The following is a 111,675-nucleotide window of genomic DNA, read 5'->3' on the forward strand; positions in this document are numbered from 1 at the left end:
CGCCGATCAGCCGCAACGCGAGCGGCAGGCCGCCGGTCAGCTCGGACACCTCCAGGGCAGCGTCCAACTCAGAATTCACCCGCTCTTCACCTGCCACACTCGCCAGCAGCCGTAGCGACTCCGACGAGGTGAATGTCGGCAGCCGGACAATCAGACTTCCCGGCAACGTGGCCAGGAACCTTCTGCTGGTGATCAGGGCTGCCGAACCGTTGCCGCCGGGCAGCAACGGAACGATCTGGTCGACCGAGCTGGCATCGTCGAGCAGGATCAGCATCCGTCGCCCCGCGATCCGGGACCGGTAGAGCCTGGCCATCTCATCGAGCTCGTCCGGGACCGCCTCCTGCCGTACGCCGAGGGAGCGGAGGAGCTGTCCGAGTGCCTCGACCGTGGTCAGCGCGACGCCCGGATCGTGGCCGCGAAGTCCGACGTACAGCTGGCCGTCGGGGAACTGGTCTGCGCACAGATGCCCTGCGTGCACAGCCAAAGCGGTCTTCCCGACGCCGCCCATGCCGGTGATGACCAGGCACACGGTCGAGCTGCCCGCGCCGGCCAGGGCGTCGAGCACCTTGCTCAGCTGGCCTTCCCGGGCGGTGAAGTCGGCCACGGTCTGGGGCAGCTCCCAGGGAACATGCGCGGCAGGTGAGGAAGGCAAGGCCGGAGTGCTCGTCGCCCGGACCGCGTCCAGCAGCTCCTGCTCGGCTTCGGTCGTGAGCTTCAGCGCAGTACTGAGCGCGTGGATCGTCTCGGCCCGCGGCCGGCGTCTGGTGCCGCGCTCGAGCAGGCTGACGGCCTGCTCGCTGAGGCCGGCCAGCTCGGCCAGCATCGCCTGGGTGTGACCCGCGGCGAGCCGATGACGGCGCAGGAGCTCGCTGAACTCGACCGCCATCGCCACCACCTCCCCGTCGACCGAATCCACGATGCATCCGCTCGCCAACTGTAGGGAAGATCGCCGACAGTGTGCTTGCGGTTATCCACAGTCGAGGTCGCGGGGCCATCGGATTCCGGGTCAATGGCGCCGTACATAACAATCAGTACAGGTTTGGTGACAAAAGCATTCCGGTGAATAGCGGGGCGTGTTTGAGAGGGAACACTGAGTACAGGGAACCAGTGCGGTCAATGGTCTTGTTGTGACATGTGACCAAACTGCAAAGACCCCGGTTTTCACCGGGGTCCTCGCTGTCCGTAGTCGCCTGACTCAGGCGTTGGGGCGCTTGCCGTGGTTCGCGCCCTTCTTCTTACGTGCGCGACGCTTGCGGCCGGTCTTGCCCATTTGAAAGCCTCCTTGTAACAACTGCAAAGAGTCACAGTCTCTCATACCACGAGGGTGTGTTCACCACAGTGCGACGGGTCACGGTCTGGCTTACAGTGTTTCGGCACACGTCAGGCGATGCAAAATTTAGGTACTAGTCAGCGAAGCGCTGTCTGCCCCCTGCACCCGCACATCCCCTGTGGGTTCGAGACTACGCCGCTGATCGGAGGTGACCTAAGATGCTTGATGGCAACTGGGACTGGTGACCAACCGCGAAGGCACTCTATGACGCCAGCCATACACCGAGCGGGACTGCGCATCCTCGTCTCGGCTGTCGCCATTGCGGCGATCGCGGTTTTCGTCATGTCGGCGCTTACGCTGTCCAGCTACCTGACGGTGGTCGGACTGTGCCTTCTAGTACTCATCGGTAGTGCTCTCCGCTCGCCCCACGGTCCTACCCAGGGAGCCTCCCTGGCGTCGATCGTGCTCATCTCGGTCTACGTGATCGTGGGACCTGCTGCCGCTATCGTGGTGGCCGGGATCGGCTCGCTGATCCAGGCCAGGCGGGTCCCGTTGATCAAGCGGGTTTTCAGCAGTGCTCAGCGCATTCTGTCCGCCGCCGGCGGCGCGTTGGCCTTCATGGCCGTCGACGGTCCGGTCGGGCGGGTTGCCCTGGAGCATGTACCACGAGCCATCCTGGCCGTGACTTTGACCGGCCTGGCTCATCAGGTCGTCAACGCAGTACTGATGTCGTGTGTGCTGTCGCTGGAACGGGGGCCGGCGGTGGTCCGGGCGTTCTTCAGCGAAGTGGTCGTGCCGACCGCCCTGCCGATGCTGGGCTACGGCTTTCTCGGCCTGATCCTGGCCTTCATGTGGATCGGCGGCCTTGGCATGATCGCCGGTCTGCTGACTCTCGTCCCGCTGATCGTCGCGCGCTGGGCACTGTCCCAGGACGCCGTCGAGCGGGCCGCCCAGGCGGCGACGATGCGCGCGTTCATCCAGCTGATCGAAACCAAGGACCTGTACACCCGCGGCCACTCCGAGCGGGTCAGTGAAGGGGCCGGCATGCTCGGCCGCCATCTGCGGCTGTCCGAGGACCGCCAGCAGGCACTCGAGCACGCGGGGCTGCTGCACGACGTCGGCAAGGTCGGCGTCCCCACCAGCATCATCCGCAAGCCGGGCCGGCTCGACGACGCCGAGATGGACGCGATCCGGCTGCATCCCGCGCGGGGCGTCGAACTGATCGGCAACATCCCGTTCCTCGAGGAGGTGAAGTCCGCCGTCCTGCACCACCACGAGAAGTTCGACGGTTCGGGCTACCCGGCCGGACTGAGCGGCACCAACATCCCGTACTTCGCGAGGATCATCGGCATCGTGGACGCCTTCGACTGCCTGACCTCGACCCGTTCCTACCGGCCGGCCCGCAGCATCGAGGAAACGATCGCCATTCTGGTCCAGGACCGCCACACCCACTTCGACCCCACGCTGGTCGACGCCTTCGTCGAGGTGATCGGGCAGCAGGGCTGGACGCCCGCTGCGGCGGACCAGCCGGCGCCGAACGGGACGATCGACGCGGCGATCGACCACGACGACCTCAGCCTCGGCAGCGGCGGCGGGGCCACCGGATCGGCGGCTGGGCCGGCATGACGATGGCGGGGGAGACCGAAGGGCTGGACCTCAGAAACTTCGGCAGTGGCGTGGTGATCGTGCTCGCCGGCGCGGTGCTCGGCGTCGCCGCGGTCGTCCTGACCGCCCAGCGGGGAATGACCGAGTGGCCGGTCGCGCTGACCTTCGGTGGCCTGATCGCCGTCGGGGAGATGGTGCAGTTCCGGGTGGACCGGACCCGCAACCGTGCACCGATCGCCACCAGCGCGGCACTCGGCTACTGCCTGCTGCGTGGTCCCGAGGTCGGGATACCACCGGATGTCGCGCAGATCATCGCGGTCACGGCCGTGGCGACGGCCGCCGGCGTGCTGCCCCGAGTGGTCGCCGGACTGGCGTGGGACGCGGTGGTCTCGAGCCGGCGGCTGTTGTCGGTCGGTGCCGCCGCGGCGGTGTTCGCGGCCATCGCGCCGACCGACCTGTCCTGGAACGGCTCCTGGCGGCACGCGCTGCCGCTGTGCGGGGCGATGATCCTGGCCGTGCTGTCCGCCGCGGTCCTCGACGCCATCGTCGGAGCGGGCCAGTCCACCGAGCGACACAACAAACCCTTCCCGGCGGCCCTGCGCGACGAGTTCGGCGTGATGGGACGGATCGGGATGGCGATGGCCATCAGCGGCATCCTGCTGGCCTCGGGCACCTCGCTGGCCGGGCTGTGGGCGCCACCCCTCGTTCTCGTTCCACTGCTGCTCACCCAGTTCGCCTTCCGTCGCTATTCGTCTGCTCAGCGGACGTACCGGACGACGGTTCGGTCGATGGCTCGGAGTACGGAGATCGCTGGGTTCAGTAGTCCTGGGCAGAATGCCCGGACGGCGAGTCTGGCGGTGGCGATCGGGAACGATCTGGGGCTGACGCCGGCCCGGATGGAGGCGTTGGAGTATGCGGCGCTGCTGTCCGGGGTCGGGCAGTTGGCGTTGGCGGATCCCAGTCCTGGTGGGGCCTCGTTGCTGCGGAGCCGGGAGGAGCGGCAGCAGGCTGCTGAGATCGGGGCTTCGATCATCGAGCGGTCGGGAGTGCTGGATCACGTCGCGGAGATCGTGCGGCATTCCAACGACCCGTATCGGCAGGGGCGGGCCAGCAACCCGGACATTCCGGTGGAGAGCGGCATCGTCAATGTGGCTCTCGCCTACGAGCAGTTGGTGGGGGAGGGCAGCGGCCAGACGCCGGGCAAGGCGATGGAGAACATCGGGCTGGGCATCGGCGCGGAGTACGACCCGGTGGTGGTCGAGTCACTCCGCCGGGTGGTCGGCCGAGGGTTTCGCTTCTAGGTCTGACCAGCTGGGCGGCCGGTCGACGGGGATTTGGCCGGTGCCGCCCATTCCGGCGTACAGGAGTAGGCCCGCGCCTGCGGCGATGAGGACGTCTCCTGGGCTTACTGCTTGGCCTAGGCCGGGTAGGGCTACCGGTACTACGTCGCCTAGCCAGTGCAGGCGGGTAGAGGCGTCTGCTAGCTCGTGGCGGGGGTCTTCGGTGAAGGTCTTGATGCCGGCGCGGGCGAGGGTAGTGGGGGAGACGGGCATTGCGCCGTTGAGGGCTACTACTAGGGCGTTGCAGGTGAAGCCGGTGGCCAGTAGGGCTACACCGGGTCGCCGGAGGTTCAGGCGGAGGAAGACGGCTATGCAGACAGCCGAGCCGACCAGGCCTACTGGGTAGGCGACACCGCCCGTCAGAGAGCCCAGTACCTGGCCTGTGGCCGCTGCGGCGAGCCAGTGCAGGCCGGAGAGCGTGTTGTCGGCCAGGTCCGTCAGATGCCCGCCGGTCAGCAGTGCCGCCGCCACGGCCAGCAGCATGACGAGCAGAACCAGCAACATCCTGGTGATTCTGCCCGCCATGTGCTGTCAAACCAGCGCAATCGACTCCTTAGCGTGTCGGATCGACCACGCTCGGTACTACGCCTTGGCGGGCGCCGCGCCACCCTCGTCGAGCAGATCCGGCAGGTCCTTCACCCCAGGATCGCCCGCATCGGCCAGGTAGTCGGTCGGGTGCGTGGAGTCCGCGCCCGCGGCCACCTTGAGCGCCCGCAGGATCAGCGTCAGGACGACCGTCACGACCAGGTTGATCGAGACGGCGGTGAGCCCGATGTAGACCTGCTTCTCGGTGAACGGGAAGTTCGCCAGCGAACCGCCGAAGTGCTTCTTCGTCGCCGGGTTGATCACGTTGTACGCCGAGATGGTGCCGAACACCATCGCCACCGCCCAGCCGGCCAGCAGCGCCCAGCGGTGGAACCACCGGGTGAAAAGGCCGACCACGATCGCCGGGAAGGTCTGCAGGATCCAGATCCCGCCGAGCAGCTGCAGGTTGAGCGAGATGGTCTTGTCCATCCCGAGCACGAAGATCAGCGCGCCGAACTTCACCAGCAGCGAGGCCAGCTTGGAGACCTTGGCCTCCTGCGCCGGGGTCGCGTCCTTCTTCAGGAAGTCGCGGTAGATGTTGCGGGTGAACAGGTTGGCGGCCGCGATCGACATGATCGCCGCCGGCACCAGCGCACCCACCGCGATGGCCGCGAAGGCGATACCGGCGAACCAGGCCGGGAATTCCTGGTCGAACAGCCGCGGAATCGCCAGTTGCGGGTTCGCCAGGCCGTCCAGGCCCTTGATGTTGACCTTTGCGGTGATCGCCATGAATCCGAGCAGGGCGAGCAATCCGAGAAGGAGTGAATAGGCCGGCAGGATGGCCGCGTTCCGGCGGACGACATTTCGGTTCTTGGTGGACAGTACGGCCGTCACGGAATGCGGGTACATGAACAGCGCCATCGCCGAGCCGAGGGCCAGCGTCCAATACGCCGAGTACCCGGCTTCACCAGGAATGAAGGCGCCGGTCGGTTTTCCGGTGGCCGGGTTCGGGGTCGCCATCTTCGCCTTGGCGGCGTCGAAGATGGTGTCCCAGCCGCCGAGCGCGTGCGGCAGGTAGATGATCGCGACGGCGATCACCAGGTAGATCAGGCCGTCCTTGACGAACGCGATCATGGCCGGCGCGCGCAGGCCGGACGAGTAGGTGTACGCCGCCAGGACGGCGAACGCGATCAGCAGCGGCAGGTCCTTGGCCAGCGTGTTGCTGCCGCCCAGGCCCATCGTCTCGAAGACCGCCTGCATGCCGACGAGCTGCAGTGCGATGTACGGCATCGTCGCCAGGATGCCGGTGACCGCCACAGCCAGCGACAGGCCGCGGCTCCCGTACCGGCCGCCGACGAAGTCTGCCGGGGTCACGTACCCGTTCCGGTGCGCGACCGACCAGAGCCGGGACATGAAGATGAAGATGATCGGGTAAACCACGATTGTGTACGGCACCGCGAAGAAGCCGCTGATCGCACCCGTCGCGTACATCGCGGCAGGTACGGCGACGAACGTGTACGCCGTGTAGAGGTCGCCGCCGAGCAGGAACCAGGTGATGAACGTGCCGAAGCCACGCCCACCCAGACCCCACTCGTCCAGGCTGTCGAGCTCACCCGACCGGCGCCAGCGCGCGGCCATGAAGCCCATCACGGTGACGGCGACGAAGATGACGACGACGATGGTCAGCTGGACCCAGTTGACTTCGGTGTTCATCGGTCACCCTCCTTCCGGCTGGACCCGGCGTCGAGGCCGGCCTCGCCCCGTCGCTTACGCTCCTCGCGCATCACCAGCTGGTACGAGATGCTCACCGTGATCGCGGAGATGAAGACCCAGAGCAGCTGGTACCAGTAGAAGAACGGAAACCCCCACAATCGGGGTTCGTCCTTGGCGTAAGTGGAGACTAGAAGCGGTACGACCACCGAGACCGCCAGCAGTACGCCGGCGATCCAGTACGCGGGTCTGACCGCGGCAAGTTTGGACACGACAACCTCCTCGGGACACAGGGCGCGGTGAACGCTACCGCTCGGCGACATACAGCGACTAGACCTTCAGGGTGGGGCATGGATACTGATGCGGCTTGGAACCTGCGGCGGATCGTGCTCTCCGTGTTGTTCCTGCTGGTCGTTGCTCTGCCGCTTTATCCGGAGCTGTACGGGCTCGACGAGGTCACGCCCTTCACGCAACTGGTCTCCTTCCGGCCTCAGCTCCTGGTTCTCGTCCTGGTACTTGGGTTGGCGATGCTGCTGCGGTGGAACTGGCGGATCGCGGCGGGGTTGGTGATCCTGCTGGCGCTGGTCGGTGGGGCGCTGGTGGCGCCGCGGAAGTTCTCCGATCCGACGCCGCCGCCGGCTGGTACGCGGGCACTGACCGTGATGGTCGCGAATGTGCTGGGCGGGGGAGCGGATGCGGATGAGGTGGCGAAGCTGATCAACGCCCACCGGCCGGACATCGTTTCGTTGCCGGAGGCACAGGTCGACGTACGGCAGTCGATCGAGTCGCATCTTTCGGGGTCGCGGTATTACGGGTATACCCAGCAGGCCAATGCGGAGGTCGAGAGCGCTACCAGCGTGCTGGTCTCCGCGGACCTGGGCAACGTGCATTTCGACTCCGAGAAGCTTGATACGGGGAGCGTCAGTTCGCAGCAGCCGGGCACTACGTCGAGGCCGGGCGCGGGTGATCCGGGGGCGGTGACGATCGGGCCGGTGCAGCAGACGACTACGCAGTTCGGGCACATCATCGTGTCCGGTGGGAATCTTGGGAAGCTTCGGTTGATCGCGTATCACGGGTATCCGCCGCTGCCGAAGGACGTGACGATCTGGAAGCAGGATCTTCAGGTCGTGAAGGACTGGTGTGCGGCCGGGGCTTTGACGGTGGTGGCGGGGGACTTCAACGCGACGGTCGATCATGCGGACTTCCGGTCCGCTCTGGGCCGGGGGTGCAAGAGCGTCGGCCCGAGCGTCGGCGAAGGCTTCCAAGGCACCTGGCCGGCCAACCGGCCGGCGCTCTTCCGCACGCAGATCGACCATGTGGTCATCTCCGATGGGATCATGCCGGGGAAGTTCCAGACGTATGAGATGGCTGGGTCGGATCATCGGGCTGTCATCACCACGATTGCTGTACCGAAGTAGCCCCCACGCCGGCTCCGCTGTCCGCTCCTGCGTCGCGTCCGCGTTCGCCGGCTCCCGCCCGCCCGAAGCGCGGGCTCCTTCGTCGCCTGCTTGGTGAGGGCGATGGGTGGCTGATCGGCCGCTGGCGGGTGGTGTGGTTGGTGGGTGTTGGGGCTGGGCCCGAGGAGGTTGGCAGATGTGGATGGGTGGATCTCATCAAGCTGGTCACCCCGTCGCCAACAACGGCAACCGTGCAACGTCGGGCCCGCCCGTCTTTGCCAACCACCTCAACCCGCCTGTGCCCGGCCGGCCAACCACCCCAACCACGGCAACTCCTCCGCGCCGGGCCGGCCACCCATCGCCTTCGTCAAGCGGGCGACGAAGGAGCCCGCGCACCAGGGTGGGCGGGAGCCGGCGAACGCGGACGCGACGCAGGAGCGGACAGCGGAGCCGGCGTGGGGGAGTTGGCTCGGCTGCGTCGACACCCACTTCAGTCACCAGATCGTCACCCTCAACGAAACCCAGCACCTGCAAGACCTTGAAGAGCCGCCACCGACCTGAGGCCTCAGGTTGCGATCGAGTGTCCCAGGTACTTCCTCAGTCGTCGGAGTGCCCGCGGTCGGCGAGATCTATCCAGTAGCGGTGTATGGATCGGTCGCCGTTGTGGAGGACGTCTGTGAGTACTCCGCCGTGGTGTTCGATGGTTTTGGTGGAGGCGAGGTTGTCGGCCAGGCAGACGAGCATGACGCGGGGGAGGCCCAAGGTGCTTGCGTGGTTGAGGATTTCGCCTAGGGCCCAGGTGGCGAGGCCGTGGCCGCGGGCTGAGGGGCGGATGCCGTAGCCGATGTGGCCGTTCTGTTCGTGGAGGTGGTGGCGGAGCGCGATACCGCCTTGTATCCGGTTGTCTTCGAGGATCCATCGGAGGGTCGCGTTCGGCAGGGCGTGCAGCCTGGCGATCCACGCGGCGAAGCCTGAAGGCGATTCGAGTTCGTCGGACTCACTGATGCCGAAGCCGTCTTCGTGGAGCCCCGGTCCCCACTCCGCATGGGACTCCAGCCACTCGGCATGCAACCGGACAGTCGGTTCGATCAGTTGCAGCGACACCCACTAAACCTACCTTGGTACCGGGATCGGCCTGGCCAGAAGTCGGTCGAGGGTGTCGGTGAGGAACTGCGCCGGGTCCGGGACCGATGTGGTGACTCGCATTGCCACGATCGCGTCCGGTCGTACAAGCATGGCTCCACCGGAGGGCAGCCACGGCACAGAGACCCGGTACGCCGGTAAGCCCACGTCCCCCGCAGCCACGAGCCACTGGTCGGCCCCCACGAGCAAGGTCCACCGAGATGAGACCAGGTCAAGCGTTGAGACTCCGTCGACCCACGCGTGTGGCACTCGCGAGCCCGGCGAGCCGTCCAGTGTCGCCGCAAGATCAACCGTGGAAGGGAGTTCCGGCTGCGGGTCGACTACCCCGGCCGAGTCGTAGCGCTGGCCGAGGTGGACGACTGGTGATGCCCAGACTCCGGCCGCCGCCCTGGCAGCGTCGGCTTCCGGGCCTTGGCCCCAATGCAGCGCGGGGTCGGCGACTCGGCGCATTGCCTGGTCCAGGGTGGTTGCAGCGACTGGCCGGCGCTCCTGGGCGTAGGTGTCGAGCAGGGCGGCACCTGCCTCGCCGTGGTGGACGGCGGCCAGCTTCCAGGCCAGGTTGTGGGCGTCGGCGACGCCGGTGTTGAGGCCGAAGGCACCCAGCGGCGACACGGTGTGCGCGGCATCCCCGACGAGGAACACCCGCCCGACGGCGAAGCGATCGGCCAGGGAGCTCCGGGGGCGCCAGGGAAGTACGCTGCGGATCTCGACGTCGAGGTCGGGATCGCCAACGGCCGTACGGACGATGGAAACGCAGCGCTCGGGCGTGAAATCCTCGGGGCGTTCACCGGCGTCTACATCGCAAGCCACGTGGAAGACCCAGGTCGACTCGCCGTCCACGGTGACCAGCAGGCCGGGCGCGTCCGGCGTGGTGATCGTGCAGGTGCCGAACGACATCCCCCGCAGGTGAGGCCGCAGGTCGGCGCCGAACAGGATGTTGATCATCGACTTGCCCAGATCACCCGCGCCGGACGTACCAACGCCAAGTGCAGCCCGTACTGCGCTATGCCCGCCGTCCGCAGCCACCACCCTCGAGCACCGCAGCGAATAGCGACCGTCTGGCCCCTCCAACTCGACGTCGACCCCGTCGGCGGCCTGGGTGATGCCGACCAGATTGGTCGACCAGCGAAGATCCGCGCCACGCCGTACCAGGTCGGCCGCCACCACCGCGTCGAGCCGGTCCTGCGCGCAGACGCCCCGCAGATTGAACGGGGTCACGTCCAGTACGCCGGCAGCCGGTGCGGGCATGGGCACGGTCGTGACGTCGCCGGCGCCCATCTCGACGACGGTCCGCGCTACCGCTTTGCCCACAGCTCCGGCGCCCTGGAGGTCGACCGCGACGGCGTCCGCGGCCGCGTCGAGCCCGAGTTCGCGGAGGATCTCGACCGTACGCGACCCGATCCCGGTGGCACGCGGATGGATGGACGGCCCGGACCGGCGTTCGACCAGCACGGCCGGTACGCCGTGATGGTCGAGCAACGCGGCGGCGAGCAGCCCGACGCTGCCGCCGCCGACGACTAGTACCGGCACTTCTGGATACGCTGTATTCGTCATGGCTACAGCGTAGCCATAAGCTAGGATGGTGTGTCAACGAGGAAAGGAACCGCTCGATGACCGACCCCGCGCCCTCGTCGGTGTGGACCAGGCAGCGCCCCCAACCGGCCCGGCGCGCGCCCGGCGTCGACCAGTACGTCGCTGCCGCCCTCGCCGTCGCAGACGCCGAGGGCCTGGACGCCGTCTCCATGCGCCGAGTCGCCGGCGACCTCGGCTCGGGCACAGCCACCCTCTACCGCTACATCACCAACCGCGACGAACTGATCGACCTGATGATCGACGCGGTCCAAGGCGAAGACCCACTTGTCGAAGCGACCGACATCGCGGGGGACTGGCGGGCCGGCCTGGCTGCCGTCGCGCACAACCTGCGCGCGACCCTCCTGCGACACCCCTGGCTGGCGGGCGAGCTCACAGGCCGACCATCGCTCGGCCCCAACTCACTACGCCGATCCGAAGCCGCGCTGCGCGCCGCCGTCGCGCTCACCCCGGACATCACCCGGGCGTCGCAAGCCCTCAGCGCCGTGCGCGCCTACGTCCTGGGCTCAGTCGCCGGCCAGCAAGCCGCAGTGCTGGCCGAGCAACGCTCCGGTCTGACCAAAGAGCAATGGCAACACAGCCACGGCCCCTACATCACCCAGATCCTGGCCGCCGGCGAGCACCCCATGCTCGCCCGTCGCATCCACGAAGCCGAAGAGCCAGACCCTGACGACGACTTCGCCTTCGGCCTCGACTGCATCCTCGACGGCCTCGCGTCCCGCCTGCGTCACTGACCGCAGCCGCCGGCCGCCGACGCTGCCGTCCAGTGGTCGTAATCTGGGCGTCTCCTTGGGTCAACTTGGTTGAAACATGGGCTTCTTACCTTGAAGGTCCACGTGGGGCCGGGGCGAGGCGGTGAAGCATGTACGAGTATGTCGATCCGTTCATCGGGACCGGCGCTACCGACCTGCCTGTGCCTCAGGGGCTGGCCGCGTCCTGGTGGTGGCCCAAGGCGCAGGTCGGGAACACTCATCCGGGGGCCGTGCACCCCTTCGGGATGGTGTCCGCCTGTCCGTACTCCGGGGCCTACCCGACCGGCTACGGGCTGTACGACTTCAACACCGAGGGTCTGCCTGACGTGCTGTACGACCGCCCGGTCGCCTCCGGCTTCACCCACTTCCAGCAGTCCGGCACGGGCGCGATCCGCAAGTACTACAACTACTTCCGGGTCACTCCGATGCTCGGCCCGCTCGACGACCTGGGCACCACCTGGGACCTTCTGGACGAGGTGGCCGAGCCCGGCTACTACGCGGCGACGCTGAGCTCAGGCATCCGCTGCGAGCTGACGGTCGGCCCCAAGTCGGCCGTCCACCGCTACACCTTCCCGGCGAACGACGCCGCCCGGATCGTCATCGACGCCTCGACCGGCGGCCTGGCCATCCCGCACAGCCGGACCGTACCGCTGAAGGCGCACCTGGCGATGCTGGAGCCGGGGGTGGCCCAGGGGGAGATCCACGTCGAGGGCGTGCCGTTGGCCGTTCATCTGGAGATCGACGCCCCCGGCTGGCGACAGCTGCTCTGGTACGACCGGCGCCTGATGCCCGGCGGCACCCGCCTCGACTTCGACTACATCCGGCCAACCACACTGCGGCCGTTCGGGCTGATGTTCATGGGCCCGTCACGCGCCGAGCAGACCGTCGAGGTGCGGCTCGGGTTCTCCCTGCGCGGGTGCGAGAAGGCTCGCGACAACCTGCACAGGGACGTCGGCCGGACCCAGGTCACCTTCACCGGGCGGCGCGACGAGACGGCGGCAACCTGGCGCGACCACCTCGGCAAGGTGACGATCAAGGCCGACTCCGACGACCAGGCAACGGTTTTCGGTACTGCCCTCTACCACTCGCTGGTCAAGCCGAGCTTCGCCCCGGACGAGAGCCCCTCGTGGACGACCGAAGGGCCCTACGCGTTCGACATCTGCACCATGTGGGACATCTACCGCACCCAGCTGCCACTGATGAACACGTTGTTCCCGGAGCGTTCCGTCGCGCTGGCCGGCGCGATGCTGTCGATCGCCGAGCAGGAGGGCAACCTGCCGATCGGCTACCGGATGGCCAAGGGGGCCGACCGATTCTCGAGGCAGGGCAGTGCGCTGGCGCACACCTTCCTGGCCGACCTGTGCCAGCTGGATCTGCCGGGTATCGACTGGGACTGGGCCATGGTGCACCTCGAGATGGACCTGCGCCGGACGTACGGCGAGGACTACCTTGTACACGGTGTGGCCCACCCGATCAGCCACACCCTCGACCTGGCGTACGCCTACCACTGCACCGCTGCGGTCGCCCAGAAGCTCCGCGACCGGCCACTGGCCAAGCAGATGCGCGAACTCGCCCAAGGCTGGCACAAGGCGTACGACCCGGCCACCGGCCTGCTACGCGACTCGACGTTCTACGAGGGCGGCCGGTGGAACTACTCGTTCCGCCTGCTGCACGACATGCGAGCCCGGATCGCGCTGGCAGGCGGGGACAAACAATTCGTCGGCCTGCTCGACCGGTTCTTCGGATACGGCGCCGCACCGGTCACCCAGCCCGGGGTAGCGCCGAGCGTGGCCGAGATGGACGCCGGGTACGCCCTGTGCCGGTTCGAGGGACTGAACAACGAACCGGACTACGACGCGCCCTGGTCCTACCACTACGCGGGACGGCCGGACCGTACCGCCGAAGTGGTGCACGCCGCCGTCGCCAACCAGTTCGGCACCGGCCGGGGCGGGCTGCCGGGTAACGACGACTCCGGTGGGCTGTCCGCGTGGTACGTGTGGGCGACTCTCGGGCTGTTCCCAGTGGCCGGGCAGAACCTGTTCCTGGTGAGTGCGCCGGCCGTGGCGGAGTCCACGACCCAGCTGCCGGCGGGCGACCTGTCGATCACCACCACGGGATTCGAGCCGGTCGAGCCAGGGGGACCGGTCTCCTACGTCCAGTCCATCGCGGTGAACGGCAAGACCCTCGAACGCCCCTGGATCTCCGGCCGGGAACTGCGGCACATCCGCAACCTGCACATCGAGCTCGGCCCGCAGCCCTCCGGCTGGGGCACCCGGATCAGGCCACCATCCACATCCGACCCACTGCACACCGCTGGAGGTGAGGCATGACCATCGCCGACAACACGCCCCTTCTGTCCGTACCCAATCGCCGGCTGGTCATCGTCGTCCGCGCCGACCCAGTCATCTGCGGGCACTCCGGCGAGGCGCGCTGCCTCGCCGAGGTGGCGCTCACTCGCGGGTTCGACGACGTGCGGATCGTGACCTGGCCGCTGGATGCGCTCGAGGCGGCCGGGCTGCCGCTGAAACCGCTCGACGGCGTACTGCCGTACAGCCCCGGTATCACCGTGGAGCGGCCCGATCCCGTCGGCGACTACCGGGTGCCGGACGGGCGCTACCTGTCCGGGCTCATCGGGCGGCTGGTCGAACTGTTCAGCGACGGGGTGCCGACGGTGGCGATGTCCCTGTACCTGAGCCCGCACGCGATCGCCGTCCAGGAGGCCGTCCAGGTGGCGCGCCGGATGGGGCCCGCGCGGGTGACCACTGTGGCCGAGGCCGTGGGCTCCGACATCACCAACGTGGTGCGCGAGTGCGTGACCACCGGCCGGTTCGGTGCGGCCGCGCACATCCTGTCGATCTACCTGGCGGCCGACCACTGCGTGGCGGTGTCGGAATACACCAAGGAACTGATCGTCGCCTCGGCGGCGACCCTCGACGGCATGCACGGCACGACGTTCGCGCAGCAGTGCCGTGACCGGATCGCCATCTCCTACCCGGCGGTCGACTCGTGGTCCTACCTGTCGCTCACCGACGACCGGATCGCCGAAACCCTTGCCCAGCGTGGCCTTTCCCGGGACGGGTACGTGCTCTTCCTGTCCCGGATCGCCTCGGCGAAGGGGATCGACGACCTGATCGACGCATACGCCGGGTCTCGGTCGGCCGAGCGAGTGCAACTGGTGCTGGCTGGGCGCGGGCCGCAGGAAGCCGAGGTGCTGGCGCGGGTGGCGGCAGCGGGCCTGGGGGAGCGGGTGAGGGTGCTGACCGATGTGGACGACGCGGAGAAGCCGGCGCTGATGGCTGGAAGCGCGGCGTTTGTGCTGCCGACTCGCGAGCAGCCGGAGTTCGTCGAGACGTTCGGGATCGCGCTGGTCGAGAAGGCTCTGGCCGGTGGCGGGCCGATCATCACTTGCGCGACCGGCGGCGTACCGGAGGCAGTCGGTGATACGGCCCTGCTGGTGCCGCAGCGCGACCCGGCCACCCTGCGGACCGTGCTCGATGAGGTCGTGTGCGACTGGACCTACGAGCAGCGAGCGGCCGCCGAGCAGCGCGCCCGGGCGTACGCGCTGCAGTTCGATCGGGCCAACGTCTTCGACCGCCTCTTCGCGCTCGCCGAGCCCCCCGCCGCGCACGTCGCCTGAGCGGGCGCGGGGGGAGTCAGCTGCTGCCGGCGGCGGGGCGGTAGATGTAGGGCTGGGAGCCCCGGACTGCCTCGGTGAGCATCAGGAGCATGTCGGCGCGGGCTTCGATGGGGCGGCCGAAGAGTTCGTCGTCGCCGGGGATGGGGAAGCCCTTCACCCCGATCGCGAGCTGGCTGAGCAACACGTGCAGGACGCTGCGGGCGTTGAAGACGTTGGGGGTCGGCCACTCGGGGAGCGTCTCGTGCATCAGCGGCTGCTGGGCCGCGGTGGCGGCGACCGGCTTCAGCCAGCGCTCCAGCTCGTCGCTGGTGAGCATGTTGCGGTGCAGGATCGTCATCACCGCGTGCGCGACCCGGTCATGCTCCTCATGCACCCACCGGTACTGCGTCTCCTTCACGATCCGGTCAGCCAGTACGTCGAGCAGCGCCCGAAGCACCCCCGCGTCGCAGTGCCGTGAGCGGGCCAGTGCGCCGATGGCGTCGGCCCCGTGCGCCACGGCATGCGCCCACCCGCAGTCGGCGACATACCCCCGGAGGTCGCGCTCGCGCAGCAGCCAGGTGGCCAACCGGTCACCCCAGCGCATCACCACCTCGTCGTGGACGAGGAACTCGGCGTTGTCGCGGTGGATCACCTCCGCCAGCGTCAGCGCGGTGAAGGAGCGGCGGAAGACCGTATCGGTGCCGTCCTCCCCGAGCCCGTAGGCGAGTCCGGCGCAGAGACCGTCACCGAATCCGGGCAGCAGGTCGTCGTAGACGCCGCGCTCGAGCCAAGTGGCCAGGGTCGGATAGGCCAGCGCGTCCCGCACCTGCGGGTTGGTACTGGCCAGGCCCCGGACGAGCTCCTCGGTGAGGTCGGTCAGCGCACGGTCGCGGGGTACCGCGTAGTCCGCGGCCATCACGTCCTGCCAGTACGTCGACTCCACCAATGCATCCTTTCACTTGGACCTGCTCAATCAACACCCATCCACCCGCTCCTGTCGAGCCTGCCCACGGCCGACATCGGCAACCACGCCGTACCCAGGCCACTGAAGGCCATGCCCTAGGCTCACATCCGTGCCGTCTTTGAGCGATGTGGCGCGGAACCACACGACGCTGGACCAGGCGGACCTGGACCGGCTGCAGTTGCTGGTGTCCGACTGGCAGATGCTGGCCGACCTGTCCTTCGCGGACCTGGTGCTCTGGCTGCCCGATACCGAGGGGCTCGGCTTCTGGGCGGGTGCGCAGATGCGGCCGACCACCGGGCCGACGGCGTACCTGGACGACATCGTCGGCAGTTTCGTCCCGCGCGACCGCCGCCCGCTGCTCGACCAGGCCTACGACTCCGGCCGGATCTGCCGCGAGGGCGACCCCGAATGGCGCGACGACGTGCCCGTCCGGGTCGAGACGATCCCGGTCCGCCGCGGCGCCCGGGTGATCGCCGTGATCGCCCGCAACACCAACCTGCTGGGCGTCCGGACGCCCAGCCGACTCGAGATCGCCTACCTGCAGAGCGCGACCGATCTGGCCCGGATGATCACCGACGGCATCTTCCCGTACGGCGGTGAGCGGCTGCTCTCCACCACGCCACGGGTCGGGGACGGCTGCATCCGGGTCGATCGTCACGGCATGGTGACGTTCGCCAGCCCGAACGCGTTGTCCGCGTACCGCCGGATGGGACTCGTCACCGACCTGGTCGGCAGCCGGCTGAAGGACATCACCGGCGAGCTGATCCACAGCGGGCAGAAGGTCGACGACGTGCTGGCCTCGGTGCTCACCGGCCGGGCCGCCAAGGAGATCGAGATCGAGAACTCCGACGCGACCCTGTTCCTGCGGGCGATCCCGTTGCGGGCCGAGGGCGAGCACGTGGGCGCGCTGATCCTGCTCCGCGACGTCACGGAGCTGCGGAGCCGGGAGCGGGAGCTGGTCACCAAGGAGGCGACCATCCGGGAGATTCATCATCGCGTCAAGAACAACTTGCAGACCGTCGCCGCGTTACTGCGAATGCAGGGAAGGCGCATCACCGTGCCAGAAGCCCAGTCGGCGCTGGCCGAAGCCGTCCGCAGAGTGGGATCGATCGCGATCGTGCACGAGACGCTGTCGGAGTCGTTCGACGAGCACGTCGACTTCGACGACGTCGCCGACCGGGTGGCCGCGATGGTCGCGGACGTGTCGACGATCTCGGCCGAGGTGACGATCAGCCGGACCGGCACGTTCGGCGTACTGGACTCCGAGGTCGCGACCCCGCTGGCGATGGTGCTGACCGAGCTCATGCAGAACTCGGTCGAGCACGCCTTCAGCAGCAGGTCGACCGAGCACCCGACCGGCACCATCGAACTGGCCGCCCAGCGAAGTGTCGGGCGGCTGCGGGTGGTGGTGACCGATGACGGCAAGGGGCTTCCGGCGAACTTCGACTCCGAGACGTCCGGCAACCTGGGGCTGTCGATCGTGCGCACGCTGGTGATCGGTGAACTCGACGGACTACTCGAATTCCACCCACGATCAGACGGCCCGGGCACGACGGTAGTACTTGACTTTCCAGTCAAGGAGTAGCTGTCGTAATTCCTGAACAGCCGTGGGGAGAAGTCCACAGTTCTTCAGAAACAACGCGAGGTTTTTACCGTAGTACCAGGGGAAATCGAAAGGCCCCGCGGATCCCGCGGGGCCTGCGTCGAAACTCGGGTCAGGCAGTACGGATGCGAGCGCGGGCGTTGCGGCGCTTCAGAGCGCGTCGCTCGTCCTCACTCAGACCGCCCCAGACACCGTGGTCCTGGCCGGCTTCCAGCGCCCAGGCGAGGCACTGTTCACGCACGTCGCAGCGACGGCACACCTGCTTGGCCTCCTCGATCTGCATGATCGCGGGCCCGGTGTTGCCAATGGGGAAAAATAGTTCCGGGTCCTCATCGAGGCAAATGGCCCGGTGGCGCCAATCCATGGCGGATCCCATCTCTCTCAGTAGTTTGGTGACGCTGACGGCCTGGTCTGTGCCCAAGTCAGCGCGCCTGTACTCGCACGGGGGTGGTGCGGAGCGTTGTGAACGTTTTCACGAACGACTCCATGTTCCCAATCTAGTGTGATCGAAACAAGGGTTCTGGAGTTGTCGATCCGATCACAACACTCTCTTAACACTACTAACCGGTGCACAGCGGTTCACCCCGTCCGGAAACCGGACGGAAGGACCTTGCTGCGATCACCCGTTCACTGCAAGTAACCGATCCAACAGCCCTGGGGTTACGCAAAACTTCAATCCCTGTGGGGCTGACGTTCTCCGACCCTTGAGCTCCCGGGGGAGGAGGGTCGTCGTCCCGGTTGCTCTCCGGCCGGGCGCACTACCTCTCCGCGCGCAGCACTACGCTGGAGCCCGTGCCGACCGAAACGACGCCGTCCACAGCTCCGCGCCCGCTCAAGCTAGCCGCGGCGGTGGTCGCAGCGGAAGGCCTTGTGCTCGCTGTTCTCGGAATTGTCGAAGCAATAACGATCGACGCGGACCGGCTGGTGCTCGGTCTGACCACCGCCGGCTTCCTGCTCCTGTACGGCGCCGGCCTGCTCTTCGTCGCCCGTGGGCTCTACCGGAAGTCGCCCTGGAGCCGCGGTCCGGCCGTCTTCGCCCAGCTGATCCAGCTGTTCATGGCGTACAGCTTCTGGGGCGGCTCGACCAGGTTCGTCTCGGTGATCCTGGCCGTCGCCGCGATCGCCGTCCTGGTCGCCATCTTCCAGAAGCCGTCGATGGAGGCCCTCAACCGGGAGCCCGGCGAGGACCACCCGGTCATCTGACCAACTACTCCTTGAGCAGGCCTGCCCGCAGTTCCGTGAGGGTGCGGGCCAGCAGCCGGGAGACGTGCATCTGCGAGATGCCGATCTCGTCGGCGATCTGCGACTGGGTCATGCCCCGGAAGAACCGCAGCGTCAGGATCCGTTTCTCGCGGGTGTCCAGCTGGGCCAGCAGCGGCTTGAGCGACTCGCGGTACTCGACGCTCTCCAGCGCCTCGTCCTCGCCTCCCAGGCCGTCCAGGACCGTCGTGGCGTCCGCCTCGTTCTGGTCCGGGGCGTCGAGGGAGAGCGTGTTGTAGGCGTTCGCAGACTCCAGGCCCTCGATGATCAGGTCGGCCGGCAGTCCCAGCCGTTCGGACAGCTCCCCGACCGTCGGCGCCCGGCCCTGCTCCTGGGTCAGCTCAGCGGTCGCCGCGGTCAGCGACAGCCGGAGCTCCTGGAGCCGGCGTGGCACCCGGATGGCCCAGCCCTTGTCCCGGAAGTACCGCTTGATCTCGCCCAGGATCGTCGGCGTCGCGTAGGTGGAGAACTCCACCCCGCGGTCGGAGTCGAACCGGTCGATCGCCTTGATCAGGCCGATCGTGGCCACCTGGACCAGATCGTCGTACGGTTCGCCGCGGTTGCGGAAGCGCCGGGCCAGGTGCTCCACCAGCGGCATGTGCAAGGAGACCAGGCTGTCGCGGGCGAGCGTGTGGGCCGGATCTCCTGGGGTCGAACCGCCCATCGCGGCGAAGTAAGCGGCGGTCTTGGTGCGTAGGTCGGGTTCCTGGGGCTCGCTGTCCAGGGGGCGTTCCTCTGTCACGCCTTCTCCGACGTGGTCGCGGACGACGACACCGTGATGGTCAGCCGCCCGTCGACGGTCTCGGCCGCGGCAGACTCCACCAGTGCGGTCAGTACGGTCCACCCGAACGAGGTGGTGTCCGGCTTCCAGCCGTTCGGCACGGTGGCCGTCGTACTGACCGTCAACTGCGGCGGGTCGATCTCGAAGACCAGGTCCAGCACCCCGTCGGAGGCCTGCGGGAGCAGCAGCGCGCACGCCTCGTCCACCGCGATCCGCAGATCGTCGATCGCGTCCACGGTGAAGTCGTTGCGGGCCGCCAGGTTGCCGACGACCGACCGCGGCACCGCGATGTAGGCGCTGTCCGCGGGAATGCTGAGGCGGACCTCGGCGGATCGTCCGTTGCTGCTCACAGTGCATTGCCTCCCAGGCAGGCTTGACTCATGGGTGTGAGGCCCACGGCGTACATCTTCCACTCTGCGGCGCGGCTACGCACCCCGAGGACCCACTTCCACCCGCTGAGCGGTTACGGGTGCTCGTGCTCCGAACGCAACCGGGCCAGGAAGGTCTTGGTGCGTTGATGTTGCGGGTTGCCGATCACGTCGGCCGGCGCACCGGACTCGACCACCACGCCACCGTCCATGAAGACGACCGTGTCGGCCACCTCGCGGGCGAAGGACATCTCGTGGGTGACGACGATCATCGTCATTCCCTCGGACGCCAGCTCGCGCATCACCGCCAGCACCTCGCCGACCAGTTCGGGGTCGAGCGCCGAGGTCGGCTCGTCGAACAGCATCAGCTTGGGCTGCATCGCCAGTGCCCGCGCGATCGCCACCCGCTGCTGCTGGCCGCCCGACAACTGCGCCGGGTACGCCGCGCAGCGGTCCGCCAGCCCGACGCGTTCGAGCAACTCGACCGCACGCTGGCGGGCCGCCTTCTTCGACTCGCCCTTGACCTGCACCGGCGCCTCGGCGACGTTGTCCACCGCGGTCATGTGCGGGAACAGGTTGAACCGCTGGAAGACCATCCCGATCTCGCGCCGCTGGGCCGCGATCTGCTTGTTCGGCAGCCGGTACAGCTTGCCCTCGCGTTCGGCGTACCCCATCAGGTCGCCGTCGACCCAGATCCGGCCGCCGTCGATCGTCTCGAGCTGGTTGATGCAGCGCAGGAAGGTGGTCTTGCCCGAACCCGACGGACCGAGCAGGCAGACCACCCGGCCCTCGTCGACGTCGAGGTCGATGCCCTTCAGTACCTGGTTGTGGTGGAACGACTTGGTCACGTTGACCGCGTGGACCAGTGGTCCGATCATCAGGCGCCTCCTGCCCCGGCCGGCCGGGCGGCTCGCGGGGCCTTGGTCCCGAAGCCCTTGCCGAAGTGCCGCTCGAGGAAGTACTGCCCGACCATCAGCACGCTGGTGGCGGCCAGGTAGTACAGCGTCGCGGCGACGGCGACCGGGAATGTCTTGTAGTAAACGCTTCCGATCGACTGCAGCTGGTAGAACAGCTCGGTCGTCACCGGTACCGCGATCAGCAGTGAAGTGTCCTTGAGCATCGCGATCGTCTCGTTGCCGGTCGGCGGCACGATCACCCGCATCGCCTGCGGCAGCACGACCCGGCGCATGGCCTTGCCCCGGTTCATCCCGAGCGCCTCGGCGGCCTCGAGCTGACCCTTGTCGACGCTCATGATGCCGGCCCGGGCGATCTCGGCCATGTACGCCGCCTCGGACAAGCCGAGGCCCAGGACGCCGGCCACGATGCCGGTGAAGACCTGGTTGGCGTCCAGGGTCAGGAAGCGCCAGTCACCCGACATCCCCAGCCACTCGATGATCTTCCAGTCGAACGGGAAGCCGAACGACAGTCCGTCCTTGAACAAGATGCCCAGCGTGGCCATCGTGAACAGCAGGATGTACCGCGGCACGCTGCGGAAGAACCAGGTGAACAGCCAGGCCACCCCGGACAGGATCGGGTTGTCCGACAGCCGCATCACGGCCAGGATCACCCCGCCGCCGACCCCGAGCACCATGCTCAGCACGGTGACCAGCAGGGTGCCCTTGACCAGGCCCTCGAGCACCGGCGACTGGTTCATCGCCTGGAAGACGAACTTCCAGTCGAACTCCTTGTTGGTCAGCACCAGGTGCACGAACATCGCGAACAGCACCGCGAGCACGGCGATGGCGACCCAGCGGCCCGGGTGCCGGACCGGGACGGCGTCGATCGCGCCCGGCCGGTCCGCCGCCGCGGGGGCGGGCGAATCGGCCGGACGCGGGTCGTCGGTACCTGACGTCATCTCAGGGGTTCACGGCGAAGTCGGTGATGGCGCCCGACTCGTTGCCCCAGGTGCTCAGCGCCGTCTTGTAGGAGCCGTCGGCATCGATCGCCTTGAGTGCCTTGGCGAGCGCGGCCGCGAAGTCGGTCTCGGCCTTCGGTACGACGTACCCGTACGGCGCGGCGTCGTAGATGTCGCCGAGCGCCTCGATCTTGCCCTGCGACTGCTTGGCGGCGTACAGCACGACCGGCGAGTCGGCCAGCATCGCGTCGGCCTTGCCGGTGGCGACGTCGGCCGTGGCCGCGTCCTGCTTCTCGCGGATGATCAGCTTGATCTCCGGCTTGCCGGCCTTCTTGCAGGCCGCCTGCTTGACCGGCAGGTCGTCCTCGAGCTGGGTGGTGCCCTTCTGCACGGCGATCGTCTTGCCACAGGCGTCGGCCGGGTCGACCTTCTTCGGGTTGCCCGCCGCGGTGGCCCACTGGGTGCCGGCGTTGAAGTAGCTGACCATGTTGACCTGCGCCTTGCGCTTGTCGTTGATCGTGAACGACGAGATGCCCATGTCGTACTTGCCGCTCTGCACACCGGTGATGATGGTGTCGAAGCCGGCCGGCTGCCAGTCGACGGTGACGCCGAACTTCTTGGCGACGGCGTTGAACACGTCGACGTCCATCCCGGCGACGGTCTTGCCGCCCTGCAGGAACTCGTTCGGCGGGTAGGTCGCGTCCACGCCGACGGTGATCTTGCCGGCGGTCTTGATCTTCGCAGGCAGGGCCGCCGCGAGCTCGGGGTCCGTGGATCCACCAGCGGTCGGCTGGCTCGACGAGGTGCTCGTCGACGGTGTACTCCCCGACAGGCTGTCCGAACCGCACCCGCTCGCGGACAGCACCACGACCCCACACACGGCAAGGGTCATACGCAGAACTGACATCTCTAGGCCCTCCAAGGCTGCTTTTTCCGCATCTTGGCACAGCCGCCGACCTTCTGCGCACTGACAAACACCTAATGGAGACCTGATCGTAGTCATCGTCACATTCCGTACGTGCGCGGCCGCCACGGGCTGTCGGCGGCCGCGCACGTACGGTGACATCAAGTTGCGTCAGGCAACAAGTGCGCCGTATCGGGAGTTCCGTTGCGATAGCGGCGCCCAGGCACGCACCTCACGGCTATCGCTAACGCAACTCCCGACACGGCGCACTAGCTCGGCTCGACGTGGGTCGGGTCGAGCACCCGGCGCAGGAAGGTCCGGGTGCGCTCCTGCTGCGGGTTGCCGATCACCTCGGCGGGCGGGCCCTGCTCGACGATCAGGCCGCCGTCCATGAAGACCACCCGGTCGGCGACCTCCCGGGCGAAGGCCATCTCGTGGGTGACGACGAGCATCGTCATCCCGTCCAGGGCGAGCTTGCGCATCACCGTCAGGACGTCGCCGACCAGTTCGGGGTCGAGCGCCGAGGTGGGTTCGTCGAAGAGCATCAGGGCCGGGTCCATCGACAGCGCTCGGGCGATCGCGACCCGCTGCTGCTGCCCACCGGACAGTTGCATCGGGTACGCGTCCACCTTGTCGTTGAGGCCGACGCGATCCAGGTTGGCGCGCGCGATCTCCTCGGCCGCCGACGCGCTGCGCCGCAGTACCGTCGTCTGCGCCACGGTGCAGTTGGCCAGCACGGACAGGTGCGGGAACAGGTTGAACTGCTGGAACACCATCCCGATCCGGGCCCGCGCCGCGTCGAGGTGGCAGTCGGGGTCGGTGATGTCCTCGCCGCTGACGATCACCTGGCCCTTCTCCGGTACTTCGAGCAGGTTGACGCACCGCAGCAGCGTCGACTTGCCGGAGCCGGACGGCCCGATGACGCAGACCACCTCGCCCTCGTCGACCGCGAAGTCGATACCGCGGAGGACGTGGTTGCTGCCGAAGGACTTGTTCAGGTTCTTGATCTCCACCAGTGCGGTCATCAGTTCGCCCTCGCAGCCTTGGCCTCCAGCCAGCGGACCAGCAGGCCCAGTGGCAAGGTGATGATCAGGTAGCAGAACCCAGCGGTGACCAGTGGAGTGAGGTTCGACGCCGTGTTGGCCAGGTCGCGCCCGAAGCCGGTCAGCTCGTAGTCAGCCGCCGTAGTACCGATGATGAAGACCAGCGACGAGTCCTTGACCAACAGGATCAGGTCGTTCGCCAGCGGCGGCAGCACGATCCGGAACGCCTGGGGCAGCACGATCTTCCGGGTCGCCAGGCCGGGTGGCATCCCGAGCGAGCGAGCGGCCTCGACCTGGCCCCGCGGTACGGCCTGGATCCCGGCCCGGATGACCTCGGCCATATAGGCCGCGGCGACGATGCCGAGTGCCAGCCACACCGTGCCGTACGGGTCGAACGGGATGACCAGGTTCTCGAACGCGAGCGGCAGCAGGCTGAACGCGACGAACACCACGATCGCCGGCAGGCCACGGAAGAACTCGATGTAGGCCGTGGCGAACCAGCGGTACGGCGCCACCCGGCTGAGCCGCATCAGGGCCAGCAGGGTCCCGCCGAGCAGGCCGATGACGAACGCGCCGGCCGTGTACTCGAGCGTCTTCACGAAGGCGCCGGGCAGCCCCGAGGTGAAGGACTCCTTGATGAACTTCGCGCTGAAGAAGACGTCGACGATCTGGCCCCAGTTCGCCGTGAAGGCGGCCACCACGACGATGACGATCAGTACGGCGTACTGGATTCCCCGGGACCGTCTGGCCCGCTGCCGCGGACTCAGGCCCCGACGCCGGTCCGGGATGGTGTCGGTGGCGGTCACTTCTTCGGCTCAACCCCGAACCACTTCTTGAAGATCTCGTCGTAGGTGCCGTCGGACTTGGCCTTGGCCAGCAACTCGTTGAACTTCGCGATCAGCTTGGTGCCGCTCGGGTCGTCCTTCTTGGCCGCGAAGCCGTACTGCTCGCCGGTGTCGAACTCGGCCGTCACCTCGGTGTCGGGGTTCTCCTTGACGAAGGAGTACAGCGCGCCGTTGTCGTTCACCGCGGCGTCGACCCGGCCGGACTTGACGTTGTTGGTCTGCAGCGCGAGATCGTTGAAGACGACGACCTCGAAGCCGACCTTCTTGGAGGCCGCGAGGGCGTAGTCCTTGCCGGTGGTGTCCGCCTGGACGCCGACCTTCTTGCCCTTCAGGTCCTCGAGCGACTTGTACGGCGCGCCCTTCTTGACCAGCAGCACCTGGGTGGCGTCCATGTAGGGATCGGTGATCCCGATCGCCGCCTTGCGGGAGTCGTTGATGGTCATCGCGCCCATGCCCATGTCGCACTTCTTGGCCTGGTAGGCGGCGCCGGAGGTGACCTGGGCCCACTCGATGCTGACCACTTCCTGCTCCAGGCCGAGATCCTTGGCCACCAGGTCGAGCAGATCGACGTCGAAGCCGATCACCTTCGTGCCGTCCTTGTACTCGAACGGCTTGTAGGACAGGTGGGTGCAGACGGTCAGTTTGCCGGGCTTGACCAGGGTGATCCCGGCCTCCTTGGCCTTGTCGCTCTTGCCGCCGCCGCCGGAGTCGTCGCCGCCACAGGCGGCCAGGGCGAGGGCGAGCACGGCGACCGAGGCGACAGCGGTCGCGAGGCGGGGTTTGCGGAGGGTGGGGACGATATTCATCGCTAGGACTCCTCGACGGGGTGTGGAACCCCGGTCCGGACGGTACCGGGCCGGATTCTCCGCATCCTGGCACAGCAGGCTGCCAGACGCGGGGTGGTTGGCCCGGACGAGACTCGATCGTCACCCGCAGTACTGCTGTGTGGGAACCCTCACAGATAGGACCAGTGTGTCCTGTGGTTTACTCGTAGCGACGGGTGACCCCCTGGCAACGGCGCCGTTCGACGCACCCTCATCGAACGCTCACGCTCGCTTTTCTTCTGCCTGCTTTCCGAAGTGAAGGGTCTCTCCTCATGGTCGCCGAAGTGGCTCCGTCCGCCCCGCAACCCGATCCGTACGCCGGTGATCCCGTCTTCGAGCTGCATCTCGGCGGCAAGATCGAGGTCACGTCCTCGGTCCACGTGACGAACGCCGACGAGCTGTCCCGCGCCTACACGCCGGGGGTCGCCCGGGTCTGCACCGCGATCGCCGAAGACCCGGCGCTGGTCCGCAAGTACACCTGGAAGTCCAATGTGGTCGCGGTCGTCACCGACGGCACCGCGGTGCTCGGACTCGGTGACATCGGGCCGGCCGCGTCGCTGCCGGTGATGGAGGGCAAAGCCCTGCTGTTCAAGGAGTTCGGCGGCGTCGACTCGGTGCCGATCGCGCTGGACTGCACGGACGTGGACGAGTTCGTCGAGACCGTCGTCCGGATGGCGCCGACCTTCGGCGGCATCAACCTCGAGGACATCTCGGCGCCGCGCTGCTTCGAGATCGAGCGCCGGCTGAAGGAACGCCTCGACATCCCGGTCTTCCACGACGACCAGCACGGTACTGCGGTCGTCGTACTGGCCGCGCTGCGCAATGCACTCCGCCTGACTGGCAAGTCGATCTCCGACATCCGCGTCGTCATCTCCGGCGCGGGCGCGGCCGGCGTCGCTTGTGCCCGCATCCTCTTGCAGGCCGGCGTCGGCGACCTGGCAGTCGTGGACAGCAAGGGCGTCCTGCACGAGGATCGCCCGGACCTCAACCCGGTCAAGCTTTCACTGGCCCAGGACACCAACACCGGCGGTCTGTCCGGACGGCTCGTCGACGCCCTCGACGGCGCCGACGTCTTCCTCGGCGTCTCCGGTGGCACCGTCCCCGAGGAAGCCATCGCCCGGATGGCCCCCGGCGCGATGATCTTCGCCCTCGCCAACCCGAACCCCGAGGTCCATCCCGACATCGCCCACCGGCACGCCGCGGTGGTCGCGACCGGTCGCTCGGACTTCCCCAATCAGATCAACAACGTCCTGGCCTTCCCCGGCATCTTCCGCGGCGCCTTCGACGTCAACGCCAGCCGAATCACCGAAGGCATGAAACTGGCCGCCGCCGAGGCACTGGCCGCCCTGATCCCGGCGGACGAACTGCGCGCGGACTACATCATCCCGTCGCCCTTCGACCCCCGCGTCGCCCCAGCCGTAGCAGCAGCCGTCGCCGACGCTGCCCGCGCCGACGGAGTTGCCCGCGCCTGAGGCGTGTTGCCGATCTAAGGTGGACGACATGCTTGCTGCCTACGCTGCCAGGTTCGATGCGGATAACCCGATCTCGGCGCTGGAGGTGGGGGAGCGGCCTGAACCGGTCGCGGCTGACGGGTGGGTGACGGTCGATGTGAAGGCGACGGCGCTCAATCACCATGACCTGTGGTCGTTGAAGGGTGTCGGGCTGGCGGAGAAGAATCTGCCGATGATCCTGGGGTGCGACGCGGCCGGGATCGACCCGGAGGGCAACGAGGTGGTCGTGCATGCGGTCATCTCGGATCCCTCGTGGAAGGGCGACGAGACGCTCGACCCCAAGCGGTCGCTGCTGAGCGAGGTGCATCAGGGGACGCTGGCGCAGAAGATCGCGGTGCCGGCTGCCAACGTCGTACCGAAGCCTGCTGGGTTGAGTTTCGAGGAGGCTGCGTGCCTGCCGACAGCTTGGCTCACGGCGTACCGGATGCTGTTCACGCAGTCGCCGCTGAAGCCGGGGGACACCGTACTCGTCCAAGGCGCGGGTGGTGGGGTCGCGTCGTCGCTGATCACGCTCGCGCGGGCGGCCGGGCTGCGAGTCTGGGCGACCAGCCGGGATGAAGGCAAGCGGGCCAAGGCGGTCGAGATCGGCGCGCACGAGGCGTTCGAGTCGGGTGCGTGGTTGCCGGAGCGGGTCGACGCGGTGATGGAGACCGTCGGGCAGGCGACCTGGTCGCACTCGCTGAAGTCGCTCAAGCAGGGCGGCACGGTGGTGATCTCGGGTGCGACGAGCGGGCAGGCACCGAAGTCGGCCGAGCTCAACCGGATCTTCTTCCTGCAGCTGCGGGTGCAGGGCTCGACGATGGGGACGCGGGCCGAGCTGGCCGAGTTGGTGCAGTTCATGGCGAACGCGGGGATCCGGCCGCACATCGACAGCACCTACGCGCTCGCCGACGCGCGCGAGGGCTTCACGAAGCTCAATTCGGGTGACGTGTTCGGCAAGATCGTCTTCACTGTCTGAATGGAGATCGAGATCCGCCGCGCGGTCGTCGCGGATGCCGAAGCTGCGGCCTGGTGTCACCTGACCTGCTGGCAGGAGGCGTACGCCGGACTCGTCGAGCCGGAGCGGCTGGCGGAGAAGACCAGCGATCTGGAGTTGCGGGTCGAGCGTTGGACGGAGCGGCTCTCGGAAGGTGTACTGCGGTGGGTCGCGGTCAACCCTGATCCGGCAGCTGCGGTACGGGACCGGGTGATCGGGTTCTCGTCGCCGGGGCCGACGCGGGACGAGGACGCGCCGACGCCGTTGGAGCTCTACGCGATCTACGTCCGCGAGAAGTGGTGGGGGAGCGGGCTAGGGAACCGGCTGCTAGACGTTGCTATCGGCAAGGAGGCGGCCAGCCTCTGGGTACTGGGAGGGAACGAGCGGGCGAAGGCGTTCTACCGGCGGCACGGGTTCGTCGAGGACGGCGCCCAGGTCGACGAGCCGTTCTTCGGCGTCCCGGAGATCAGGATGGTTCGTCCCACTCAGTGACCCTGAGGCTTGCCCTGCTTTGATACACGATCTATGTTACATAGACAGTGTTGTATCAGCGGGAGGTGCTCCATGCACGGCACGGACCAAACGGCACGGCGGTTGCTCGACTCCTCGGCGCGGTTGTCCCGCGATCCGCAGACGGAGGTCGACTGGGCGGCGCCGCTCGGCGACGGGTACGGGCTGAGCCCGGAGTGGAGCACGCTCTACGGCACGGCGTACTGGGATGAGCTGACCGAGCCGCAGCGCGTCGAGCTGACCCGGCATGAGGCCGCGTCGGTCGCCTCGACCGGGATCTGGTTCGAGATGCTGTTGCAGCAGCTGATCCTGCGCGACATGTACTCCGTGAACCCGGCCGACCCGGAGTTCCAGTGGGCGTTGACCGAGATCGCCGACGAGTGCCGGCACTCGATCATGTTCGCGCAGCTGTGCGGGCGGTTGGTGGACGTGCGGTACCGGCCGGGGCGGGCGGCTCGCGAGCTCGGGCGGGCGTTCAAGACGGTGGCGACCGGCGAAACGGCGTACGCCGCGATCCTGGTCGCGGAGGAGATGCTCGACGTGATGCAGCGCGACTGGATGCGCGATCGCCGGGTCGAGCCGTTGATCCGTACGGTCAACCACATCCATGTGGTCGAGGAGTCGCGGCACATGGTGTTCGCGCGGGACGAGACGCGGCAGCGGTTGGCCGGCGCTGGGGCGGTGCGACGCTCGGTGAGCGCGCTGGTCATCTCGCTGGCCGCGGAGATCATCATCAGCAGCATGGTGGGCCGGGCGGTCTACGCGAATGCCGGGCTGGATGCTGACCGGGCGGTGCGGGAGGCTCGGGGCAATGAGCATCACCGGGCGTTGTTGCGGTCCAGTTGCGCCAATTTGATGGACTTCCTGGGCGAGGTGGGGTTGCTGACGCCGGCGGCGACGCGGGTTTATCGGCGTACCGGGGTGCTCTGATGGCCTACGTCATCGCGGGGGACTGCTGCTCGGATGCGAGTTGTGTGGCGGTGTGCCCGATGAACAGCATTCATCCGGCGGGTGGGATGGACGGTCTGTTCATCGATCCGCGGACCTGTATCGACTGTGGGGCTTGCGCGGATGTGTGTCCGGTCGGCGCGGCCAAGCCGGCCGAGCAGGCAACGCCGGTCGAGGTGGAGCTGAATCGCTCGTACTTCGCGTCGTCGCCGGCCGTGGATGCGCTCGACCTCGACACCTGGGAGCCGCCCACCTTCACGGTGTGGACGGGCGGACCACGACGGGTTGCCGTGGTGGGCGCGGGGCCGGCGGGCATGTACGCGACGCGGGAGCTGCTGTTGCGCAGTACCGCCCAGGTCACCGTGTACGACCGGTTGCCCGTCATCGGCGGCCTGGCCCGCTTCGGCGTCGCCCCGGACCACCCGATGACCAAGCAGATCATCTCGACCTTCTCCCGGATCATCAACCACCCCCGGGTGACCTGGCGCCCGGGCACCGAAGCCGTCGTCGCCGACCTCGAGAACCGCTACGACGCTGTCGTGCACGCCGTCGGCTCCTTCACCAGCCGCCGCCTCAACATCCCCGGCGAAGACTCTGCAGGCAGCTATCCGGCTTCCGAAGTAGTTGCCTGGTACAACGGCCGCCCCGGCTCCGCCGACCTACCGGTCACCCTGCGCGGCCCCCGCGCAGTCATCATCGGCAACGGCAATGTAGCCCTGGACCTAGCCCGCCTACTGCTCAGCGACGCCGACCGCCTCGCAACCATGAACCTCCCGCCCGCAGTCCGCACAACGCTGTCCACCAGCGGCATCACCGAGGTGGTCATCCTCGGCCGCCGAGGCCCCGAAGCCGCCGCCTACTCCGACTCCGCCCTGCGCGACTTGCTCACCCTCGACGGAGTCGAGGTGGTAGTCGATGACGGCGAGCCGTCCCGTTCGACAGGAGGTAGTCGGCCAAGCAGTCCGTCGCCACGCTCAGGCACTCGGTCCGCAGCCGCCAACCAGGCACTACTTCCTGTCGGGCGGGACGCGCCCGCGATGGCGGACCTGCTGCGAGGGGTCCGTCGGCGTCGGGTGGCGTTGGAGGCTCAGCCGGAGGCTGGGCGGCGGGTCGTGTTGCGGTTCGGCACCTCGCCGGAAGCGTGGGATCCGGCGGCGGGCCTTCGCGTTGAGGGATTGATGATCCCGGCGGGCAATCTCTTCACCGCGATCGGGTTTGCGGGGCGGCCGATCGCCGGGTTGCCGTTTGACGAGGTGCGTGGGGTGGTGCCGAATGAGCGGGGAGCCGTGGTGGGGCGGCCGGGGCATTTTGTGGCTGGGTGGATCAAGCGGGGGGCTCGGGGTGGGATCGGGGCCAACAAGGCTTGTGCGGAGGAGACTGTGCGGAGTTTGCTCACGGGAGCGGCGAATCCGGCGGGGGCGGGCGTCCGGGTGTGACATTGTCCGGCCGTGACGTTTCATGGCTGAAACATTGCCGTCGCACCGGGGCAACGAGGCTGGCGCACGCTGGTCGTACCGCGGGAAACCCCCCGGATCGATCCGCCCGATCGATGAGCGTGAGCAGGAGTGCCCATGAGGCCGACCTTGACGGTGATCGCCGACCCCGCCGACCGCTGGATGATGCGAGCGGCATGCATCGGCCAGGCGCCGGCGTACGACGAGACCGCGAGCGCCTGGGAGCAGCGCAAGGCACAGGCGATCTGTATGACCGCCTGCCCGGTGATCGAGGAGTGCCGCGAGTGGGCCCGCCGGACCAAGTTCACCGGCACCGCCGCCGGCGAGAAGTTCCTCTCCGGCCGTCGCCGTGGCCGCCCCGGCCCGCAGGAGCGCCGTCGGCCGACCCCCATGGTGGAAGAGCAGCAGGCGAGCTAGGGCGGGTCTGGCGACTTCCTGCGTGCTGCGCGACGCTAGGCACGGCACCTCGGTGCACTGAGCACCTGCTCGCGACTGCAGGAAGCCGCCAGGCCCGCCCTAGACGCCCGCCAACTCCGACTCCTGTTCCGCTGCAACCTTCGGGGTGCGGCGGAACGGTGACGTCAGGGTCTGTACGACGTACCGGCGGTTGTAGCTGAGTGCCCAGATCGCCAGCGCCAGGTAGATGCCCGAGAGCACAAACCGCCCGGTCTGCCCCGGTACTGCGAACTGCACCGCAAACAACCCCAGCAGCGTCCAAGCGGCCCACCGCGGGAAGCGCAGGCTCAGCAGGACCGCCAGGCCGAGCACTGTCTGGGTAGCGGTCAGCAGGAACTCCTCAACCTGGCGACCGTCCAGCGGCAGCGCAGCAGGGCCGCCACCGATGCCGTAGGCGATCGGGAGGCTGCCGATGAGCAGCGTCCACTGGTTCACCTTCGCGGAGATCAGCAGGCCGAGTGCGGCCGCTCCCTTGCCGCGCCAGGCGAACAGGATCGCCACGATGAACTCCGGTGCCTCAGAAGCCAGCGGTGCCAGCCACTGCACGAGCAGGAACTGGTCGATGCCCAGTGCCTGCCCACCCTCGACCAGCGAGTCAGCGAACGGCTCGGCGGACAGCAGGATGATCCCGGCCGCCGCCATGAACATCGCTACGACAGTGATCCGCCGCTGCACCTTGCCGAGTCCACCGATCCGGGCTGCGGGTCCGACGAGGTCGGGCTCGTGGTCGTTGTCGCTCGAGGCAGCGCGCCAGAGGTAGTACGCGAAGAAGGCCAGCAGGGCGATGCCCAGGAGCAGGTGGATCTGCCCGGTGATCGGGATGATGAAGGCGACGACGCTGGCGACGGCCAGGAAGCCCAGCTCGCGGCGGTAGCCCGATTCGAGCACCAGGGCCTTGATGCTGCGGCCGCTGCGCTTGCTGGCGACGTACAGGCTGATCAGTACGACGCTGGACCAGCCGAGGCCGAGCAGGAGCCGGTTGGAGCCGGTCATGTTGGCGGCGGCGTAGGCGACGTACTCCGGCTGGCTGCCGGCGGTGTGGGCGAAGTACAGGTCCACCGCGTACTCCGGTAGTACCGCGATGACCGCGAGCAGTGCGATCGCCAGGCCGCCGGAGATGTCGACCTCCGCCGCCTCGGCCGCCCAGGCCAGGACGAACGACGCCGCGACCACTCCGAGCCCGAAGACAACGATGGCCAACGGAGCGGCCGGATGGACGCCGCTGAGCCGCAGTGCGATCGCCGGAACAGCCGCGAGAAGCAGCATCAGGACGGGGCGGAGTGCTCTGATCACGATGTCCAGCCTGCCACCATTTCGATACTTTCGCAATTGCGCAAGTATGAGACCGTACTCACCCTCGGCCTGCCGAGTACCGGGGGACCTCCGGAAAGGTCACAATGACTCCGCGATGAGCACACCCCCTGAACCCACCCGAGCCCAGCTCGACGCCGCCGCCAGCACGTTCGCGATGCTCTCGGCGCCGGTCCGGCTGCACCTGGTGTCCCTGGCGGCCCAGGGCGAGTACGACGTCGGCACCCTCGCGGACCGCGTCGGCGTCAGTATCGCCACCGCCAGCCAGCACCTCGGCAAACTCCGCCTGGCCGGCATCATCACCGCCCGCCGCGAAGGCCGCCGGCACATCTACACCGTCGACGACCCGCACGTCCTCAACATGGTCGACCAGATCTTCGAACACATCGCCCCCGACGGCTCCCTGGCCCCCGACCCACCGCTGCGTCGCCGTCCACCCCACACGGATTAGGCAGCTGACACCGGGCCGAAAGGGCACGGTGTCGGGGTCGCTGGGTCAGGGTTGGGCCGAGTCAATGCCTTAGGCACCTAAGTTCGGGGGTGGCTGAGCCGGCTCGTGAGGGAGTCGGCTGAATCGCCCACACGGGGGCCGGCCGACCCAGGGGAGGACTCATGAAGAAGGCACGGCTGGCCGGGATCGTGGTCGCGGTGGGGCTGATCGGCGCGGGGAGTGTCGCGTACGCGGCCATTCCGGACGAAGACGGCGTGGTCCACGGCTGCTACAACAAGGGTGGACTGCTGCAGGACAAGGGCGCGCTGCGGGTGGTCGAGAAGGGCGAGAGGTGCCGCTCGACCGAACTGCCGACCACCTGGAGCCAGACCGGCCCGCAAGGACCGGTTGGGCCCGTCGGGCCAACGGGCGCGAAGGGTGACACCGGGGCAACTGGGGAGACCGGCGCCGAGGGGCCGGTCGGGCCGACGGGCCCGCAGGGTGCGCAAGGTGAGCAGGGCGTTCCTGGCTTCAGCGACGCCTACATGGCCGGCGGTGGCGTAGACCTGCACAACCACACCGAGACGCCGGTCGCCTCGATCCAGTTGCCGGCGGGTTCGTACGCGCTCTTCGGCAAGGCGGAGTTGCAGAACCTGGACGGCGACAACCAGAACGGCTACTGCAAGCTCAGTACAGGCGACGTGACGCCGGTCCGCCTCGGCTGGAGCATCACCTCCCCACGCATCCCCGTCAGCGTGCAGGACCTGCTGGTACTGGACGCTCCGGGCACCGCCACCCTGTACTGCTCGACCTACAACGGCCGCGCACGATACGGCCGGATCACGGCCCTCAAGGTCGGCGAGGCTCACTACCAATGATGTGCCGTAGGTAGCGTTCTGGGGCGTCGAGATAGGCGCGCCAGTTCTGGACCAACTGCAGGTCGGCCCACCTCGCCTCCTGGATGCCCCAGTCGCCGACCTCCAGGATCCTGGCGCCGGGGAGGGAGCAGACGACGGGGGAGTGGGTTGCGCAGATGACCTGGCCGCCGCCGTTGGCCAGTTCGTCGAGGACGCCCACCAGGGCGAGGCTGGAGGAGAACGAGAGGGCGGATTCCGGTTCGTCGAGGCAGTAGAGGCCGGGGCTGTCGAAGCGGCTCCGGAGTACTTCCAGGAAGCCTTCGCCGTGGCTCAGTTCGTGGAACCTCGGGTCGCGTCCACCGGGGTTCTGCTCGAGGTACGTGTAGTAGCCGTGCATGGTCTCGGCCCGGAGGAAGAAGCCCCAGCGCGGGGAGCCGGCTCCGCGGGTCAGCTGGATGTCCCGGGCGAGCGAGGACTCCGAGGCGCGGGTCGTCAGCCTGGCGCCGGTCGAGCCGCCCTCGGGGGACATGCCGAAGGCGATGGCGATCGCCTCGACCAGGGTGGATTTGCCGGCGCCGTTCTCGCCGACGAGGAAGGTGACGCCGGGGCCCAGGTCGAGGCCGTCGGTGAGTAGTTGCCGCACGGCTGGGATGGTGTGCGGCCAGGTGGTGGAAACGCTGATGCCCTCCGCCGCGGCAACCCGGCGTACGGGATGACTGGCGAAGGGCATCTGCTCAAACTAAAGCAGGAGAGGGTTAGTCGTCTTCGTCGTCCAGGCGGGCGAGCCAGGTGGCGAAGCGTTCGATCGGGGTCTCGAACTCGGGGTTCAGGTCGACGAACTCGCGCAGCCGCTCGGCGACCCAGGCCAACGGGACTTCTTCCTCGCCCCGCCGGCCCTCGAGCTCCTCGATCCCTCTGTCGGTGAAGTACACGTCAGCTGAAGGCCTGCTTCATCAGCGTCGCCTGCTCGGCGACGTGCACGCCGTGCGAACCGACCGACGTGGCGGACATGGCCGGCCGGGACACCCGGTAGAACGGCTTGCCGCCCAGGTGCTCGGTCAGGTTCAGCGCCATGAACGGCCACGGACCCTGGTTCGCCGGCTCGTCCTGCACCCAGCGGATCTCCTGCAGGTTCGGGTACTTCGCCAGCTGCGCCTTGATCTCCTCGGCCGGCAGCGGGTACAGCTGCTCGATCCGCAGTACCGCCGTGCTGATCTTGTCCGGCTCGGCCTTCTTCCGCTCGGCCAGCAGGTCGTAGATGATCCGGCCCGAGGACAGGATGACCCGCTCGACGGCGGCCGGGTTCTGCTCGGCCTCCGCGTCGCCCAGCACCGGGTGGAAGGTACCGCTGGTCAGCTCCTCCGGCTGCGACACCGCTGCCTTCAGCCGGAGCAGCTGCTTCGGCGTGAAGACGATCAGCGGGTTGTGCTCCTCCTGCAGCGTGTGCCGCCGCAGCAGGTGGAAGTACGACGCGGGCGTCGACGGCTGGGCCACGGTCATCGCGTTCTCGGCGCACAGCGCCATGAAGCGCTCGATCCGGGCCGACGAGTGGTCGGGGCCCTGGCCCTCGTAGCCGTGCGGCAGCAGCAGCACGACGCCGGACTTCTGGCCCCACTTCGCCTCGCCGGCCGAGATGTACTCGTCGATGATCGACTGGGCGCCGTTCACGAAGTCACCGAACTGCGCCTCCCACAGCACCAGCGCGTCCGGCCGGGCCACGGAGTAGCCGTACTCGAAGCCGAGGGCGGCGTACTCGCTGAGCAGCGAGTCGTAGACGTAGAAGTTCGCCTGCTGCTCGTCCAGGTTCTGCAGCGGGACGTAGTCCTGGCCGTTCACCCGGTCGATGACCGCGGCGAACCGCTGGACGAACGTGCCGCGGCGGCTGTCCTGACCGGCGAGCCGGACCGGACGACCGGCCAGCAGCAGCGAACCGAAGGCGGTGATCTCCGCGGAGGCCCAGTCGACCGGGCCCTGCGTGATCGCACCGGCCCGGCGCTGCAGCTGCGGCATCACCTTCGGGTGCGCGGTGAAGCCCTCCGGCAGCGTGGTGTACGCGTCGGCGATCTTCTTCAGCACCTCGGGCGTCGTCGCGGTCGCGTCCGGGCCGTCCGGCTTGTCCGGGTAGCTCGGGACGGTGATGTACGGCGCCGGGCTGTCCGGCTGGCTCTTGGCCTCCCGTACTTCGGTGAAGACCCGCTCGAGCCGCTGCTGGAAGTCGCGCATCGCCTGCTCGGCCTCTTCGATCGTGATGTCGCCACGACCGATCAGCGCCTCGGTGTAGAGCTTGCGGACCGACCGCTTCTGCTCGATCAGGTCGTACATCAGCGGCTGCGTGAACGACGGGTCGTCGCCCTCGTTGTGGCCGCGGCGGCGGTAGCAGACCAGGTCGATGACGACGTCCTTGTTGAACGCCTGGCGGTACTCGAAGGCCAGGTCCGCGACCCGGATGCAGGCCTCGGGGTCGTCGCCGTTCACGTGGAAGATCGGCGCCTGGACCATCCGGGCCACGTCGGTGCAGTACATCGACGAGCGCGACGAGGCCGGCGAGGTGGTGAACCCGACCTGGTTGTTGACGATCACGTGGATCGTGCCACCGGTCCGGTACCCGCGCAGCTGCGACAGGTTGAGGGTCTCGGCGACGACGCCCTGACCGGCGAACGCCGCGTCACCGTGGACCAGCACCGGAAGTACCGGGAAGGCCGCGCCCTGGTCGAGGATGTCCTGCTTGGCCCGGACGATGCCCTCGAGCACCGGGTCGACGGTCTCCAGGTGGGACGGGTTCGCCGCGACCGACACCTTGATCTTGTCGCCGAACTCGGAGACGAACTCGCCCTCGGCGCCCAGGTGGTACTTGACGTCACCGGAGCCCTGGACGGTCCGCGGGTCGATGTTGCCGTCGAACTCGCGGAAGATCTGCCCGTACGACTTGCCGACGATGTTGGCCAGCACGTTCAGCCGGCCGCGGTGGGCCATCCCGATGGTGACCTCGTCGAGGCCGGCCCCGGCGGCTTCCTCGCACAGCTCGTCGAGCAGCGGGATGGTGGTCTCGCCACCCTCCAGCGAGAACCGCTTCTGGCCGACGTACTTGGTCTGCAGGAAGGTCTCGAACGCCTCGGCCTCGTTCAGCTTGGCCAGGATCCGGAGCTGCTCCTCGCGCGGCGGCTTGGTGTGCGGCCGCTCGACCCGCTCCTGGATCCACTTGCGCTGCTCGGGGTCCTGGATGTGCATGTACTCGATACCGGTGGTCCGGCAGTACGAGTCGCGCAGGATGCCCAGGATGTCGCGCAGCTTCATGAACCGGCGGTCGCTCTGCTCACCGAAGGAACCGGTGGCGAACTCGCGGTCCAGGTCCCACAGCGTCAGGCCGTGGGTGGCGACGTCCAGGTCGGGGTGGCTGCGCTGCTTGTACTCCAGCGGGTCGGTGTCGGCCATGATGTGGCCGCGCACCCGGTACGCGTGGATCAGCTCGAGGATGCGGGCCTGCTTGCTGATGTCCTCCTCGTGGCTGTGCGGGAGGTCGGCGGCCCAGCGGATCGGCTCGTACGGGATCCGCAGCGACTGGAAGATCTCGTCGTAGAACCCCTCGTCGCCGAGCAGCAGCCGGTGCAGCCGGCGCAGGAACTCACCCGACTGGGCGCCCTGGATGATCCGGTGGTCGTAGGTCGAGGTCAGCGTCATCACCTTGCTGACCGCGAGCTTGGCCATCGTCTCCTCGGCCGCGCCCTGGTACGCCGAGGGGTAGTCCATCGCGCCGACGCCGACGATGCAGCCCTGGCCGCTCATCAGCCGCGGTACCGAGTGCTGGGTGCCGATCGTGCCGGGGTTGGTCAGGCTGATCGTCGTGCCCTGGAAGTCGGGCAGCGCCAGCTTGTTGTCCCGGGCCCGCCGGACGACGTCCTCGTAGGCCATCCAGAACTGGGCGAACGTCATCGACTCGGCGGCCTTGATCGACGGCACCAGCAGCTGCCGGGTGCCGTCGGGCTTCTGCATGTCGATGGCCAGGCCGAGGTTGATGTGCTCGGGCTGGACCAGCGTCGGCTTGCCCTCGGTCACGTCGTACGACGCGTTCATCTCCGGCAGCGTCTTGAGCGCCTTGACCAGCGCCCAGCCGACCAGGTGGGTGAACGAGATCTTGCCGCCGCGCGCCCGGCGCAGGTGGTTGTTGATGACGATCCGGTTGTCGATCAGCAGCTTGACCGGCACCTCGCGAACACTGGTCGCGGTCGGGACCGTGAGGCTGGTCTCCATGTTCTGCGCGGTCCGGGCGGGCGCGCCGCGGAGGATCCGCCGCTCTGCGTCCGCAGCGGTCGCGGGTGCGGGCTTGGGTTGCGCGCTGGTCGGCTGGTTCACCGTGCCTCCGGTAGGGACGCCGCCTCCGGCGGGCGCTGCCTTCTGCGTTGACGAAGCGGTCTGGGGCTGCTTGGCCTGCTGTGCCGCCGCGGGCTGCTGGCTGGCGGCTGGCTGGGCCGGGGTCGCTGCGGCAGCCGGAGCCGGCGCTGCCGGAGCGGGGGCCTGTGCCGCGGCCTGAGCGGCCGGCTGGCTGGAGGCGGGGGCAGCGGCCGCAGTACCGCGGCTCGGCGCCTCTGGGGTCTTGTTGTCTGACACGGCGTCCGGACGGGGAGCGTCGACCGGGCTGGACGTCACCGGCTTCGCATCACCCGGGCTGTTCCCCTTGAAGCTGTCGGACTCGAAGTACTTGATCCAGGCCGGGTCCACCGACTTCGGATCGGAGAGGTAGCTCTCGTACATCTCGTCGGCCAGCCATTCGTTCGCACCGAAGGCTGCAAAGGGGTCAGGTTCTGATGGCTCGGTGGCCACTGGGCAGTTCGCCTCTTCCGATCGGGTCAGAGTTATGACTGGGTGTCGCGTGAGTGGTGTGGCTTGACGCTAGAGGGGCCCACGGAAACCACACAAGCGACACACGGGGTTTAATTGGGTCTTCCCGAGCCAAGGCTAATAGCTGCCGCAACAGTTCCGCAGCCCGGGATCACCGGACCAGTCGATCGAGTGGTTGGGACTCGCGCAGTTGATCGATCGAGGGCTGAAACACTGCCGCGGCAGGTGTTCCAGCGATCGCACCGCCGGGCCCGGCCGCCGGGAACTGGACTGACGACGGATTGACTGCCGGACCCGTTGCAGGGGTGGGGTTCCAGCGGTGATTCCGGTCTACCGGCCGGTGTTCGGCAAGCCTTGCTGGCCACAGTATGCAGCCGGACGATCGCCGGTCGTGAGGGGCTTTCTTTAGTACTTATGTGGCCAACGTCACTCAGCGGATCAGTCCAGTTCTCACCGATTGGCCAGCCGGCGGACCAGTTTGAGCCCGGACCAGGTGGCATCGATCGCACACACCTTCACGTCCACCACGCCGAGCGGCAGGGCCAGTTCGCGGACGCCGTTCTCGTCCAGATCGGTCGGTACGCCGGAAGCGCGCTTCGGCCAGGCGACCCAGATCATCCCGGCCGTGGCGGTTCTCGGCAGGAGTACGGGAAGTCTGCTGGCGAGCCGGGCGCGATCCGGGCAGAAGGCAAGGATCACGTCGTACTCCGCCCTGCCGGGCCGCGTGAGCTGGCGAACCCCGTCGGGCAGGCCGTCGATGGCGAACCCGGGCGGAGCGTTGTCGAGCACCACGGTGTGCTCCGCCTTGATCCCCAGCTTCGCGGCAAGCGGCTTCCCGGAGTACCCGTCCGTCATACCGCCGATTCTGCCCCCTCGCGACCGGCCGTAGCGGCATACTGACCGAATGGCGTTGACGGATGAGGCGATCGTCAAGATCAAGGACATGATCACCTCGGGCGAGTTGAGGCCGGGCGACCGGCTGCCCAAGGAGGCGGACCTCGCGGCCCGGCTGGGGCTGTCGCGCAACTCGCTGCGGGAGGCCGTGAAAGCGCTCACCCTGGTCAACGTGCTCGACGTGCGGCACGGCGACGGCACCTATGTGACGTCCCTCGACTCGGCGCATCTGCTCGACGCGCTCAGCTTCATGGTCGACCTGCACCAGGACGACTCGGTGCTCCAGTTCTTCGAGGTACGCCGGCTGCTGGAGCCCGGCGTCGCCGCGTTGGCCGCCGTCCGCATCACCCGCGAACAGCTGGCCGAGCTCCGGCTGCTGACCAGCGACCTGACCGCGGACGCCGCGATCGACGACCTGGTAGCCAACGATCTCCGCTTCCACCGCGGAATCGCCGAAGCCAGCGGCAACGCCGTCGTCTGCTCCCTGCTCGACGGCATCTCCGGCGCCACCCAGCGAGCCCGCATCTGGCGCGGCGTCACCCAGGCCGGCGCGGTCGAACGCACCCTGGCCGAACACACCGCCATCCTCGACGCCATCGAAGCCAACGACACCGACGCCGCCCGAGCCTGGATGACAGCCCACATCTCCGGCGTAGAAACCTGGCTCCGCAAAGCCCGCTGAAGAGCAACAGACAAGAGCAACAGACAGTCCCGGCTGCGGCGGTGGTTCAGGCAGTGCCGGGGTGACACAGTGCGGTAGATGAGGCGGCCCGGCGGGCGGGGGCGGACTCAGATAAGTAGTCGCTGCCAGGCACCCCTTCCGCAGCACGGATGTCGTTCAGGCGCCCGCTCGGCGGAGGCGTTCCTCGCCCTGGGTCAGCACCTCGGTGAGGGCGACCGGGCGGCTGTTCCAGAGGTATTCGCCGCGCGCGTTGTGGAGGGCCGGCCAGAGGCTGGCGGCCCAGGTTACTTCTGCTTCCTCGGTGGTGAAGGTCCTGCTACGGGCCTGCTCGTAGGTGGTGATGAAGGCTTCGGAGCTTTGGATCGGCGCCAGGGTTGGGGTTTCGGCACTGGCGAAGGCGCCGCTGGCAGCTCCGACGAGGGCTGCTTCCGGGAGCCACGCAATGCTGTCCCAGTCGTGCACGGCGTACGGGCCGGCCGAATCCCAGCGCAGGTTCTGCGTTTCCCAGTCCGCATGCCCGAGGATGCCCGGCAGCTGGTCCGCCTCCGCGAGGCGGGCGCGGGCGCGGGTTGCGATCGCGACCAGGGCCGGTGGGAGCCGGGTGGCGAGGGGCCGGTTGTCGTGGAGCTCGTTCGGCGGCCAGATGCCGGGGCCGGAGTGGTTCCAGTTGACCCATTCGGGGTTCGGCAGGGGAGGTGCCAGCTGAAGGTCTGCGACGATCGCGGCGAGCTGCGCGTAGAGCCTGGCGGACTGCTCGGCGAGGGCTGGGCTGTCGCCGCGCAGCATGTCACCACCGGGGCGCCACTCCTCTGCGTGGACCGCGAGGTCGTCGAGGTAGGTCGCCTCGGTCAGCGGGCGGGCGCAGGGGAAGCCGGCGTCGGCTGCGTGGCGCTGGACCGCCACGCAGGTCTTGGCTCGTCCGGTCGGGTCTGGCCGCGACTTGATCACGACGTCGCGGCCGTCGTCGAGGCGTACACCTTGTACTTCGGCCATCTGCGACGAGATCATCAAGCGCTCGACCGGCGTGGCGTTCAGTTCCTGGCGGCACCAGGCGACGAGCCAGGGATCCATGGGGGAACCCAACCACAGGGGCGTGTCGAGAACGGGAGATCGGCTCCGACGTACTGCTTGACAGGTTGTTGAGACACTTTGAGAGAAGGACACGTCAGATGAGCGAGAAGAACCCGACCGCTGAAGTTCGTCCCGGATCGTTCCTGCTGGAGCTGGTGATGGTGCCGGTCAGTGACGTCGACAAGTCCAAGGCGTTCTACGCCGACCAGCTCGGGTTCACCGTCGATGTCGACGTGACGCCGGCCGAGGGGGTGCGGATCGTGCAGCTCACGCCGCCGGGGTCGTACGCCTCGATCACGCTCAGCACCGGGATCGCGCAGGCGGACATGCCGGTCGGATCGCTGCGCGGACTGCATCTGGTCGTCGCCGATATCGAGGCGGCCCGGGAGGAGCTGGTCGGCCGCGGCGTCGACGTCGCGCCGGTCGAGGACATGGGTGGCGTGTTCTATGCCTGGTTCGCGGACCCGGACGGCAACACCTGGACGCTCCAGCACATGCCCTGGCGCAAGTAGCTGTTGCCTGGAGCAACGGGTCGGAAAATGGACTTGAAGCGCAGGCGGGGGAGCGCCTACGCTTGTCGACGTCACATTGCCGGCGTCAGGGGTTCGGGTTGTCGAACTGAGATCTCTCTTCAGTAGCGGTTGATCGCCACCGATCGGTGGGCGATCTCGTTCGAGATCTCGGAGTACACCCCATGTCTTTCTCTTTGACCTGTACCGACCTCTCTTTCGCCTGGCCGGACGGCGACGTGCTGTTCGACGGGCTGACCTTCGTGGCCGGACCCGTACGGTCCGGGCTGGTCGGCCGCAACGGCGCCGGCAAGTCCACCCTGCTGCGGCTGATCGCCGGACGCCTCACTCCGCAACGCGGGGCGATCCGGGTCAGCGGCGAGCTCGGGTACCTGCCGCAGGACCTCACCCTCGACACCACGCTGCGCGTCGACCAGGCGCTCGGCATCGACGGGATCCGGGCCGCGATCACCGCGATCGAGGCCGGCGACGCGTCCGAGCAGAACTTCGCGATCGTCGGCGACGGCTGGGACGTGGAGGAGCGCGCCGACGCGATGCTCGGCAAGCTCGGCCTCGGCGCGATCACCCTCGACCGCAGCGTCGGCGAGCTGTCCGGCGGCGAAACGATCCTGCTCGGGCTGGCTGCCGAGTTGCTCAAGCGTCCCGACGTACTGCTGCTCGACGAACCCACCAACAACCTCGACCTGCGCGCCCGCAAACACCTGTACGACGCGGTCGACGCCTTCCGCGGCGCGTTGCTGATCGTCAGCCACGACCGCGAACTGCTCGACCGGGTCGACCAGATCGGCGATCTGCGGAAGGGGGAGCTGACCTGGTACGGCGGCAACCTCACGGCGTACGAGGAAGCCGTCGCGGCGGAGCAGGAGGCGGCCGAGCGGATGGTGCGCGCGGCCGAATCCGACCTGAAGAAGCAGAAGCGCGAACTGGCCGAGGCGCGGATGAAGATGGATCGCCGGCGGGCGGCGGGGCAGCGTGCCTTCGAGCAGGGCGGCATCCCGAAGATCGTTGCTGGCAACCTGAAACGCAATGCGCAGGTGTCCGCCGCCAAGCACATCGGCATGCACAGCGACCGGCTCGACACGGCTGCGAGCGCGTTGGCCGAGGCGGAGGAGAAGGTCCACGACGACGACACGATCCGCGTCGACCTGCCGAAGACGACTGTGCCGGCCGGGCGGATCGTAGTACGGCTGGAAGATTACGTACTCCGTACCGGCCTGCACGCCGACCTGGAGATCCGCGGCCCCGAGCGGATCGCCCTCACCGGCCCGAACGGCGCAGGCAAGAGCACCCTGCTCCACGCCATCGCCGCCGACGACAAGCCCTTGGTCCCGTGGCGCCTACTACCCCAGCGCCTGGACCTACTCCAAGATTCCTTGTCTGTAGTAGAAAACCTGGCGCTACTAGCCCCCAGCACCGAAAACCAGTACCGCCGCTCCCGCCTGGCCCGCTTCCTCTTCCGAGGCCGAGCCGCAGACCAGCCAGTCAGCACCTTGTCCGGCGGCGAACGCTTCCGTGCAACCCTCGCCGCCCTGCTCCTCGCCGAGCCCCCACCCCAACTCCTGATGCTCGACGAGCCCACCAACAACCTCGACCTGGCCAGCGTCGCCCAACTCCAAGACGCCCTGGCCTCCTACAACGGCGCCCTGGTAATAGCCAGCCACGACCTCCCCTTCCTCCGCGAGATCGGCATCACCCGCTGGCTCCACCTGGACCACAACGAACTAACCGAAATAGAACCGCTCTAAGTTGGCTGAACTACAGCGCCAGCAGCTGTTCGAGGGCGGGTGGGAGGGGGAGGTCCAGGGAGGTGACGAAGTCGGTCGAAGTACATGCGAGAGCCGAGGTAGGCGATGCCGCTGCCCTCGTACTCCGGGTGGTAGGTGGCGGTCGTGAAGTCGCTGGCGTGGATGTCGATCAGGAGCCAGGCGTCGGCGAAACGATAGCGAGGCCGGACCGCCAGCCCATCAATCGCCCCAACCGGCCTGCCGCCATCCGCCAGACACGGCGGACGGCGGCGCCTTGTGTGGGCATTGATGGGCTGGGGGTTCGCCTGGCCCTAGGGGTGCGGACGGGGGTGGGTCGTGGTTGGTGTGTGGCGGTCCGGGTCTCGGAGGCGTGACCGGGGGCTAGGTCGGGGTGGGCGCGTCTTCGCGGAGGAGGTCGGCTGACTTGAGGTCGGACCAAACCGCTGCCGGTACCTCGGTACGCGACAGGGCTGCGTTGGCGTGGACCTCGTCGGCGGTGCGGCAGCCGACGGCGATGCCGGCGACTGCTGGGTGGGACAGGGGGAAGTTCAGGGCGACGGCGGGCAGGGTGACGTCGTGGGACTCGCAGATGTCGGCGAGTTTGTTGGCCTTCTCGATCAAGGCGTCGGGGGCCGGGGCGTAGTTGAAGGTGGCGTCTGCAGCCGGGCGGGGTTGGGAGAGGAGGCCGGAGTTGAAGATGCCTACGGCAACGATCTGGACGTCGTTCGCCAGGCAGGCGGGGAGGACGTCGTCCAGGCCGTCGGGGTCCAGCAGGGTGTAGCGGCCGGCGAGCATGATGACGTCGATGTCGACCTGCTCGACGAAGCGGGTCAGCATCGCGGTTTGGTTCATGCCGGAGCCGATCGCGCCGATCACGCCCTGGTCGCGGAGCTCGATCAGGGTGGGGAAGGCGGTGGCGACGGCCTCGTCGTAGTGGTCGTCGGGGTCGTGCACGAAGACGACATCGAGACGGTCGACGTCGAGGCGGCGGAGGGAGTCCTCGATGCTCTGCAGGACGCCCTCGCGGGTGAAGTCCCAGCGGCGGCGGCGGTTGGAGACGACGGCGAAGCCCTCGCCATCGGGCGAAGGGGTGTCGGCTTCGTAGATGATCCGGCCGACCTTCGAGGACAGCACGTACTCCGAGCGCGGCTTCCCCGCGAGGCCGGCGCCGAGGCGTTCCTCGGCCAGTCCGAGGCCGTAGTGCGGGGCGGTGTCGAAGTACCGCCAGCCCTCGTCCCAAGCAGCTTGGACCGTGGCGACCGCTTCGGCGTCGGGGACGGGGGAGAAGAGCCCGGCGAGGGGAGCGCCCCCCAGCCCGATTCGGTTGTCGTCCGCAAAAAGCTTCATGACTTCGCCGCCGGGAGGCGGAGGTTTTGCATGCCGCCGTCGACGGCGAGTGCAGTACCGGTCGTCGAGCCAGCCAACGGGCTGGCCAAGTAGGCAATCGCGGCAGCGACCTCGGAGGCCGTCACCAGGCGACCCATCGGTTGCCGGGCTTCCAGCGCAGCGCGCTCAGCAGCGGGATCAGTCGCCACGTCCAGCAACCGTCCAACCCAAGGCGTATCCGCGGTACCGGGATTGACGCAGTTGACGCGGATCCCCTCCCGCACGTGATCCGCAGCCATCGCCATCGTCAACGCCAGTACGGCGCCCTTGCTCGCGCTGTACAACGCCCGGTTGGGCAGCCCCGCCGTCGCCGCGATCGAGCACGTGTTGACGATCGCCGCGGCCGAGGAACGCCGCAGGTAAGGCAGCGTCGCGCGAGTGACCCGGGCGATCCCGACGACGTTCACATCGAGCACCCGATGCCACTCGTCGTCGTCGTTCCCAGCGACCGTCCCCTGCGCGCCGATCCCCGCGTTGTTGATCAGGATGTCGATCCCGCCGAGTTGCAACGCCGCGGCCGCCACCGCGTCCCGGACCGAAGCGTCATCGCTCACATCGGCGGCGATCCCCCTCAGTGGCGCGGGCACCTCCGGCTTCAGGTCGAAGACGATCACCTCGGCGCCGCGGGCGGCGAGCAGCGTGGCCGCGGCCAGTCCGATCCCGGATGCTCCTCCGGTCACCACAGCCTTCAAGCCGGCGAAATCCGTCACTTATCGCTCTCCTTAGTCAACTCGGTCCAGATCTTGCCAGCCGGGTACCGGTAGTCGTCCAGCGTCTTGGCGTCCATCTCGGCGCTGAACCCCGGCCGCAGCGGCGCCACGTAGTTCCCGTCCTTGATCACCACGGGCTCCAGGAAGTGCTCGTGCAGATGGTCGACGAACTCGATCACCCGATTCTCGGTACTTCCGCTGACCGCGACCAGATCGAACATCGACAGGTGCTGCACCAGCTCACACAGTCCTACCCCACCCGCGTGCGGGCACACCGGTACGCCGAACTTCGCCGCCAGCAGCAAGATGGCGATGTTCTCGTTCACGCCGGCCACCCGGGCCGAGTCGATCTGTACGAACGACAGCGACTCCGCCTGCAGCAACTGCTTGAACACGACCCGGTTCTGCACGTGCTCACCGGTCGCCACCCGAACCGGCGCGACGGCACGAGCGATCGCCGCATGCCCGAGGATGTCGTCCGGACTCGTCGGCTCCTCGACCCACCACACGTCGAACGGCTTCAGCGCCTCGATCCAGCCGATCGCGTCGCCGACGTCCCAGCGCTGGTTCGCGTCGATGGCGATCCGGATGTCCGGGCCGACCGTCTCCCGGGCCAGCCGCATCCGGCGGATGTCGTCCTCGAGGTTCGCGCCGACCTTGAGCTTGATCTGGCTGAACCCCTCGGCGACGGCCTCGCGGCAGAGCCGGACCAGCTTGGCGTCGTCGTAGCCGAGCCAGCCGGGCGTCGTCGTGTACGCCGGGTAGCCCTGCTCGCGCAGGAGCTCCTCCCGCTCGGTGCGGCCGGGCTGAGCGGCGGACAGGATCTCCAGCGCCTCGTCGCGAGTGAGCGCGTCGGTGAGGTAGCGGAAGTCGACCAGATCGACGATCTGCTCGGGGGAGAGATCCGACAACAGCTTCCACAGCGGTACGCCGGCCCGCTTCGCGGCCAGGTCCCAGACCGCGTTGACGACCGCGCCGATCGCCATGTGCATGACGCCCTTCTCGGGCCCGAGCCAGCGCAGCTGCGAGTCGTGCACCAGGCTCTTCCAGAACCCGCCGAGGTCGTTCAGCGTCGCGTCGACGTCGAGCCCGATGACGTGGTCGCGCAGGGCCTCGATTGCGGCGGTCTGGACGTCGTTGCCGCGGCCGATGGTGAAGGCGAAGCCGTGGCCTTCCAGCCCGTCGCCGGCGTCGGTGCGGATGATCAGGTACGCCGCGGAGTAGTCCGGGTCGGCGTTCATCGCGTCGGAGCCGTCCAGGTCCAGCGACGTGGGGAAGCGGACGTCGTACGTCTCGACCTCGGAGAAGCGCGGCATGCAGAGACCCGTTTCTGGCAGTGATCCGATCTGTCCCGTAGATCCTATAGGATATGTGGGTCAGTGCGCACTGGTTGCCCTATTTAATTCACCGACTCAAGAAAATGCAATGGATAGAGTCGGCCCGTGGCTGACGACGGGGTACCGAGCGACGGCGTACTGCGGCTGGGTGGGCGGAGTTTCGGGCCGGGGGAGTTCGCGGTGATGGCGATCCTGAACCGGACGCCCGACTCGTTCTTCGACGGCGGCGCGACCTACGCGACCGAGGCGGCGCTCGAGGCGATCGACCGGGCCGTCGCGGACGGCGCCGACGTGGTCGACGTCGGCGGGGTCAAGGCTGGGTACGGCGAACCGGTCAGCGAGACCGAGGAGCTGCGCCGGACGGTCGACTTCGTGGCCGAGGTCCGGGCGCGGCACCCCGAACTGATCATCAGCGTGGACACGTACCGCAGCGGAGTCGCCCGACGGGTTGGCGAGGCCGGCGCGAACCTCATCAATGACACCTGGTCGGGCTCCGATCCTGAGCTCGCCGGTGCGGCCGCCGAAGTCGGCGCGGGGCTGGTGTGCAGTCATGTCGGCGGACTCGCGCCGCGGACCGATCCGCATCGGATGGCGTACGACGACGTGGTCGCCGACGTCATCCGCACGACGACCGCCCTGGCCGAGCGCGCGGTCGCGGCCGGCGTCCGGCGGGACGCGATCGTGATCGACCCGACCCACGACTTCGGCAAGAACACCTGGCACTCGCTGGAGGTGACACGCCGGGTCGACGAGCTGGCCGCGACCGGCTGGCCGGTGCTCGTTGCCCCGTCCAACAAGGACTTCCTCGGCGAAAGCCTCGATCTACCGTCCGCGCGCAGGGGGCCGGCGACGATGGCGGCGGTCAGTGTGATGGCCTGGTTAGGTGCCCGGGTCTTCCGGGTACATGACGTCGCCGGGGTCCGGCAGGCGCTCGACCTGATCGCCGTTCTGCAGCGGACGAAACAGCCCGCGTACACGCGAAGGAGCCTGGTGTGATGCATCGCTGGTCTGCGGACGGCAAGGAGCTGACCGGCGAGGAGTTGATCGCCGCGTACGCCGCACCGGATCGCTCGGCGCGTCGGCTGAGGGCCAACTTCGTCACCAGCATCGACGGGGCGGTGACGCTGGACGGGTTGTCCGGCGGGCTGTCGTCGAAGGATGACCAGAATCTGCTCGGGCTGCTGCGGCAGCTCGCGGACGTCGTGCTGGTCGGCGCGGGGACGCTGCGGGCCGAGCAGTACAACGGGCTGCGGTTGGGCAAGGCGCGTCGGGAGTGGCGCGCTTCGCAGGGGCTGTCGGGGAACCCGGTGCTGGCGGTGGTTTCCGCGCGGCTCGATCTGAGTGCCGGCAGTTCGGTCTTCACCGAGGCGCCGGTGCGGCCGATCGTGATCACGTGCGAGTCGGCGCCGGCGGATCAGCGCAAGGCGTTGGCGGAGGTTGCCGACGTATTGGTGTTCGGCGATGATTCCGTCGATCTGACGCAAGCCGTCGATGCTCTGGTTGAGCGTGGGCTGCCGCAGATCTTGTGTGAGGGTGGTCCGCATTTGCTGGGGGCGCTGACCTCGGCGGATCTCGTCGATGAGATGTGCCTGACGGTGTCGCCGCTGCTGGCCGGGCCGGGGGCGCGGCGGATCACGGACGGGATCGCGTCGACGCAGGTCCACCGGTTGAAGCCGCTGCATGTGCTCAACGGCGACGACGGCTACCTCTTCCTGCGGTACGGAAGGAACTGAGAGTGCCCGTCGTCGCGGCCGCGGTCTGCCCGCATCCACCACTCCTCATCCCCGAACTCGCCTCCGGCGCCGCCTTCGAACTCGATCCACTCCGCGCCGCGTGCTTCGCCGCCGTCGACCGCCTGGCCGACGCGGACGCGCTGGTGATCATCGGCTCGGGTCCTTTGACTGGCACCCGGTACGACGCCTCCGCCGCCGGCAGCTTCGGCCCGTACGGTGCCCCGGACGTGACCGTCGGCGACTCCGGTACGCCGGTACTGCCGCTGTCACTCGCCGTCGGCACCTGGCTCGTCGAGCAAAGCAAAGCAGCCGACCTGCCGCGGACCTCCATCACTGTGGCTGCGTCTGAGACCCCGGCCGTTTGTCTTGCGCTGGGGCAAGAACTTGCCCATGGCAATGAACGGATCGCGCTGCTGGTGATGGGCGATGGCTCAGCGCGACGCAGCGACCACGCCCCGGTACATCTCCACCCACGCGCCGAGATCTTCGACAGTACGGTCGCCGCCGCACTGGAGTTGGCCGACACGGAGACGCTCGCCGCGCTCGACCCCGAGCTCGCGACCGAACTTCACGCCGCAGGCCGGGCCCCTTGGCAAGTACTGGCCGGAGCGGCCCCCGGTCTACGTGGCCAACTCGGGTACAACGCGGCGCCCTACGGGGTTGGCTATTTCGTCGCGAGCTGGGCACTTTAAGGGTTTCTGAAGACCCCGGTGGAATCTGTTGGGTAAGGGCCGGTTCGAATCGGGCCGGCCCCCAGATTCCAAGGGGGAGAAAAGGATGCCTGACAAGGAGAAACCGGTGGAGACGGGCAACTACCCGTTACCGGAGGACGGTGCGCAGGACCAGGTCGTGCAGACCCGGCTGCCGCAGTACGACGAGGACCTGGTGGACGGTGCGACGCTGGAGTCCGACTCATGACCGGCACGGTGCGGGACCTGCTCACCTGGGCAGCGGCGCAGGTGCGGACGATGGAGAAGCCGCTCGGTTCCAACAAGAACCCGTACGCGGCCAAGGCGGGGCACGCGAACGGCCAGGCCTGGTGCGCGACGTTCCTGGTCGCGGGCTGGAAGAGCAACAAGGTGCCGCTGGTGGCGGGGACGGACACCGCGTTCACCCCGTCGATGCAGGCCGGCTTCAAGAACGCCGGGCGGCTGTTCAACAGCCCGCGGGCGGGTGATGTCGGCTTCCTGTTCGACAAGGACCTGGGGCGGATCGCGCACGTCTTCTTCGTCGAGCGGGTCGAGGGCGACTTCGTCAAGACGATCGAGGGCAACACCAACCTGGACGGCAGCAGGACCGGCGTCGGGGTGTTCCGGCACAGCCGGCGCTGGACCGGTGGCGCCACGATGATCCGCGGCTTCGGCCGCCCGAACTACAAGGCGGTCGGCGGCGGAGGCGGACGCGGCGGCGGAGGCGCTCGGCGGCCGGGCGTGCCGACGGTGTCGCTGGCGCGGGTCGTCGCTGCTGCCCGGAAGGACGCACCCGGTGCCGATGGTGCGACTTCGTTCCCGGCTGAGGTCCGGGTGGTTGAGGCCGCTCTGGTGGCTGAGGGGTTGCTGTCGCCGGCTTTCGCCAAGGACGGATCGTTCGGCACGGTCACGATCAAGGCCTACGCGCAGTTCCAGCGCAAGCTGGGCTTCACGGGCAAGGACGCCGACGGCATCCCCGGGATGGACTCGCTGAAGAGGCTGGGCCTCAAACACGGCTTCATGGCCGCTGCGTAGCGATCCCAGTCTCAGGGCTGTTGCGTTACGACTTCGGGCCAGCGGGTCGCGGTGGCTGCAAGGTCATCGTGGCCCGCTTCGGCGAGCTGGTTGACGAGTTCGACCCGAGCGGCCCGCACCGCATCGGCGGCTTGCTCGGCGGTCGGGTAGGGGCCCGACCAGTTGCAGACCGCGTCACCGGCGTACCAGTCGCCCGCCTTCGACCGGCGTACCTGCGAAGCCGCCAACCGATCCGCCGGCAACGCGTCCCCGCGCTCAACCGCTGCCTGTACCACCGCATCCACAGCAACCACCTCAGCCGCCAAACCCATCACCGGCCGCAACTCCACAGCATCAGTACGAACGAACTCATACCCCTCAGGCGCCTGCCCCGCAATCCACCCGAACGCCACCTCAGCCAACTCCGCCAACTGCCCGGCAACCTCCGCATCCGCGATGGTCTCCACCCCAGACACCCGCGGATCAGTAGGCCGCAACAACCCCTGACACCGCCGCATCAACATCTCCTCCGCAGTCGTCTGCCGCCGCCCCAAAATCCGCGACAACCCAACAACATCAAAGTTCAACTCATCCGGCGTCCGCTTCACCCCAGCCTCGAACGGCTCACCCTCAACCGTCCCCCGCCCAGTCCACGGCCCCACATGCCATCGCTCCAACACCATGCCCAGACCCTACGCAGTACCACAATCACCACCAACGCAGGCACGACCAGTTCAGGCAGGCCGTACCGGACCCGGGGCTGAACGTAGGGTGGGGGTGTGACGTACACCGTGGGGCGGCTCGCGGGCAGGCTGGATGGGGAGGTTTCCTGGCTGTCTGTTCGGGCGGCTGTTGGGGTGCCGGGGGCTGAGTGGGTTTCTTGTGCGGAGTTGCTCGCGGAGCAGGGGGCGGGTGGGGATCCGACCCTGGAGTGGCGGCAGGCGTTGCTTGATGATTACGGGCGGGAGTACGGGATCGAGCCGCCGCAGCAGGTAGCGGCGATGTTCGTGTTGATGTGGTACGTGTCGGTGCCGGCGATCGTTGCCGGGATCTCGACGGCGTTGACCGGGGTATCGCCGGATGTGTCGGCTGAGTCGCTTGCTTTTCGCAAGCATCCAACTGCGCATTACCCGATGGAAGTGGCGTTGCTGTCGGAGCGGGTGGTGCCCCTCGAGGAGGCGGCCCGGCAGGTTGAAGAGCACACGCGAGCGTTCACGGACAGCTACCAGCCTGGCGTGAAGATGAGTTCGCGGCAGAAGCGTGGTGCGGTCGAGGATGAGCTGCGGGCGGCTCTGCGGCTACCGGAGGAAGCGGTGCAGGCGGCGATGGCCGCCGAGGCTTTCAGGATCGATCTGGAGCAGAAGGTCCGTACCTCGTGCTGCTTCGTTTACGCGCTGCCCAACGTCAACCCCTGCGGCGGTTGCCCGCGGATCAAAGGCTGAAAACACCAGGTACCGATCCGGCGCCGGTCACCAGATCGGTCAGGTAGCGGGCGACCAGCGGTACGAACTTGAAGCCCTCGCCGTGGAAGCCGGCCGCCACGCTGATCGGCCCACGCCGGTCGATGACGAAGTCCCCGCGCACGGTGTTGTCGTAGAGGCAGCTGATCGCCTCGGACCGCGCGACATCAAGCCCCGGAAACCACTCCCGCACATACGCGACCAGCGCCGCATCCCGCGTCGGCTCCACTTCGAAATCCCGCTCGGAAAGCGAGATCACCGGCCCGGTCGCATGCAACCCGACCTTCACCCCGCGCCCCTCCTCGAACACCCCGTACGCCGGAGTCGCCGCCCGCCGATGCACGAACACCGGCCACTCGACCGACTCATCCCGAGCAGCGAAGAACCGCGGCTGCTCCTGCGACGCCGAGATCGCCGGCACCTCCACAACTCCAGCCAACAGCCGATCAGTCCAAGCCCCAGTCGTCACCACCAACTGCCCAGCCCGTACGACGCCGGCCTCCGTCTCCACCTCAACCCCATCCCCGGCAACCCGTACTACGCCAGCCGCGCACCCACCCCGGAACTCAACCCCCAACGCCACCGCCGACTCCCGGATCGCCCCCAACGCCTGCGCCGCCAACGCCCGCCCCGACCCGGGTTGGTACAGCACCCGCCCGTCGAACCGCATCCCCGGCCACCGCTCACCAGCGGCCGCGGCCGTCAGTACCTCGTGCTCCACCCCATGCCGCCCAAGCAACTCGGCAGACTCCGAAACCTGCTGCTCGGACATGCCATGGTCCACACCCCCGACCAGGTCCAGCATCTGTACGCCGGTCGCGCTCTCCAACTCATGCCAGAGCTCCCGGGATCTTGCCGCCCGCAACAGCTCACCCTCATCGTCGATTGCGAGCCGGAACAGCCTGGTGCCGCCATGCGAGCCACCCCGGTCGTGCCCGAGCTCGTACTGCTCCAGCACCAGCACCTCACGCCCGGCAACCGCGAGCGCACGGGCCGCAGCCGACCCCATCGCGCCGGCCCCGATCACGACCACGTCATAGGTCTGCATGCACCCTTCCTACCCGTCCGGATACCGCTCACCACGGTCGGGGTTTCGCTCTGAGCGCAACGGACGGCGGCGGCTCGGCACGGCGTACCGGCGGGGCCGACCGAAGCGCTACAAAAGGGTGCTTGCCGTGCGCGCGAATATTGTCGGTGGCCGCAGGCACGATGTCGATCATGAATTCGACACAGTGTTGGACGGCTCCGACCCCGGCTGTCACGTCATCGAGGGGTAACCCACTATCGGTTGAACGCGCCCAGGGGCGCGGTTAGGTTCGCTGACGTGACCGCGCCCGGCGAGTTTCCGGCGACCACCCCGATCGGCTCCCGCGTGGAGGCAGAGGGTTACGTCGCGATGGTGTGTTTCAAGCATGGTCCTCCCCAGCTGCACGGTGTCGAGCTGGAGTGGACGGTGCACCACGCAGATGATCCGCAACGCCGGCTCGATGCCGCCCAACTCAGCAACGCCCTGGGCGTGCATGCGCCCCCGACCCTGGTCCCGGGCAGCCCGCAGCTGCCACTCGGCCGGGGTTCTCTGGTCACCGTGGAGCCGGGTGGCCAGGTGGAGATCTCCGGCCAGGCCTCGGACTCCATCCCCAGGCTGATCGACGACACGACGGCCGATGCCGCGCAGCTCACCGAGCTGCTCGCCGCCCAAGGCCTGGTGCCTGGACGGCACGGTCTCGACGCCTTCCGCCCACCCCGCCGCATCCTGACCGTTCCGCGGTACGCCGCGATGGAGCGAGCCTTCGCACAGCTCGGACCGCACGGTCCGCGGATGATGTGCAGCTCGGCCGGTCTGCAGGTCTGCCTCGACGCGGGCGAAGCGGACCAGACCGCCCTGCGCTGGCGAGCACTCCACGACTTCGGGCCGGCCCTGGTCGCCCTGTTCGCCAACTCGCGCAACCGCGAAGGCAGCGACACCGGCTGGGCCTCCGCCCGGACCGAGGCGACCTTCGGTACCTGCGCGCCCTTCACCGAGCCGCCGCCCCTCGATGGTGATCCCGCCGAGTCCTGGGCCCGTACTGCGATGGAGGCGCCGGTCCTCTGCCTCCGCCGCGGAGACAGCTGGGACGCACCCGCCGGACTCACCTTCGGCGCCTGGGCAGATGGCGCCCTGGACGGCACCGGCCTGGCGGGTGGCGCCGGCGCTGGTGATCCGCTCGGCGACAGGCCGACGTACGGGGACTTGGAGTATCACCTGTCAACACTCTTCCCGCCGGTGCGGCCGCGGGGCTACTTGGAGGTCCGCTACCTCGATGCCCAGGACGGCGACGGCTGGATCACGCCGACGTTGTTGCTGTCCGCCCTGATGTCTGACCCGGCCGTCACCGATCAAGCACTGGCTGTTGCAGCGCCGGCGGCCGGGCGCTGGTTCCCCGCCGCGCGGGAGGGGCTGCACGACAAGCCTGTACTGCAGGCCGCGCGCGACCTGGTCGAGCTGGCCACCACCAACCTGAGCCGGACCGGAGTGGATCAAGACCTGATCACCGAGACCGGCGAGCGACTGCACTACATCGTCGACGACACCCAAAGAAGGCGAGCTTCATGAACCACCAGTTGTCAGATCTGACCGCCGAGGGGCTGCGATCGTTCGTCGCCGAGCAGCTCGAGCGCTCGCGCGGCCGGACCGTCCAGCTGACCGACGCGGTCGACACCGACGACCTGGTCCGGCAGCACTCGAAGCTGATGTCCCCGCTGGTCTGGGACTACGCGCACATCGGCAACCAGGAAGAGCTCTGGCTGGTCCGCGACGTCGGCGGCCGCGATCCGGTCCGCCAGGACATCGACGAGCTGTACGACGCGTTCATGCATGCCCGGGCCGATCGCCCGTCGCTCCCGCTGCTCAGTCCGACCGAGACCCGGCAGTACGTCGTCGAGGTGCGTGACAAGGTCCTCGACGTGCTCGATCACGTGAAGTTCGGCGGCGATCGCGAGCTGATCGACAACGGGTTCGCGTTCGGCATGATCGTGCAACACGAGCAGCAGCACGACGAGACGATGCTGGCCACGCACCAGTTGCGGACCGGCGCCCCGGTGCTCGACGCGCCGGCGCCGCCGCCCGGTCGACGGCTGGCCAAGGCCGAAGTGCTCGTGCCCGGTGGCGTCTTCGAGATGGGTACTTCGATCGAGCCGTGGGCTCTCGACAACGAGCGGCCCGCCCACGCGGTGCACGTCGATCCGTACGTGATCGACACGGCGCCGGTCAGCAACGGCGACTACCTCAAGTTCGTCACTGGTGGTGGATATGAGGATCCGCAGTGGTGGTCGGAAGCGGGCTGGGCGCATGTGCAGAAGGCGTCGCTCGTCGCGCCGCGGTTCTGGGGGCGCGAGGACGGCGACTGGGTGCGGACGCGGTTCGGGCATCGGGAGTTGCTGCCGCTCGACGAGCCGGTGATGCATGTCTGCTTCTACGAGGCCGAGGCGTATGCGAAGTGGGCCGGCAAGCGGCTGCCGACCGAGGAGGAGTGGGAGTTCGCCGCTCGCTTCGACCCGGCGACCGGGCGGACTCGACGCTTCCCGTGGGGGGACGAGAGCCCGGGTCCGCAGCACGCGAACCTTGGTCAACGGCACCTGCGTCCAGCGCCGATCGGCGCCTACCCGGCAGGCGCATCGCCTCTGGGCGTCGAGCAATTGATCGGCGACGTCTGGGAGTGGACCAGCAGCGACTTCAAGCCGTACCCGGGGTTCCGCGCGTTCCCGTACGACGAGTACTCGCTGGTCTTCTTCGGCAACGACTACAAGATGCTCCGCGGCGGCTCCTTCGGCACCGACGAGATCGTCGCCCGCGGCACCTTCCGCAACTGGGACTACCCCATCCGCCGCCAAATCTTCGCCGGCTTCCGCTGCGCCCGCGACCCGCGTCCCGAGGAGCTGGCGTAGTGCGCCGACCAAGCGGCGCAGCCCCGAGGAACTGGCGGGTCGGCGCAGCCCGGAGGATCCGGCGGGGAGGCCGCTGATGTGCCGCCATCTGGCCTACCTCGGCCCACCCGTCTCGCTCGCCTCACTCATCCTGGACCCACCCCACTCGCTGTACCGCCAAAGCTGGGCCCCGTCGGACATGCGTGGCGGCGGCTCGGTGAACGCCGACGGCTTCGGCCTCGGCTGGTACCCCGACGCCGCGCCCGGCTCGGCTGCCGCGACCGGCTCGCCCGCCTCGCCCGGTAGGTCGGTCGGCCCGGCCGGGGCCGGTGCGGCGGACGGGCGGGTGCCTGTGCGGTATCGGCGGAGTGTGCCGATTTGGGCGGATGAGTCGTTGCCGGGGTTGGCGGGGTCTATCAGGTCGGGGGCGGTGTTGGCGGCGGTGCGGAATGGGACTGTTGGTGCGCCGCTGACGGAGATCGCGGTGGCGCCGTACACCAGGGACCAATGGTTGTTCAGTCATAACGGGCTGATCAGCGGATGGCCGGGGTCGGTGTCCAAGCTGGCGGAGGGGTTGCCGGTTTCTGAGCTGCTGACCCTGGAGGCGCCGATGGATTCAGCACTCCTGTGGGCGCTCGTCCAAGACCGCCTGCACTTGGGAGCGCCTGAGGCGGTGGCGTCGGTCGTGCGGGATGTCGCCGCCGTGGCGCCCGAGTCACGTCTCAATCTTCTGCTGACCGATGGGGAGCAGATCGTCGCCACCACCTGGACGCATTCGCTCTGGGTCCGCCGCGCCACCGACTCCGTCGCGGTCAGCTCCGAGCCCTGGACCAGCGAAGGCTGGGAAGAGATTCCAGATCGCTCATTGCTACTAGCAACTAAAAGCACGCTAGCCGTCACCCCATTGCTGGAAGGACGACAGTGTCACATCTGATCCCACCCCAACGCCCCGGACAGGGGACTTCAATCGACATCCACCTGACCCCGGACTACGCCGCCCGCGCGCTGCGGGAGGACGCCCGGGCCGGCCTGACGGCCGAGCCGAAGTGGCTCGCGCCGAAATGGTTCTATGACGCAAGAGGCAGTGAGCTGTTCGAGGAGATCACCCGGCTGCCGGAGTACTACCCGACCCGCGCCGAGCGGGAGATCCTCGACGCCCGCTCCGGCGAGATCGCCGAGCTGACCGGCGCGCACACGCTGGTCGAGCTCGGCTCGGGCTCGTCGGAGAAGACGCGCCTGCTGCTCGACGGCCTGCGCGACCACGGCACACTGACAACCTTCGTGCCCTTGGACGTCTCGGAGTCGGCGCTGCGCGAGGCCGCCGCCGCGATCAACACCGACTACCCGAGCCTCACCGTGCACGGCGTCGTCGGCGACTTCACCGAGCACCTCGACAAGCTTCCCGGCGAGGCGCCACGCGTGGTCGCGTTCCTCGGCGGGACGATCGGCAACCTCCTACCCGACGAGCGGGCCGACTTCTACAAGTCCGTCCGCGACGTACTGGAGCCAGGGGAGTGGCTGCTGCTCGGCACGGATCTCGTGAAGGACCCGGCCACCCTCGTCGCGGCGTACGACGACAGCGCCGGCGTGACCGCAGAGTTCAACCGCAACGTACTGCGGGTCTTGAACCGTCAGCTCGGCGCGGACTTCGACGTGGACTCCTTCAGCCATCGCGCGATCTGGGATCCCGAGAACGAGTGGATCGAGATGCACCTGCGGGCCGACCGCGCGATGAAGGTCCTCATCCCCGAGATCGGCCTCGAGGTCGACTTCGCCGAAGGCGAGGAGCTCAGCACCGAGGTCTCCGCCAAGTTCCACCGCCACGGCGTCGAGGCTGAACTCGACAAGGCCGGCTTCACGAACGGCGCCTGGTGGACAGACCCCGAGCACCGCTTCGCCCTCTCCCTCTGGCAAGCAGTCTGAGCCAACTCCGGCGACCTTGAACACCCTCCGGTGACCTTGAACAAGTTATTTCGTGTTCAAGGTCACCGCTAGGTGTTCGAGGTCGCTACCTCCGGCTGGTGTTTCAGCCCTGGGACTTGATGAGGTCGTTGATTTTGCCGGCGTAGAACTGAAGGTCTGACACTGGCTTCTTGCCGCTGAGGATCGGCTGGTACATGGCCGTCGTCAGGTCGCCGACCTGCGAGGCCCACTGGGTCGTGAACCGCACACCGACCGTCTTCTCCGCTGAGAGGTCAGCCTTGACCGTGTCCACGACCGTGGTCTGGCCGGCCTTGGTCAAAGCGCCGAAGTAGCTCTCCTGTGCCGGCGTATAGGCAGGCGGCGCGACCGGCGACGCGGGCAGCACGGCGTCCCACACCTTGGTGTTGAGATACGAGAGCACCTTGTACGTCGCGTCCTCATTGGCCGTGTACTGCGGGGTACAGATCCCCACCGAGTCGTACAGCGTCGCCGGCGTCGTCACCTGCGGGAACGGCGCGAACCCGTACTTGATCTTCGGCTTGTCCGTCTGGAACCCGGCCGCCAGCCACTGGCCGCCGAACATCATCGGCACCTTGCCACCGGAGAACAACGCCGGCACGTTCGACGCGTCGTACCCCGGAGGTGCCACCGCGCCCGACTTGATCGCCGCAGCCAGCTTCTCCACGCCCTCGGTGTACTTGTCGTCGATCTCTGCCTTGGTCGGGTGGTTCACGTCGTCGGTGAACGGTGCGCCACCAGCGGACACCGCGTACATCGACATCGTGAACGGCGCGTCCGCCGAGGTCAGCTGATCCGCGACCAGCCCGTACTTCGCGCCGTTCTTGCCGGCCAGCTTGCCGGCCGCGGAGTACATGTCGTCCCAGGTCCAGCCGGACTTGGGCTCCGGGATGCCGGCCGCCTTGAACGCGTCGGCGTTGTACCAGACGCCGTACGTGTTCATCAGCGACGGCAGCCCGCCCATCTGGCCCTCACTCGTCTTCCAGTTCTTCATCGCCGAGCCGACGAAGTCGTCCGCCTTGAGGCCGCCGTCACCGCTGTCGACCCGTTTCGACCAGTCGACCAGCAGGCCCTGGGACGTGTACTGCTGCTCGGTGTCGTTGCCGCACCAGAAGAGGTCGGGCAGCTTCTTCGCTTGGGTAAGCGACGCGAGCTTGTCGCCGTACCCGCCGCTCGGGGTGTCGACGAGTTGCACCTTGACGTTGTCGTCCTTGAATCCTTCGAGTGCCTTCTTGATGGCCGTGTTCGTCTCGGGGGACTCCCACGTCATCACGGTCACGGTGACCGGGCCGTCGGACTTGCCGCCGGAGTCCGAGCCGCTGCAGGCAGCCGTTGCCGTCAGCAACCCGGCGCAGGCGAGGGTGGTGCCGATGATCGGTTTCACTGTTGTGCTCCTCAGGGGTGAGTCACTTCTGCGTCGTGCTGCCCAGCGAGCCGAGGCCCTGGATGAAGTAGCGCTGCGCGGCGAAGAAGAGGATCAGCGGCGGCAGCATGTAGAGCAGGTTGGTGGCCATGTAGAAGCTCCAGTTCGGCGTCTGCCCGGCGAAGGGCGAGACGAACTGCGCCATGCCGACCGACAACGGCCACTTGTCGGCGGAGTACAGGTAGACCAGCGGATTGAGGAAGTCGTTCCAGGACGCCTGGAAGGCGAGGATCGCCATCGTGATCCAGGCCGGCCGGGTCAACGGCAGCATCACGCTGACGAAGATCCGCAGGTGCCCGGCGCCGTCGATCTTGGCCGCCTCGTCGATCGAGTACGGGATGGCCAGGAAGTACTGCCGGGCCAGGAAGATGAACAGTGGGTTGCCGCCGAAGAAGGCCGGCACGATCAACGGCAGCCAGGTGTCGTACCAGCCGATGGACTTGTACAGCTGGAACAGCGGGATCAGGCCGACCACTCCGGGCAGCAGCATGCTGCCGACGAAGAGGTAGAACCAGACCTTCCGCCCGGGGAACCGCAGCCGGGCCAGCGCGTAGCCGGCCATCATCGCGGTCATCACGCCGCCGAGCACGCTCAGTACGGTGATGATCGTTGAGTTGAGCAACAGCCGCGGGAAGTGGATCGCCTGCGGGCCGTCGAGGAAGTTGCGCCAGTGGAAGTCGTGCGGCAGCAGTCGCGGCGGTACTTCGAAGACGGCGTTGCGGCTCTTCAGGCCGATGGTGATCATCCACAGCAGCGGGACGATCATCACCGCGCAGACGAAGAGCGCGGTCGCGTACCAGGCCGTAGTACCGGCCGGGCGGCGGCGGGACTCAGTCGGGAGTGTTGTCACTGTACGTCCAGAGCGAGGAGAACTTCGCGGTCAGGGCGATCACGGCGATGATGACGATGAACAGCACCCACACCTGCGCGGAGGCGTACCCGAGCTGCGGAACCCTGCCCAGGTTGGAGAATCCGTTGTTGTAGATCGACAGCATCAAGACGCTGGTGCTGAAGCCGGGCCCGCCGTTGGTGAGGATCTTGGGCTGGTTGAAGGTCTGCAGCGCCGCTGTGGTCTGCAGGATCACCTGGAGCAGCATGATCGGGCTGATCATCGGCAAGGTGATCCGGAAGAACACGGCGTACGGTCCGGCGCCGTCGACCCGGGCCGCTTCGTACAGCTCGGTCGGCACCGCCTGGAGCGCGGCCAGGAAGATGATCATCGTCCCGCCGACGCCCCACAACATCACGATCACGATCGACGGCATCGACATCGTCGGGCTTTGCAGCCACAGGCTGGTCGGCAGGTGGAGCTTGTCGAGGATCGTGTTCGCCAAGCCCACTTGGGGATTGAGGATGAACTTCCACAGCGTGATGGTGGCGACGGCGGGCAGTACCACCGGCAGGTACGTCAAAGTGCGGACTACTCGGACGCCGGCGAACCGCTGGTTGCAGAACATCGCGAGGGCGAGGCCGAGGGCCAGCGACAGCGGCACATAGAGGACCACCAGGTACCCCGTTGCGCGCAGCGACGGCCAGAACGCCGGATCGACGGTGAACAGCCGGCGGAAGTTGGCCAGGCCGACGAAGACGGGGTCGGTCAGGCCGTTGTACTTCGTCAGCGAAAGATAGAACGAGCGGACCAGCGGATAGACGACGAAGACGGTGAATCCGATGATGGCCGGCGCGATGAACAGATAAGCGGCCTTGACGTCCGAACCGGCGTTGCGGCTGAACCCACCACCTGGTCGCCTGCCGCCACGACTCCGTCCGTCACGATTCATCCTGCCTCCTGGACGGTAACGTTTCCAAAGTTTACTGTGAGGTGACGATGCCGTGCCCTGAGAGGGAAGTCAACCCTGTGTCCGAAACGTTTCCAAGACAAGCCGAGTCCGCCCGGCCGACGATGATCGACGTGGCCAAGCGGGCCGGTGTCGGGTTGGGCACGGTCTCCCGGGTGGTCAACGGCGGGGCCGGTGTGCGGGACGAGACCGCCAGCCGGGTCCGGGTGGCGATCGACGAACTGGGTTTCCAGCGCAACGAGGTCGCCCGGGCGCTGCGACCGGGCAAGAAGTCGTCCAGCCTCGCGCTGGTGCTGGGGGACTTGACGAACCCGTTCTACGCGACGATCGCCAAGGCGTCGCTCGAGGTGGCCGGGCAGGACGGGTTCGCGGTCGTGCTCGGCTCGGTCGACGAGGACCCGGAGGGGGAGCGGCGGGCGATCCAGGAGCTGGTCGGGCGGCAGGTCGCCGGGTTGATGATCGTGCCCGACCAGGGGGATCACTCTTTCCTGTCGGGCGCAGGTGTACCGGTGGTGTTCGTGGACCGGCCGGCGCACGGGATCGAGGCCGACATCGTGATGGTCGACAACGAAGGTGGTGGCAAGCTCGCCACGGATCACCTTCTGCAGCAGGGCCATGAGCGGATCGCTATCCTGCTCGCCCCGTCGTACTACACCACCGGCCGACGCTTGCGCGGCTACCGTCGAGCCTGCCGAGCGGCCGGCGTCGAGGTAGACGAAAGCCTCGTCATCCAACTCCCCGAAGGCACCGCCGAGGCGGCCGAAAAAGCAACCCGCGAGCTGATGCACCGCCCCGACCCGCCCACGGCGTTGTTTGCCTCCACCAACTTCCTCACCGAAGGCGTACTCCGAGCCCTCCGCGAGGTAGCCGCCGAGCCGGCGGTCGTCGGCTTCGACGACTTCCGCCTGGCCGACATGCTCCCCACCCCGGTGACCGTCGTAGCCTCCGACATCGCCGAGCTGGGCCGGATCGCCGCCCGCCTCCTCCTGGACCGGGCGTCCAAGTCCGACACCCGCCCACCCCAACGGATCGTCCTACCCTGCCAACTGATCCAGCGAGGCTCCGGCGAGCGTTCTGCCACCGGCAAATAAGTGCGACGAAGCTGCAGGAAGTAGGTAGCGTCGACCGGGTGATCAGCCTGGTCGACGACCTGCCCGTGTACTACGAGTCCTTCGGCGAAGGACGAGCGATCGTGTTCCTGCCGGGCTGGGGCAACGCCAACGGCGAAGGCCGCGACGTCCACGAACCCGTCTTCACCACCCATCCCGGCTGGCGTCGCATCTACATAGACCCACCCGGGACCGGCCAGACCCCAGCCCGCCCGTGGATCAAGAACCAGGACGACATGCTGGATGTCCTGGCCCGCACGATCGACGACCTGGTCGGCTCCGACTCCTTCGCCCTGGCCGGTACGTCGGCAGGTGGCCTGCATGCGCGCGGCATCGTCCACCGCGACCCCACCCGCATCCTCGGCCTCCTGCTGAGAGTGCCGGGCGTAGTCGTGGACCGCGCCAAGCGCACCCTTCCAGCTGATGACCCGTCCGTCAGGGACGAGGACTACCGAGCCGCGAGTCACCGCAAGCAGGAGCGTTACTACGACGTGGCGGAAGCGGCGGCCGACCTGGAGTTCCTCGGCAGCATCCAGAGTGACGTCGCCAAGTACAGCCTGACCATCGAACCACGAGCCCGTCTCGAAACCCCGACTTTGATCGTCACCGGCCGCCAAGACGTGATGACGGGGTTCGCCGATGCCTGGGGGTTGCTCGACGACTACCCGCGCGCGACTTATGCAGTACTGGATCGGGCTGACCATGATCTGCCCGTCGACGATGACGGCTTGTACCAAGCGTTGGTGGGGGATTGGCTGAGGCGCATGGCGAAGCACCCAGGCGCTTGAGGGGCGGGTGCGCCTGGGTGCTTGTGGCCATTCAGCCCCCGTGCCAAGGGCTGAATGGGGATCAGAAGTTGGGCCAGGCCCAGCCGAGGTAGCTGCTGAAGTAGGGGAGTTTGGCGAGGCCGATCTTGCCGTTGACGCTGGTGGCCCAGAAGTAGCCGTCGCCGCGGGAGACGCCGACGTGGCCGTAGGGGGCGGCCAGGTCCCAGAAGACCAGGGCGCCCTTGGGTGCGTTCAGGTCGCGGTGGGCGACGCCGCGGGCGACGGCGTCGTTCCAGTCGGCCTTGGCGGAGGCCCAGATGCCGGTCTTGCCGTACGAGTTCTCGGCGGCCATCTCGCAGTACCCCTGGAACGCGGTCGAGCCGTTGCGGGCGGCGTACCAGTTGATCGCGTTGTCGGCGCGCGGGTTGCTCGTGCACAGCGGGGCGACCAGGCCGCTGCTGCCGGTGTTGACGTAGGAGTCGGAGATGAAGCCCTTGCCGGGGACGTGGTCCCAGACCAGGCTGCGGCCGAACTTGCCGGTCACCGGCTCGCCGTAGATCTGGCAGTCGATCTGGACCGCGCCGTTCGGCTGGGTGCCGACCGCGCCGAAGGTGGTCGCGTTGCCGGAGCGGATCGTCACCCCGAGCCCGGAATCGGTGACGACGGTGCCGGTGGCGGCGTGCGCGGGCAGCGCCACGCCGCCGAGCACGGCGACGCCGCCGAGAAGAGTGGTAACTGTGAGCCTGGCGAAAGTACGGGTGAGGGCGGTCCGCATGGTCGTGGCCTTTCTGGGAGTGAACTGTCGCTCGGAGTGGGCGGATCCTTGGCGATCTGGCACTACACCCCACAGAATCAGAGCGTCACGGAGTTGTCGCAGTAGGCAACGAAAGCGAGTAACCGAAACCAGGTAGTCTCCGTGAACTAGTGACACTTGGGAGTTCGCCGTGAGGCCAGCGCAGGCGAGGTACGTGATCGGCAGCCGCATGCGCGAGCTGCGAGAGGCCGCCGGGGTGCCGCTCACCCGGGCGGCGGCGTTGTCCGGCTGGGACAAGGGCCATCTGTCGAGGGTCGAGCGCGGCCACACCAAGCCCAGCCGCGAGTTGATCGAGTGGTACGACGATTCCTTCGGCGCCGGCCGCGCTTTGGTGAACCAGCTGATGGAGCTCGACGCGGCCGTACGAGCCGGCAAGGACATGTCGATGCGGGACATGCGCCGGCGCGACTCGCTCCCGCACCCGACACTGCTGGGTGGGTCGGTACCGGCCGATCACCATCCCGAGGACCGCGCGGAGCTCGTCGGCGAGACCGTGCCCGACGGCACCCGGGTGATCCGCGACGAGGAGTTCGACAAGACCTGGGAGATCCGCAACAGCGGCGAGAGCAACTGGCACGATCGCTGGCTGACCAGACAAGGAGCAGCCGGTACGCCGGGATGGCTCCGCTCGCCATCCCGCGCCCGACTGCCGGACGCCGTACCGGGCGAGGTCGTGACGGTCCGAATGCGGCTCCAGGCGCCGTCCCAGGTCGGCGCGTCCACGGCTTATTTCAAGGTGACCGACGAAGCCGGCCGACTGTACTACCCAGGCCTGGAATCGCCTCCGGTGTACTGCACGATCTTCACGGTGTACGAGCTGTAGGTGAGTGTTTGCCCTTGAGGTTGGGCCAATGGGTGTCGCCGACGGTGCCGGGCCGAATACGTTGACGGCTTCCCGTCCGCCCGACAAAGGGAGATCTCAGCGTGCCCAGCCCCCGCAAACTCGCGGCCGCCGTCGCCGTCGCAGTGCTCGTTCCGTTGCTGACGGCCACAACTTCCGCGACCGCCGCCTCCGGGCCGAAAGACCCCGCCGTACCGGCGATTCCGCAGCGTTATCTCGACCAGCCGATCAACTGGTCGGTCTGTTCGTTCGACGCCACCATCAAGCGCGGCTACCCGCAGGCGCCGACCACCAACTGCGCCAAGGTCAACGTGCCGATGGACTGGGCGCACCCGGACGCGCACCCCGACGTCCAGGTCGCCATCTCGTACAGCAAGGCCACCGGTACTTCGAAAGGCCTGCTGACCAGCAACCCCGGCGGGCCTGGTGGCGCCGGCCTCAACCTGACGGCCAGCCTGGGCGTCTCGAAGCCGCAGCTGTTCAGCGATTTCGACCTGTTCGGCTTCGACCCTCGCGGCTTCGGCGCGAGCACTCCGCTGCAGTGCCTGGCGTCGGCCGAGGACCTCGCGGCGCTGCCGGTGACTCCTGACTACAAGGAGCGCACCAAGCAGACCCACAAGGTCGAGGTCGCCGAGGCGAAGTTCTACGCCGACGCCTGCTCCGCGACCGAGTTCGGCCAGTTCGTCAGCAGCCAGCAGACCGTTTATGACATGGACTTCCTGCGGGCCTTGTTCAAGGCGCGCCAGCTCAACTTCATCGGGTACAGCTACGGCACCTGGCTCGGCGGCTGGTACGCCGACACCTACCCGTCGAAGGTCGGCCGGTTCGTGCTCGACTCGAACATGGACTGGACCCACACCCAGTGGGCCAACGTGAACTTCGACCCGTTCTCCGGCCAGCGTCGCCGCGACACCCAGTTCTTCCCGTGGATCGCTCGGCACGCCGACCAGATCAGCGGGTTGGGGAGTACGCCGGCGCAGGTCACTGCGAAGTACAACGGGATCCGCGCGTCGCTGACCACGCTGGTGAAGGCGGGGGAGAGCTCGGTCCGTGGGGACGACCTCGACGGGCTGATCTACAGCGCGATCTACAACAACACGCGGTTCATCCGGGCGACGCTGGATGTGCTGGTGCACGACGAGTTCACGAAGGCGCCGACCGCTTCGGGGAAGATCGAGTTGGCTCAGGTCGACGCGGCGTGGGCGCGGTTGGCGCCGGAGTTGCAGAAGTTCGACACGTTGGCGGCGCTGCGGACCCGGTACGGCGTGACGCCGGCCACCGCGAGTGCTGTCGCGGCGACGCAGGTTGACTCGTTGCGGTCGCTCATCGCGGAGGCCAAGATGTCGGCGGCTCGCGCCAAGTCGGGTGATGAGCTGGTGAACGTCGGTGCGATCAGTACGACGGTTCGCTGCAACGACACGGCGTGGAGCAAGGACACGAACTTCTACCTCAAGGAAGCCGACAAGATGGCGAAGAAGTACGACTTCTTCGGCTACCTGAACGGTGTCCCGATGTGCGCGTTCTGGAAGTACGCCCCGCAGGACCGCAAGCTCGACCTGACCGGGTCGCCACGGATCCTGATCGTCCAGAGCGAGATGGACCCCGCGACCGCTTACGAAGGTTCGCTCCGCACGCACAATGACACCAAGAACGCGACCCGCTTCGTCGCGATCGACGACGAGGGCCAGCACGGCCAGTACATCCTCGGTAATCGGTCGGCCTGCGCCGAGCAGATCGGCGACCGGTACATCTTCACCGGCGAACTCCCGGCCAAGGACCAGTTCTGCGGCACCACCCCCTTACCCGGCGACCTCTCCGTCTACCCCGTCAAAGGCCCGGTCGACGGCAAGTCGGTCCACCTACCGAAGTCGAAGGCAGCCACCCCCAAGGCAAACCCCCTCCTCCAACAGGTGATGGACACAGTCGCAGCCAGCACCCTGCGCTAACACAAGCGGGTGGCCGGCGCCGCCGGCCACCCGCACCCCGCAGTGCTGGCTGCCCTCCACGCGGGCGCTGCCGACCGCCCAAGCAACCACCTGCCCCACGCCGCGGGCGACCGCCCCACGCCGCCACCCCCTGCCTACACGCCGCAGGCGACCGCCCCCACCACCCCCGCCTTCGAGCGAAGCGAGAAGGCGTGCTTTTCAGCTGTTGTCTTCTGCTTCTATTTCGGCGTCGATCTCGGCCTTGCGCTTGATCCAGCGATCGCTCAGGCCCTCGACCTCGTCCTGGATGAACTCGACGAAACCGATCGTCGCCCGGATCCGCCGGCTCGCCTCGGTGCGGGCGCCGACGTAGGGGAGCATCTGGCGCAGGATCTCCTCCCACCGGCTGAGGCCGCGGTCCTGGCTCATCATCGACTGGTGCCAGAAGTCGTCCTGGACGACGTAGACGTCGCGCCGGCTGCCGGGCTCCCGCTCCCGGCTGGCCAGCCGGAGCTGCAGCAGATAGTTGACCGCGCCGGAGATCGCGGCCGGGCTCGCCTTGAGCCGCTCGGACAGCTCGGCGGCGGTCAGCCGGCCGTCCTCGCTGGCCAGGATCGCGGTGAAGGCCCTGGCCGACATCCGCGGCCAGCCCTGCTCTGCCAGGGTGTTGCCGAACTGCTCGGCGTACCGCTGGACGACCTCTTCATCTCTCTCCATGGCTGCACTCACCGCCCCATTGTCTCTTCTGTTCGAAAGATTCACAATCTTCTGAATAGAGTGTACGTTATGAATCATGACATCAGCCATAGTGGTCTCCGGACTGCACAAGTCGTACGGCAGCACGCACGCCCTCGACGGTCTCGACCTCGATGTCGCGACCGGTGAGGTGCATGGCTTCCTCGGCCCGAACGGCGCCGGGAAGTCGACCACCATCAGGGTCCTGCTCGGCCTGCTGAAGGGCGATGAGGGGGACGTGTCGCTGCTCGGCGGCGACCCGTGGCACGACGCGGCGAAGCTGCACCGGCGGCTCGCGTACGTCCCTGGTGACGTGAACCTGTGGCCGAACCTGACCGGCGGCGAGGTGATCGATCTGCTCGGCCGGCTCCGTGGTGGGCTGGACCCGAAGAAGCGCGACGACCTGCTCCGCCGCTTCGACCTGGACCCGACCAAGAAGGGCCGGACCTACTCCAAGGGCAACCGGCAGAAGGTCGCGCTGGTCGCGGCGCTCGCGTCGGACGTCGAGTTGCTGATCCTCGACGAGCCCACCTCGGGCCTGGACCCGCTGATGGAGGAGGTGTTCCGGCAGTGCATCGAGGAGGAGCGGCACCGCGATCGCACCGTGCTGCTGTCGAGCCACATCCTCTCGGAGGTCGAGGCGCTCTGCGACCGGATCAGCATCATCCGGCGCGGCAAGGTCGTCGAGACCGGCACGCTGGGCGACCTGCGGCACCTCACCCGGACGTCGATCCAGGCCGAGCTGGCCTCTTCGCCGAACGGGTTGGCCAACCTGCCCGGAGTACACAGCCTCGATGTCGAGGGCAACCGGGTGCGCTGCGAGGTCGATACGGCGCAGCTCGACGGGTTGATGAAGCAGCTCGCGGCGAGTGGGATCAAGAGTCTCGTCGCCCAGCCGCCGACGCTGGAGGAGCTGTTCCTGCGGCACTACGAGGATGACTCGGTAGCTGAACCAGTGGCGGCGGCGCGATGAACGACTTCGCTGGTACTTCGACCCTGGTACGGCTCGCGCTGCGCCGGGACCGGGTGCTCCTGCCGGTCTGGATCCTGGTCTTCGTCTCGATGGCCGCGGGCTCCGCCAAGGCATCGATCGACCTCTACCCGGACGTGGCCTCGCGCGTCTCGGCCGCGAACACCTCGAACTCCTCACCAGCCCTGGTCTCCTTGTACGGAAGGATTTTCGACCCCTCGTCGCTCGGCGAGCTGTCGTTGCTCAAGCTGACCGCCTTCGGTGCGCTGCTGGTCGGACTGCTCGGCGCGATGCTGGTCGTTCGGCATACCCGGGCCGAGGAGGAGAGCGGCCGGCTCGAGCTGCTCAGCGCCGGGGTGCTCGGCCGGTACGCCGCGTTGACCTCAGCGCTGATCGTCTCGGCCTCTACTGTGATCGTGCTCGGCCTGCTGACCGCGCTCAGCCTGATCGGTACCGGCCTACCCGCCGCCGGATCCTTCGCTTTCGGGCTCACCTGGATCGTTGCCGGGCTCGCCTTCGCCGGCGTCGGCGCACTGGCGGCACAGCTGACCGAAGGCGCCCGCACGGCCAACGGGATCACTGCGGTCGTACTGGGCGTCAGCTACATCCTCCGCGCGGCCGGCGACTCGGCCTCCGACGGCGGAACTGCCTGGCTCTCCTGGCTGTCGCCGATCGGCTGGGCCCAGCAGATCCGCGCGTACGCCGGTGACCGGTGGCTAGTCGCGCTGCTTCCGCTGGCCTTGCTGGGTCTGCTGATCGCCGCCGCTTTCGCATTGCTGCGCCGTCGCGACGTCGGTGCCGGCCTGGTCCGGCCGCGGCCCGGGCCTGCGACGGGTGCGGCGTCCCTGCGGTCACCGCTCGCGCTGGCGTGGCGGCTGCATCGCGGTTCGCTCTACGCGTGGGGAGCTGGCTTCCTGCTGCTCGGATTCGTGGTCGGCAACATCGCCTCGAACGTCGACGGCTTCGTCACCAGCGACAGCGCCCGCGACATGGTGGAGAAGCTCGGCGGGGTGAACGGCATCACCGACGCCTTCCTCTCGACCGAGATGGGGATCCTCGGCCTGCTGGCTTCAGCCTTCGGCATCCAGGCGGCGCTCCGGCTCCGCTCCGAGGAGACCGCCCTCCGCGCAGAGCCTTTGCTGGCAACGGGAGTCACCCGCTACCAGTGGCTGGCGAGCCATGTACTGATGGCCCTGCTCGGTACCGGCGCACTGATCCTCGTAGGCGGCCTAGGCTCCGGTATCTCCAGCGGCGCCTCCCTCCACAACATGAGCCGCCAGCTCCCGCGAATGCTGGCCGCCGCAGCCGTCCAGCTCCCCGCCATCTGGCTGGTCACCGCCCTGGTCGTCCTCCTCTTCGGCCTGGCGCCGAAGCTGGTCACCGGGGCCTGGGCTCTCTTCGGTGCCTTCGTCCTGATCGGCCAGTTCGGTCCGCTCTTCGACCTGCCCCAAGGCCTGATGGACATCTCCCCGTATGCCCACACGCCCCGTCTCCCGGGCGGCGACTTCTCCGCAACCCCGGTCGTCGTCCTCGCCGCGATAGCCGCCGCCATCCTGCTGACCGGTGCGACCTCCTTCCGCCGCCGGGACATCGGCTAAACCCCCAGCCCGTTGCAACAAGCTGCAATTCGTCCCTTCCCACACCCCGAGCGCTGGTACGCTCGCCGCGCTCGGGGTGAGCATTCTTGGGAGGACCTTTGACCAGCAAGCACGTCCGCCGCCGCATGCCCGGATCCGGGCAGCGCAGCACACTGACCGCCTTGATGGTCACCGTCCTGCTGGCTCTGACCAGCTCCTTGCTCACGGCAACGAGTGCGGTAGCGACGCCATCGGCGTCCTCTCCCGCATCGGCCGAAGCGGCGGCCCGACCCAAGCCGGCCGCCAAGACCACGGCCGCGTGCGGCGGAGCGCTCAGCTGGTACACGGTCGTCTCCTGTGCCGGAATCGAGGACGGGCAGGAGCACGCCTACACGCTGCCCAGCCTGGAGGCACCAGACCGGCTGCTGTTCCGGATGTCGGAAGAGAACCCGGATGCGCGGATCCTCGGCCACCTGACCGCTCCTGACGGCTCGCAGTGCCTGTTCGGTCCAGAGACGGAGGCACGCGAGTGCGCGGTCGGCGAAGCCGGGACGTACCGGATCACGATCGACAGCGACGGGCCGTCGGCCTACACGTTGTCGGTCGCCTCGATCCGCTCCTCGGCCTGTACGCCGTTGAGCCCGGCCGACCTGTCGCCGACGGCACCCGGTCGTACCGGTGACCTCGCGCCGACGATGGTCGGGGACTGCTACGAGTTCGCCGGCGCGACCGACGACATCGTGCAGATCGGCGGCGGTACCGAGATCGTCACGATCTACGACGCCGGCGGTGCCGAGGTCTGCGGCTCGAGGTTCTATCAGCCGACCAGTTGCACGATGACCGGCGCGGGGCCGTACCGCGCCTTCGTGCTGCAGCCGCGGGAGGGCCAGACCGCGTACACCTTGCGGCTGGCCAAGCTGAACGACGCGACCGGGTGCCCGGCACTCGCCGTTGCACCTTTCGGGACACCCGGTACCGCGTCCGTCAACGGCGCCCTGGCGCCCGAGGCGACGACCTGCCGATCGGTGACGCTGTCGGCCGGCCGGCATGCGATCCGGACGTACTCCGAGGCGGGTGGCTTCGGCGATCTGGTCACCTTCTCCTTGTACGACCACGCCGGGCAATCGCTGTGTGCCAATGCCACTGCCCGGGATTCCTGCGAGATTCCGGTCGACGGTAGCTATCTGCTGGAGATCGGCAACTATCGCGACCGGGCACTCACCTACGGGGCCTCGGTGATCGCGCTGCGGGACCTGCGTGGATGTGCGCCGGAGGTGGGCACCGACTGGAACCTCCCGGTGCTCACCAAGCCCAACACGGTCGCTCTCCAGCTCGACTGCCAGCCGATCAAGGCAACGACCGGAGACCGGCTGCTGATCCAGTCCGGGGATCCGGTCAGCGTCCGCGTCGTGGACCGGGACGGACTGGTCACCTGTGAGCGGTCCTGGGGTCAGCAGGAATGCGTCCTCGAAGGCACCGGGCCTTACCGGTTGCTGTCGACGGGGAACTCCGACAGCGGTGAGTACCAGCTGGACTTCGGCAGGCTCACGAATGCCAGTGGTTGTGCGCCGCTGGCGCTGACGAAGTTCGGAGTGGCGCCGCCCGCAGGTCCGGCCGGTAGCCGGTGCCGCGAGCTGACCGTGACGACTCCGGCCACGTACATGATCGAATCGGGGCTGACTCAGGGAGACGAGGTCACGCAGCGCAAGCCGGCGTACGGGACCGACGGGCTGCACGCCTGCGAGAATCTCGCCCGGTGCTCGCTGCCGGCCGGCCAGTACTTCGTCGTGACCCCGCAGACAGCGCGGATCGCCGCGTTCCCGGTCACCTCGACCGAAGGCTGTGTGCCGCAACCGGCTGATGCCTTCACGCCCGTGCGAGGCACTATGACCAGCTTCGCGCAGTTCGACTGTGTGCAGCTGAACGCGCCGGCTGGTGCGCTCCTGTTGCCGATCGAGCCGTCCGGTGCCGACCTGACCTCGGGAGTGGTGCTCGACGCGACAGGTGCGGAGCTCTGTCTGCGTGGGACGGACGACAACCCGTGCAAGCTGACCGGTACGGCGCCCTTCCGGGCGCTGCTCACGCCCCGGCAGAACCAGAACCCGTCCAGCTACGCCTTCACCATGCCGCGGATCGACGAGACGACCGGTTGTACGACGTTCCCGCAAGGGGACTTCACCACGCCCGGTGGCGTCTCACTGGCGTTGCGGCCGGATCGCTTCGCGGCCTGTCTGACCATTCCGGCCAGTGGGCACAGCGCGCAAGAGATCGTGCAGTTCAGCCGCACCGCCGGCGCGGGAACCGCACGGGTCTTCGTGCTGGACAGCGCCGGCCGGCAGCAGTGCGCCTCCTACCAGAGTGCGGACGAGCGCAGGTTCTGCCGATTCGATGCCGGCAGCGACTACCGGGCCTATGTGGTGGGATCCGACGCAACGTCGTCGTACCAGGCTGTGCGCCGCGATGTCACGGCTGGAGCGAAGGGGTGCGGCGCTATTGGCTCGACGGTGGTCGGGGCGACCGCTGCGAGCGGCACCATCGACCGGACACAGGTGCGCTGCTACAAGCTCACCGGCGCGACCACTGACAAGTTCCTGGTGAATACCCGCGACGCTACCGGCAACATCGGCGCGGTGGTCCTAGGCCCCGACGGGGAGGACGCCTGCCACGCCAGTGGTGGCGTGAACTGCGTGGCGACCGGGCTCACGTCGTACCAGGTGATCGTCCAGCAGGCCGGAGCTGTGGTTCCGGGAGCGGCCTACAAACTCGAGGCCTTCAAGGTCGCCACTGCGGCTGGGCCGGCAGCCGAGTGCACGAAGGTAGCCAACAGCGGGTACGGATTCGGGCCACTCACCGGAGAGCTGACGACCGCCAAGACTGCTACCTGTACGAGCTTCCCGATGGTCAGCAACAAGCAGTTGACCGGCCAGGCGGTGAATCTGGCCAGTGGCGGGCCTGAGCTGCTCGTCACGGGCATCGGGAGTGCCAACGGCGAGAACTGCAACTCGTTCGGCGATGGCCAAGGGGGCTTCAGCTGTTACGGCTGGAGCACGCCCAGCTGGAACCAGATCATCGTGCTGAGCCTTCCGGAGGACAAGTCGACATCGGTGAAGTACAGGCTCAGTGCCGGCTGCGAGATGCCCTTGTGCGGTGGTGCTGTCTTCGGGGTGATCGGCGTGACTCCGGCTACGGCGGCCGCTGGTACTACGGCGACGCTGACTGTGACGGGGAAGTCGCTGCACCTCAAGGACGTCGTGCGGTTGACTGCTTCGGGGTTGCCGGCGATTGCTGGGGTGGTCAAGACCGTGTCGGCTGATCGGACGAAGGCCACGGTGACGGTGAATCTGGCTGGTGCGGCTCCTGGGGTTCGGACGCTTGCTGTGGGGTCGTTTGCTGGGGAGACGGTGACGGTGGCCAAGGCGTTCACTGTTGGGGCCAAGGCGTTGGTGGTGACTGCTGCGCCGACTGTGGTTGGGCCTGTGCGGGTGGGGGCTGTGGTGAAGTCGACGCCGGGGAAGTGGTCGCCTGCGGCTACTTCATACCGCTACCAGTGGCGGAACGACGGTGCTGTCATCTCGGGTGCTACGGCGGCTACCTACACGCCGGTGGCGGCCGTGGTGGGGCACAAGTTGAGTATCACGGTTACTGCGTCGCGGGCGGGGTCTACGAGTGCGTCGGCCACGTCGGCTGGGGTAGTGGTGGCTGCTGGGCTGGCACCGGTGGCCAAGGTGTTGCCGGTGCTCAAGGGGACGGTAAAGGTGGGGAAGGCGCTCACTGTGTCTCCAGGGACTTGGGCGCCGGCGTGTACGTCGTACAGGTATCAGTGGTACTCGGCTGGCAAGGCGGTTGCTGGTGGTATCAAGTCGAGCCTGGTGCTGACCACTGCAATGGGCAAGAAGGCTGTGTACGCCGCTGTCACTTGTGGGCGGACTGGGCACGCGTCGGGGCGGGCTGTCACCAAGACGTACACGGTGGCTGCCTGACCCCGCCGGGGCTCCCGTCTACGATCACGGGGTGGAACTGGCGCTGAGTGGACGGTCCGGGGCGTTTGTGGACTTCTGGACCGAGCGGCATCTGTGTGTGCTCAGCACGGTGCGCGCGGACGGGACTGTCCACGCGACGCCGGTCGGGGTGACGCTGGATGTGAAGACGGGGATCGCGCGGGTGATCTGCTCAGGTACCTCACAGAAGGCTCGCTTGATCCGTGCGGCCGGCGCGGAGGGCGCTGCCGTCGCCGTCACCCAGGTCGACGGCCGGCGCTGGTCGACGCTGGAAGGCCGGGCGGTGGTCAACGCCGCCCCCGAAGCCGTCGCCGACGCAGTACGCCGGTACGCCGAGCGCTACAAGCAACCCCGCGAGAACCCACTCCGGGTAGCCGTCGAAATCACCATCACCAAGGTCCTCGGCAATGCCTGACCCCCTCACCGTCGTAGGCATCGGCGCCGACGGCTGGCCCGGCCTCTCCCCACTAGCCCAACAAGCCATCACAACAGCCGAAGTCCTCCTCGGCAGCACCCGCCAACTAGCCCTCATCCCCACCACCCCGGCCGCCGACCCATCCGCCACCACCCACCCGGGCGACGGCTCTAGCGCTGCTCGCCCGGGCGACGGCTCCGGCACCGCCCGCCCGGGCGATGGCTCCAGCTCCACCCGCCCGGGCGATGGCTCCAGCTCCACCCGCCGGGAGGGCGGGGCCCGAGTGCGCCCTCCTCTCTCCGCGAGCGGCGCCGAAGGCGCTGCGAGCGGCGGGCAGGTGCGGGTGGCGTGGACTTCGCCGTTGTCGGAGTCTTTGACTGGGTTGTTGGCGACCCATCGGGGGCGAAGGATTTGTGTGTTGGCTAGTGGGGATCCGACGTTTCATGGGATCGGGACGACGTTGACGCGGATGCTGGGGGCGGAGGCGGTGCGGGTGATTCCGCATCCGTCGAGTGTTTCGTTGGCTTGTGCTCGGTTGGGGTGGCCGCAGGATCAGGTGCAGGTGGTCAGCTTGGTCGGACATCCGCTGGAGCTGGTCCAGCCTCATGTTCAGCCGGGGCGCCGGCTCGTCATCTTGAGTTGGGGTGCGCAGACGCCGGCCGAGGTCGCGGAGTTGCTGGTCCAGCGCGGGTACGGCGGGAGCGCGTTCACGGTGCTCGAGCAGTTGGGGTCGGGGGACGAGCGCGTACGTAGTACCAGGGCAGACGAATGGAGCGGCGAGGTCGACGCGCTCAACGTCATCGGGGTGCTCTGCGAGGCGGACGACGGGGTGGAGTTGTTGTCGACGACGCCGGGGTTGCCTGATTCGGCGTACGAGAGTGACGGGCAGTTGACCAAGCGCGAGGTCCGCGCGGTGACGCTGTCGCGGCTGGCGCCCGTACCGGGGCAGCTGCTGTGGGATGTCGGCGGCGGCGCGGGCAGCATCGCGATCGAGTGGCTGCGACATCACCCGAGCTGCCGCGCGGTCGCGATCGAACAGGACCCCGACCGCGCCAAACGCCTCGACCGCAACGCCACAACGCTCGGAGTCGCCGTCCGCACCGTCGTCGGCTCCGCACCCACTGCCCTAGAAGGCCTCGAGGCACCCAACGCCGTCTTCGTTGGCGGCGGCGCCACTATCCCCGGAGTCATCGACACCTGCTGGGAGGCCCTACGCCCCGGCGGCCGGCTAGTCGTCAACGGCGTCACCCTGGAGACCGAGGCCCTGATCGCCCGCTGGTACGCCGAACTGGGCGGCGACCTGGTCCGCCTAGCGGTCCAACGAGCATCCGCCGTAGGCACCATGACCGGCTGGCGCCCCGCAATGCCCGTCACCATCTGGAGCCTCACCAAATGACAGTGCACTTCATCGGCGCGGGGCCAGGTGCCGCCGACCTGATCACCGTGCGGGGCCGCGATCTGATCGCCGCCTCACCGGTCTGCCTGTACGCCGGTGCGCTGGTCCCGCTCGAACTCCTCGACCACTGTCCGCCCGGCGCCCGCAAGGTCGACACGGCCGAGCTGAACCTCGACCAGATCATCGCGGAACTCACCACCGCCCACGAGTCCGGCGCCGACGTGGCCCGACTCCACTCCGGCGACCCCTCCGTCTTCAGCGCCATGGCCGAGCAGATGCGCCGGCTCGACGCCTTGGAGATCCCGTACGACGTGACGCCCGGCGTACCGGCGTACGCAGCAGCCGCCGCCTCCCTGGCCCGTGAACTCACAGTCCCCGAGGTCGGCCAAACCGTCATCCTCACCCGCATCGACGGCCGAGCCACCGCGATGCCACCCGGCGAAGACCTCGCCACCCTCGGCGCAAGCCAGGCGACCCTCGTCCTGCACCTGGCCGTCCAGCAGATCGACCGGGTCGTCGACGAACTGACCCCCAACTACGGCGCCGACTGCCCGGTCGCTGTAGTAGCCCGCGCCTCTCGCGACGACGAGGTCATTCTCCGCGGCACCCTCGCCGACATCGCCGCCCAGGTCCACGCCGCAGACATCCGCCGCACCGCCGTCATCCTCGTCGGCAAGGTGCTCGCAGCAACAGCTTTCCGCGACAGCCACCTCTACTCAACCACCCGACACCGTGCCTGACCACCACCACGCACGCCTGCTCCGGCCGGGCCTGCTCCCGCCGGGCCTGCTCCGGCCGCGCCCGCTCCGGGTGGGCTTGTTCCGATGAAGGTCTTGCTGCTCGGCGGTACTGGCGACGCGCGGCGGCTGGCGGACGTACTGGCGGCGGAGCATGACGTGGTGTCATCGCTGGCCGGGCGGACCGGGGAGGCGCGGTTGCCGGTGGGGGAGGTGCGGCAGGGCGGTTTTGGCGGGGTAGAGGGGCTCACCGCTTGGCTGGTCGAGCACCGGATCGAGGCGGTGGTCGATGCGACGCACCCCTTCGCCGCCACGATGACTGCCCACGCAATAGCAGCCACCAGCGCCCTCAACCTCCCCCTGCTTGTACTACGTCGCCCCGGCTGGCACGAGCAGCCCGGCGACATCTGGCACCGGACCCCCGACGCCGCGACCGCTGCAGCCGTCCTGCCCACGCTCGGCCAACGAGTCTTCCTCACCATCGGCCGCCAGGGCCTAGCCGCCTTCACCGACACCGGCCTATGGACCCTGGCCCGCTGCGTAGACCCGCCGGAGCCGCTCCCCACCTGGTGCGAGCTACTGCTGGATCGTGGGCCATACGAGTTGGCGGGCGAGCGAGAGCTATTGCAGTCGCGGCGGATCGACGTACTGGTCACCAAGAACAGCGGCGGCAACATGACCGCCGCCAAGCTGACAGCCGCCCGCGACCTGGGCATCCCAGTCGTACTGATCGAGCGTCCGCCCCTCCCCACGGGTGTCGCGACCGTGGAGACCGCAGCCGAGGTACAGGCCTGGCTGACCAGGTGATCAGCTGCGGTGAGCGGCGCCGGTAGATTGTCGTTTCATGGGAATCCAGATCGCGCCGAGCATCCTGACTGCCGACTTCGCCCACCTGGCTGACGAAGCCGCGGCGGTGTCGAACGCCGACTGGCTGCACGTGGACGTGATGGACAACCACTTCGTCCCGAACCTGACGCTGGGGCTGCCCATCGTCGAGTCGCTCGCCAAGGCCGCCGCGCAACCGCTCGACTGCCACCTGATGATCGAGGACCCGGACCGCTGGGCCCCCGGCTACGTCGAGGCCGGCGCGTCGAGCGTCACCTTCCACATCGAAGCCTGCCGCGCCCCGATCCGCACCGCCCGCGAGATTCGCGCCAAGGGCGCCCGCGCCGCGATGGCGCTCAAGCCCGCCACCCCGATCGAGCCCTACGAGGACATCCTCGCCGAGTTCGACATGATCCTGATCATGACGGTGGAGCCCGGCTTCGGCGGCCAGAAGTTCCTCGACGTCTGCGTCCCCAAGATCCGCCGCACCCGCGACCTGGCCGCCAAGCACGGCCTCGACCTCTGGATCGAGATCGACGGTGGCATCTCCACCGAAACCATCGAACGCTGCGCCGAAGCCGGCGCCGACGTCTTCGTAGCCGGCTCAGCCGTCTACAACGCCGACGACCCCAACACCATGGTCGAGAAACTCCGCACCCTCGCCACCGACGTCACCACCCACTGACCCCACATGCCGGCCGGTGAGCACGACACGGCGTGGGTCGAATCCATGGGCGGCCCGCTCATCGTCGTACCGGTGTCCGCGCTAGGCAGCTGGCGCGGCTCCACACTCCACGGGACGATCGCAGGCGACAGTTCCACCGTCGACGACTACGACCGCGCCTGCGGGGTCGACGAGTTGGCCGGTGTGATCGCAGTCGCCGATCACCAAGCGCTGGTGTTGGGGGACGAGCCCGCGACTACCTGCTACCTCGCCGAGTACATGGCCTTCGTACGGTGGCTAGGGGCCGATTCCGAGGCGGAGCTGTTCGAGGCGGCCAAGGCGCTGATCGTCGGCGAGGACACGGACTGGACCGATTGCGGTGTCTGGACGACGGACGGTCCTACGGTGCTGATGGACTCGGCCAACGCCGGAGCCGACCTCGGTGTTCCGTATGTGACCGGCGGCGTCCCGTCCGAGGCTCCCGTACTGCTGGCGGCCGGGCAGTGGCGGGTGAGCGCCGTCCATGTCACCGGAGACGTGGACCCGTGGGTAGGCGTGGTGCGACTTTCGACGGTCTGAGGGATCGGCTCGTCTACGATGCGAAGTGGTTGCCGGTGTCTAGCTGAGGAGTGCAGGGATGAGTGAGCACAAGCCGGTTGAGAGCTGGTTGACGGATATGGATGGGGTGCTCGTGCATGAGGAGCGGGCTATTCCGGGGGCGAGTGAGTTCATTGCGTCGTTGCAGGCTTCGGGGAAGAAGTTTTTGGTACTGACGAACAACTCGATCTTCACGCCGCGGGATCTGCGGGCCCGGTTGCTTGCCGGGGGCATCGATGTTCCGGAGCAGGCGATCTGGACCTCGGCGTTGGCGACGGCTCAGTTCCTCGACGACCAGCGGCCGGGCGGTACGGCGTATGTGATCGGTGAGGCCGGGTTGACGACGGCGCTGCACGAGGTCGGGTATGTGTTGACCGAGCGGGCGCCGGACTACGTCGTACTGGGGGAGACGCGGACGTACTCGTTCGAGGCGATCACCCGGGCGATCCGGCTGATTGCCGACGGGGCGCGGTTCCTGGCGACCAACCCGGATCCGACCGGGCCCTCGACCGAAGGGCCGTTGCCGGCCACCGGGTCGGTCGCAGCGCTGATCACGCGGGCGACCGGGGTCGCGCCGTACTTCGTCGGCAAGCCGAATCCGTTGATGATGCGCAGCGCCCTGAACCGGATCGAGGCGCACTCCGAGACCTCGGTGATGATCGGCGACCGGATGGACACCGACATCATCAGCGGCCTCGAAGCCGGCCTGCGCAGCATCCTCGTCCTGTCCGGCTCGACGGGCGAGCACGAGGTCGAGCGCTTCCCGTACCGTCCGACCCGCATCGTCGAGTCGATCGCAGACGTCGTACCGCTGATCGCCTCACTGTCCTAGCAAGGCACCAGCCGGAAGGTGTAGCCGCGTGCCTTGAGGGTCCGCAGGATAGTCGGGAGGGCGGCGACCGTCTGGCTTCGGTTGCCGCCGCCGTCGTGCAGCAGGATGGTCGAGCCGTTGCGGACCGACGACAGCACGCGTCGCGTGATGATGGACGTGCCCGGCCGGGACCAGTCCCGCGGATCCACGGTCCACAACCGGATCGTCTTGCCGAGGGCGGCCGCTCGTCGTCTGACGGTGGGGTTCACCCCGCCGTACGGCGGCCTGAGGCAGCGCGGTTGGACCTTGGTCTGCGCCCGGATGTAGCGATCCGCGCTCTGCACCTGCGACCGGAAAGTTGCCGCCGACACCTTTCGCAGATCCGGATGCGAATAGGTGTGGTTCTGGACGCTGTGACCTTGCAGGTGGACCTTGCGGGTGACGGACGGGTACTTCCGCACGTTCTGACCGATCTCGAAGAACGTCGCCTTCACCCCGTACCGCCGCAGGATCGCGAGGACCTGCGGCGTGTACGTCGGCCCCGGCCCATCGTCGAACGTGAGGTACACGTACTTCGCCGCCACCGCGCTCCGGGGAGCGGGCGCGGGCACCTGGGACCGGTACGCCGGCGTGATCCCCAGCACGGCGATCAGGCCGAAGGCCAGCAGCAAGTGGGTCATCCGACTGGACCAGGCAGCCATCCGAACCCCCAGGTGTGTGTAGCTCCACCATCCGCCGCCCGGCCGGGTTTGGCTATAGCACCTGCGAAAGGAACTGCTGCAACCGCGGCGACTCCGCCGCCGTGAACAGCTTCTCCGGTACGCCGGACTCGACCACGACCCCGCGATCCATGAACGCCACCTGGTCGGCCACCTGGCGAGCGAACCCCATCTCGTGAGTCACCACGATCATCGTCATCCCCGCCCCGGCGAGGTCGGCCATCAGCCCGAGGACCCCCTTCACCAGCTCAGGGTCAAGCGCCGAAGTCGCCTCGTCGAACAGCATCACCTCGGGCTTCATCGCCAGCGCGCGAGCGATCGCGACCCGTTGCTGCTGGCCGCCGGAGAGGTTGCCCGGCCGCGCCGACTCCTTCTCCTTCAGCCCGACCAGTTCGAGCTGCACCCGCGCTGCCTCGACCGCGCCGTCGGCGGTCAGCTTCTTGATCTTGCGCAGCGGCAGGGTGATGTTCTCCAGCACCGTCTTGTGCGGGAACAGGTTGAAGTGCTGGAACACCATCCCGATCCGCCGCCGCAACTCGTCCGGGTTGCTCCGCAGTACCGACTCACCGCCGAGCTTGATGTCGCCGGCCGCCGGCTCGAGCAGCCGGTTGGTTGCCCGTAGCAACGTCGACTTGCCGGAGCCGGACGGCCCGATCACGCAGGCGGTCTTCCCGGCCGGCACGGCGAGGTCGACTCCGCGCAGTACCTTGTTCTTGCCGAAGGCAAGCTCGATGCCGGTGAGCTCCAGGCTCGCCGCGGCCTCAACGAATGTCGGCATGGGCGAGCTCCTCGACCTCGAGATCGGCGGGACGGCCTTCACGCAGCCGCTTGTCGAAGTAGTTGACCAGGTGGGTCAACGGCACGGTGATGATCAGGTAGAAGATGCCGGCCAGCAGCAGTGGCGACAGGTTGCCGTTGGTCGCGGCGGCGTCCTGGCCGATCCGGAACAGCTCCCGCTGGCTGGCGAGCAGGCCCAGGAAGTACACCAGGCTCGATTCCTTGATCAAGGCGATGAACTGGTTCACCAGCGCGGGCAGCACCCGGCGAACGCCTTGCGGGATGACGACCAGCCACATGCCGGAGCTGTGGCTGAAGCCGAGCGCTCGCGCCGCCTCGAGCTGACCCTTCTCCACGCTCTGGATGCCGGAGCGGAAGATCTCGCCGATGTACGCCGCCGCGATCAGCGACAGCGCGAGGATTCCCAGCGGGTAAGGGTTCGGGCCCCACCAGTGCCGGGTGATCGGGGACAGTCCCTGGCCGATCAGCAGGATGGTGAGGATCGCCGGCAGGCCGCGGAAGATGTCCGTGTAGATCTTCGCCGGCCAGCGCAGCCACCATTTGCGGGACAGCCCCATCACCGCCACGATCATGCCGAGCACAGTGCCCAGCACGACCGAGGCGGCCGCGAAGATGAGGGTGTTGACCAGCCCGACCTTCAGCATCTCGGGCAGGACTGCCTTCATCGACCCCCAGTCGAGGAAGGTGTCGTTCAGGGTGGACCAGATGTCCATCAGCTAGCTGCGGGGGCGGTGAACTTGACGGTCCCGCTACCAGGCTTGAAGGTCGCCGGTACGGCGCGGCCGGGGTAGTACTGCTCGACGAGCTTGGTCCAGGTGCCGTCGGCGATGACCTCGTCGAGCGCCTTGTTGACCGCCTCGCGCAGCTTGTCGTTGCTCTTGGCCACGGCGAACGCGGTCGGCGCGGAACTGAGCTCCTTGGCGGCCAGGACGACCACACCACCGCCCTGCTCCTTGGCCATCTTCTCGCCGATCTCGGCGGGGGAGATCCAGGCGTCCGCGGTACCGGCCTTCAGCTGGCCGACGGCCGCGTTGTAGTTCGGGACGCGGACCGGGTTCAGGTTCTTCTGGGTCGCGTAGTCGTCCTGCACGGTGCCCTGGACGACGACCACGCGCTTGCCGTCGAGCTGGTCGAACTTCGTGATGCCGGAGCTCTTGGTGGTGTTCAGCCCGAGGTAGCCGAAGTCGTAGCCATTGCTGAAGGCAACCGTCTTCTTGCGCGCCTCGGTGATCGTGATCGACGAGCTGCCGAGGTCGAACTGGCCGCCGTTGACCTGCGAGAGCAGCGCCGAGAAGTCGGTCCCGACGAACTCGGGCTCGAGGTTCAGCTTCGCCGCGACCGCGGTGATCAGGTCGTTGTCGAAGCCGGTGAACTTGCCGTCCTTGACGTACACGTTCGGCGGCGCGTCGGTGAGCGTACCGATCCGCAGCGTGCCCTTCTGGAGCAGACCCAGATCGGGGCCGGAGGCATCGGACTTGTCATCACTACCACACGCGACGAGCGCGACCATCAGTGTGACGGCAGAACCGATGGCGGCAAGACGGCGGAAGGCGCTGGTGGCGCGCACAGGTGTCTCCTTAGAACAAGTTGATTGAGGCAACCGACCGTAACGCCGTCGCGCGGTGGCTCATTCCCAGCTGACACCCGGTGAGACGGCGGCGGAATGTCCACTTGGTTCGTGGTATTAGCGTCGCTCAGTGGGCGGAGCGGAGGGTGCGCATCTTGGCGCGGGCGCCGCAGCTGCTCATCGAGCACCATCGACGCCGACGGCCACGGCTGCTGTCGACGAACAGCAGAGTGCAGGCCGGGTCTTCGCACTCACGGATCGAATCCGACTCAGGACCGGACAGCAGCTCGATCCCGTCACGCGCGACGACAGCCAATACTTCGGAAGCGGATGGCTGGGGGTCGCTCCGCCGTAGGGCATCGGCGCGGATCTTGAGGGCCGGGGCGGGGGTTTCGCGGGCCGCCCATTCGTTGACCAGTTCGACGTCCGCTCGGCGGAGGGGGGCTCGGTCGAGGGTTGCCAGCGTCAACGTGTACAGGGCTTCCCGTAGTACGCGGGCTGCTTCCAGATCAGCCTCGTCGGTGGAGATCGACCCCAGGCCGGCCAGCTCCACCCAGCGCGTGAGGTCTTCCGGAGTACGGAGGCGTTCGAGCTGCTCCGTACTCCGCTTGCCGAGCGTACCGACGAAGTTGAGCGCGATCCGCCCGCCGACGAAGGGGAACGCGGCGGTCATCAGCTCGCCCGGGTGCGCGCGCTCGTCAGCTCGTACAGGATGTCGTTGATCGGAGTCGGCGTCCCCGTCGCGCGCCCGAGCCTGACGACAGCGCCGGTCCACGCCTCCAGTTCGGACGGCTTCCCGGCGTTGATGTCACGCTGCAACGAGGTCGTGCCCGCCTCGGGCAAGGTGTCGAGAAACGCGAGCGTGTTGTCGACGGCGTCGCCCGGCAGTTCGACGCCGGTTGCCTTCGCGACCTGCTTGATCTCGTTCATGCTGTCGACGATCAGGTGCCGGATGCCCGGGCGACTGCGCAGTACCCCGTACGGCGAATCGGCGAGCGTCGCGACCGCCCCGAACGATCCGAGCGCCAGAAACTTGCTCCAGAGCGCGACCCAGACATCAGCCGGAACGACCGCGGTCAGCCCCGCCTCCTGCAGCGCCTCCCGCAGCCGCTCGACCCGCTCGCTCCCTTGGTTGTCCCACTCGTTGAACGTGAGTTTGCCCAGCCCGCCGATATGCCGGACCCGCCCTGGCCCATCGAGAAACGCGACCACCTCGACCGCGCCCGGAAGCACCGACTCCCGCCCGACGACATCCGCCACCTGCTGCGGTGCCTCCACCCCGTTCTGCGTCGTCACCACCGCGGTATCCGGCCCCACCAGCGGCCCCAGCGAAGCAATCGCCCCTTCGAGCTGCCAGGTCTTCACCCCCAGCAGCACATAGTCGACCTCCCCGATCTCCGCCGGATCGTCCGTCGCCACCACCGTCTCCAGCGCGAAGTCACCCGCAACGCTCTCGACCGTCAGACCGCTCGTATGCAGGGCCGCCAGGTGCTCGCCGCGCGCGACAAACCGGACATCGTGCCCGGCCTGAGCCAGCCGCCCCCCGAAGTACCCACCGACGCCACCCGCACCCAGCACAGCCACCTTGATCGTCATACTCACGGATGTTACTGATCAAACCGGTAACAACAAGTGCCGGGTATCAGGATGTGACCCAGATCGTGGCGGGGTTTCCGGGCCGTGGCACACTCGTAGTACGAGTGAACCCACTCGCGTGCTCCGGGGTCGGTGTAATTCCGAGCCGGCGGTTATAGTCCGCGACCCGGTCGAAGCAACATCTCGGCCGGTTGACCTGGTGGAATTCCAGGACCGACGGTGAAAGTCCGGATGGGAGGCGCACGCGGTCGGCGGGTGCGCTCCGGCGTCCGAGCACGGCTGAAGCGAGCCGTTTTCGCAGGCGTCGGGTCCGCGCGTGCGCCGGTTGTCATGGCCCCGGTGTGCGTCCGTGACGACGAGGGACCTGTCAGTGAAGAACGCTTCGCCGATCGACATCGCCTGGATGCGCCGTGCCGTCGAGCTCGCCGCGCGTGGCGTCGGCAGCACCCATCCGAACCCGGTCGTCGGTTGTGTCATCACCGGCCGTGACGGGCATCCGGTCGGCGAGGGCTTCCACGCCTACCCGGGCGGTCCGCACGCGGAGGTAGAGGCGCTCCGGATGGCCGGGGATCGCGCTCGCGGCGGTACGGCGTACGTGACGCTCGAGCCGTGCAACCACACCGGCCGGACCGGGCCGTGCTCGGACGCACTCATTGCGGCCGGCGTCGCCAGGGTCGTGTACGCCGTACCGGACCCGAACAAGCAGGCAGCCGGCGGTGCCGAGAAGCTCCAGGCCAAGAACATCCGGGTCGAACAAGGTGTGCTGCAGGACGAGGCCGAAGCCGTCAACCATGTCTGGCTGCACAGCGTCCGCCAGGGCCGCCCGTTCGTCACCTGGAAGTTCGCCACCACTCTCGACGGGCGCTCAGCCGCCAAGGACCGCTCGAGCAAATGGATCACCGGCCCGCTCGCCCGCGCCGACGTGCACAAGAAGCGCGCCGAGTGCGACGCGATCGCGGTCGGCACCCAGACCGTACTCACCGACGACCCCGAGCTGACCGTCCGCGACGAGCAGGACCGCCCGGCGGCCAGGCAGCCGCTACGTGTCGTCGTCGGCGACCGCGACATCCCACTCACCGCGAAGGTCCGCAACGACCGCGCCGAGACCCTCATCCTCCCCACCCACGACCCCGCCGAGGTACTCCGCCAGCTGGACGACCACCAGATCCGGCACCTCTGGCTCGAAGGCGGCCCGACGCTCGCGGCCGCGTTCCTGCGGGCCGGCTGGGTCGACCAGATCGTCGCGTACGTCGCTCCGGCGCTGCTCGGCTCCGGCTTCTCCGCCATCGGCGACCTGGGCGCGGAATCGATCAGCCACCTCAAACGCTTCAACCTTGCGGACGTCACCCGCCTCGGCGACGACGTCCGCCTCACCCTGACTCCCCTGGGAGGGAAATAGTGTTCACCGGAATCATCGAAGAGCTCGGTACGGTCGAAGCGCTCGACCTGCTGGACGGCGACGCCGCCAGGCTGACCATCCGTGGGCCGAAGGTGACCGAGGACGCCGGCCACGGCGACTCGATCTCGGTGAACGGCTGTTGCCTCACGGTGATCGAGCACGGCGATGGCACGTTCACGGCGGATGTGATGCGCGAGACGCTGCAGCGCACCAGCCTCGGCGGGGTCGAGAAGGGCTCCCGGGTGAACCTGGAGCGCGCGGTCACCGCCCACGCCAGGCTCGGTGGACACATCGTCCAGGGGCACGTCGACGGCACCGGCACGATCGCGAGCCGCGAGCCTGCGGAGCACTGGGAGGTGGTCCGGATCGCGGCGCCCGCGGAGATTCTCCGGTACGTCGCCGAGAAGGGCTCGATCGCCGTCGACGGCGTCTCCCTCACCGTGACCGATGTGGACGACAGCACCGGCACCTTCGGGATCAGCCTGATCCCCACCACGCTCGAGCTGACCGTGCTCGGGACGAACAAGATCGGCGACACCGTGAACCTCGAGGTCGACGTGATCGCCAAGTACGTCGAGCGGTTGCTAGTTGCTGGAGGCAAGGAATGAATTTCTTCGACTGGTTGCTGCACTCCCAGGTCACGATCGGTGGCTCACCGGTCCTGGTTCGCGAGATCGTCGGCAACGTGTTCGGGCTGGCCAGTGCGCTGTTCGGGATGCGCCGGCTGGTCTCGGCCTGGCCGGTGGGCATCATCGGCAACGTCTTGCTGTTCACGGTTTTCGTCGGCGGGCTGTTCGACACCCCGCAGGACAAGGACCTCTGGGGTCAGGCCGGGCGGCAGGTCTTCTTCGCGCTCGTGAGCCTCTACGGCTGGTACCGGTGGTACCAGACCCGCCACGGCGGCGCCGCGACGGGCGTGCAACCGAAGTGGGCGACGACCCGCCAGCGTCTCGAGCTGCTGGGTGTTGGCGTGGTGCTCTACGCGATCGCCTACCCGGTGCTGAAGGCGCTCGGCTCGTGGGGACCGCAGTGGGACGCGTGGATCCTGACCGGGTCGATCCTGGCGACATACGGGATGGCGCGTGGGTACGTCGAGTTCTGGCTGATCTGGATCGCCGTCGACGTGGTCGGCGTACCGCTGCTCGTGCAGGCGAAGTTCTACCCGTCCGCGACGATGTACGTCGTCTACGGGCTCTTCTGTGTCCTCGGATTCGTCTCATGGTGGCGGATCCAGAATCGTGAGTCGGCTGCGGCCACTCCTGAGCCAGTGACGGTGGGCTGACCGATGGGTGAGGTACTGAAGCTCGACACGATCGAGCATGCGATCGACGAGATCCGGGCCGGACGGCCGGTGATCGTGGTCGACGACGAGGACCGCGAGAACGAGGGCGACCTGATCTTCGCGGCCTCCAAGGCGACGCCGGAGCTGCTGGCGTTCCTGATCCGGTACAGCTCCGGCGTGGTCTGCGTCCCGATGGAGGCGGCCGAGCTCGACCGGCTCGGCATCCCGTTGATGACGCCGCACAACCGCGAGCGGCTGCGGACGGCGTACACGATCTCGGTGGATGCCCGCGACAACGTGACGACCGGCATCTCGGCGGCGGACCGGGCGCGCACCATTCGCGTGCTCGCCGACTCGGCTTCCGAGTCGTACGACCTGGTGCAGCCGGGCCACATCTTTCCGCTGCGGGCGCGCGAGGGCGGCGTGCTGGTACGTCCCGGCCACACCGAGGCGTCGCTGGATCTCGCCCGGCTCGCCGGGATGCGTCCGGCGGCGGTGATCGCCGAACTGGTCAACGACGACGGCACGATGAAGCGTGGGGGAGACCTGCGGACGTTCGCCGACGAGCACGGGCTGGTGCTCGTCTCGATCGAGGACCTGATCCGGTACCGCCGCAGGACCGAGAGCCAGATCCAGCGGGTGGCGACGACGACACTGCCGACGCAGTACGGCGATTTCGTTGCCCACGGCTACCGGAACACGATCGACGGTACCGAGCAGCTGGCGCTCGTCCGTGGCGAGATCGGTGATGGGCCGGTGCTGGTTCGGCTGCACTCGGAGTGCCTGACGGGTGACGTGTTCGGCTCGCAACGGTGTGACTGTGGTCCGCAGCTCGACGAGGCGATGCGCCAGGTGGCGGCCGAGGGCGGCGTCGTCGTGTACCTCCGTGGGCACGAAGGACGTGGCATCGGACTGCTGCACAAGCTGCAGGCGTACGAGCTGCAGGACGCCGGCCGGGACACGGTCGACGCCAACCTGGATCTCGGACTGCCGGCCGACGCCCGCGACTACGGGACCGGCGCGCAGATCCTGGCCGACCTGGGGATCACCTCGGTGAAGCTGCTGACGAACAACCCGGCCAAGCTGTCGGGCGTGCAGGGCTACGGCATCGACGTGGTCGAGCGCCGGGGCATCACGATCGACCCGACCGAGCACAACCTGCGGTACCTGTCGACCAAGCGCGACCGGATGGGCCACCACCTGCCCACCGGCACTGACGAGAACGGAGCCGTTTGATGTCGGGCAGTGGAGCACCCACCATCGAGATCCCACAGGCTGAGGGAGTGCGCGTCGCGGTCGTCGCGGCGCAGTGGCACCCGAAGGTCACCGACTCGCTCGTCGCGGGCGCCGAGCGGGCTTTGGCCGACTCGGGAGTGACCGATTTCAAGGTGATCCGGGTGCCCGGGTCGTTCGAGCTGCCGGTCGCGGCGTTGCATGCGGCCAAGGCCGGGTACGACGTGGTGGTCGCGCTCGGGGTGGTGATTCGTGGTGACACCCCGCACTTCGAGTACGTCTGCCAGGCGGCGACCGACGGGCTGATGCGGGTCGCGGTCGAGACCGGCGTACCGGTCGGTTTCGGCCTGCTGACCTGCGACAACGACCCGCAAGCCCTCGACCGCGCCGGCCTCCCGGACAGCCGCGAAGACAAGGGCTACGAGTCCGCCCAAGCAGCCCTGGCAACCCTCGTCGCCACCCGCTCCCTCTAGCCAGCAGCGGCGACCTTGAACACCATCTGGCGACCTTGAACAAGTAATAACCTGTTCAAGGTCGCCGCTTGGTGTTCAAGGTCACCGGTTCAGGCGGTGCGGGTGTGGCGCATCTTCCAGTTGCTCACCCAGGTCTCGCCGTTGTCGGTGGAGAAGAGTTGTTCCCAGGCGGCGTGGGTGGTGCCGGGGGTCCAGACGAAGCGGACGTCGATCGGTTGACCGTTCCACTCGTCGGGGCCTTCGAAGACGCCTCGGCCGTCGTTGCCGAAGGCACCGATCACCGGGGTTTCGAGGGTGCCGCGCAGGCTGTTGATCCAGTGGATGGACCAGGTCCCGGCCGTGGGGTTGTAGAGCCGTAGGGTCGCGCCGCGGAAGCCTTCGGTCGGGAACCAGCCTTCGTCGAAGCTGATTGCGCCGTCGAAGTACGAGTAGACCTTCATCTTCGACTCGACCTGGTACCACGACGCGGGCTCGCCCAGTGCGGGCCGGCGGCGTTCGTTGTGCATGTCCCACTCGCCAACCAGGAAGTCGAAATCGCTGCTGGGCTTGGGGATGTCGACCCGCGGCGGCTCGGTCGAGCGCCGGGTGAAGTCCATCGTCCAGTTCACCTCCCAGGTCTCACCCCCGTCCTCGGAGAAGGACTGCTCCCAGTGCGCGGTCGTCTCGGTGATGTCGGACCAGGCGTAGCTGACCAGGATCGGCTTGCCGTCGAGCTCCTCCTCGCCGGTCAGCCAGCAGGACTTGCCGTCCTCGGCCCAGCGGCCCTTGACCGGCGGATAGAGCTCCATCGTCGAACTGTTGATCCAGTAGATGGTCCATTCCCGCGATTCCGGGTCGAACAGCCGCACCGACATCCCGTACGACGCCTTGCCCGGGAACTGCATCTCGTCGATGCTGAGCGCGCCGTCGAAATGGGTCCGCGCGGTACACGTGCCCTCGTAGCTCTGCCAGTCGTCGCTGCCGACGAACACCTTGCCCAGAGTCCGGTGCTGCACATCGAAGTACCCGTTGAGGAAGTCGAAGTCGCTGGTCACCTTGGGGAACATCCGGGTGAACGTCATCGACCAGTTGCTCTCCCAGGACGCGCCGCCGTCGACGGAGAAGAACTGCTCCCAGACCGGTACGTCGCCCTTCGTCCACCGGAACCGGACGTCCACCGGCTGCCCGTCATGTGTGTCCGGGCCTTCGAGGATGCCGACGCCATCAGCCCCGAAGCCGCCGTACACGGGCGGCTCCAGCACGCCGCGCTTGCTGTTGATCCAGTAGATCGCCCACGCGCCGGCCTCCACGTCGTACAGGCGAACAGTCATCCCGTCGAAGTCCTCGGTCGGGAAGAAGGTCTCGTCGATGCAGACGGCGCCGTTGAACAGCGTGTACGCCTCGGCCGTGCCCGGGTATTCACGCCACTCGTCGCTGCCGGTCAGCGGGGCGAGGAGCTGGCGATGCTGCACCTTCCAGGAGCCGACGAAGAAGTCGAAGTCACCGGTGACCTTGGGGGTGTCGATGGGCGGCGGTTCGGTCGACCGCCGGGTGAAGTCCATCGTCCAGTTCGTCTGCCAGGTCTCGCCGCCGTCCTCGGAGTACGCCTGCTCCCAGTGCGCGGTGTCGTCCGTGACGTCGGACCAGCGCAGCCGGACGGGGATCATCCGGTCGCCGAGGTCGTCCTCGCCGTACAGGGTGCAGACGCCGTCCGACCAGCCGCCGCGCACCGGCGGCTGGAGCTTGCCGGTCTTGCTGCTGACCCAGTAGATCGTCCAGACCTTCTCAGCCGGGTCGTACAGGCGAAGTGACATCCCGTACGCCGCTTTGCCCGGGAATCGCGCCTCGTCGACGCTGACTGCGCCGGCGTGATGGGTGCGGCCGGTGTGCGTGCCGGCGAACTCGTTCCAGTCGCCGGCCGGGGTGAGGACGCGGTGGGCGACGTCGAAGTGGCCGTTGAGGAAGTCGAACTCGTTTGTGCTCATGTCCTAGAGCCTGGCGTGTATACCTGCCAGTGAGTGTCAGTGATTACGGCTAACCTCGAATCATGCGCTCGAGCCGGCTCCTCCAGATCCTTCTGCTGCTGCAGACGCGGCGGCAGCTGACCGCGCGGGAGCTCGCTGCTGAGCTCGAGGTGTCGCTCCGGACGATCTACCGCGATGTCGAGGCACTCGCGGCGGCCGGCGTACCGGTTTATGCCGATCAGGGGCGCGCGGGCGGGTACCGGCTGGTCGACGGGTACCGGACCAAGCTGACCGGGCTGAACGAAGGCGAGGCGGCCGCGCTGTTCCTGGTCGGGATGCCCGGGCCGGCGGCGGCGCTGGGGCTGACCGAGCAGACGAGTTCGGCCGAGTTGAAGCTGCTGGCCGCGCTCGCGCCGGATCAGCGGGATCGGGCTGGGCGGCTGAAGAATCGCTTCCACCTCGACATGCCCGCGTGGTACCGGGATGCCGAGGAGTCGCCGTACCTGGCCGCCGTCGCGTCAGCGGTGATGGAGGATCGGCGGATCAAGGTGCTCTATCGCCGGTGGGAGGCGCCGCGCGAGGTCGAGCGGACGCTCGAACCGTACGGGCTCGTCCTGAAGAACGGCACCTGGTACGTCGTCGCGGCGGCGCCCGGTGGGGCGCGGACGTACCGCGTCTCCAACATCTTGCAACTCGCCCCCACCGACGAGGTCTTCACGCGGCCGGATGGCTTCGACCTGGCGCAGCGCTGGCAGGAACACCTCGACCGCTTCGAGTCCGAACGCTTCACCGGCGAAGCGGTGGTGCGGATCTCCGCTCGCCTGGTCGCCGGGCTCGCCGACCTTTCGGCAACCCTGCTCCTGAAGGCGATCGCCGACACCGGCGCGGAGCCCGCCGCCGACGGCAGCATCACCGTCGCGGTCCCGATCGAGTCCATCCCCAACGCTGCAACCGGCCTGATCCGCTACGGCAACCTGCTCGAAGTCTTAGAACCTCCGGAGCTACGCGCCGAGCTCAAGCAGTTGGCGGAGTCGGTCGCAGCCCTCTACTGATCAGCTCATGCGGCACCGCGTACTGCGTGTGCCCGTTGTACCCGGTAACCGTCGCCGCCATGGTCAACGAGTTGAGCAGCGCTTCTTCCACCGCTTCCATCGTCGCCTGGAACACCTCCTTCAACTCGTACTCCCGCATCGCCGCCGCCTTGCTTGTGCTGAACGCGATCGCATAGTCCCCACTCCCCGGTGAGAAGTCCGACCCGACCCGCCCCATCGCGAACACCGCCCGCCGAGCCACCCGCCCCAACTGCCGCGCATCGACAGCCAGATCGGTCGCCACGACGATCACACAAGAATTCCCCTCCGGCACAGGCATCTCCACCGGCGGCACGACCGGCGTCCCCAGCACCGTCAAAGTCCCCGAGAAGTTCGCCTGCACCAACACCCCGACCACCCCTCCTGCGACGCGACGAGACGACGTACCGATCCCAGCCTTGAAACCGAGCGCCACTGTGCCGGTCCCCGCTCCAACGTTGCCCTCAGCAGGAAGGTCCGCGGAGGCGGAGTCGAGCGCCGCGAAGACGTGTTCCGCGGTGACCGGCCGGGAGCGGATGTCCGACAGGTAGCCGTCGTTGGTCTCACCGACGACCGGATTGAGGCTGATCGCCGACGGATCCCGGTCCATCAGCCAGGTGAGCAGGGCGTCGGCAACCCGGAACACCGAGAGGGTTCCGGTCAGCAGCACCGGCGTCTCCAGCACACCGAGCTCATCCACCTGCGTCGACCCGACCAGCTTCCCGTACCCGTTGCCGACAGCAATCGCGGCCGGCAGCCCATCGGCGTACCGATCAGGCACGATCGCGGTAACCCCCGTATTCACCGGCCCGGTCGCCAACGTCGCGTGGCCGACCAGCACACCAGGGACGTCGGTGATCGCATTCAGCCGACCGGTCGGCAGAGTGCCTGGCGTCACTCCCAAGGAACGAATTCTCATAGGACCCATCCTGCTGGAGCACCCGGAAAGTCCGGGGAGCGAGACCTGATCGCTACCTGATGGTGGGGGACCTCTAGGCTGGTGGGGCGATGAAGACCTTTGACGAGTTGTTCGCCGAGTTGGGCGAGAAGGCGCTGACCCGGCCGGAGGGCTCCGGCACGGTGGCCGCGCTGGATGCCGGCGTGCACACGATCGGGAAGAAGCTGGTCGAGGAGGCCGCCGAGTCCTGGATGGCCGCCGAGCACGAGGGCAAGGAGCGGGCCGCGGAGGAGCTGAGCCAGCTGCTCTACCACGCGCAGGTGATGATGCACGCGCTCGGCCTGAGCCTCGACGACGTGTACCGACATCTGTAGGAGCACCCACAGATCCGGTTCACCTCCCACAGATTGGCCCAAGTCATGCTGCGCGTCGCAGTACCCAACAAAGGCTCGCTGAGCGAAGCCGCCACCTCCATCCTGTCCGAGGCGGGCTACCGGCAGCGCCGGACCACCAAGGACCTGTCGCTGACCGACCCGGACAACGGCGTCGAGTTCTACTACCTGCGCCCGCGCGACATCGCCGTGTACGTCGGTGAGGGCACCCTCGATGTCGGCATCTCCGGCCGCGACCTGGTGCTCGACTCGCACGCCGACGCCGACACCATTCTCGAGCTCGGCTTCGGCGGCTCGACCTTCCGGTTCGCCGGCCGGCCGGGCGTGGCGCAGTCGGTCAAGGACCTGCAGGGCAAGCGGATCGCCACCAGCTTCGCCGGCATCCTCGGCGACCACCTGGCCGAGAACGGCGTCGAGGCGTCCGTGGTCAAGCTCGACGGCGCGGTCGAGTCCGCGGTACAGCTCGGTGTCGCCGACGTGATCGCCGACGTCGTCGAGACCGGTACCACGCTCCGCCAGGCCGGCCTCGAGGTGTTCGGCGACGTGATCCTCAAGTCCGAGGCGGTGCTGATCCGCCGCCACGGCGTCGAGAAGCCGGCCGGGCTGGAGCAGCTCGTCCGCCGGCTGGAAGGCGTCCTGGTCGCGCGCAACTACGTGATGATGGACTACGACATCCGCGCCGAAGCCGTCGAGGCCGCGAACGCGGTCGCGCCCGGCCTGGAATCGCCGACGGTCTCGCCGCTTCATCGGGAGGGCTGGGTCGCCGTCCGGGTGATGGTGCTCCGAGCCGACGCACAGCGGATCATGGACCAGCTCTGGGAGGTCGGGGCGCGCGCGATCCTGACCACCGACATCCACGCCTGCCGGATCTGACCGCGATGACCCCGAAGGCGCCGGCCGCCAAGGCGCTGTGGACGTTCCATCCGTGGGCCATCGCCGTGATGGCCGGCGTGATGGGACTGTCGATCGTCGCCGTCTTCGGGGTGATCTGGGTCCGGCTGTCGCCCGAGTCCCGCGGCACCTTCAGCCTCTTCCAGCAACTCACCCTGCTCGCGTTCTTCGGCACGGTGCTCTATCTGCTGTACCGGATGGCGACGGTTCGTGTCACGGCGTACGAGGACAGCCTGCGGGTCCGCAACGTCTTCCGCACCTACCGCTACCCGTGGCAGGACGTGAAGGCGTTGCGTTTCCGCGCGGGCGACCCCTGGCTGCAACTCTTCGACACCGAAGGCAACCGCCTGGGCATCCTCGCGGTCCAGGCCTCCGAAGGCGCCCGGGCAGGCCGGGCCGCCAAGGAGTTGGCGGCCGTGGCCCGGTCGCATGGAGCCGGCTAGATACTCACCCTGAAGCTGGTCGAGTGCTCGTCGCCGGGCTTCAGTACGACGAGGTCGTCGCCGCTGATGAAGGCGTCCGGCGGGCAAGTCATCGGTTCGACCGCCAGGCCGACGCGACCGATCGCGTTGGCGGTGTAGAGCTGCATCCATCGGGTGTCGCTGGTCAGCCGAGCCGAGTTGCCGGTCGCCGGGTCGGTCAGGCGGACTTCCCAGCTGGCCGGCAGGTTGGTGAAGGCGTTGTCGATGTCCAGGTCCTGGAGTTTGCGAGCCTGCCCGAAGTCGTACTGCGATCCGCTGACCGGCGCGAGTCCGATCGGGCTCAGCCGGTCAGGGGTGACCTCCAGCCAATCGGCGGCGGTGAACTCCAGCTCGCACTCGTCGATCTGCCGGCCGACGGTGAGGTAGGGATGGGTGCCATACCCGTACGGCGCGTCCCCGGCGCCCACGTTGACCGCCGTCGCCGTGACGGTCAGACCGTTGGTCGCATCGAGCTGGTACGTGAGGGTCAGGTCCAGCTGGTGCGGGTACCCCGGCTGTCCGTGCAACCGGTAGCCGACCTCGACGTACGCCTCGTCGCTGCCGTCGTCGACCCGCTCCCAGTTCGCCCAGCGGGTCAGCCCGTGGATCGCGTTCTGACGGGCCGGCTCGGTCAGGTACAGCTGCTGGTCGACGCCCTGGAACGTGTACTTCCCGTCCGTGATCCGGTTCGGCCACGGGAACAGGTGCTGGCCGATGCCGGCCCGGGCGGGTTGGTCCTCCGGATAGCCGAGGAGGACTTCGCGGCCGGCGTACGAGAGCCCCCGCAACCCACCTCCCACGCTCACCACGGTCCCGGAGTACTCCCCGGCACGAATGGTCCACTGCTCACCCGACGGCAGAACGCTCATGTGCCCCATCCTCCCGCACCCCGGACCGCCTCCACGCTGCCCGCCAGGTTTCGCGAGGCGATGTGTCCCGATCGACAGGACATAGCTCACGCCGCCTAGTGCACCTTGAGCGCAGCCGGCGCTTTCGCGTACGGCGTCTCGGGGTGCACTACCTGTCGAGCGGGACACATTTCCCATCGCCAAGGCGTTCGGCAGAACTGCAGGCGAGTGAGCCCGAGGCAGCGAGGAGGCAGGTACGCCGGGATCGCCCGAGGCGGCGGGAGTTAGCTGGCGGCCGAGTCGTGGGGGAGGTTGACCGACTTGGTGATGAGTTCGAGGTCTGGGTCGTGGGGGAGGGTGGGGTCGCCGTCGACGACCAGGTTGGCCCGGGAACGGGTGTTCTCGGTGGCGAAGTGGTCGCGCTCCCAGCGCATCCAGTCCAGCCAGCGGTCGCGCAGCGCCTCGCCGTCACGTTCGATGCCGCGGTCGAGGCGTACCTCGTTGGTCGTCTCGATCCAGATCTTCAGCGACTGCCAGCGGTCGGCGTCGCGGTCGCAGGACGTGACGCCTTCGACGATCAGCAGCTCGACGGTCGCCGGCACGAGGTGCAGCTCCGCGTACGCGCCGGCTGCCCAGTCGTAGCGGCGGTACCGTCCCTCGCGGCCGTCGGCCAGGCGGGTGAGCACGTGGTCTCGCAGGAGCGCGAAACCCTGTACTGCGCCGTCCCAACCGGCGTACAGGTCGTCCATGTGGAGCACCAGGGTCCGCAGGCCGCGCGCCTCCGCACGCGCGGCGAAGCGGTCGGCCAGGGTGCTCTTGCCGGATCCGGCCGGGCCGTCGATGCCGATCAGCCGGGTCTTGCCGAGCCGGGCGGGGGACGCCTGGACGTGGTCGAGCAGGCTGTCGATGGTCACCGGCTGAGTGCTCGCCGGCTGGGTGGTCAGGGGGTCGCTGGTCAGGCGATTAGTTGATTCCATGGCGTTTCAGGATGTCCTCGATCTCGTCGAACTCCGACGATTCCTGACCCTTCGCCGCCTTGGGGGCCTTGGCGGGCTTCGGGGTCTTGGCGGGCCCGCCGGCGGTGGCCGGGGCAGGGCCGCTGGCGGTCAGTTCACCGATCGCGTCAGAGGCCGGCCGGGTGGCCGACTGGGGCTTGGGTGCCTTCTCCCGGTTCCCACCCCGGCCCTTGGCCAAGCCGGAGACGACGTAGAGCACGACCGAGACGCCGAACAGCGCCACGCCGGCCCACACGGTGGGGGAGAAGATCAGGTGCGTGATCCAGCTGCTCACGGACTTCACCACGTCCCAGATCAGCTCGAGCAGCCCGGTCAGGTACAGCGAGACCGGGAGCAGCGACCAAGCCACGCCGCGGACACCCGAAGCGAGTCCGCGGCGCCGCCAGGCGGCCCACGAACCGATCAGGCCGAGCAGCGTGAGGCCGACACAGAACGGCAGCAGCGTCAGATCGTTGAAGTCAGGCACATCTCCAGGCTCGCACAAGTCCGCAGGGATCCAAGGGGGGAAAGGCCCTGACACCACCCTGAAACGCCCCCCGACAGACTCCCGTGCGGAGCGGCCCCGGGTTGCGTACCGTCCCGGGGTACGGGTTTGCTGTTCGTCCACGACGAGTGGGTCACCACCACGGGAGATGCCGATGACGTCGCACCCGCTGATCAAGGTCCATCGCATGTTCGAGTTGGTCGAGCCGCTCGCCACGGTCAGCTTCTCCGACATGGTGACCGAGGCGTTCCGGGCCCTCGGTATGCGCAACTACTGGGACGGGTACTTCGCCGGCCGCGCTGCGCCGCTGGGCCTGGCGCCGGCCGAGGTGGTGCACGCAGCCTTCTACAACTTCGCCGACGGCGAGGTGGCCCGCCACATCCCGTGGGTTTGGGGGAAGACCACCCCGGAGGAGGCGATCGCCGTTCGCGAGCGGGGCAGCGCCACCGCACTGCGGCAGCGGATGGGGCAGCTCGCCGACTCGCCCGGTCTGGTACGGATCGCCGACCTCGCCACCCGGGCGGCGATCAGCGCGCCCACCGAGGGTCGCGTCCTGTACGCCGGTCTGCGGGCGCTCGCCGTACCTGAAGAGCCGGTGGCCAGGCTCTGGCATGCGGCGACGCTGCTGCGGGAGTACCGCGGGGACGGCCATAACGCTGCCCTTGTCGCTCACGGAATCGGTGGCACCGAGGCTCACGTCCTGATGGCTCTCTCCCTCGGAATGAGGCCGGAGGAGTTCGACCGGATCCACCATCTGCCCAGGGCGCAGCTCGCCGCTGTCATCGAGGGGCTGCGCGACCGCGGCCTCGTGGACACCGCCGGCAGGTTCACCGATGCCGGCCGGGAGACCCGGGAGCGGATCGACGCCCTCACCGACGAACTGGCGGCACCGGCGTACGAGGTACTCAGCGTCCACGAACTCGACGAGCTGGTCGGATGGCTCGAGCCGATCGCTGCAACGGCTCAGGCCGGTGATCACTGAGGTCTAGCCGAGGTCCACTGTCATTCGCCGGTCAGTGCCGGTTCCGTACTCCGGGTGCCGGCCGGGGATGTGGATCGAGTGTTCGGTGATCCGTGCCCGGTACAGCCGCCGGACCTCTGGATCACGCAGCTCCGGCCCAGTGAACTGCTTGAGTCCCGGGAACCGGGTCCAGACAACGGTGTCGAGGCATCCCTCCAACTCGTCGTCCGGGACCACCTCGGCCTGGGCGATCAAGTAGACCGCCTCCCCGCGGCCGATCTCCGCCGCGGAGTCGAAGACCACCATGCTGACTTCGGGGCGCTCGGCGATGTTCCGTGAATGTTGTGATTGGAGGGACGACACCCAGTAGACGACCGAGTAGCCATCCGGCGAGAAGTACACCGGTGACACCCGCGGGCGACCGTCCGGGTCCACGGTTCCGAGAACCATGTACCGATTGCTGTCGATCAGGTGCTTGGCCAACGCGACGGGTTCCATACCAGAGAAGCTAGCTGCGCTGGGGTGCGACGCCTCATGACCAGAGCCGGCGCGTGCCAGCGCAGCGAACTCGCCGATCGTCGAGTCGCAGGATCTCCCCCCTCAGTTCTGCTGCCACTGCGACATCGAGAGGACCGAACCGGGCGGGCTGTAGGCACCACTGCCTGTTGCGCGTAGGGCGCGGGGGACAATGGGCGGGTGCAACCAGAACGCAAGCTCGCCTTCACCGGGTTCGATGACGATGACGGGTCGGCTGATGCCGCCCTCGCCGAGGCCTTGGGCCAGCGGGATCAGGGAGCGATTCTGGCGGCGTTGACGAAGGCGCGGTTGCTGGTGCCGGTGGTGGCGATGTTGGGCGAGGTCGAGTACGACGAGCGCGGGCTGGCGCATGACAAGACGTCGGACATGGCCGTCGCGCTGCTGAAGGGGCAGGACGGGCGGAACGCCTTGTTGGCCTTCACGAGCACCGAGAGCCTGAAGCTTTGGAGTCCTGAGGCGCGGCCGATGCCTGCTCAGGCGCAACTGGTCGCGACGGCTGCCATCCAGGAAGGCGCCGCCGCGATCGTCCTCGACGTTGCCGGCCCCGCTCCCGCGGTGATCGAGACCGACGACGTACGCCGAGTAGCCGCCGGCCTCCAAGTGGTCAAACTGGAAGACGGCGGCTACGGCTGGCTCTCCACCAGCGATTGATTCAGCCGGCTGGGGAGTTGACGGCGTCCATCGGCTTGGCGCGCATCGCCAGGCGGGCTGTGATGCCGGTGGTGGGGAGGACCAAGAGCAGTACGATCGCGATCCAGCCGAGTAGGACCCAGCTGGGGCCAGAGGGCAGCGGCCAACCCCGGGTGGCGATGGCGATCGGGAAGATGCTGAAGCAGGCGGCGGCCAGGCCGAGTAGCAGGCCGAGGGCCGCGATCACCAGGTTCTCCAGGTAGAGCATCTTCGAGACCTGCTTTCGGGTCGACCCGGTCAGCCGCTGCAGCCCGAACTCGCGCCGCCGGTCGAGTACCGCGACAGCGATCGTGTTGATCGAGGCGATCGCCGTGTAGGCAATCGCGATCGCCGCCAGCAGATAGGCGATCCAAGCATCGATCCCCAGCCCGGCGTCGTACTCCGCGGACAGCAACGACCTCCCACCAACGGTCGTCCCCGGCCAATTCCCCACCTCGGCCGGCTTCGAGGTCTTCAGCAGGATCTGCGAAGGCATCCCAGCCGTCGTATGCGCCGCCAACAGGGCCGAAGGCAACAAGATCGACTCGTACCCCGAAGTACCGTCGACCAGCGCGACGATCTTCACCTTGACCAGCGCATCGTCACCCAGCCGCACACCGATCTGATCCCCGACGCCGACCTTCAAATGCTTGGCCGCACCCGGCGGCAAAGCAACCGTGTCACCGGTGAGCTGATCCAGCGAACCAGCCCGGACTTTCCCCTTGTAAACAGGACCGTTCAGCCCGAGCAACGGCCACGGATCGCTCGTGTGCGTGGAGTCGTACGGTTCCTCGATCCACCCCTTGCTCCGAACCAGCTCCGACGCCGCCGTGACCCCCGGCGCACTCCGCACCTGGTCGAACATCCCAGCCGGAATCCCACCCACCTCACTCGTGATGACGGTGTTCGCGACCAGATTGTCCGTGTACGCCTCGACCGCCGCCTTCTGCTGCGTCGTCTGCGAGTAGATGTTCCCCAGCGCGATCGCCGTTGCCAGCGTGATCGGCACCAGAATCGCCGCGAACTGCACCGCTCGCACCCGCAGATTGATCGCAGCCAGTACGCCGCTGGTCCCCGCGCGCCGCTCGAGGAACGCCGTGATCCGAGTGGTGAGCATCGCGCGAATCACCAACGGACCAAGCACCGCGACCGCGATCGACCCGGTGAGCACGGCCGGCCCGCCGATCGCGGCGGCGTTGGTCGGGCTCATGAAGATCGTCGACATCCCGACCCCGACGGTCGCCGCAGCGAAGACGGCCCCGATGATCAACCGCACCCGACCGATCACCACCGGCGGTACCGCAGCCTCCGTCAGCGCCTGAATCGGCCTGATCCGAGCCGCCCGCCCAGCCGCGAACCCAACCGTCAGCCGCAGAATCACCAGCGTCAGCACGGCCGCGCCCGCGAACGGCAGCGGTCCCTGATCGAACCGCAGCGCCGACGGCACCACCCCGTTCCCGCTCAGCATCCCGAAGATCCACTGACCCATCGTGCGCCCGAGCAGGAGTCCACCGATCAGCGCGACGATCGCCACCAGCATCGTCTCGGCGACGACCATCTTGCGCACCTGCCCGGGCGTCGCCCCACTCGCGCGCAGCAACGCCAACTCCCGCCGCCGCTGCCGGACCGACAACCCGATGGTCGCGGACACGACCAGCGCCATCACCACGGCGACCATGCCACCGAACACGCCCGACAAGATGATCAGCGGAAGACTCGTCGCGATCCCGGCAAACTCCGCCGCCCCCCGATCGTCCCCGGTCAGCGCGACCACACCCTCCGGCAACTCGAGCCGCTTGATGAGCTCGGCAACCGAAGTACCGGCCGCCGGAAACACCCCAATCGCATCCACGCGAGCCGGAGAGTCCGCAGCGGCGAAGAAGACGGACGGCACGTCGACCTCATGCTCAGCCGAGGCCAACCCAGCCAAAACGAACTCCCGAGCCGTGCCACTGACGATGATCGTCACCTTGCCACCCGGCTCGGCACCACCCGCCAGCGGACTGTCGAGGACGACCTGCCCGGCAGCGGGCGCAGCACCGGCGATCAGCTTGTACGGCGTAAGCGCAGCCGACGCCCACGCATGACCGGCCAGCACAGCGCCGCCGGACGCAGCGACGCCCTTGCCGGACGCAGCGACGCCCTTGCTGGAGGCAACGACTGCGGGGAAGGAGACGTCTGGGATCGCCTGTGCGACGCCTTCGACTGCGGTGAGCTTGGTGACGAGGGTGGGGTCGACGCCGTGGCGTTCGGGGTACGCGACGGACCCCGAGCCGTTTGGCGGGTGGTAGGCGGGTCGGCCTGTGACGATGATGGGTGCGTCCGCCAGGCGTTGGGGTGCGGCGTTGAGCCGCAGGCCGGTTTCGAGCAGGCCGCCCGCGGCCGACATCAGCGAGCTGCCCAGCAGTACGGCGACGAAGATCGCGAGGAAGGCCGCGGTACGGAACCGCAGACTGGATAACGCGAGCCGGATCATGTCAGCACCCTCGATCGAGACAGTTTTGCGAGTTCCGCCGCGACGCTGTCGGCCGTCGGGGCGGGAGACTCGGAGACGATGCGACCGTCGACGAGGAAGACCACCTTGTCGGCGTACGACGCCGCGACCGGGTCATGCGTGACCATCACGATCGTCTGCCCGGCCGCGCGAGCCTGGTCCCTCAGCAGCGACAGCACTTCGAGCGCAGTCTGCGTATCCAGCGCCCCGGTCGGCTCGTCCGCGAAGGTGATCGCGGCCGACCCGGCCAGGGCGCGAGCGATCGCGACCCGCTGCTGCTGACCACCCGACAACTCACTCGGCCGGTGCTTGGTGCGCTCACTCAGACCGACCCGCCGGATGACCTCGGTCACCCACTTCTCGTCCGGTGTCCGGCCGGCAAGCGTCTGCGGGAGGACGATGTTCTGCCGGACGGTCAACGCCGGCATCAGGTTGAACGCCTGGAAGACGAAGGCGACATGCTCACGCCGGAGTTCGGTCAACGCGGTCTCGTCGAGTCCGCGCAACGGCGTACCGGCCAGGTGGACCTCACCCGAGCTGGGCTCGTCCAGCCCGGCCGCACAGTGCAGCAGCGTGCTCTTGCCGGATCCGGATGGACCCATCACCGCGGTAAAGGTGCCTTGGGCAAAGGAGTAGCTCACCCCGCCCAGCGCGGTGACCGCGCCGGGCCCGGAGCCGTACACCTTCTGTACTTCGTTGAGCTCGACCGGCGCATTCATCGGGCAGTCCGAGGCTCGAGCCGGGACTTGCGGTGATACGACTCATTCGACCACCACAACACCCCGACCGCCAGCCCGAGACCGACGTCGGACCAGAGCCACCACGGCCAGTCGAGATGCCCGAAGGCGGCCAGCACGACCCAGATCACGAACTGGATCACGCAGACCGCGAGCCAGCCGACCGCCGCGATCCGCAGCGCGAGGGTCAGCCCGGTCGGCGGTACCGCGTCGTGCAGACCGGCCAGTACCTCGCGCAGCTCGCCGCGACGGTGGGACGCGTTCAGCAGCCGGTGCCGGTCGGCAGCCTGCTGTGCGGACAGGATTCCTTGCCGGGCGGCGCTCTCGATCTTGGCGTGCGCCGCCTGCTTGTCGGTGTGACTGAGCTCCAGCTCGTCGGGTGAGACCAGCGGGCCGAGGTTTGCGTTGAGTGTGTTCATGGGAAACAGCGTATGGGTTGAACAGTTTCACTTTGGATGGTCTTGGAACCCTTTTCACCGGTGGTGCTAGGTCCCCTGCGCGCCGGGTGCCAGCCTTCCTGCGTCCCGCGGCCGGGTGCGGAAGGATGGGGGTATGACAGAGGAGCCGGCGCAGTTACCGCCCGGCCTCGCCCTGTCCTGGGGCGTGCACCCGGTCCAGCGCCGCGGCCCGAAGCCGGCCCTCACGGTCGACCAGATCGTCGCCACCGGGATCGAGTTCGGCGACGCGCAGGGTTTCGAGGCCATCTCGCTGCAGAAGATCGCGGCGCATCTCGGCGTCTCCACCAATGCGATGTACCGCTACCTCTCCTCCAAGGACGAGCTGATCGTCCTCGTCGCGGAGAAGGCATGGGGCCGCGCACCGGAGCACATCCTGCAGGCGCCCGGCTGGCGCGCCGGAGCCCGCGCCTGGGTCAAGGCGATGGTCGACCGGTACGCCGAACGCCCCTGGCTGCTCGACGTGCCCATCCGTGGCGCGCCCGTCACGCCCAACCTGCTGCACTGGGTGGAGACGCTGCTTACGGTGATGGAAGACACCGGCCTGAGCCAGCACGACGCCCTCGGCTGTGCAGTCCTCTTCGACGGCTACGCCCGCAGCTACGCAAACCTCGCCCGCCAACTCGGAGCCAGCGACTCGGCTCCCGTCGAGTCGCTGGCGGTCGGCGAGTTCCTGGTGCCCCGGCTGCAGTCGGCGGGCTACGACCGCCTGCTGGCGATGTACACGAACCAGGAGTACGAGGACACCCTCGACGACGACTTCGACTTCGGCCTCGACCGCATCCTCGACGGCATCCAGACCCTCATCGACCGGCGTCCTTGAACACCAAGCGGTGACCTTGAACATGAAATAACTTGTTCAAGCTCACCGCTTGGTGTTCAAGCCCGCCATTGGTGGGCTTGAACAGGGTCAGGTGGGGAAGACGATGCGGACTGGGCCGGTTGTGCGGGCTTCGACCCAGCTGCGGTGGAAGTCGCTGCCGGGCGCGAGTTCGCCGCGGCGGGCTGGTTCCGTGCGTGGGTTGAGCGGGCTCTGCAGGGTGGTGGCCGGTTGAGCCTGTACGCCGTTCGCGCGTACCTCCGCGATGACCTCGGCCAACGCCTGGGCGGCCGGCTTGCGGTGGTGGTCGACGGTGAAGAGGCCTAGGTCGTACTCGCGGTCGGGGAAGTCCAGCAGGCGGCGGTCGATGTCGTGGGAGGACCACCAGGTGATGCCCCACAGGGCTGGGTTGTGGACGACCAGCTCGACAGTGCGGCTCGTGAATTCGGCCTGCAGGTCGACGGGGATGTCAGGCCCCGGTACGCCGATCTCCTGCAGCCACACGGGTCGAGTGGTGTCCAACGAGGTGGCGGCCGCGAGCTCGACCAGGTAGTCGGCATGCGTGAGGGTCGCCGGACCGAGCGGGCCGTCCACCCGTGAGACCCCGTTGAAAACCCACGAGTGGACGGTGCTCAGATCGCCCAGGTCGACCACGTCGGCCGGGAGAAAGGGGTGGTCCGGCTTGTACCAGGCGTCGTCGAAGACCGAGTGCAGCGCGAGGACGTCGGGCGCGGCCTTCTTCAGCGTCAGCAGCAGATCGTGGGCCCAGCGGGTGGAGGCCTCCGGCGTCGTCGAGCTGTCCGGCCAGAGGTTGTTGACCTCGTTGCCCAGCGTGATCGCGAGGACGTTGGGCTTGGTGGCCACCGCGCGCGCGACGGCGTCGACGTACGCGGTCAGTCCGTCCCGGACGATCTCGCTCTCGAACAGGCTGCTCTTGTGCCAGGTGAGCACCCAGGACGGCAGGAAGTCGAAGCTCGACAAGTGGCCCTGGATCAGGTCGACCGCGACCGTCAGGTCGTGCTCGGCGGCGGCGTCGATCAGGTCGAGCAGGTCGTCGATCGCGCGCTCGCGGATGATCGCCCGGTTCGGCTGGATCCACGGCCAGATCGGGAACACCCGGACGTGGTCCAGGCCGATCCCGGCCAGATCGGCGAAGTCCCGGCGGACCGCCGCCGGGTCGTAGTCGAGCCAGCTGTAGAACCACCCCGAAGACGGGACGTAGTTCGCGCCGAACCGGGGCGTGGCGGGATCCGAGAGCATGAGAAGGATGCTAAATCGGTTTAGCAAAATCCGCCAGTTAGCCGCCTGCGGCGGCTGACTGGCAGGGAGGAGGAGCGGACGAGGGAGGGCCGGGGGTGGGGGAGGCGGCGACTCAGGAACTGGGCGGGGCGGTGGATTCGCGGACCGTTAGCACCGGGTCGGCGGTGCGGAGGTTGACTACGTTGGTGGGGTCGGCGATCACCTCGAGTAACACTTCGGCCGCCTGGCGGCCGAATTCGAAGGTGTCGCGGGAGAGCGCGGTGAGCGCCGGATGCATCAGCTGGGTGAGGATCGAGTCGTCGAAGGCGACGATCGACAGGTCACCGGGGACGGAGACGCCCATCTCCATCGCGACCCCCAGGCCGGCCACGGCCATCACATCGCTGTCGTAGACGATCGCGGTCGGGCGGTCCGCCTGGGAGAGCAGTTTGCGGGTGGTGGCGGCACCTTCGGCGTCGCTGAAGTCGGTGGTCAGCGACGGCGCGTCGATCAGTCCCAGCCGAGGGGCGGCGTCGCGGACGGCCCTGATCCGACGCTGGGTGTGCTGGAAGTTCGGCGTACCGGCCACGTGGGCGATCCGGCGGTGGCCGAGCGCGGCCAGGTAGTCGACGATCGAGAGCATCGCGTCCCGGTCGTCGGCCCAGACGGAGGCGAGCGCGCCCTTGCCGCCGCGGCCGCCGATCACCACAGCGGGCAGTTCGAGCGCGCGGAGAGCGTCGATCCGCGGATCGCGAACGGTCAGGTCGACCAGGATCACGCCGTCGACCCGGTGCTCGGAGGCCCAGCGTTTGTAGACCTCGATCTCCGCCTCGGTGTTCTCGACGATCAGCAGCTGCAGCGAGATCGAGTGCGCGGACAGCCCGGACTGCAGGCCGGAGAGCAGGTGGGCGAAGAACGGCTCGACGCCGAGCGTGCGGGCCGGCCGGGCGATCACCAGCCCGACGGAGTCCACCCGGGAGGCGCCGAGCGCGCGGGCGGCGCTGTGCGGGCGCCAGCTCATCTGCTCGGCGATCTGCAGGATCCGCGCGCGGGTCGCGTCGCTCACCCCGGGCCGCCCGTTCAGCGCGAAGGACACCGCGCCCTTGGAGACCCCCGCCTTGTCAGCGATGTCCGCAATGGTCGGTCGTGCCATCGGAGCCTCCCTCACCTGATGTGTCCCCTTGACAGCGGATTCTACGATGTGGATAGTGCAGGAGCTATACCGGTTTATCACCTCAGGAGAATTCCATGCGTAGTCGTCGTCTGACCGGGGTGGCAGCTCTTGCCGTCGCGGCCCTTACTCTCGCTGGTTGTGGCCTCGGATCCTCCGACGACACGTCGTCCGGCAGCAAGCCGACCGTTGACGCGAACGCCCAGGTGACGGGCGCGGTCAGCTTCCAGACCTGGGCCCTCAAGCCGAAGTTCACCTCGTACGTCGAAGGCGTGATCAAGGCCTTCGAGGCGAAGTACCCGGGCACCAAGGTGACCTGGCTCGACCAGCCGGGTGACGGCTACGACAAGAAGGTGCTGAGCCAGGCCTCGGCCGGCGACCTTCCGGATGTCGTCAACCTGCCGCCGGACTTCGCGCTGCCGCTGGCCAAGCAGTCGATGCTGCTCGACGTCGGCGCGGCCGACCCGAAGATCGCCGAGGAGTACGTCGAGGGCGGCGTCGCGGCGTACAAGTACCAGGGGCAGGACGGCACCTTCGGCTACCCGTGGTACCTCAACACCGACATCGACTACTGGAACGCGACCAAGTTCGCCGCGGCCGGTCTCGACGTGAAGAACCCGCCGAAGACCTTCGACGAGCTGCTCGCGGCCGCCAAGGTGATGCACGACAAGACCGGCGGCAAGGAGTACATGATGAGCCGCCTGCCCGGCATCGGTGACTTCACCAACGCCGGCGTCAAGGTGCTCGCCGACGACGGCAAGTCCTTCACCTTCAACACTCCCGAGGCCGCTGCGCTGCTGGACAAGTACCGCGACGCCTACAAGGCCGGCTACCTGCCGCGCGACATCCTGACCCAGGAGTACCTGGGCAACTCCAAGCTCTTCACCCAGAGCAAGGTCGCCTGGACCACCGGTGGCGGCAACGCGCTGTCGGACTTCGTCAAGGACAACCCGTCGCTGAAGGGCAAGGTCGTCCCGTCGCCGGCGCTCGACACCCCGCCGCTGTACGTCCAGGGTCTGTCGGTCTCGGCCAAGACCAAGAACCAGGCGGCCGCGATCGCGCTGGCCCGGTTCGTCACCAACGCCGAGAACCAGGCCGCGTTCGCCAAGATCGTGAACATCTTCCCGTCCACCAAGGCCTCCGCGCAGGACCCGTACTTCTCCAAGAGCGACGGTACGCCGGAATCGGACGCGAAGGTGCTGGCGTTCGAGTCGCTGGCCAAGGCGAAGGTGCTGCAGCCGCCGGTGATCAGCGGCGCGACCAACGACTTCATCAACCAGCAGATCTCGCTGGCCATCTCCGGCAAGGTGACGTCCAAGCAGGCCCTCGACGCCGCGGTGGCCAAGGCCAACCAGCTGCTCGCCTCCTGATCGATGCGCTACCACCGCTGGTTCACGCCGTGGGTGCTGGTGATCCCGGCACTCGCCTGGTTGCTGGTGTTCAACCTCTGGCCGTCGATCAACACCGTCATCTTGTCGTTCACCAACGCCAAGCCGATCGGCGGCGGCACCTTCGTCGGGCTGAAGAACTTCGAGGCCCTGCTGCACGACGAGCAGTTGCGCTGGGCGCTGCTGAACAGCGTCATCTACATGGTGGTCTGCCTGCCGTTCCTGACCATCCTGCCGCTGCTGCTCGCCGTGCTGGTGGAGAAGAAGCTGCCCGGGATCACCTTCTTCCGGACCGCCTTCTACACCCCGGTGGTCGCCTCGGCCGTGGTGGTGGCGCTGATCTGGCAGTGGATCCTGGACGATCGCGGCCTGGTCAACGGCCTGGCCGAGAAGCTCGGCGTCATCTCCGGGCCGCTGCCGTTCCTGTCCGACCAGTGGCTTTTGTTGCTCAGCGCAATCAGTCTGACGATCTGGAAGGGGCTCGGGTATTACATGATCATCTACCTGGCCGCCCTCGGGAACGTCGGTCGTGAGCTGCACGAGGCCGCTGCGGTCGACGGTGCCTCGGCCTTCCGCCGGTTCCTCAACGTGACGATCCCGGGCGTCCGGGGAACGATGGTGCTGATCTCGATCCTGATCTCGGTGTCGGCCCTGCGGGTCTTCTCCGAGCTGTTCATCCTCAGCGGTGGCAAGGGTGGTCCGGGTGGCCGGGACAACTCGGTGGTGATGCTGATTCAGCAGTACAGCCAGGGCTTCGAGGGCAACCTCGGCTACGCGTCCGCGCTGTCGATCGTGCTGTTCTTCGTCACCGTCGTACCGATGCTGGTGCTCGCGCGCCTCAACCGGAAGGCGGCCGACGCATGACCACCGTGACAGATCCCGCGCGTCCGGTCGCCTTGCCGGATGCTTCCGGTACGCCGCCGCGCAAGCGGCGCAAGGGTGGGACGTTCAGCTTCAACTCGTTGTCGCCGACCGAGAAGGTCGTCCGGTATCTGCTGCTGGTGTTCGTCTTGATCATCACGATCGGGCCGTTCCTGTGGCAGCTGTCCACCTCTCTGAAGGGCTCGGGGGAGGACATCTACACCCGGATCCCGCGGCTGCTGCCGTCCCAGCCGACCCTGGCGCACTACGGCGAGGTGGCCGACACCATCCCGGTGTGGAACTACATGCGCAACTCGATCGAGGTCGCGGTCCTGGTGATCGGCGGCAACATCGTCGGGTCGTCGCTGGCCGGCTTCGCGCTGTCCCGGCTGGAGTTCCGGTTCCGCAAGATCGTGCTCGGGCTGTTCCTGGCGACGCTGGTGCTGCCGGGTGAGGTGACGATCATTTCGCAGTACGTCACGGTGCGGGAGCTGGGCCTGGCGAACACCCTGTTCGGGGTGGCGCTGCCGGGCATGATCGGTGCACTGAACGTGCTGCTGATGTACAACGCGTTCCGGTCGCTGCCGCTCGAGGTGGACCAGGCGGCGGTGGTGGACGGTGCGAACGTCTGGCAGCGGTTCGTCTACATCGCGCTGCCGAGTGTCCGCGGAACCCTCAGCGTGGTGGCGATCTTCTCCTTCATCGGCGCCTGGGACGACTTCCTCTGGCCGCTGATCGTGCTGACCGATCCGGACAAGTACACGCTGACCGTCGGGCTGCAGTACCTGTCCGGCACCTTCAGCAACAACCCCCGGCTGATCGCCGCGGGCACGATGATCGCGTTCATCCCGATCGTGATCGTGTTCGCGACCCTGCAGCGCTTTTTCTTCAAGGGCGTCGAGGAGGGCGCCGTGAAGGGTTAGTCAGTTCCACTGTTTGCAATCCGCCCATTGCAAGGAGCTCCACATGTCCCCCACCCCTCTCTTTCCTTCCTTCCCTTGGTTGCGTAAGGCAATCACTCTGGCGACGGCAGCGCTGCTCGGTGCGGCGCTGCTGTCCACCGGAACCGCGCAGGCCGGCACGACGGCCGACAGCAAGCGGGTCGTCGTCTACTACCAGACCCAGTACGTCAACGGCGTCTACGTCTCGCCGAAGGCGCTGACCGACAACAACACCGGCGTCACGAACGTACTGGTCGGGGCGATCCACCTCGACCCGGACGTCGTGCACCTCAACGACGATCCGCCGGAGGCCGCGAAGTTCACCCAGATGTGGGCCGACCTGCACGCGATGCAGGCGGCCGGCGTCAAGGTGTCGGCCTTCGTCGGCGGCGCGGCGCAGGGCAGCTTCCAGCGGCTCGACACCGACTTCGACACGTACTACCCGAGGCTGAAGAACCTGGTCACGACGTACGGGCTGGACGGGCTCGACCTGGACGTCGAGGAGAGCATGTCGCAGGCCGGGATCAACCGGCTGATCGACCAGTTGACCACCGACTTCGGCACCGGCTTCATCATCACGCTAGCGCCGGTCGCGCCCGCGCTGACCGGTGGCGGCAACCTGTCGGGCTTCAACTACGAGACGCTGGAACGCGATCGCGGCTCGAAGATCGACTGGTACAACGCGCAGTTCTACTGCGGCTGGGGCTCGATGGCCAACACCACCGGCTACGACAACATCATCAATCGCGGCCTGATCCCGGCGTCGAAGGTGGTCGCGGGCGTGGTGACGAACTCGGCCAACTGCGGTGGGTACGTCGCGCTGCCGACGCTGAAGAGCACTTTGGCGGCGCTCGTCGCGAAGTACCCGACCTTCGGTGGCGTCGACGGGTGGGAGTACTTCAACTCCGACCCGGGCGGTACGGCGGCGCCGTGGCAGTGGGCGCGCGAGATGACCTCGGCGATGTCGGGTGGTACTGGCGGCCCGGCGAACCTGGCCCTCAACAAGCCGGCCACCGGCTCGGCGTCCTGCGCTTCCACCGAAGGCCCCGCCAAGGCCGTCAACGGCAGCGTCTCCGGTGGCAACTCCGACAAGTTCTGCTCCCTGGTCGCCACCAAGTTTCTGCAGGTGGACCTCGGTACGTCGCAAGCGCTCGGCTCCGTCGAGATCTCTCACGCCTCGGCCGGTGGCGAGTCCGCCTCGTTCAACACCCGTGCCTTCACCGTGCAGACCTCCACGAACGGCACCACCTGGACCACCCGGGCCACCGTCACCAACAACACCGCGGCCGTCACCACGCATTCGGTGGCCGGCGTCTCGGCCCGGTACGTCCGGCTCAACATCACCACTCCCACCCAGGGCACCGACCCAGCAGCCCGTATCTACGAGCTGAAGGTCTTCGCCTGACCTGTCTGTGCCCTAGCTGATAGGCAGCAAGCCTGCGCCGAGCCTCCTTTCCCCGGCGCGGGCTTGCTCTTTGTGACCTGACGAACATGTTCGTTACGAACATGTTCGTGTATGGTCGAGACATGAGCAACGAAGCGAGGAGCCGGCGGGAGCGACCTGCCAAGCCGGCGTTGACCCGGGACGGGATCGTGGCGACAGCTGTTGAGCTGGTCCGGGCCGAGGGGCTCGGGCGGGTGACGATGCGGCGGTTGGCGCAGGAGCTCGACACCGGGGCGGCGTCCCTTTACGTCTACGTCCGCAATACGGCCGAGTTGCATGCGGCCGTACTGGACGAGCTGCTCGGTGCTGTCGATCTGGGGCCGGTGACGGCGTCGGGGGACTGGCGGGAGCGGTTGGAGGAGGTGCTGAGGTCGTACGCCGAGGTGCTCTTCGAGTATCCGGGTCTGGCGCAGGCAGCCCTGGTGGCGCGACCCGCTGGCGGACACTACCTCGATCTGCTCGAGGGGGTCCTCGCACTGCTCGCAGAGGGCGGCGTACCGGCCAAGCAGGCGGCCTGGGGTGTGGACATCTTGCTGCACTTCGCCACCTCGTCGGCTGCCGAGCATGCACCGACCGATCCACGGCAGGGCACACCGACGGCCGACGCCGGGCCGCTTGTGCGGGCGCTGCGGGCGTCCGAGAACAGGCCGCAGCTGGCGGCGCATGGCGATGACTTGTTGAGCGGGCCGGGTGAGGCGCGGCTGCGCTGGGGATTCCGCGTACTGATCAACGGGGTGCTGAGCACTCCGCGACCCGAAGGAGAACTGTCATGAACAGCCATTACCCCATTGCGATCATCGGTGCCGGACTCGGCGGGCTCACGCTTGCCCGGGTCCTGCATGTCAACGGCATCGAGTCCGCTGTCTTCGACCTGGATGCCTCGGCCGATGCCCGCGGGCAGGGCGGGATGCTCGACATGCACGTCGAGTCCGGCCAGGCAGCGCTACGGGCAGCCGGCCTGTACGACGAGTTCCGCGCACTGGTCCACCAAGGTGGGCAGGCGATGCGCATCCTCGACAGGCAAGGGACTCTGCGGCATGCCGATGACGATGACTCCGAGGAAGGCGACGAGGGCGATCGTCCCGAGATCAACCGGCACGACTTGCGTGACCTGCTGCTCTACTCGCTGCCTGCTGGTGTGGTGCAGTGGGGCGCGAAGGTCACGGATGCGCGATCGCTCGGTGACGGACGCCATGAGGTGACGCTTGCTGATGGCAACAGCTTCACCACGGATCTGTTGATCGGTGCCGACGGTGCCTGGTCACGGGTGCGGCCGCTGGTGTCGGATGCCTTGCCTCTCTACACCGGGTTGTCCTTCGTCGAGTTCAGCCTGGAGGAGGCCGACGAGCGTCATCCAGCGGCCGCCGCGCTGGTCGGCCCGGGCATGATGATGGCGCTCGGCGACAGCCGCGGCTTCCTCGCTCACCGCGAGACCGACGGATCGCTGCACATCTACTCCGCGCTGATGGTCCCGGCCGACTGGTCGAGCTCGATCGACTTCACGGACACGGAGAAGGCCAAGCTCACCCTGCTGGACAACTTCGAAGGCTGGAGCGACGACCTGCGCGCGCTGGTCACGGAGGCCGACACGGCGCTGGTCGGCCGCCCGATCCACGCCCTGCCGGTCGGTCATCGCTGGGACCGCGTCCCGGGAGTCACCCTGCTCGGCGACGCGGCCCACGTGATGTCGCCCTTCGCCGGCGAGG

Annotated in this window: 111 protein-coding genes and 1 riboswitch (2 of these 112 only partly in view); of the genes, 61 read left to right on the forward strand and 50 right to left on the reverse strand. The window is 68.0% G+C overall.

Annotated elements, in window-relative coordinates:
* Window positions 1–916, reverse strand: partial view of a tetratricopeptide repeat protein gene (locus AB0M15_RS35215; protein WP_363828618.1) — the 5' end (the start) only. 1,517 nt of this gene lie to the left of the window's left edge; 916 of the gene's 2,433 nt are visible here — the first part of the coding sequence; it begins with the start codon at window positions 914–916; the stop codon falls past the left edge of the window.
* 696 nt (window positions 917–1,612) lie between these two features.
* On the opposite strand from AB0M15_RS35215, the gene AB0M15_RS35220 reads away from it, so the two are divergent.
* Both AB0M15_RS35220 and AB0M15_RS35225 read left to right on the forward strand, forming a co-directional pair.
* Window positions 1,613–2,896 (forward strand): HD-GYP domain-containing protein, encoded by a 1,284-nt coding sequence (locus AB0M15_RS35220; RefSeq protein WP_363828623.1) that lies wholly within the window; start codon window positions 1,613–1,615, stop codon window positions 2,894–2,896.
* Window positions 2,893–4,176 carry an HD domain-containing phosphohydrolase gene (locus AB0M15_RS35225; protein WP_363828628.1) on the forward strand — a complete coding sequence of 428 codons (1,284 nt, stop codon included), beginning with the start codon at window positions 2,893–2,895 and terminating at the stop codon, window positions 4,174–4,176. Before AB0M15_RS35220 ends, AB0M15_RS35225 begins: the two co-directional genes overlap by 4 nt.
* On the opposite strand, the gene AB0M15_RS35230 is transcribed toward AB0M15_RS35225, so the two are convergent.
* From AB0M15_RS35230 to AB0M15_RS35240, 3 genes are all read right to left on the reverse strand, one after another.
* A complete protein-coding gene (locus AB0M15_RS35230; protein WP_363828635.1) occupies window positions 4,138–4,719 on the reverse strand; it encodes a DUF5317 domain-containing protein in 582 nt (193 codons plus the stop codon). The two genes, AB0M15_RS35225 and AB0M15_RS35230, sit on opposite strands and share 39 nt — an antisense overlap.
* 78 nt (window positions 4,720–4,797) lie before the next feature.
* Window positions 4,798–6,453 (reverse strand): monocarboxylate uptake permease MctP, encoded by a 1,656-nt coding sequence (mctP, locus tag AB0M15_RS35235; RefSeq protein WP_363828639.1) that lies wholly within the window; start codon window positions 6,451–6,453, stop codon window positions 4,798–4,800.
* Window positions 6,450–6,722: a DUF3311 domain-containing protein gene (locus AB0M15_RS35240; RefSeq protein ID WP_363828642.1), complete on the reverse strand. Its 273-nt coding sequence runs from the start codon at window positions 6,720–6,722 to the stop codon at window positions 6,450–6,452. Before AB0M15_RS35240 ends, mctP begins: the two co-directional genes overlap by 4 nt.
* Window positions 6,723–6,800: 78 nt before the next feature.
* Here AB0M15_RS35240 and AB0M15_RS35245 point away from each other — a divergent pair, with 78 nt between their 5' ends.
* On the forward strand, window positions 6,801–7,868 hold the full coding sequence (locus AB0M15_RS35245; RefSeq protein ID WP_363828646.1) for an endonuclease/exonuclease/phosphatase family protein: 1,068 nt from the start codon (window positions 6,801–6,803) through the stop codon (window positions 7,866–7,868).
* A gap of 266 nt (window positions 7,869–8,134) precedes the next feature.
* Here the strand turns inward: AB0M15_RS35245 and AB0M15_RS35250 are convergent, their stop codons facing one another.
* From AB0M15_RS35250 to AB0M15_RS35260, 3 genes are all read right to left on the reverse strand, one after another.
* The gene (locus AB0M15_RS35250) at window positions 8,135–8,332 is read right to left on the reverse strand and encodes a hypothetical protein (RefSeq protein ID WP_363828649.1); all 198 of its coding nucleotides are present in this window, start codon (window positions 8,330–8,332) and stop codon (window positions 8,135–8,137) included.
* A gap of 112 nt (window positions 8,333–8,444) precedes the next feature.
* Window positions 8,445–8,951: a GNAT family N-acetyltransferase gene (locus AB0M15_RS35255; RefSeq protein ID WP_363828652.1), complete on the reverse strand. Its 507-nt coding sequence runs from the start codon at window positions 8,949–8,951 to the stop codon at window positions 8,445–8,447.
* Between the two features lie 9 nt (window positions 8,952–8,960).
* Complete coding sequence (locus tag AB0M15_RS35260) at window positions 8,961–10,544, reverse strand: FAD-dependent monooxygenase (protein ID WP_363828655.1); 1,584 nt, start codon at window positions 10,542–10,544, stop codon at window positions 8,961–8,963.
* A gap of 56 nt (window positions 10,545–10,600) precedes the next feature.
* On the opposite strand from AB0M15_RS35260, the gene AB0M15_RS35265 reads away from it, so the two are divergent.
* From AB0M15_RS35265 to AB0M15_RS35275, 3 genes are all read left to right on the forward strand, one after another.
* Window positions 10,601–11,314 (forward strand): TetR/AcrR family transcriptional regulator C-terminal domain-containing protein, encoded by a 714-nt coding sequence (locus AB0M15_RS35265; protein WP_363828658.1) that lies wholly within the window; start codon window positions 10,601–10,603, stop codon window positions 11,312–11,314.
* 128 nt (window positions 11,315–11,442) lie between these two features.
* Window positions 11,443–13,662 carry a glycoside hydrolase domain-containing protein gene (locus tag AB0M15_RS35270; RefSeq protein WP_363828661.1) on the forward strand — a complete coding sequence of 740 codons (2,220 nt, stop codon included), beginning with the start codon at window positions 11,443–11,445 and terminating at the stop codon, window positions 13,660–13,662.
* The gene (locus AB0M15_RS35275) at window positions 13,659–14,969 is read left to right on the forward strand and encodes a glycosyltransferase (RefSeq protein ID WP_363828664.1); all 1,311 of its coding nucleotides are present in this window, start codon (window positions 13,659–13,661) and stop codon (window positions 14,967–14,969) included. Before AB0M15_RS35270 ends, AB0M15_RS35275 begins: the two co-directional genes overlap by 4 nt.
* Before the next feature lie 16 nt (window positions 14,970–14,985).
* Here AB0M15_RS35275 and AB0M15_RS35280 read toward each other — a convergent pair whose 3' ends face one another.
* Complete coding sequence (locus AB0M15_RS35280; RefSeq protein WP_363828667.1) at window positions 14,986–15,891, reverse strand: DUF2785 domain-containing protein; 906 nt, start codon at window positions 15,889–15,891, stop codon at window positions 14,986–14,988.
* Between the two features lie 130 nt (window positions 15,892–16,021).
* On the opposite strand from AB0M15_RS35280, the gene AB0M15_RS35285 reads away from it, so the two are divergent.
* The gene (locus AB0M15_RS35285) at window positions 16,022–17,497 is read left to right on the forward strand and encodes a histidine kinase N-terminal domain-containing protein (RefSeq protein ID WP_363828670.1); all 1,476 of its coding nucleotides are present in this window, start codon (window positions 16,022–16,024) and stop codon (window positions 17,495–17,497) included.
* Between the two features lie 130 nt (window positions 17,498–17,627).
* Here AB0M15_RS35285 and AB0M15_RS35290 read toward each other — a convergent pair whose 3' ends face one another.
* Window positions 17,628–17,879: a WhiB family transcriptional regulator gene (locus AB0M15_RS35290; RefSeq protein WP_270137079.1), complete on the reverse strand. Its 252-nt coding sequence runs from the start codon at window positions 17,877–17,879 to the stop codon at window positions 17,628–17,630.
* A gap of 428 nt (window positions 17,880–18,307) precedes the next feature.
* Here AB0M15_RS35290 and AB0M15_RS35295 point away from each other — a divergent pair, with 428 nt between their 5' ends.
* Entirely contained in the window at window positions 18,308–18,718 is a 411-nt protein-coding gene (locus tag AB0M15_RS35295; RefSeq protein ID WP_363828672.1) for a hypothetical protein, read from the forward strand.
* Window positions 18,719–18,722: 4 nt separating this feature from the next.
* Here AB0M15_RS35295 and AB0M15_RS35300 read toward each other — a convergent pair whose 3' ends face one another.
* The 8 genes from AB0M15_RS35300 to AB0M15_RS35335 form a co-directional block, all read right to left on the reverse strand.
* Entirely contained in the window at window positions 18,723–19,517 is a 795-nt protein-coding gene (locus AB0M15_RS35300) for an RNA polymerase sigma factor SigF (protein ID WP_363828675.1), read from the reverse strand.
* Window positions 19,514–19,906 carry an anti-sigma regulatory factor gene (locus AB0M15_RS35305; protein ID WP_363828678.1) on the reverse strand — a complete coding sequence of 131 codons (393 nt, stop codon included), beginning with the start codon at window positions 19,904–19,906 and terminating at the stop codon, window positions 19,514–19,516. The genes AB0M15_RS35300 and AB0M15_RS35305 overlap by 4 nt, the downstream gene beginning before the upstream one ends.
* A 113-nt stretch (window positions 19,907–20,019) precedes the next feature.
* Window positions 20,020–20,802, reverse strand: a complete 783-nt coding sequence (locus AB0M15_RS35310; RefSeq protein ID WP_363828681.1) for an amino acid ABC transporter ATP-binding protein — start codon at window positions 20,800–20,802, stop codon at window positions 20,020–20,022.
* A complete protein-coding gene (locus AB0M15_RS35315; protein ID WP_363828684.1) occupies window positions 20,802–21,779 on the reverse strand; it encodes an amino acid ABC transporter permease in 978 nt (325 codons plus the stop codon). The genes AB0M15_RS35310 and AB0M15_RS35315 overlap by 1 nt, the downstream gene beginning before the upstream one ends.
* Before the next feature lies 1 nt (window position 21,780).
* A complete protein-coding gene (locus tag AB0M15_RS35320) occupies window positions 21,781–22,686 on the reverse strand; it encodes an ABC transporter substrate-binding protein (RefSeq protein WP_363828687.1) in 906 nt (301 codons plus the stop codon).
* Between the two features lie 266 nt (window positions 22,687–22,952).
* On the reverse strand, window positions 22,953–23,708 hold the full coding sequence (locus tag AB0M15_RS35325) for an amino acid ABC transporter ATP-binding protein (protein ID WP_363828690.1): 756 nt from the start codon (window positions 23,706–23,708) through the stop codon (window positions 22,953–22,955).
* On the reverse strand, window positions 23,708–24,532 hold the full coding sequence (locus AB0M15_RS35330; RefSeq protein ID WP_363828693.1) for an amino acid ABC transporter permease: 825 nt from the start codon (window positions 24,530–24,532) through the stop codon (window positions 23,708–23,710). Before AB0M15_RS35330 ends, AB0M15_RS35325 begins: the two co-directional genes overlap by 1 nt.
* Window positions 24,529–25,377, reverse strand: a complete 849-nt coding sequence (locus AB0M15_RS35335; protein WP_363828696.1) for an ABC transporter substrate-binding protein — start codon at window positions 25,375–25,377, stop codon at window positions 24,529–24,531. The genes AB0M15_RS35330 and AB0M15_RS35335 overlap by 4 nt, the downstream gene beginning before the upstream one ends.
* Window positions 25,378–25,667: 290 nt before the next feature.
* Here AB0M15_RS35335 and AB0M15_RS35340 point away from each other — a divergent pair, with 290 nt between their 5' ends.
* The 6 genes from AB0M15_RS35340 (at window position 25,668) to AB0M15_RS35365 (ending at window position 31,211) form a co-directional block, all read left to right on the forward strand.
* Window positions 25,668–26,867 carry an NADP-dependent malic enzyme gene (locus tag AB0M15_RS35340; RefSeq protein WP_363828699.1) on the forward strand — a complete coding sequence of 400 codons (1,200 nt, stop codon included), beginning with the start codon at window positions 25,668–25,670 and terminating at the stop codon, window positions 26,865–26,867.
* A gap of 28 nt (window positions 26,868–26,895) precedes the next feature.
* Window positions 26,896–27,864, forward strand: a complete 969-nt coding sequence (locus AB0M15_RS35345; RefSeq protein ID WP_363828702.1) for a zinc-binding dehydrogenase — start codon at window positions 26,896–26,898, stop codon at window positions 27,862–27,864.
* Window positions 27,865–28,374 carry a GNAT family N-acetyltransferase gene (locus tag AB0M15_RS35350; protein WP_363828705.1) on the forward strand — a complete coding sequence of 170 codons (510 nt, stop codon included), beginning with the start codon at window positions 27,865–27,867 and terminating at the stop codon, window positions 28,372–28,374.
* A gap of 72 nt (window positions 28,375–28,446) precedes the next feature.
* On the forward strand, window positions 28,447–29,322 hold the full coding sequence (locus AB0M15_RS35355; protein WP_363828708.1) for a diiron oxygenase: 876 nt from the start codon (window positions 28,447–28,449) through the stop codon (window positions 29,320–29,322).
* On the forward strand, window positions 29,322–30,776 hold the full coding sequence (locus AB0M15_RS35360) for an FAD-dependent oxidoreductase (protein ID WP_363828710.1): 1,455 nt from the start codon (window positions 29,322–29,324) through the stop codon (window positions 30,774–30,776). Before AB0M15_RS35355 ends, AB0M15_RS35360 begins: the two co-directional genes overlap by 1 nt.
* Window positions 30,777–30,911: 135 nt before the next feature.
* Window positions 30,912–31,211, forward strand: a complete 300-nt coding sequence (locus AB0M15_RS35365) for a WhiB family transcriptional regulator (protein ID WP_328327303.1) — start codon at window positions 30,912–30,914, stop codon at window positions 31,209–31,211.
* A gap of 99 nt (window positions 31,212–31,310) precedes the next feature.
* Here AB0M15_RS35365 and AB0M15_RS35370 read toward each other — a convergent pair whose 3' ends face one another.
* The gene (locus AB0M15_RS35370; RefSeq protein WP_363828713.1) at window positions 31,311–32,543 is read right to left on the reverse strand and encodes a sodium:proton exchanger; all 1,233 of its coding nucleotides are present in this window, start codon (window positions 32,541–32,543) and stop codon (window positions 31,311–31,313) included.
* Between the two features lie 115 nt (window positions 32,544–32,658).
* On the opposite strand from AB0M15_RS35370, the gene AB0M15_RS35375 reads away from it, so the two are divergent.
* Window positions 32,659–33,012, forward strand: a complete 354-nt coding sequence (locus AB0M15_RS35375) for a metalloregulator ArsR/SmtB family transcription factor (protein WP_328327299.1) — start codon at window positions 32,659–32,661, stop codon at window positions 33,010–33,012.
* A 161-nt stretch (window positions 33,013–33,173) separates the two neighbouring features.
* On the forward strand, window positions 33,174–33,869 hold the full coding sequence (locus AB0M15_RS35380; RefSeq protein WP_363828716.1) for a hypothetical protein: 696 nt from the start codon (window positions 33,174–33,176) through the stop codon (window positions 33,867–33,869).
* Here the strand turns inward: AB0M15_RS35380 and AB0M15_RS35385 are convergent.
* From AB0M15_RS35385 to AB0M15_RS35400, 4 genes are all read right to left on the reverse strand, one after another.
* Window positions 33,841–34,578: an AAA family ATPase gene (locus tag AB0M15_RS35385; protein WP_363828719.1), complete on the reverse strand. Its 738-nt coding sequence runs from the start codon at window positions 34,576–34,578 to the stop codon at window positions 33,841–33,843. The genes AB0M15_RS35380 and AB0M15_RS35385 overlap by 29 nt on opposite strands.
* Window positions 34,579–34,603: 25 nt before the next feature.
* Window positions 34,604–34,780 (reverse strand): DUF6104 family protein, encoded by a 177-nt coding sequence (locus tag AB0M15_RS35390; protein WP_363828722.1) that lies wholly within the window; start codon window positions 34,778–34,780, stop codon window positions 34,604–34,606.
* A 1-nt stretch (window position 34,781) separates the two neighbouring features.
* Complete coding sequence (locus tag AB0M15_RS35395) at window positions 34,782–38,666, reverse strand: multifunctional oxoglutarate decarboxylase/oxoglutarate dehydrogenase thiamine pyrophosphate-binding subunit/dihydrolipoyllysine-residue succinyltransferase subunit (RefSeq protein ID WP_363828725.1); 3,885 nt, start codon at window positions 38,664–38,666, stop codon at window positions 34,782–34,784.
* 468 nt (window positions 38,667–39,134) lie between these two features.
* A complete protein-coding gene (locus tag AB0M15_RS35400) occupies window positions 39,135–39,539 on the reverse strand; it encodes a DUF3052 domain-containing protein (protein WP_363828728.1) in 405 nt (134 codons plus the stop codon).
* Between the two features lie 49 nt (window positions 39,540–39,588).
* Between AB0M15_RS35400 and AB0M15_RS35405 the strand changes: the two genes are divergently transcribed.
* Window positions 39,589–40,260 carry a FadR/GntR family transcriptional regulator gene (locus AB0M15_RS35405; protein WP_363828731.1) on the forward strand — a complete coding sequence of 224 codons (672 nt, stop codon included), beginning with the start codon at window positions 39,589–39,591 and terminating at the stop codon, window positions 40,258–40,260.
* A 156-nt stretch (window positions 40,261–40,416) separates the two neighbouring features.
* Here AB0M15_RS35405 and AB0M15_RS35410 read toward each other — a convergent pair whose 3' ends face one another.
* Complete coding sequence (locus AB0M15_RS35410) at window positions 40,417–41,331, reverse strand: hypothetical protein (RefSeq protein ID WP_363828734.1); 915 nt, start codon at window positions 41,329–41,331, stop codon at window positions 40,417–40,419.
* A gap of 98 nt (window positions 41,332–41,429) precedes the next feature.
* On the opposite strand from AB0M15_RS35410, the gene AB0M15_RS35415 reads away from it, so the two are divergent.
* Both AB0M15_RS35415 and AB0M15_RS35420 read left to right on the forward strand, forming a co-directional pair.
* Window positions 41,430–41,843: a VOC family protein gene (locus AB0M15_RS35415; protein WP_363828737.1), complete on the forward strand. Its 414-nt coding sequence runs from the start codon at window positions 41,430–41,432 to the stop codon at window positions 41,841–41,843.
* Between the two features lie 182 nt (window positions 41,844–42,025).
* Window positions 42,026–43,606 (forward strand): ATP-binding cassette domain-containing protein, encoded by a 1,581-nt coding sequence (locus tag AB0M15_RS35420; RefSeq protein ID WP_363828740.1) that lies wholly within the window; start codon window positions 42,026–42,028, stop codon window positions 43,604–43,606.
* Window positions 43,607–43,987: 381 nt separating this feature from the next.
* Here the strand turns inward: AB0M15_RS35420 and AB0M15_RS35425 are convergent, their stop codons facing one another.
* The 3 genes from AB0M15_RS35425 to AB0M15_RS35435 are packed head-to-tail and all read right to left on the reverse strand — an operon-like array spanning window position 43,988 to window position 47,018.
* A complete protein-coding gene (locus AB0M15_RS35425; protein WP_363828743.1) occupies window positions 43,988–44,953 on the reverse strand; it encodes an aldo/keto reductase in 966 nt (321 codons plus the stop codon).
* A complete protein-coding gene (locus AB0M15_RS35430; RefSeq protein WP_363828746.1) occupies window positions 44,950–45,702 on the reverse strand; it encodes an SDR family NAD(P)-dependent oxidoreductase in 753 nt (250 codons plus the stop codon). Before AB0M15_RS35430 ends, AB0M15_RS35425 begins: the two co-directional genes overlap by 4 nt.
* On the reverse strand, window positions 45,699–47,018 hold the full coding sequence (locus tag AB0M15_RS35435; RefSeq protein ID WP_363828749.1) for an L-fuconate dehydratase: 1,320 nt from the start codon (window positions 47,016–47,018) through the stop codon (window positions 45,699–45,701). The genes AB0M15_RS35430 and AB0M15_RS35435 overlap by 4 nt, the downstream gene beginning before the upstream one ends.
* Window positions 47,019–47,144: 126 nt before the next feature.
* Here AB0M15_RS35435 and folP point away from each other — a divergent pair, with 126 nt between their 5' ends.
* The 5 genes from folP to AB0M15_RS35460 all read left to right on the forward strand — a co-directional run bounded on the left by folP (window position 47,145) and on the right by AB0M15_RS35460 (window position 50,496).
* Window positions 47,145–48,035: a dihydropteroate synthase gene (gene folP / locus AB0M15_RS35440; RefSeq protein ID WP_363828752.1), complete on the forward strand. Its 891-nt coding sequence runs from the start codon at window positions 47,145–47,147 to the stop codon at window positions 48,033–48,035.
* Window positions 48,035–48,772, forward strand: a complete 738-nt coding sequence (locus tag AB0M15_RS35445; protein ID WP_363828755.1) for a pyrimidine reductase family protein — start codon at window positions 48,035–48,037, stop codon at window positions 48,770–48,772. Before folP ends, AB0M15_RS35445 begins: the two co-directional genes overlap by 1 nt.
* Before the next feature lie 2 nt (window positions 48,773–48,774).
* Window positions 48,775–49,464, forward strand: a complete 690-nt coding sequence (locus AB0M15_RS35450) for a class III extradiol dioxygenase subunit B-like domain-containing protein (RefSeq protein WP_363828758.1) — start codon at window positions 48,775–48,777, stop codon at window positions 49,462–49,464.
* Between the two features lie 85 nt (window positions 49,465–49,549).
* Window positions 49,550–49,690, forward strand: a complete 141-nt coding sequence (locus AB0M15_RS35455; protein WP_363828761.1) for a hypothetical protein — start codon at window positions 49,550–49,552, stop codon at window positions 49,688–49,690.
* The gene (locus AB0M15_RS35460; protein ID WP_363828768.1) at window positions 49,687–50,496 is read left to right on the forward strand and encodes a hypothetical protein; all 810 of its coding nucleotides are present in this window, start codon (window positions 49,687–49,689) and stop codon (window positions 50,494–50,496) included. The genes AB0M15_RS35455 and AB0M15_RS35460 overlap by 4 nt, the downstream gene beginning before the upstream one ends.
* 11 nt (window positions 50,497–50,507) lie before the next feature.
* Here the strand turns inward: AB0M15_RS35460 and AB0M15_RS35465 are convergent, their stop codons facing one another.
* Window positions 50,508–51,158: a hypothetical protein gene (locus AB0M15_RS35465; RefSeq protein WP_363828777.1), complete on the reverse strand. Its 651-nt coding sequence runs from the start codon at window positions 51,156–51,158 to the stop codon at window positions 50,508–50,510.
* Between the two features lie 96 nt (window positions 51,159–51,254).
* Here AB0M15_RS35465 and AB0M15_RS35470 point away from each other — a divergent pair, with 96 nt between their 5' ends.
* Entirely contained in the window at window positions 51,255–51,917 is a 663-nt protein-coding gene (locus tag AB0M15_RS35470; RefSeq protein WP_363828786.1) for a (2Fe-2S)-binding protein, read from the forward strand.
* Here AB0M15_RS35470 and AB0M15_RS35475 read toward each other — a convergent pair.
* Complete coding sequence (locus AB0M15_RS35475; RefSeq protein ID WP_363828789.1) at window positions 51,907–52,983, reverse strand: FAD-dependent oxidoreductase; 1,077 nt, start codon at window positions 52,981–52,983, stop codon at window positions 51,907–51,909. The genes AB0M15_RS35470 and AB0M15_RS35475 overlap by 11 nt on opposite strands.
* 276 nt (window positions 52,984–53,259) lie before the next feature.
* Here AB0M15_RS35475 and AB0M15_RS35480 point away from each other — a divergent pair, with 276 nt between their 5' ends.
* The 4 genes from AB0M15_RS35480 to egtD all read left to right on the forward strand — a co-directional run bounded on the left by AB0M15_RS35480 (window position 53,260) and on the right by egtD (window position 57,761).
* Window positions 53,260–54,528, forward strand: a complete 1,269-nt coding sequence (locus tag AB0M15_RS35480) for a glutamate-cysteine ligase family protein (protein WP_363828792.1) — start codon at window positions 53,260–53,262, stop codon at window positions 54,526–54,528.
* Window positions 54,525–55,859, forward strand: coding sequence for an ergothioneine biosynthesis protein EgtB (egtB, locus tag AB0M15_RS35485; protein ID WP_363828795.1), 1,335 nt, complete (start codon window positions 54,525–54,527; stop codon window positions 55,857–55,859). Before AB0M15_RS35480 ends, egtB begins: the two co-directional genes overlap by 4 nt.
* Before the next feature lie 76 nt (window positions 55,860–55,935).
* Entirely contained in the window at window positions 55,936–56,772 is an 837-nt protein-coding gene (locus tag AB0M15_RS35490; RefSeq protein ID WP_363828798.1) for a class II glutamine amidotransferase, read from the forward strand.
* Between the two features lie 32 nt (window positions 56,773–56,804).
* The gene (egtD, locus tag AB0M15_RS35495) at window positions 56,805–57,761 is read left to right on the forward strand and encodes an L-histidine N(alpha)-methyltransferase (protein WP_363829132.1); all 957 of its coding nucleotides are present in this window, start codon (window positions 56,805–56,807) and stop codon (window positions 57,759–57,761) included.
* Window positions 57,762–57,864: 103 nt separating this feature from the next.
* Here the strand turns inward: egtD and AB0M15_RS35500 are convergent, their stop codons facing one another.
* From AB0M15_RS35500 to AB0M15_RS35510, 3 genes are read right to left on the reverse strand one after another with little or no spacing between them, the layout of a single operon-like run.
* Window positions 57,865–59,163 carry an extracellular solute-binding protein gene (locus AB0M15_RS35500; protein WP_363828801.1) on the reverse strand — a complete coding sequence of 433 codons (1,299 nt, stop codon included), beginning with the start codon at window positions 59,161–59,163 and terminating at the stop codon, window positions 57,865–57,867.
* Window positions 59,164–59,185: 22 nt separating this feature from the next.
* Window positions 59,186–60,052: a carbohydrate ABC transporter permease gene (locus AB0M15_RS35505; RefSeq protein ID WP_363828809.1), complete on the reverse strand. Its 867-nt coding sequence runs from the start codon at window positions 60,050–60,052 to the stop codon at window positions 59,186–59,188.
* On the reverse strand, window positions 60,033–60,983 hold the full coding sequence (locus tag AB0M15_RS35510; RefSeq protein WP_363828814.1) for a sugar ABC transporter permease: 951 nt from the start codon (window positions 60,981–60,983) through the stop codon (window positions 60,033–60,035). The genes AB0M15_RS35505 and AB0M15_RS35510 overlap by 20 nt, the downstream gene beginning before the upstream one ends.
* Before the next feature lie 77 nt (window positions 60,984–61,060).
* Between AB0M15_RS35510 and AB0M15_RS35515 the strand changes: the two genes are divergently transcribed.
* Together AB0M15_RS35515 and AB0M15_RS35520 are read left to right on the forward strand one after the other, a co-directional pair.
* Window positions 61,061–62,092 (forward strand): LacI family DNA-binding transcriptional regulator, encoded by a 1,032-nt coding sequence (locus tag AB0M15_RS35515; protein WP_363828817.1) that lies wholly within the window; start codon window positions 61,061–61,063, stop codon window positions 62,090–62,092.
* Between the two features lie 38 nt (window positions 62,093–62,130).
* The gene (locus tag AB0M15_RS35520; protein WP_363828820.1) at window positions 62,131–62,898 is read left to right on the forward strand and encodes an alpha/beta hydrolase; all 768 of its coding nucleotides are present in this window, start codon (window positions 62,131–62,133) and stop codon (window positions 62,896–62,898) included.
* Between the two features lie 61 nt (window positions 62,899–62,959).
* Here the strand turns inward: AB0M15_RS35520 and AB0M15_RS35525 are convergent, their stop codons facing one another.
* A complete protein-coding gene (locus AB0M15_RS35525; RefSeq protein WP_363828823.1) occupies window positions 62,960–63,652 on the reverse strand; it encodes a CHAP domain-containing protein in 693 nt (230 codons plus the stop codon).
* 169 nt (window positions 63,653–63,821) lie between these two features.
* On the opposite strand from AB0M15_RS35525, the gene AB0M15_RS35530 reads away from it, so the two are divergent.
* Both AB0M15_RS35530 and AB0M15_RS35535 read left to right on the forward strand, forming a co-directional pair.
* The gene (locus tag AB0M15_RS35530; protein WP_363828826.1) at window positions 63,822–64,514 is read left to right on the forward strand and encodes an NBR1-Ig-like domain-containing protein; all 693 of its coding nucleotides are present in this window, start codon (window positions 63,822–63,824) and stop codon (window positions 64,512–64,514) included.
* Window positions 64,515–64,615: 101 nt separating this feature from the next.
* Window positions 64,616–66,478, forward strand: coding sequence for an alpha/beta hydrolase (locus AB0M15_RS35535; protein WP_363828830.1), 1,863 nt, complete (start codon window positions 64,616–64,618; stop codon window positions 66,476–66,478).
* Between the two features lie 198 nt (window positions 66,479–66,676).
* Here AB0M15_RS35535 and AB0M15_RS35540 read toward each other — a convergent pair whose 3' ends face one another.
* Complete coding sequence (locus AB0M15_RS35540) at window positions 66,677–67,174, reverse strand: MarR family transcriptional regulator (RefSeq protein WP_363828833.1); 498 nt, start codon at window positions 67,172–67,174, stop codon at window positions 66,677–66,679.
* A gap of 76 nt (window positions 67,175–67,250) precedes the next feature.
* On the opposite strand from AB0M15_RS35540, the gene AB0M15_RS35545 reads away from it, so the two are divergent.
* The 10 genes from AB0M15_RS35545 to AB0M15_RS35590 all read left to right on the forward strand — a co-directional run bounded on the left by AB0M15_RS35545 (window position 67,251) and on the right by AB0M15_RS35590 (window position 79,203).
* Window positions 67,251–68,165: an ABC transporter ATP-binding protein gene (locus AB0M15_RS35545; protein WP_363828836.1), complete on the forward strand. Its 915-nt coding sequence runs from the start codon at window positions 67,251–67,253 to the stop codon at window positions 68,163–68,165.
* Window positions 68,162–69,760, forward strand: coding sequence for an ABC transporter permease (locus AB0M15_RS35550; RefSeq protein WP_363828839.1), 1,599 nt, complete (start codon window positions 68,162–68,164; stop codon window positions 69,758–69,760). The genes AB0M15_RS35545 and AB0M15_RS35550 overlap by 4 nt, the downstream gene beginning before the upstream one ends.
* A gap of 98 nt (window positions 69,761–69,858) precedes the next feature.
* The gene (locus AB0M15_RS35555) at window positions 69,859–73,719 is read left to right on the forward strand and encodes a hypothetical protein (protein ID WP_363828842.1); all 3,861 of its coding nucleotides are present in this window, start codon (window positions 69,859–69,861) and stop codon (window positions 73,717–73,719) included.
* A 31-nt stretch (window positions 73,720–73,750) separates the two neighbouring features.
* Window positions 73,751–74,152, forward strand: coding sequence for a TIGR03618 family F420-dependent PPOX class oxidoreductase (locus AB0M15_RS35560; RefSeq protein ID WP_363828845.1), 402 nt, complete (start codon window positions 73,751–73,753; stop codon window positions 74,150–74,152).
* Window positions 74,145–75,548: a precorrin-6y C5,15-methyltransferase (decarboxylating) subunit CbiE gene (gene cbiE, locus AB0M15_RS35565; RefSeq protein WP_363828848.1), complete on the forward strand. Its 1,404-nt coding sequence runs from the start codon at window positions 74,145–74,147 to the stop codon at window positions 75,546–75,548. Before AB0M15_RS35560 ends, cbiE begins: the two co-directional genes overlap by 8 nt.
* Window positions 75,545–76,288, forward strand: coding sequence for a precorrin-4 C(11)-methyltransferase (gene cobM, locus AB0M15_RS35570; protein ID WP_363828853.1), 744 nt, complete (start codon window positions 75,545–75,547; stop codon window positions 76,286–76,288). The genes cbiE and cobM overlap by 4 nt, the downstream gene beginning before the upstream one ends.
* Window positions 76,289–76,372: 84 nt before the next feature.
* On the forward strand, window positions 76,373–77,092 hold the full coding sequence (locus tag AB0M15_RS35575; RefSeq protein ID WP_363828858.1) for a cobalt-precorrin-6A reductase: 720 nt from the start codon (window positions 76,373–76,375) through the stop codon (window positions 77,090–77,092).
* Window positions 77,093–77,129: 37 nt separating this feature from the next.
* Window positions 77,130–77,795: a ribulose-phosphate 3-epimerase gene (rpe, locus tag AB0M15_RS35580; RefSeq protein ID WP_363828861.1), complete on the forward strand. Its 666-nt coding sequence runs from the start codon at window positions 77,130–77,132 to the stop codon at window positions 77,793–77,795.
* 6 nt (window positions 77,796–77,801) lie between these two features.
* Window positions 77,802–78,353, forward strand: a complete 552-nt coding sequence (locus tag AB0M15_RS35585; protein ID WP_363828864.1) for an Imm21 family immunity protein — start codon at window positions 77,802–77,804, stop codon at window positions 78,351–78,353.
* Between the two features lie 58 nt (window positions 78,354–78,411).
* The gene (locus AB0M15_RS35590; RefSeq protein WP_363828869.1) at window positions 78,412–79,203 is read left to right on the forward strand and encodes an HAD-IIA family hydrolase; all 792 of its coding nucleotides are present in this window, start codon (window positions 78,412–78,414) and stop codon (window positions 79,201–79,203) included.
* Here the strand turns inward: AB0M15_RS35590 and AB0M15_RS35595 are convergent.
* The 6 genes from AB0M15_RS35595 to AB0M15_RS35620 all read right to left on the reverse strand — a co-directional run bounded on the left by AB0M15_RS35595 (window position 79,200) and on the right by AB0M15_RS35620 (window position 83,862).
* Window positions 79,200–79,862, reverse strand: coding sequence for a polysaccharide deacetylase family protein (locus AB0M15_RS35595; RefSeq protein ID WP_363828872.1), 663 nt, complete (start codon window positions 79,860–79,862; stop codon window positions 79,200–79,202). The two genes, AB0M15_RS35590 and AB0M15_RS35595, sit on opposite strands and share 4 nt — an antisense overlap.
* 73 nt (window positions 79,863–79,935) lie before the next feature.
* A complete protein-coding gene (locus AB0M15_RS35600; RefSeq protein ID WP_363828875.1) occupies window positions 79,936–80,679 on the reverse strand; it encodes an amino acid ABC transporter ATP-binding protein in 744 nt (247 codons plus the stop codon).
* On the reverse strand, window positions 80,663–81,412 hold the full coding sequence (locus AB0M15_RS35605; RefSeq protein ID WP_363828878.1) for an amino acid ABC transporter permease: 750 nt from the start codon (window positions 81,410–81,412) through the stop codon (window positions 80,663–80,665). Before AB0M15_RS35605 ends, AB0M15_RS35600 begins: the two co-directional genes overlap by 17 nt.
* On the reverse strand, window positions 81,412–82,266 hold the full coding sequence (locus tag AB0M15_RS35610; RefSeq protein WP_363828883.1) for an ABC transporter substrate-binding protein: 855 nt from the start codon (window positions 82,264–82,266) through the stop codon (window positions 81,412–81,414). The genes AB0M15_RS35605 and AB0M15_RS35610 overlap by 1 nt, the downstream gene beginning before the upstream one ends.
* 127 nt (window positions 82,267–82,393) lie before the next feature.
* A complete protein-coding gene (locus AB0M15_RS35615; RefSeq protein WP_363828886.1) occupies window positions 82,394–82,939 on the reverse strand; it encodes an ABATE domain-containing protein in 546 nt (181 codons plus the stop codon).
* Window positions 82,939–83,862 (reverse strand): 2-dehydropantoate 2-reductase, encoded by a 924-nt coding sequence (locus AB0M15_RS35620; RefSeq protein ID WP_363828889.1) that lies wholly within the window; start codon window positions 83,860–83,862, stop codon window positions 82,939–82,941. Before AB0M15_RS35620 ends, AB0M15_RS35615 begins: the two co-directional genes overlap by 1 nt.
* A gap of 114 nt (window positions 83,863–83,976) precedes the next feature.
* Window positions 83,977–84,110: riboswitch (FMN riboswitch) on the forward strand.
* Window positions 84,111–84,232: 122 nt separating this feature from the next.
* Between AB0M15_RS35620 and ribD the strand changes: the two genes are divergently transcribed.
* From ribD to ribH, 5 genes are read left to right on the forward strand one after another with little or no spacing between them, the layout of a single operon-like run.
* On the forward strand, window positions 84,233–85,261 hold the full coding sequence (gene ribD / locus AB0M15_RS35625) for a bifunctional diaminohydroxyphosphoribosylaminopyrimidine deaminase/5-amino-6-(5-phosphoribosylamino)uracil reductase RibD (protein ID WP_363828892.1): 1,029 nt from the start codon (window positions 84,233–84,235) through the stop codon (window positions 85,259–85,261).
* Window positions 85,261–85,869, forward strand: coding sequence for a riboflavin synthase (locus AB0M15_RS35630; protein WP_363828897.1), 609 nt, complete (start codon window positions 85,261–85,263; stop codon window positions 85,867–85,869). The genes ribD and AB0M15_RS35630 overlap by 1 nt, the downstream gene beginning before the upstream one ends.
* Entirely contained in the window at window positions 85,866–86,543 is a 678-nt protein-coding gene (pnuC, locus tag AB0M15_RS35635) for a nicotinamide riboside transporter PnuC (protein WP_363828900.1), read from the forward strand. Before AB0M15_RS35630 ends, pnuC begins: the two co-directional genes overlap by 4 nt.
* 3 nt (window positions 86,544–86,546) lie before the next feature.
* The gene (locus AB0M15_RS35640) at window positions 86,547–87,779 is read left to right on the forward strand and encodes a bifunctional 3,4-dihydroxy-2-butanone-4-phosphate synthase/GTP cyclohydrolase II (protein ID WP_363828905.1); all 1,233 of its coding nucleotides are present in this window, start codon (window positions 86,547–86,549) and stop codon (window positions 87,777–87,779) included.
* On the forward strand, window positions 87,779–88,249 hold the full coding sequence (gene ribH / locus AB0M15_RS35645) for a 6,7-dimethyl-8-ribityllumazine synthase (protein ID WP_363828909.1): 471 nt from the start codon (window positions 87,779–87,781) through the stop codon (window positions 88,247–88,249). Before AB0M15_RS35640 ends, ribH begins: the two co-directional genes overlap by 1 nt.
* 89 nt (window positions 88,250–88,338) lie before the next feature.
* On the opposite strand, the gene AB0M15_RS35650 is transcribed toward ribH, so the two are convergent.
* A complete protein-coding gene (locus AB0M15_RS35650) occupies window positions 88,339–90,213 on the reverse strand; it encodes a hypothetical protein (protein ID WP_363828918.1) in 1,875 nt (624 codons plus the stop codon).
* A gap of 62 nt (window positions 90,214–90,275) precedes the next feature.
* Between AB0M15_RS35650 and AB0M15_RS35655 the strand changes: the two genes are divergently transcribed.
* Window positions 90,276–91,244, forward strand: coding sequence for a WYL domain-containing protein (locus AB0M15_RS35655; RefSeq protein WP_363828924.1), 969 nt, complete (start codon window positions 90,276–90,278; stop codon window positions 91,242–91,244).
* Here AB0M15_RS35655 and AB0M15_RS35660 read toward each other — a convergent pair.
* Window positions 91,207–92,181, reverse strand: coding sequence for a P1 family peptidase (locus AB0M15_RS35660; RefSeq protein WP_363828928.1), 975 nt, complete (start codon window positions 92,179–92,181; stop codon window positions 91,207–91,209). The genes AB0M15_RS35655 and AB0M15_RS35660 overlap by 38 nt on opposite strands.
* Window positions 92,182–92,270: 89 nt before the next feature.
* Here AB0M15_RS35660 and AB0M15_RS35665 point away from each other — a divergent pair, with 89 nt between their 5' ends.
* From AB0M15_RS35665 to AB0M15_RS35675, 3 genes are read left to right on the forward strand one after another with little or no spacing between them, the layout of a single operon-like run.
* On the forward strand, window positions 92,271–92,534 hold the full coding sequence (locus AB0M15_RS35665) for a phosphoribosyl-ATP diphosphatase (RefSeq protein WP_020390973.1): 264 nt from the start codon (window positions 92,271–92,273) through the stop codon (window positions 92,532–92,534).
* 45 nt (window positions 92,535–92,579) lie between these two features.
* Window positions 92,580–93,425 carry an ATP phosphoribosyltransferase gene (gene hisG / locus AB0M15_RS35670; RefSeq protein WP_363828933.1) on the forward strand — a complete coding sequence of 282 codons (846 nt, stop codon included), beginning with the start codon at window positions 92,580–92,582 and terminating at the stop codon, window positions 93,423–93,425.
* 5 nt (window positions 93,426–93,430) lie between these two features.
* Complete coding sequence (locus AB0M15_RS35675; RefSeq protein WP_363828939.1) at window positions 93,431–93,886, forward strand: PH domain-containing protein; 456 nt, start codon at window positions 93,431–93,433, stop codon at window positions 93,884–93,886.
* On the opposite strand, the gene AB0M15_RS35680 is transcribed toward AB0M15_RS35675, so the two are convergent.
* From AB0M15_RS35680 to AB0M15_RS35690, 3 genes are all read right to left on the reverse strand, one after another.
* A complete protein-coding gene (locus AB0M15_RS35680) occupies window positions 93,883–94,773 on the reverse strand; it encodes an aldose 1-epimerase family protein (protein WP_363828947.1) in 891 nt (296 codons plus the stop codon). The two genes, AB0M15_RS35675 and AB0M15_RS35680, sit on opposite strands and share 4 nt — an antisense overlap.
* 263 nt (window positions 94,774–95,036) lie before the next feature.
* On the reverse strand, window positions 95,037–95,729 hold the full coding sequence (locus AB0M15_RS35685) for a hypothetical protein (protein WP_363828953.1): 693 nt from the start codon (window positions 95,727–95,729) through the stop codon (window positions 95,037–95,039).
* On the reverse strand, window positions 95,716–96,234 hold the full coding sequence (locus AB0M15_RS35690) for a hypothetical protein (protein ID WP_363828957.1): 519 nt from the start codon (window positions 96,232–96,234) through the stop codon (window positions 95,716–95,718). Before AB0M15_RS35690 ends, AB0M15_RS35685 begins: the two co-directional genes overlap by 14 nt.
* 172 nt (window positions 96,235–96,406) lie before the next feature.
* Between AB0M15_RS35690 and AB0M15_RS35695 the strand changes: the two genes are divergently transcribed.
* A complete protein-coding gene (locus tag AB0M15_RS35695) occupies window positions 96,407–97,234 on the forward strand; it encodes a MarR family transcriptional regulator (protein ID WP_363828964.1) in 828 nt (275 codons plus the stop codon).
* 3 nt (window positions 97,235–97,237) lie between these two features.
* Here the strand turns inward: AB0M15_RS35695 and AB0M15_RS35700 are convergent, their stop codons facing one another.
* On the reverse strand, window positions 97,238–97,711 hold the full coding sequence (locus AB0M15_RS35700; protein WP_363828973.1) for a pyridoxamine 5'-phosphate oxidase family protein: 474 nt from the start codon (window positions 97,709–97,711) through the stop codon (window positions 97,238–97,240).
* A 198-nt stretch (window positions 97,712–97,909) separates the two neighbouring features.
* Between AB0M15_RS35700 and AB0M15_RS35705 the strand changes: the two genes are divergently transcribed.
* On the forward strand, window positions 97,910–98,401 hold the full coding sequence (locus tag AB0M15_RS35705) for an SseB family protein (RefSeq protein WP_363828982.1): 492 nt from the start codon (window positions 97,910–97,912) through the stop codon (window positions 98,399–98,401).
* A gap of 1 nt (window position 98,402) precedes the next feature.
* Here the strand turns inward: AB0M15_RS35705 and AB0M15_RS35710 are convergent, their stop codons facing one another.
* From AB0M15_RS35710 to AB0M15_RS35720, 3 genes are read right to left on the reverse strand one after another with little or no spacing between them, the layout of a single operon-like run.
* Window positions 98,403–100,895: an FtsX-like permease family protein gene (locus AB0M15_RS35710; protein WP_363828990.1), complete on the reverse strand. Its 2,493-nt coding sequence runs from the start codon at window positions 100,893–100,895 to the stop codon at window positions 98,403–98,405.
* The gene (locus tag AB0M15_RS35715; RefSeq protein ID WP_363828998.1) at window positions 100,892–101,632 is read right to left on the reverse strand and encodes an ABC transporter ATP-binding protein; all 741 of its coding nucleotides are present in this window, start codon (window positions 101,630–101,632) and stop codon (window positions 100,892–100,894) included. Before AB0M15_RS35715 ends, AB0M15_RS35710 begins: the two co-directional genes overlap by 4 nt.
* Window positions 101,629–102,069, reverse strand: a complete 441-nt coding sequence (locus tag AB0M15_RS35720) for a hypothetical protein (protein ID WP_363829002.1) — start codon at window positions 102,067–102,069, stop codon at window positions 101,629–101,631. The genes AB0M15_RS35715 and AB0M15_RS35720 overlap by 4 nt, the downstream gene beginning before the upstream one ends.
* 133 nt (window positions 102,070–102,202) lie before the next feature.
* On the opposite strand from AB0M15_RS35720, the gene AB0M15_RS35725 reads away from it, so the two are divergent.
* Entirely contained in the window at window positions 102,203–102,928 is a 726-nt protein-coding gene (locus AB0M15_RS35725) for a TetR/AcrR family transcriptional regulator (protein WP_363829005.1), read from the forward strand.
* Between the two features lie 87 nt (window positions 102,929–103,015).
* Here the strand turns inward: AB0M15_RS35725 and AB0M15_RS35730 are convergent, their stop codons facing one another.
* Both AB0M15_RS35730 and AB0M15_RS35735 read right to left on the reverse strand, forming a co-directional pair.
* Window positions 103,016–104,185 carry a glycosyl hydrolase gene (locus tag AB0M15_RS35730; RefSeq protein ID WP_363829008.1) on the reverse strand — a complete coding sequence of 390 codons (1,170 nt, stop codon included), beginning with the start codon at window positions 104,183–104,185 and terminating at the stop codon, window positions 103,016–103,018.
* A gap of 112 nt (window positions 104,186–104,297) precedes the next feature.
* Window positions 104,298–105,317 carry a LacI family DNA-binding transcriptional regulator gene (locus AB0M15_RS35735; protein WP_363829010.1) on the reverse strand — a complete coding sequence of 340 codons (1,020 nt, stop codon included), beginning with the start codon at window positions 105,315–105,317 and terminating at the stop codon, window positions 104,298–104,300.
* Between the two features lie 95 nt (window positions 105,318–105,412).
* Between AB0M15_RS35735 and AB0M15_RS35740 the strand changes: the two genes are divergently transcribed.
* The 6 genes from AB0M15_RS35740 to AB0M15_RS35765 form a co-directional block, all read left to right on the forward strand.
* Window positions 105,413–106,705, forward strand: a complete 1,293-nt coding sequence (locus tag AB0M15_RS35740) for a sugar ABC transporter substrate-binding protein (protein ID WP_363829013.1) — start codon at window positions 105,413–105,415, stop codon at window positions 106,703–106,705.
* 3 nt (window positions 106,706–106,708) lie between these two features.
* Window positions 106,709–107,587, forward strand: coding sequence for a sugar ABC transporter permease (locus AB0M15_RS35745; RefSeq protein WP_363829016.1), 879 nt, complete (start codon window positions 106,709–106,711; stop codon window positions 107,585–107,587).
* Entirely contained in the window at window positions 107,584–108,507 is a 924-nt protein-coding gene (locus AB0M15_RS35750; RefSeq protein WP_363829019.1) for a carbohydrate ABC transporter permease, read from the forward strand. Before AB0M15_RS35745 ends, AB0M15_RS35750 begins: the two co-directional genes overlap by 4 nt.
* A 43-nt stretch (window positions 108,508–108,550) precedes the next feature.
* Window positions 108,551–109,930 carry a discoidin domain-containing protein gene (locus AB0M15_RS35755; protein ID WP_363829022.1) on the forward strand — a complete coding sequence of 460 codons (1,380 nt, stop codon included), beginning with the start codon at window positions 108,551–108,553 and terminating at the stop codon, window positions 109,928–109,930.
* A 122-nt stretch (window positions 109,931–110,052) separates the two neighbouring features.
* Window positions 110,053–110,742 carry a TetR/AcrR family transcriptional regulator gene (locus AB0M15_RS35760; RefSeq protein ID WP_363829025.1) on the forward strand — a complete coding sequence of 230 codons (690 nt, stop codon included), beginning with the start codon at window positions 110,053–110,055 and terminating at the stop codon, window positions 110,740–110,742.
* Window positions 110,739–111,675: the 5' portion of an NAD(P)/FAD-dependent oxidoreductase gene (locus AB0M15_RS35765; RefSeq protein WP_363829031.1), read on the forward strand. It continues 212 nt past the right edge of the window; 937 of the gene's 1,149 nt are visible here — the first part of the coding sequence; it begins with the start codon at window positions 110,739–110,741; its stop codon lies beyond the right edge, outside the window. The genes AB0M15_RS35760 and AB0M15_RS35765 overlap by 4 nt, the downstream gene beginning before the upstream one ends.

The sequence above is a fragment of the Kribbella sp. NPDC051718 genome, assembly GCF_040681515.1.
Lineage (GTDB): Bacteria > Actinomycetota > Actinomycetes > Propionibacteriales > Kribbellaceae > Kribbella.

Coding starts and splice junctions, on each gene's coding strand:
- AB0M15_RS35720 (WP_363829002.1), bottom strand. CDS start 102,069: ATGAACACACTCAACGCAAACCTCGGCCCGCTGGTCTCACCCGACGAG.
- AB0M15_RS35475 (WP_363828789.1), bottom strand. CDS start 52,983: ATGCAGACCTATGACGTGGTCGTGATCGGGGCCGGCGCGATGGGGTCG.
- AB0M15_RS35650 (WP_363828918.1), bottom strand. CDS start 90,213: ATGAGCACAAACGAGTTCGACTTCCTCAACGGCCACTTCGACGTCGCC.
- AB0M15_RS35245 (WP_363828646.1), top strand. CDS start 6,801: ATGGATACTGATGCGGCTTGGAACCTGCGGCGGATCGTGCTCTCCGTG.
- AB0M15_RS35595 (WP_363828872.1), bottom strand. CDS start 79,862: ATGACCCACTTGCTGCTGGCCTTCGGCCTGATCGCCGTGCTGGGGATC.
- AB0M15_RS35365 (WP_328327303.1), top strand. CDS start 30,912: ATGAGGCCGACCTTGACGGTGATCGCCGACCCCGCCGACCGCTGGATG.
- AB0M15_RS35360 (WP_363828710.1), top strand. CDS start 29,322: ATGGCCTACGTCATCGCGGGGGACTGCTGCTCGGATGCGAGTTGTGTG.
- AB0M15_RS35400 (WP_363828728.1), bottom strand. CDS start 39,539: ATGACGGACGGGTACTCCGGGAAGCCGCTTGCCGCGAAGCTGGGGATC.
- AB0M15_RS35380 (WP_363828716.1), top strand. CDS start 33,174: ATGAAGAAGGCACGGCTGGCCGGGATCGTGGTCGCGGTGGGGCTGATC.
- AB0M15_RS35270 (WP_363828661.1), top strand. CDS start 11,443: ATGTACGAGTATGTCGATCCGTTCATCGGGACCGGCGCTACCGACCTG.
- AB0M15_RS35275 (WP_363828664.1), top strand. CDS start 13,659: ATGACCATCGCCGACAACACGCCCCTTCTGTCCGTACCCAATCGCCGG.
- AB0M15_RS35655 (WP_363828924.1), top strand. CDS start 90,276: ATGCGCTCGAGCCGGCTCCTCCAGATCCTTCTGCTGCTGCAGACGCGG.
- mctP (WP_363828639.1), bottom strand. CDS start 6,453: ATGAACACCGAAGTCAACTGGGTCCAGCTGACCATCGTCGTCGTCATC.
- AB0M15_RS35490 (WP_363828798.1), top strand. CDS start 55,936: ATGTGCCGCCATCTGGCCTACCTCGGCCCACCCGTCTCGCTCGCCTCA.
- AB0M15_RS35410 (WP_363828734.1), bottom strand. CDS start 41,331: ATGGATCCCTGGCTCGTCGCCTGGTGCCGCCAGGAACTGAACGCCACG.
- cbiE (WP_363828848.1), top strand. CDS start 74,145: ATGCCTGACCCCCTCACCGTCGTAGGCATCGGCGCCGACGGCTGGCCC.
- egtB (WP_363828795.1), top strand. CDS start 54,525: ATGAACCACCAGTTGTCAGATCTGACCGCCGAGGGGCTGCGATCGTTC.
- AB0M15_RS35510 (WP_363828814.1), bottom strand. CDS start 60,983: ATGAATCGTGACGGACGGAGTCGTGGCGGCAGGCGACCAGGTGGTGGG.
- AB0M15_RS35640 (WP_363828905.1), top strand. CDS start 86,547: ATGGGTGAGGTACTGAAGCTCGACACGATCGAGCATGCGATCGACGAG.
- AB0M15_RS35590 (WP_363828869.1), top strand. CDS start 78,412: ATGAGTGAGCACAAGCCGGTTGAGAGCTGGTTGACGGATATGGATGGG.
- AB0M15_RS35545 (WP_363828836.1), top strand. CDS start 67,251: ATGACATCAGCCATAGTGGTCTCCGGACTGCACAAGTCGTACGGCAGC.
- AB0M15_RS35315 (WP_363828684.1), bottom strand. CDS start 21,779: ATGACGTCAGGTACCGACGACCCGCGTCCGGCCGATTCGCCCGCCCCC.
- AB0M15_RS35290 (WP_270137079.1), bottom strand. CDS start 17,879: ATGGATTGGCGCCACCGGGCCATTTGCCTCGATGAGGACCCGGAACTA.
- AB0M15_RS35715 (WP_363828998.1), bottom strand. CDS start 101,632: ATGAATGCGCCGGTCGAGCTCAACGAAGTACAGAAGGTGTACGGCTCC.
- AB0M15_RS35755 (WP_363829022.1), top strand. CDS start 108,551: ATGTCCCCCACCCCTCTCTTTCCTTCCTTCCCTTGGTTGCGTAAGGCA.
- AB0M15_RS35540 (WP_363828833.1), bottom strand. CDS start 67,174: ATGGAGAGAGATGAAGAGGTCGTCCAGCGGTACGCCGAGCAGTTCGGC.
- AB0M15_RS35460 (WP_363828768.1), top strand. CDS start 49,687: ATGACCGGCACGGTGCGGGACCTGCTCACCTGGGCAGCGGCGCAGGTG.
- AB0M15_RS35340 (WP_363828699.1), top strand. CDS start 25,668: ATGGTCGCCGAAGTGGCTCCGTCCGCCCCGCAACCCGATCCGTACGCC.
- AB0M15_RS35760 (WP_363829025.1), top strand. CDS start 110,053: ATGAGCAACGAAGCGAGGAGCCGGCGGGAGCGACCTGCCAAGCCGGCG.
- AB0M15_RS35325 (WP_363828690.1), bottom strand. CDS start 23,708: ATGACCGCACTGGTGGAGATCAAGAACCTGAACAAGTCCTTCGGCAGC.
- AB0M15_RS35585 (WP_363828864.1), top strand. CDS start 77,802: ATGCCGGCCGGTGAGCACGACACGGCGTGGGTCGAATCCATGGGCGGC.
- AB0M15_RS35420 (WP_363828740.1), top strand. CDS start 42,026: ATGTCTTTCTCTTTGACCTGTACCGACCTCTCTTTCGCCTGGCCGGAC.
- AB0M15_RS35710 (WP_363828990.1), bottom strand. CDS start 100,895: ATGATCCGGCTCGCGTTATCCAGTCTGCGGTTCCGTACCGCGGCCTTC.
- AB0M15_RS35455 (WP_363828761.1), top strand. CDS start 49,550: ATGCCTGACAAGGAGAAACCGGTGGAGACGGGCAACTACCCGTTACCG.
- AB0M15_RS35665 (WP_020390973.1), top strand. CDS start 92,271: ATGAAGACCTTTGACGAGTTGTTCGCCGAGTTGGGCGAGAAGGCGCTG.
- AB0M15_RS35345 (WP_363828702.1), top strand. CDS start 26,896: ATGCTTGCTGCCTACGCTGCCAGGTTCGATGCGGATAACCCGATCTCG.
- AB0M15_RS35320 (WP_363828687.1), bottom strand. CDS start 22,686: ATGTCAGTTCTGCGTATGACCCTTGCCGTGTGTGGGGTCGTGGTGCTG.
- AB0M15_RS35525 (WP_363828823.1), bottom strand. CDS start 63,652: ATGCGGACCGCCCTCACCCGTACTTTCGCCAGGCTCACAGTTACCACT.
- AB0M15_RS35745 (WP_363829016.1), top strand. CDS start 106,709: ATGCGCTACCACCGCTGGTTCACGCCGTGGGTGCTGGTGATCCCGGCA.
- AB0M15_RS35700 (WP_363828973.1), bottom strand. CDS start 97,711: ATGGAACCCGTCGCGTTGGCCAAGCACCTGATCGACAGCAATCGGTAC.
- AB0M15_RS35735 (WP_363829010.1), bottom strand. CDS start 105,317: ATGGCACGACCGACCATTGCGGACATCGCTGACAAGGCGGGGGTCTCC.
- ribH (WP_363828909.1), top strand. CDS start 87,779: ATGTCGGGCAGTGGAGCACCCACCATCGAGATCCCACAGGCTGAGGGA.
- AB0M15_RS35465 (WP_363828777.1), bottom strand. CDS start 51,158: ATGGTGTTGGAGCGATGGCATGTGGGGCCGTGGACTGGGCGGGGGACG.
- AB0M15_RS35230 (WP_363828635.1), bottom strand. CDS start 4,719: ATGTTGCTGGTTCTGCTCGTCATGCTGCTGGCCGTGGCGGCGGCACTG.
- AB0M15_RS35375 (WP_328327299.1), top strand. CDS start 32,659: ATGAGCACACCCCCTGAACCCACCCGAGCCCAGCTCGACGCCGCCGCC.
- AB0M15_RS35550 (WP_363828839.1), top strand. CDS start 68,162: ATGAACGACTTCGCTGGTACTTCGACCCTGGTACGGCTCGCGCTGCGC.
- AB0M15_RS35225 (WP_363828628.1), top strand. CDS start 2,893: ATGACGATGGCGGGGGAGACCGAAGGGCTGGACCTCAGAAACTTCGGC.
- AB0M15_RS35335 (WP_363828696.1), bottom strand. CDS start 25,377: ATGAATATCGTCCCCACCCTCCGCAAACCCCGCCTCGCGACCGCTGTC.
- AB0M15_RS35575 (WP_363828858.1), top strand. CDS start 76,373: ATGAAGGTCTTGCTGCTCGGCGGTACTGGCGACGCGCGGCGGCTGGCG.
- AB0M15_RS35265 (WP_363828658.1), top strand. CDS start 10,601: ATGACCGACCCCGCGCCCTCGTCGGTGTGGACCAGGCAGCGCCCCCAA.
- AB0M15_RS35680 (WP_363828947.1), bottom strand. CDS start 94,773: ATGAGCGTTCTGCCGTCGGGTGAGCAGTGGACCATTCGTGCCGGGGAG.
- AB0M15_RS35355 (WP_363828708.1), top strand. CDS start 28,447: ATGCACGGCACGGACCAAACGGCACGGCGGTTGCTCGACTCCTCGGCG.
- AB0M15_RS35260 (WP_363828655.1), bottom strand. CDS start 10,544: ATGACGAATACAGCGTATCCAGAAGTGCCGGTACTAGTCGTCGGCGGC.
- AB0M15_RS35405 (WP_363828731.1), top strand. CDS start 39,589: ATGGCGTTGACGGATGAGGCGATCGTCAAGATCAAGGACATGATCACC.
- AB0M15_RS35310 (WP_363828681.1), bottom strand. CDS start 20,802: ATGATCGGACCACTGGTCCACGCGGTCAACGTGACCAAGTCGTTCCAC.
- AB0M15_RS35385 (WP_363828719.1), bottom strand. CDS start 34,578: ATGCCCTTCGCCAGTCATCCCGTACGCCGGGTTGCCGCGGCGGAGGGC.
- AB0M15_RS35685 (WP_363828953.1), bottom strand. CDS start 95,729: ATGGAATCAACTAATCGCCTGACCAGCGACCCCCTGACCACCCAGCCG.
- AB0M15_RS35750 (WP_363829019.1), top strand. CDS start 107,584: ATGACCACCGTGACAGATCCCGCGCGTCCGGTCGCCTTGCCGGATGCT.
- AB0M15_RS35725 (WP_363829005.1), top strand. CDS start 102,203: ATGACAGAGGAGCCGGCGCAGTTACCGCCCGGCCTCGCCCTGTCCTGG.
- AB0M15_RS35425 (WP_363828743.1), bottom strand. CDS start 44,953: ATGAAGCTTTTTGCGGACGACAACCGAATCGGGCTGGGGGGCGCTCCC.
- AB0M15_RS35620 (WP_363828889.1), bottom strand. CDS start 83,862: ATGACGATCAAGGTGGCTGTGCTGGGTGCGGGTGGCGTCGGTGGGTAC.
- AB0M15_RS35220 (WP_363828623.1), top strand. CDS start 1,613: ATGTCGGCGCTTACGCTGTCCAGCTACCTGACGGTGGTCGGACTGTGC.
- AB0M15_RS35605 (WP_363828878.1), bottom strand. CDS start 81,412: ATGGACATCTGGTCCACCCTGAACGACACCTTCCTCGACTGGGGGTCG.
- AB0M15_RS35615 (WP_363828886.1), bottom strand. CDS start 82,939: ATGACCGCCGCGTTCCCCTTCGTCGGCGGGCGGATCGCGCTCAACTTC.
- AB0M15_RS35600 (WP_363828875.1), bottom strand. CDS start 80,679: ATGCCGACATTCGTTGAGGCCGCGGCGAGCCTGGAGCTCACCGGCATC.
- AB0M15_RS35730 (WP_363829008.1), bottom strand. CDS start 104,185: ATGCTCTCGGATCCCGCCACGCCCCGGTTCGGCGCGAACTACGTCCCG.
- AB0M15_RS35675 (WP_363828939.1), top strand. CDS start 93,431: ATGACCCCGAAGGCGCCGGCCGCCAAGGCGCTGTGGACGTTCCATCCG.
- AB0M15_RS35445 (WP_363828755.1), top strand. CDS start 48,035: ATGCATCGCTGGTCTGCGGACGGCAAGGAGCTGACCGGCGAGGAGTTG.
- AB0M15_RS35660 (WP_363828928.1), bottom strand. CDS start 92,181: ATGAGAATTCGTTCCTTGGGAGTGACGCCAGGCACTCTGCCGACCGGT.
- AB0M15_RS35350 (WP_363828705.1), top strand. CDS start 27,865: ATGGAGATCGAGATCCGCCGCGCGGTCGTCGCGGATGCCGAAGCTGCG.
- pnuC (WP_363828900.1), top strand. CDS start 85,866: ATGAATTTCTTCGACTGGTTGCTGCACTCCCAGGTCACGATCGGTGGC.
- hisG (WP_363828933.1), top strand. CDS start 92,580: ATGCTGCGCGTCGCAGTACCCAACAAAGGCTCGCTGAGCGAAGCCGCC.
- cobM (WP_363828853.1), top strand. CDS start 75,545: ATGACAGTGCACTTCATCGGCGCGGGGCCAGGTGCCGCCGACCTGATC.
- AB0M15_RS35695 (WP_363828964.1), top strand. CDS start 96,407: ATGACGTCGCACCCGCTGATCAAGGTCCATCGCATGTTCGAGTTGGTC.
- rpe (WP_363828861.1), top strand. CDS start 77,130: ATGGGAATCCAGATCGCGCCGAGCATCCTGACTGCCGACTTCGCCCAC.
- AB0M15_RS35740 (WP_363829013.1), top strand. CDS start 105,413: ATGCGTAGTCGTCGTCTGACCGGGGTGGCAGCTCTTGCCGTCGCGGCC.
- AB0M15_RS35415 (WP_363828737.1), top strand. CDS start 41,430: ATGAGCGAGAAGAACCCGACCGCTGAAGTTCGTCCCGGATCGTTCCTG.
- AB0M15_RS35435 (WP_363828749.1), bottom strand. CDS start 47,018: ATGCCGCGCTTCTCCGAGGTCGAGACGTACGACGTCCGCTTCCCCACG.